Origin of the sequence: Hymenobacter terricola (genome assembly GCF_017921975.2) — a bacterium.
Taxonomy (GTDB): Bacteria; Bacteroidota; Bacteroidia; order Cytophagales; family Hymenobacteraceae; genus Hymenobacter; species Hymenobacter terricola.
Genome location: NZ_JAGEMO020000004.1, coordinates 229,755 through 345,097 on the forward strand (window position 1 = coordinate 229,755; position 115,343 = coordinate 345,097).

Annotated in this window: 95 protein-coding genes and 1 other RNA gene (2 of these 96 cut by a window edge); 66 read left to right on the forward strand and 30 right to left on the reverse strand. The window is 61.3% G+C overall.

The window, feature by feature from the left end; translation table 11 throughout:
- The 16 genes from J4G38_RS06050 to J4G38_RS06125 form a co-directional block, all read left to right on the forward strand.
- Positions 1-1,883: the 3' portion of a SusC/RagA family TonB-linked outer membrane protein gene (locus J4G38_RS06050; protein ID WP_210516001.1), read on the forward strand. It extends 1,273 nt beyond the left edge of the window; the window shows 1,883 of its 3,156 coding nt (coding positions 1,274-3,156); its start codon lies off the left edge, out of view; its stop codon occupies positions 1,881-1,883.
- A 19-nt stretch (positions 1,884-1,902) separates the two neighbouring features.
- A complete protein-coding gene (locus tag J4G38_RS06055) occupies positions 1,903-3,345 on the forward strand; it encodes a RagB/SusD family nutrient uptake outer membrane protein (RefSeq protein ID WP_210515999.1) in 1,443 nt (480 codons plus the stop codon).
- A 142-nt stretch (positions 3,346-3,487) separates the two neighbouring features.
- On the forward strand, positions 3,488-4,831 hold the full coding sequence (locus J4G38_RS06060; protein ID WP_210515997.1) for a TolB-like translocation protein: 1,344 nt from the start codon (positions 3,488-3,490) through the stop codon (positions 4,829-4,831).
- 273 nt (positions 4,832-5,104) lie between these two features.
- On the forward strand, positions 5,105-6,619 hold the full coding sequence (locus tag J4G38_RS06065) for a GH39 family glycosyl hydrolase (RefSeq protein ID WP_226163188.1): 1,515 nt from the start codon (positions 5,105-5,107) through the stop codon (positions 6,617-6,619).
- Positions 6,620-6,777: 158 nt separating this feature from the next.
- Complete coding sequence (locus tag J4G38_RS06070) at positions 6,778-8,490, forward strand: sodium:solute symporter family protein (RefSeq protein WP_210515995.1); 1,713 nt, start codon at positions 6,778-6,780, stop codon at positions 8,488-8,490.
- Positions 8,487-9,182 carry an SDR family oxidoreductase gene (locus J4G38_RS06075; protein WP_210515993.1) on the forward strand — a complete coding sequence of 232 codons (696 nt, stop codon included), beginning with the start codon at positions 8,487-8,489 and terminating at the stop codon, positions 9,180-9,182. The genes J4G38_RS06070 and J4G38_RS06075 overlap by 4 nt, the downstream gene beginning before the upstream one ends.
- Positions 9,183-9,184: 2 nt before the next feature.
- Complete coding sequence (locus J4G38_RS06080) at positions 9,185-9,919, forward strand: RraA family protein (protein ID WP_210515991.1); 735 nt, start codon at positions 9,185-9,187, stop codon at positions 9,917-9,919.
- Positions 9,920-10,083: 164 nt separating this feature from the next.
- Entirely contained in the window at positions 10,084-12,213 is a 2,130-nt protein-coding gene (locus J4G38_RS06085; protein ID WP_210515989.1) for a hypothetical protein, read from the forward strand.
- Between the two features lie 10 nt (positions 12,214-12,223).
- Positions 12,224-12,634 (forward strand): VOC family protein, encoded by a 411-nt coding sequence (locus tag J4G38_RS06090; RefSeq protein ID WP_210515988.1) that lies wholly within the window; start codon positions 12,224-12,226, stop codon positions 12,632-12,634.
- Between the two features lie 166 nt (positions 12,635-12,800).
- On the forward strand, positions 12,801-13,814 hold the full coding sequence (locus J4G38_RS06095) for a zinc-dependent alcohol dehydrogenase (protein ID WP_210515987.1): 1,014 nt from the start codon (positions 12,801-12,803) through the stop codon (positions 13,812-13,814).
- A gap of 164 nt (positions 13,815-13,978) precedes the next feature.
- Entirely contained in the window at positions 13,979-15,337 is a 1,359-nt protein-coding gene (locus tag J4G38_RS06100; RefSeq protein WP_210515986.1) for a right-handed parallel beta-helix repeat-containing protein, read from the forward strand.
- A gap of 229 nt (positions 15,338-15,566) precedes the next feature.
- Entirely contained in the window at positions 15,567-17,333 is a 1,767-nt protein-coding gene (locus J4G38_RS06105) for a choice-of-anchor Q domain-containing protein (RefSeq protein ID WP_210515985.1), read from the forward strand.
- 116 nt (positions 17,334-17,449) lie between these two features.
- The gene (locus tag J4G38_RS06110) at positions 17,450-20,722 is read left to right on the forward strand and encodes a choice-of-anchor Q domain-containing protein (protein ID WP_210515984.1); all 3,273 of its coding nucleotides are present in this window, start codon (positions 17,450-17,452) and stop codon (positions 20,720-20,722) included.
- Positions 20,723-20,784: 62 nt separating this feature from the next.
- Positions 20,785-21,015, forward strand: a complete 231-nt coding sequence (locus J4G38_RS06115) for a PID-CTERM protein-sorting domain-containing protein (protein WP_226163191.1) — start codon at positions 20,785-20,787, stop codon at positions 21,013-21,015.
- 251 nt (positions 21,016-21,266) lie between these two features.
- Positions 21,267-22,715 carry a glycoside hydrolase family 125 protein gene (locus J4G38_RS06120; protein ID WP_210515983.1) on the forward strand — a complete coding sequence of 483 codons (1,449 nt, stop codon included), beginning with the start codon at positions 21,267-21,269 and terminating at the stop codon, positions 22,713-22,715.
- A gap of 35 nt (positions 22,716-22,750) precedes the next feature.
- Positions 22,751-24,052 (forward strand): sugar MFS transporter, encoded by a 1,302-nt coding sequence (locus J4G38_RS06125; RefSeq protein WP_210515982.1) that lies wholly within the window; start codon positions 22,751-22,753, stop codon positions 24,050-24,052.
- Positions 24,053-24,435: 383 nt separating this feature from the next.
- On the opposite strand, the gene J4G38_RS06130 is transcribed toward J4G38_RS06125, so the two are convergent.
- The gene (locus J4G38_RS06130; RefSeq protein WP_210515980.1) at positions 24,436-24,663 is read right to left on the reverse strand and encodes a hypothetical protein; all 228 of its coding nucleotides are present in this window, start codon (positions 24,661-24,663) and stop codon (positions 24,436-24,438) included.
- A 43-nt stretch (positions 24,664-24,706) separates the two neighbouring features.
- Between J4G38_RS06130 and J4G38_RS06135 the strand changes: the two genes are divergently transcribed.
- From J4G38_RS06135 to J4G38_RS06145, 3 genes are read left to right on the forward strand one after another with little or no spacing between them, the layout of a single operon-like run.
- Positions 24,707-25,300 carry a hypothetical protein gene (locus J4G38_RS06135; protein ID WP_210515978.1) on the forward strand — a complete coding sequence of 198 codons (594 nt, stop codon included), beginning with the start codon at positions 24,707-24,709 and terminating at the stop codon, positions 25,298-25,300.
- A 37-nt stretch (positions 25,301-25,337) separates the two neighbouring features.
- A complete protein-coding gene (locus J4G38_RS06140; RefSeq protein WP_210515976.1) occupies positions 25,338-25,676 on the forward strand; it encodes a YbaB/EbfC family nucleoid-associated protein in 339 nt (112 codons plus the stop codon).
- Between the two features lie 28 nt (positions 25,677-25,704).
- Positions 25,705-26,715: a glycosyltransferase family 2 protein gene (locus J4G38_RS06145; protein ID WP_317198181.1), complete on the forward strand. Its 1,011-nt coding sequence runs from the start codon at positions 25,705-25,707 to the stop codon at positions 26,713-26,715.
- A 73-nt stretch (positions 26,716-26,788) separates the two neighbouring features.
- Here the strand turns inward: J4G38_RS06145 and J4G38_RS06150 are convergent, their stop codons facing one another.
- On the reverse strand, positions 26,789-27,007 hold the full coding sequence (locus J4G38_RS06150; protein ID WP_210515974.1) for a PspC domain-containing protein: 219 nt from the start codon (positions 27,005-27,007) through the stop codon (positions 26,789-26,791).
- 162 nt (positions 27,008-27,169) lie between these two features.
- Here J4G38_RS06150 and J4G38_RS06155 point away from each other — a divergent pair, with 162 nt between their 5' ends.
- Both J4G38_RS06155 and J4G38_RS06160 read left to right on the forward strand, forming a co-directional pair.
- Positions 27,170-28,978, forward strand: coding sequence for a tetratricopeptide repeat protein (locus tag J4G38_RS06155; protein ID WP_210515972.1), 1,809 nt, complete (start codon positions 27,170-27,172; stop codon positions 28,976-28,978).
- Between the two features lie 164 nt (positions 28,979-29,142).
- On the forward strand, positions 29,143-30,126 hold the full coding sequence (locus J4G38_RS06160; RefSeq protein WP_210515970.1) for a pyruvate dehydrogenase complex E1 component subunit beta: 984 nt from the start codon (positions 29,143-29,145) through the stop codon (positions 30,124-30,126).
- A gap of 131 nt (positions 30,127-30,257) precedes the next feature.
- Here J4G38_RS06160 and J4G38_RS06165 read toward each other — a convergent pair whose 3' ends face one another.
- Entirely contained in the window at positions 30,258-31,742 is a 1,485-nt protein-coding gene (locus J4G38_RS06165; protein WP_210515968.1) for a hypothetical protein, read from the reverse strand.
- A 96-nt stretch (positions 31,743-31,838) separates the two neighbouring features.
- On the opposite strand from J4G38_RS06165, the gene J4G38_RS06170 reads away from it, so the two are divergent.
- A complete protein-coding gene (locus J4G38_RS06170) occupies positions 31,839-32,405 on the forward strand; it encodes a DinB family protein (RefSeq protein WP_210515966.1) in 567 nt (188 codons plus the stop codon).
- A gap of 4 nt (positions 32,406-32,409) precedes the next feature.
- Here the strand turns inward: J4G38_RS06170 and J4G38_RS06175 are convergent, their stop codons facing one another.
- Together J4G38_RS06175 and J4G38_RS06180 are read right to left on the reverse strand one after the other, a co-directional pair.
- Positions 32,410-32,838: an acyl-CoA thioesterase gene (locus J4G38_RS06175; RefSeq protein WP_210515964.1), complete on the reverse strand. Its 429-nt coding sequence runs from the start codon at positions 32,836-32,838 to the stop codon at positions 32,410-32,412.
- A 62-nt stretch (positions 32,839-32,900) separates the two neighbouring features.
- Complete coding sequence (locus tag J4G38_RS06180; protein ID WP_210515962.1) at positions 32,901-33,650, reverse strand: class I SAM-dependent methyltransferase; 750 nt, start codon at positions 33,648-33,650, stop codon at positions 32,901-32,903.
- A gap of 120 nt (positions 33,651-33,770) precedes the next feature.
- Here J4G38_RS06180 and J4G38_RS06185 point away from each other — a divergent pair, with 120 nt between their 5' ends.
- Together J4G38_RS06185 and J4G38_RS06190 are read left to right on the forward strand one after the other, a co-directional pair.
- The gene (locus J4G38_RS06185) at positions 33,771-33,944 is read left to right on the forward strand and encodes a DUF2256 domain-containing protein (RefSeq protein ID WP_210515960.1); all 174 of its coding nucleotides are present in this window, start codon (positions 33,771-33,773) and stop codon (positions 33,942-33,944) included.
- Positions 33,945-34,039: 95 nt separating this feature from the next.
- The gene (locus tag J4G38_RS06190; RefSeq protein WP_210515958.1) at positions 34,040-34,330 is read left to right on the forward strand and encodes a hypothetical protein; all 291 of its coding nucleotides are present in this window, start codon (positions 34,040-34,042) and stop codon (positions 34,328-34,330) included.
- 7 nt (positions 34,331-34,337) lie between these two features.
- Here the strand turns inward: J4G38_RS06190 and J4G38_RS06195 are convergent, their stop codons facing one another.
- Both J4G38_RS06195 and J4G38_RS06200 read right to left on the reverse strand, forming a co-directional pair.
- Entirely contained in the window at positions 34,338-35,171 is an 834-nt protein-coding gene (locus J4G38_RS06195) for a molybdopterin-dependent oxidoreductase (protein ID WP_210515957.1), read from the reverse strand.
- Between the two features lie 15 nt (positions 35,172-35,186).
- Positions 35,187-35,912 carry a cytochrome b/b6 domain-containing protein gene (locus tag J4G38_RS06200; protein ID WP_210515955.1) on the reverse strand — a complete coding sequence of 242 codons (726 nt, stop codon included), beginning with the start codon at positions 35,910-35,912 and terminating at the stop codon, positions 35,187-35,189.
- Between the two features lie 331 nt (positions 35,913-36,243).
- Here J4G38_RS06200 and J4G38_RS06205 point away from each other — a divergent pair, with 331 nt between their 5' ends.
- The 4 genes from J4G38_RS06205 to J4G38_RS06220 all read left to right on the forward strand — a co-directional run bounded on the left by J4G38_RS06205 (position 36,244) and on the right by J4G38_RS06220 (position 42,555).
- Entirely contained in the window at positions 36,244-37,185 is a 942-nt protein-coding gene (locus J4G38_RS06205) for a ring-cleaving dioxygenase (protein ID WP_210515953.1), read from the forward strand.
- A complete protein-coding gene (locus tag J4G38_RS06210; RefSeq protein WP_210515951.1) occupies positions 37,182-37,838 on the forward strand; it encodes an alpha/beta hydrolase in 657 nt (218 codons plus the stop codon). Before J4G38_RS06205 ends, J4G38_RS06210 begins: the two co-directional genes overlap by 4 nt.
- 171 nt (positions 37,839-38,009) lie before the next feature.
- Positions 38,010-38,930, forward strand: coding sequence for an adenylate/guanylate cyclase domain-containing protein (locus tag J4G38_RS06215; RefSeq protein ID WP_210515949.1), 921 nt, complete (start codon positions 38,010-38,012; stop codon positions 38,928-38,930).
- A gap of 79 nt (positions 38,931-39,009) precedes the next feature.
- Positions 39,010-42,555 carry a BamA/TamA family outer membrane protein gene (locus J4G38_RS06220; RefSeq protein WP_210515947.1) on the forward strand — a complete coding sequence of 1,182 codons (3,546 nt, stop codon included), beginning with the start codon at positions 39,010-39,012 and terminating at the stop codon, positions 42,553-42,555.
- Between the two features lie 191 nt (positions 42,556-42,746).
- On the opposite strand, the gene J4G38_RS06225 is transcribed toward J4G38_RS06220, so the two are convergent.
- Together J4G38_RS06225 and ffh are read right to left on the reverse strand one after the other, a co-directional pair.
- On the reverse strand, positions 42,747-44,627 hold the full coding sequence (locus J4G38_RS06225; RefSeq protein WP_210515945.1) for a CHRD domain-containing protein: 1,881 nt from the start codon (positions 44,625-44,627) through the stop codon (positions 42,747-42,749).
- Between the two features lie 240 nt (positions 44,628-44,867).
- A complete protein-coding gene (gene ffh / locus J4G38_RS06230) occupies positions 44,868-46,235 on the reverse strand; it encodes a signal recognition particle protein (RefSeq protein WP_210515943.1) in 1,368 nt (455 codons plus the stop codon).
- 155 nt (positions 46,236-46,390) lie between these two features.
- Here ffh and J4G38_RS06235 point away from each other — a divergent pair, with 155 nt between their 5' ends.
- The 5 genes from J4G38_RS06235 (at position 46,391) to J4G38_RS06255 (ending at position 53,766) form a co-directional block, all read left to right on the forward strand.
- The gene (locus J4G38_RS06235; protein WP_226163193.1) at positions 46,391-47,698 is read left to right on the forward strand and encodes a glycosyltransferase family 4 protein; all 1,308 of its coding nucleotides are present in this window, start codon (positions 46,391-46,393) and stop codon (positions 47,696-47,698) included.
- A gap of 176 nt (positions 47,699-47,874) precedes the next feature.
- Positions 47,875-48,912 (forward strand): putative sugar O-methyltransferase, encoded by a 1,038-nt coding sequence (locus J4G38_RS06240; protein WP_210515941.1) that lies wholly within the window; start codon positions 47,875-47,877, stop codon positions 48,910-48,912.
- Positions 48,913-48,977: 65 nt separating this feature from the next.
- Positions 48,978-50,024 carry an acyltransferase family protein gene (locus J4G38_RS06245; RefSeq protein WP_262905931.1) on the forward strand — a complete coding sequence of 349 codons (1,047 nt, stop codon included), beginning with the start codon at positions 48,978-48,980 and terminating at the stop codon, positions 50,022-50,024.
- A 73-nt stretch (positions 50,025-50,097) separates the two neighbouring features.
- Complete coding sequence (locus J4G38_RS06250; protein ID WP_226163195.1) at positions 50,098-53,523, forward strand: FG-GAP-like repeat-containing protein; 3,426 nt, start codon at positions 50,098-50,100, stop codon at positions 53,521-53,523.
- A 57-nt stretch (positions 53,524-53,580) separates the two neighbouring features.
- Positions 53,581-53,766 (forward strand): hypothetical protein, encoded by a 186-nt coding sequence (locus J4G38_RS06255; RefSeq protein WP_226163197.1) that lies wholly within the window; start codon positions 53,581-53,583, stop codon positions 53,764-53,766.
- A 205-nt stretch (positions 53,767-53,971) separates the two neighbouring features.
- Here J4G38_RS06255 and J4G38_RS06260 read toward each other — a convergent pair whose 3' ends face one another.
- Positions 53,972-54,883, reverse strand: a complete 912-nt coding sequence (locus tag J4G38_RS06260; RefSeq protein ID WP_210515935.1) for a hypothetical protein — start codon at positions 54,881-54,883, stop codon at positions 53,972-53,974.
- Between the two features lie 20 nt (positions 54,884-54,903).
- Complete coding sequence (locus tag J4G38_RS06265) at positions 54,904-56,376, reverse strand: MBOAT family O-acyltransferase (protein ID WP_210515933.1); 1,473 nt, start codon at positions 56,374-56,376, stop codon at positions 54,904-54,906.
- A 180-nt stretch (positions 56,377-56,556) separates the two neighbouring features.
- Here J4G38_RS06265 and pseB point away from each other — a divergent pair, with 180 nt between their 5' ends.
- On the forward strand, positions 56,557-57,576 hold the full coding sequence (gene pseB, locus J4G38_RS06270; RefSeq protein WP_210515931.1) for a UDP-N-acetylglucosamine 4,6-dehydratase (inverting): 1,020 nt from the start codon (positions 56,557-56,559) through the stop codon (positions 57,574-57,576).
- Positions 57,577-57,941: 365 nt separating this feature from the next.
- Here pseB and J4G38_RS06275 read toward each other — a convergent pair whose 3' ends face one another.
- Complete coding sequence (locus tag J4G38_RS06275; RefSeq protein ID WP_210515929.1) at positions 57,942-59,927, reverse strand: gliding motility-associated C-terminal domain-containing protein; 1,986 nt, start codon at positions 59,925-59,927, stop codon at positions 57,942-57,944.
- A gap of 83 nt (positions 59,928-60,010) precedes the next feature.
- Here J4G38_RS06275 and pseC point away from each other — a divergent pair, with 83 nt between their 5' ends.
- The 12 genes from pseC (at position 60,011) to J4G38_RS06335 (ending at position 73,157) form a co-directional block, all read left to right on the forward strand.
- Positions 60,011-61,192 (forward strand): UDP-4-amino-4,6-dideoxy-N-acetyl-beta-L-altrosamine transaminase, encoded by a 1,182-nt coding sequence (gene pseC, locus J4G38_RS06280; RefSeq protein ID WP_210515928.1) that lies wholly within the window; start codon positions 60,011-60,013, stop codon positions 61,190-61,192.
- A 129-nt stretch (positions 61,193-61,321) separates the two neighbouring features.
- The gene (locus J4G38_RS06285) at positions 61,322-61,972 is read left to right on the forward strand and encodes a pseudaminic acid biosynthesis-associated methylase (RefSeq protein WP_226163199.1); all 651 of its coding nucleotides are present in this window, start codon (positions 61,322-61,324) and stop codon (positions 61,970-61,972) included.
- Positions 61,972-62,706, forward strand: coding sequence for a cytidylyltransferase domain-containing protein (locus tag J4G38_RS06290; RefSeq protein WP_210515926.1), 735 nt, complete (start codon positions 61,972-61,974; stop codon positions 62,704-62,706). The genes J4G38_RS06285 and J4G38_RS06290 overlap by 1 nt, the downstream gene beginning before the upstream one ends.
- Positions 62,703-63,590, forward strand: coding sequence for a class I SAM-dependent methyltransferase (locus J4G38_RS06295; protein WP_210515925.1), 888 nt, complete (start codon positions 62,703-62,705; stop codon positions 63,588-63,590). Before J4G38_RS06290 ends, J4G38_RS06295 begins: the two co-directional genes overlap by 4 nt.
- 96 nt (positions 63,591-63,686) lie before the next feature.
- Complete coding sequence (locus J4G38_RS06300) at positions 63,687-64,430, forward strand: class I SAM-dependent methyltransferase (RefSeq protein ID WP_210515924.1); 744 nt, start codon at positions 63,687-63,689, stop codon at positions 64,428-64,430.
- 81 nt (positions 64,431-64,511) lie between these two features.
- Positions 64,512-65,105: a GNAT family N-acetyltransferase gene (locus J4G38_RS06305; RefSeq protein WP_210515923.1), complete on the forward strand. Its 594-nt coding sequence runs from the start codon at positions 64,512-64,514 to the stop codon at positions 65,103-65,105.
- Positions 65,089-67,053 carry an NAD-dependent epimerase/dehydratase family protein gene (locus J4G38_RS06310; RefSeq protein ID WP_210515922.1) on the forward strand — a complete coding sequence of 655 codons (1,965 nt, stop codon included), beginning with the start codon at positions 65,089-65,091 and terminating at the stop codon, positions 67,051-67,053. Before J4G38_RS06305 ends, J4G38_RS06310 begins: the two co-directional genes overlap by 17 nt.
- On the forward strand, positions 67,050-67,757 hold the full coding sequence (locus J4G38_RS06315; protein ID WP_210515921.1) for an HAD family hydrolase: 708 nt from the start codon (positions 67,050-67,052) through the stop codon (positions 67,755-67,757). Before J4G38_RS06310 ends, J4G38_RS06315 begins: the two co-directional genes overlap by 4 nt.
- 124 nt (positions 67,758-67,881) lie before the next feature.
- Positions 67,882-68,925 (forward strand): pseudaminic acid synthase, encoded by a 1,044-nt coding sequence (gene pseI / locus J4G38_RS06320; protein WP_210515919.1) that lies wholly within the window; start codon positions 67,882-67,884, stop codon positions 68,923-68,925.
- The gene (locus J4G38_RS06325) at positions 68,925-70,232 is read left to right on the forward strand and encodes a glycosyltransferase family protein (protein WP_226163201.1); all 1,308 of its coding nucleotides are present in this window, start codon (positions 68,925-68,927) and stop codon (positions 70,230-70,232) included. Before pseI ends, J4G38_RS06325 begins: the two co-directional genes overlap by 1 nt.
- A 22-nt stretch (positions 70,233-70,254) precedes the next feature.
- On the forward strand, positions 70,255-71,634 hold the full coding sequence (locus J4G38_RS06330) for a DUF7033 domain-containing protein (RefSeq protein WP_210515917.1): 1,380 nt from the start codon (positions 70,255-70,257) through the stop codon (positions 71,632-71,634).
- A gap of 41 nt (positions 71,635-71,675) precedes the next feature.
- A complete protein-coding gene (locus J4G38_RS06335; RefSeq protein ID WP_210515915.1) occupies positions 71,676-73,157 on the forward strand; it encodes an oligosaccharide flippase family protein in 1,482 nt (493 codons plus the stop codon).
- 97 nt (positions 73,158-73,254) lie between these two features.
- On the opposite strand, the gene J4G38_RS06340 is transcribed toward J4G38_RS06335, so the two are convergent.
- From J4G38_RS06340 to J4G38_RS06365, 6 genes are all read right to left on the reverse strand, one after another.
- The gene (locus tag J4G38_RS06340; RefSeq protein ID WP_210515914.1) at positions 73,255-76,404 is read right to left on the reverse strand and encodes an efflux RND transporter permease subunit; all 3,150 of its coding nucleotides are present in this window, start codon (positions 76,402-76,404) and stop codon (positions 73,255-73,257) included.
- A gap of 194 nt (positions 76,405-76,598) precedes the next feature.
- Entirely contained in the window at positions 76,599-79,757 is a 3,159-nt protein-coding gene (locus tag J4G38_RS06345; RefSeq protein ID WP_210515912.1) for an efflux RND transporter permease subunit, read from the reverse strand.
- A 114-nt stretch (positions 79,758-79,871) separates the two neighbouring features.
- The gene (locus tag J4G38_RS06350) at positions 79,872-80,957 is read right to left on the reverse strand and encodes an efflux RND transporter periplasmic adaptor subunit (RefSeq protein WP_210515910.1); all 1,086 of its coding nucleotides are present in this window, start codon (positions 80,955-80,957) and stop codon (positions 79,872-79,874) included.
- A 114-nt stretch (positions 80,958-81,071) separates the two neighbouring features.
- A complete protein-coding gene (locus J4G38_RS06355) occupies positions 81,072-82,343 on the reverse strand; it encodes a TolC family protein (RefSeq protein ID WP_210515908.1) in 1,272 nt (423 codons plus the stop codon).
- Between the two features lie 108 nt (positions 82,344-82,451).
- Complete coding sequence (locus tag J4G38_RS06360) at positions 82,452-83,348, reverse strand: DUF937 domain-containing protein (protein WP_210515906.1); 897 nt, start codon at positions 83,346-83,348, stop codon at positions 82,452-82,454.
- Positions 83,349-83,586: 238 nt separating this feature from the next.
- Positions 83,587-83,925 carry a tetratricopeptide repeat protein gene (locus J4G38_RS06365; protein WP_210515904.1) on the reverse strand — a complete coding sequence of 113 codons (339 nt, stop codon included), beginning with the start codon at positions 83,923-83,925 and terminating at the stop codon, positions 83,587-83,589.
- 155 nt (positions 83,926-84,080) lie between these two features.
- Here J4G38_RS06365 and J4G38_RS06370 point away from each other — a divergent pair, with 155 nt between their 5' ends.
- The 4 genes from J4G38_RS06370 (at position 84,081) to J4G38_RS06385 (ending at position 87,427) form a co-directional block, all read left to right on the forward strand.
- Entirely contained in the window at positions 84,081-84,821 is a 741-nt protein-coding gene (locus tag J4G38_RS06370) for an electron transfer flavoprotein subunit beta/FixA family protein (protein WP_210515902.1), read from the forward strand.
- Positions 84,822-84,926: 105 nt separating this feature from the next.
- Complete coding sequence (locus tag J4G38_RS06375) at positions 84,927-85,904, forward strand: electron transfer flavoprotein subunit alpha/FixB family protein (protein ID WP_210515900.1); 978 nt, start codon at positions 84,927-84,929, stop codon at positions 85,902-85,904.
- A 219-nt stretch (positions 85,905-86,123) separates the two neighbouring features.
- Positions 86,124-86,759, forward strand: a complete 636-nt coding sequence (locus J4G38_RS06380) for a bifunctional nuclease family protein (RefSeq protein ID WP_210515899.1) — start codon at positions 86,124-86,126, stop codon at positions 86,757-86,759.
- 131 nt (positions 86,760-86,890) lie between these two features.
- Positions 86,891-87,427 carry a YfiT family bacillithiol transferase gene (locus J4G38_RS06385; RefSeq protein WP_210515898.1) on the forward strand — a complete coding sequence of 179 codons (537 nt, stop codon included), beginning with the start codon at positions 86,891-86,893 and terminating at the stop codon, positions 87,425-87,427.
- 136 nt (positions 87,428-87,563) lie between these two features.
- Here J4G38_RS06385 and J4G38_RS06390 read toward each other — a convergent pair whose 3' ends face one another.
- Together J4G38_RS06390 and J4G38_RS06395 are read right to left on the reverse strand one after the other, a co-directional pair.
- A complete protein-coding gene (locus J4G38_RS06390) occupies positions 87,564-88,379 on the reverse strand; it encodes an ABC transporter ATP-binding protein (RefSeq protein ID WP_210515897.1) in 816 nt (271 codons plus the stop codon).
- Between the two features lie 90 nt (positions 88,380-88,469).
- Positions 88,470-89,201: an MlaE family ABC transporter permease gene (locus J4G38_RS06395; RefSeq protein WP_210515896.1), complete on the reverse strand. Its 732-nt coding sequence runs from the start codon at positions 89,199-89,201 to the stop codon at positions 88,470-88,472.
- 101 nt (positions 89,202-89,302) lie between these two features.
- Here J4G38_RS06395 and J4G38_RS06400 point away from each other — a divergent pair, with 101 nt between their 5' ends.
- Complete coding sequence (locus tag J4G38_RS06400; RefSeq protein WP_210515895.1) at positions 89,303-90,025, forward strand: SDR family oxidoreductase; 723 nt, start codon at positions 89,303-89,305, stop codon at positions 90,023-90,025.
- On the opposite strand, the gene J4G38_RS06405 is transcribed toward J4G38_RS06400, so the two are convergent.
- Together J4G38_RS06405 and J4G38_RS06410 are read right to left on the reverse strand one after the other, a co-directional pair.
- The gene (locus J4G38_RS06405; RefSeq protein WP_210515894.1) at positions 90,020-90,472 is read right to left on the reverse strand and encodes a hypothetical protein; all 453 of its coding nucleotides are present in this window, start codon (positions 90,470-90,472) and stop codon (positions 90,020-90,022) included. The two genes, J4G38_RS06400 and J4G38_RS06405, sit on opposite strands and share 6 nt — an antisense overlap.
- A gap of 30 nt (positions 90,473-90,502) precedes the next feature.
- Complete coding sequence (locus tag J4G38_RS06410) at positions 90,503-91,291, reverse strand: GIN domain-containing protein (RefSeq protein ID WP_226163203.1); 789 nt, start codon at positions 91,289-91,291, stop codon at positions 90,503-90,505.
- 42 nt (positions 91,292-91,333) lie between these two features.
- On the opposite strand from J4G38_RS06410, the gene J4G38_RS06415 reads away from it, so the two are divergent.
- The 8 genes from J4G38_RS06415 (at position 91,334) to gldC (ending at position 99,114) form a co-directional block, all read left to right on the forward strand.
- Entirely contained in the window at positions 91,334-92,026 is a 693-nt protein-coding gene (locus J4G38_RS06415; protein WP_210515890.1) for an SDR family oxidoreductase, read from the forward strand.
- A gap of 86 nt (positions 92,027-92,112) precedes the next feature.
- Positions 92,113-93,021 (forward strand): gliding motility-associated ABC transporter ATP-binding subunit GldA, encoded by a 909-nt coding sequence (gene gldA / locus J4G38_RS06420; protein WP_210515887.1) that lies wholly within the window; start codon positions 92,113-92,115, stop codon positions 93,019-93,021.
- Positions 93,022-93,167: 146 nt separating this feature from the next.
- The gene (gldF, locus tag J4G38_RS06425) at positions 93,168-93,893 is read left to right on the forward strand and encodes a gliding motility-associated ABC transporter permease subunit GldF (protein ID WP_210515885.1); all 726 of its coding nucleotides are present in this window, start codon (positions 93,168-93,170) and stop codon (positions 93,891-93,893) included.
- Entirely contained in the window at positions 93,893-95,623 is a 1,731-nt protein-coding gene (gene gldG / locus J4G38_RS06430; RefSeq protein ID WP_210515883.1) for a gliding motility-associated ABC transporter substrate-binding protein GldG, read from the forward strand. Before gldF ends, gldG begins: the two co-directional genes overlap by 1 nt.
- A gap of 142 nt (positions 95,624-95,765) precedes the next feature.
- Positions 95,766-95,939 (forward strand): hypothetical protein, encoded by a 174-nt coding sequence (locus tag J4G38_RS06435; RefSeq protein ID WP_210515881.1) that lies wholly within the window; start codon positions 95,766-95,768, stop codon positions 95,937-95,939.
- 121 nt (positions 95,940-96,060) lie between these two features.
- Complete coding sequence (locus J4G38_RS06440; RefSeq protein ID WP_210515879.1) at positions 96,061-97,338, forward strand: acyltransferase family protein; 1,278 nt, start codon at positions 96,061-96,063, stop codon at positions 97,336-97,338.
- A 179-nt stretch (positions 97,339-97,517) separates the two neighbouring features.
- Positions 97,518-98,642, forward strand: a complete 1,125-nt coding sequence (gene dnaN / locus J4G38_RS06445) for a DNA polymerase III subunit beta (RefSeq protein WP_210516369.1) — start codon at positions 97,518-97,520, stop codon at positions 98,640-98,642.
- 136 nt (positions 98,643-98,778) lie between these two features.
- Positions 98,779-99,114: a gliding motility protein GldC gene (gldC, locus tag J4G38_RS06450; protein WP_210515877.1), complete on the forward strand. Its 336-nt coding sequence runs from the start codon at positions 98,779-98,781 to the stop codon at positions 99,112-99,114.
- Positions 99,115-99,190: 76 nt separating this feature from the next.
- Here gldC and J4G38_RS06455 read toward each other — a convergent pair whose 3' ends face one another.
- The 5 genes from J4G38_RS06455 to J4G38_RS06475 all read right to left on the reverse strand — a co-directional run bounded on the left by J4G38_RS06455 (position 99,191) and on the right by J4G38_RS06475 (position 104,582).
- Positions 99,191-99,736, reverse strand: coding sequence for a hypothetical protein (locus J4G38_RS06455; protein WP_210515875.1), 546 nt, complete (start codon positions 99,734-99,736; stop codon positions 99,191-99,193).
- A 130-nt stretch (positions 99,737-99,866) separates the two neighbouring features.
- A complete protein-coding gene (gene dcd / locus J4G38_RS06460) occupies positions 99,867-100,406 on the reverse strand; it encodes a dCTP deaminase (RefSeq protein WP_210515873.1) in 540 nt (179 codons plus the stop codon).
- Between the two features lie 54 nt (positions 100,407-100,460).
- Positions 100,461-101,345 carry a hypothetical protein gene (locus tag J4G38_RS06465; RefSeq protein ID WP_210515871.1) on the reverse strand — a complete coding sequence of 295 codons (885 nt, stop codon included), beginning with the start codon at positions 101,343-101,345 and terminating at the stop codon, positions 100,461-100,463.
- A 112-nt stretch (positions 101,346-101,457) separates the two neighbouring features.
- Entirely contained in the window at positions 101,458-102,759 is a 1,302-nt protein-coding gene (gene hemL / locus J4G38_RS06470; protein ID WP_210515869.1) for a glutamate-1-semialdehyde 2,1-aminomutase, read from the reverse strand.
- A gap of 83 nt (positions 102,760-102,842) precedes the next feature.
- A complete protein-coding gene (locus J4G38_RS06475) occupies positions 102,843-104,582 on the reverse strand; it encodes an ABC transporter substrate-binding protein (RefSeq protein ID WP_210515867.1) in 1,740 nt (579 codons plus the stop codon).
- A gap of 239 nt (positions 104,583-104,821) precedes the next feature.
- Between J4G38_RS06475 and J4G38_RS06480 the strand changes: the two genes are divergently transcribed.
- Positions 104,822-105,502 (forward strand): DUF1361 domain-containing protein, encoded by a 681-nt coding sequence (locus tag J4G38_RS06480; RefSeq protein WP_210515865.1) that lies wholly within the window; start codon positions 104,822-104,824, stop codon positions 105,500-105,502.
- 36 nt (positions 105,503-105,538) lie between these two features.
- Here J4G38_RS06480 and J4G38_RS06485 read toward each other — a convergent pair whose 3' ends face one another.
- A complete protein-coding gene (locus J4G38_RS06485; RefSeq protein ID WP_226163205.1) occupies positions 105,539-105,979 on the reverse strand; it encodes a DUF1810 domain-containing protein in 441 nt (146 codons plus the stop codon).
- Between the two features lie 266 nt (positions 105,980-106,245).
- Between J4G38_RS06485 and J4G38_RS06490 the strand changes: the two genes are divergently transcribed.
- Positions 106,246-109,236: a M1 family metallopeptidase gene (locus J4G38_RS06490; protein ID WP_210515863.1), complete on the forward strand. Its 2,991-nt coding sequence runs from the start codon at positions 106,246-106,248 to the stop codon at positions 109,234-109,236.
- Positions 109,237-109,263: 27 nt separating this feature from the next.
- The gene (dgt, locus tag J4G38_RS06495; protein WP_210515862.1) at positions 109,264-110,643 is read left to right on the forward strand and encodes a dGTP triphosphohydrolase; all 1,380 of its coding nucleotides are present in this window, start codon (positions 109,264-109,266) and stop codon (positions 110,641-110,643) included.
- Between the two features lie 248 nt (positions 110,644-110,891).
- Here the strand turns inward: dgt and J4G38_RS06500 are convergent, their stop codons facing one another.
- Both J4G38_RS06500 and guaA read right to left on the reverse strand, forming a co-directional pair.
- Positions 110,892-111,587, reverse strand: coding sequence for a type 1 glutamine amidotransferase (locus tag J4G38_RS06500; protein ID WP_210515860.1), 696 nt, complete (start codon positions 111,585-111,587; stop codon positions 110,892-110,894).
- Positions 111,588-111,758: 171 nt separating this feature from the next.
- Positions 111,759-113,294, reverse strand: coding sequence for a glutamine-hydrolyzing GMP synthase (guaA, locus tag J4G38_RS06505; RefSeq protein WP_210515858.1), 1,536 nt, complete (start codon positions 113,292-113,294; stop codon positions 111,759-111,761).
- 217 nt (positions 113,295-113,511) lie between these two features.
- On the opposite strand from guaA, the gene ffs reads away from it, so the two are divergent.
- The 4 genes from ffs to J4G38_RS06525 form a co-directional block, all read left to right on the forward strand.
- An RNA gene (gene ffs / locus J4G38_RS06510) (signal recognition particle sRNA small type) lies at positions 113,512-113,609 on the forward strand.
- A 197-nt stretch (positions 113,610-113,806) separates the two neighbouring features.
- A complete protein-coding gene (fsa, locus tag J4G38_RS06515) occupies positions 113,807-114,463 on the forward strand; it encodes a fructose-6-phosphate aldolase (RefSeq protein WP_210515857.1) in 657 nt (218 codons plus the stop codon).
- 106 nt (positions 114,464-114,569) lie between these two features.
- Positions 114,570-114,773, forward strand: coding sequence for a fructose-6-phosphate aldolase (locus J4G38_RS06520; protein WP_210515856.1), 204 nt, complete (start codon positions 114,570-114,572; stop codon positions 114,771-114,773).
- Positions 114,774-114,854: 81 nt separating this feature from the next.
- Positions 114,855-115,343 carry the 5' portion of a cell division ATP-binding protein FtsE gene (locus tag J4G38_RS06525; protein ID WP_210515855.1) on the forward strand. 192 nt of this gene lie beyond the right edge of the window, so only the first 489 of its 681 coding nucleotides appear in the window; the start codon lies at positions 114,855-114,857; its stop codon lies beyond the right edge, outside the window.

Consider the following 115,343-nt stretch of genomic DNA (forward strand, 5'->3'; position numbering starts at 1 on the left):
ACGTGCCGGTGTACAACGCCGACGGCTCGTACGGCAGCACGGTTCCTTCGCCCGAAGCGCAGTCCGTTTCGGTGCAGAACGCGGTCAAAATCGCCAACGAGTATAAGAACCCCTCGACGCAGTTCCGCCTGCTGGGCAACACCTACGCCGAATACGCCATTCTGCCGGACCTGAAGTTCCGGACCACGTTTGGGGCTGACCTCAACTTCTTCCGCAGCCAAATATGGACACCGTCAACGCTGAGCACCTCGGCGGCTACGGGCCCGGCCCTGGCCGTGGCGCGGCGCGGGGAAAGCATCAACTGGCTGAACGAAAACACGCTGAGCTACCAGAAGGTACTGGGGCAGCACGCCATCAACTTCGTGGGCGGCTTCACGGCCCAGCGCGAAACCAGCGACGCCCTGGCCGTCACGGCCAACAATTTCCCCGATGACCTGGTGCCGAACATCAACGGCGGCACCGTCGTCGGCGGGGCCAACCAAGGGGGCAACAGCCCCGCCGAAAGCTACCAGGACTACACCATCCTGTCGCTGCTGGCCCGGGCCAACTACGTGTTCCACGAGAAGTACCTGCTCACGGGCACCATCCGGCGCGACGGCTCATCGCGGTTTGGCGATAACAATAAATGGGGCACCTTCCCGTCGGCGTCGGTGGGCTGGCGCGTGTCGGACGAGGCGTTTATGAAGAGCCTGCGCGTCGTGAACGACCTGAAGCTGCGCGCCAGCTACGGCCTGACCGGCAACAACGCCATCGGCAACTACCGGGCCATCGGGCAGCTGGGCAACAACAACTACATCGTGGGCGATGCCCTCACGCCGGGCCTGGGGCGCAGCTCGTTTGCCAACCCCACTCTGGGCTGGGAATCGATGAAGCAGCTGGACCTGGGCCTGGACCTGGCGGTGCTGGACAGCCGCCTCACTTTCACGGCCGATGTGTACGACAAGCGCAACACCAACATGCTGTTCAACATCTCGGTGCCGGGCGCCACGGGCCTCACCAATGCCATCGTGAACCTGGGCGAGGTGCAGAACAAGGGCCTGGAGCTGGCCCTCACCACCCGCAACTTCGTGGGCGACTTCAAGTGGACCACCAACGCCAACATCACCTTCAACCGCAACAAGGTGCTGGCCATGAGCACCGACGCCGAGCAGATTTTTGCCTCGGCCAACGGCCAGACCGCCAACAGCAACGTGACCATGAGGGGCTACCCGATTGGCGTGTTCTACGGCCGGCGGCAGCTGGGCATTTTTCAGAGCGACCAGGAAGCCGTTGAGTACGGTGCCCAGCCGCTGGCCCGCGCCGGTGACGTGAAATGGAAGGACATCGACGGCAATGGCAAAATCGACGACAACGACCGCGAAGTCATTGGCAACCCGATGCCCAAGTATTTCTTCGGCTTCAACAACACCTTCGCCTACAAAGCCTTCAGCCTCGATATTCTGACCAACGGCTCGGTGGGCTACGACATCTACAACGGCATGTTCGCCCTCAACAATTCCGGGGTGCAGAACAACACGCAGTACGTGTACGACAACCGCTGGATTTCGCCCTCGCAGCCTGGCGACGGCCGTTTCGGGCGCACCATCCGCGGCGGGCGCAACAACAACGCCCAGTACAGCTCGCAGTACCTCTTCGACGGCTCGTACCTGCGCATCCGCACCGTGACCCTGGCTTACACCGTGCCTGCCGCCCTGGCCCAGCGCATTGGCTTGCAGGGTGCCCGCATCTTCGCCACGGGTGCCAACCTGTACACCTTCACCAAATACCAGGGCTACGACCCGGAAGTGAGCACCGCCGGCGACAACCTGCTGGCCCCGCGCTCCGACTTCGGCACCTACCCCATTGCCCGCTCTTACACGGCCGGCGTGAGCGTTTCCTTCTAAATCCCACCCGCAACTCGTCATGAAAAAGACCCTTCTAAGCTGCGCGCTGCTGACCCTCGGGCTGAGCTCGTGCAAAGATTTTCTCACGGTGGTACCCCAAACCGAGCGGACCACGGCCAATTTCTACAACACGGCCGCCGACTTCAACACGGCCGTGGTGGGCACCTACGCCACCTTCAAGCACGCCGGCCTGTACGGCAACGGCGCGGGCTCGCTCATCTGGCTGGGCGAGGTAGCCTCCGACAACACCGAATACGGCACGCCGCGCACCACCACGTCGGTGGCCGCTTATGAAATCGACGACCTCAACTACTCGCTGGCCAACACCTACTTCCGCGATGCCTGGCTGGGCCACTACCAGGGCATTGCGCGGGCCAACGCCATCCTCGACCACCTGCCGGCTGTCAGCTTCGACGCCGCCCTGAAAGGCCAGTACGAAGGCGAAGCCCGCTTCCTGCGGGCCATGTTCTACTTCAACCTGGTGCGGCTGTTCGGGCCCGTGCAACTGCTCACCACCGAAATCAACGACCCGTACGGTACCGCCAGCATCGGCCGCTCGCCGGTAAACGAGGTGTACACCCTCATCGAGAGCGACCTGCAAGCCGCCGAAAACACGCTGCCGGCCACCATCACGGCCGCCAACCAGGGCCGGGCCTCGAAGTGGGCCGCCAAAGCGCTGCTCGGCAAAGTGTACCTCACCGAGCAGAAGTACGCGCTGGCCGGCGCCAAGCTCAAGGAGATTGTCGACGCCAACGTGAACAGCCTGATGCCGAACTACGCCGATGCGTTCCTGCTGACCACCTCCTTTGCCAACAACCGCGAAGTGATGCTGGCCGTGCAGTACAAAGGCGGTCAGATTGGGCAGGGCGGCAACTTCTACACGCAGTGGACGCCTTTTGCGGCCAACTCGCCGGATTTCGGGTTCACCAATGGCCCCGGCGATGGGGTGAACCGCCCCACCACCAGCCTCATTGCCGCCTACCCCATCGGCGACGCCCGCAAAGCGGCTTCCATCGCCTTGTCGTACACCAACACCAGCGGCGTGGTAGTGGCCGAGCCCTACCCCGTCAAGTTCCGCCAGACCGGCATCATCAAGGGCGAATCGGATGTGGATTACCCCGTGCTGCGCTACGCCGACGTGCTGCTGATGTACGCCGAATCCCTCAACGAGCAGGGCCAGACGACCGCCGCCGCCGCCCCCCTCAACCAAGTGCGCACCCGCGCCCGCCTCGCCAACACCACCGCCGCCACCCAGACCGACATGCGCCTGGCCCTGGAGCAGGAGCGCCGCGTGGAGCTGGCCTTCGAAAGCCAACGCTGGTTCGACCTGGTGCGCACCAACCGCTTCGTACCGGTGATGACGGCCGTGGGCAAGCCCGCCCAGACGTTCAAGATGCTGTACCCCATTCCGCAGCGGGAAACGGATTTGAACAAAAACCTGACGCAGAATCCTGGTTACTAACGAATCGGTCCAAACGGCAGTAGCACGAACTTCGTAGTTCGCGTCCCTGAACGACCTATTCTACAATCTTAACGGCGCGGGGACGCGAACTAGAAAGTTCGCGCTACTGCTGACCACCAAACTGGTAAACTCTCCGTTTCTGATGATAAACAACCGCGTAAAAGGGCTCATTCTGGCGGGGCTGGCTTTGGCCGGCCCCGCGCTGGGGCAGCAGGCCAAAACGCAAGCCACAACGGCGGCCTTTCCCGCCTTCACTGGGGCCGCAACGGTGCCCGTGGTCAAGGTGAGTTCAGGTCGGGTGATTCATCGCTTCTTCGACACCTCACCGATGAGCCCTTCCGGGCGCTACCTGGCCCTGTTTCGCTTCCCGGAGGAAACCCGTGCGCCCAAGCCGGGCGAAGTGGGCGAAGTCCTGCTGGTGGACCGGCAGACGGGCAAGGAGCGCGTGGTGGCTCAGTCCAGGGGCTGGGAAATGCAGCTCGGGGCCAACGTGCAGTGGGGTGCCACCGATGCAGACCTGTACTTCAACGACGTGGACACGACCACCTGGCAGGCCTTCGCCGTGCGCCTGAACCCAGGTACGGGCCAGGCGCGCCGGATGGGCGGCACCGTGTTCATGGCCTCAAACGACGGCAAGTACCTGGCCTCTTACAACCTGGTTTCGTCGCGCTACGCCCAGGTGGGCTACGGCGTGGTGCTGCCCGACGCGCAAACGCCGCACAACTTCGGCCCGGTGGCCACCGACGGCATCGACATCACCAACACCGCCACGGGCGTGCGCAAGCGCATCGTGACCATCCATGACATTTACGAGAAAACAGTTCCCAGCCTGGCCATTCCCAACCCGAACGACTTCGAATACTACTGCTTCCAGGTGAAGTGGAATCCGCAGGGCACGCACCTGCTCACCACCGTGCAGTGGGCGCCCAAGGGCGGCGGTCCGCGCGAACGGGCCGTGATTACGATGCGGCCCGACGGCTCGGACCTGCACACGGCCATCACGCCGGCGCAGTGGGCCAAGGGCGGCCACCACGTCAACTGGACGCCCGACGGGACCCACCTCTCCATGAACCTGAACGTGGACGGGCAGCCGGGCCTGGAAATCATCACCGTCCGCTACGACGGCACCGACCTGAAAACCATATTTACGCCCGGCTCCGGCCATCCATCCCTCAACCCCGCCAGTGGCCCGCTCATGGTGACGGATGCTTACCCCGGCGAGCTGGGCTACACCGAGGGCACGGTACCCATCCGGCTGATGAACGTGCAAACGGGCCGGGAGGAAGCCATCGCCAGGATTTACGTGTCGAAGGCCGGGGGCGAGCTGCGCATCGACCCGCACCCGGCCTGGGACCGCACCGGCCGCTACGTCATTTTCAACGGCTTCGAGGGCAACACCCGCGGGGTTTACATGGCCGATTTGGCCGGCAAGCTCAAAGACGCTGAAAAGGACGCCAAAAAGAAAAAAGCCCTGACCAGCCAGTGACCAACGCACCAGCGATACTGGGTTAACCTATTACCTGGCACGCTTCCAAAACCTATAATAACCTGTCTGTCGTCCGCTTGTCGGGGCATCTTTACCGCACCAGCATATCGGTTGCTGCATCACATGAGGCCAGCCCTCATCGGCGGCGCACGTGAGTGGTGGGACATAAACCGCGCCGTCCACCAAGTGGTGGAGGTGCTTCGACAAGCGGACCTGGCAGGCCGTTTTATCCGCGCGGTTCGCAATTAGCGGCTTCGTGAAAGCTTTCAATCCATGAAAAACTCCTTGCTCCACCTGTGCTTGCTGATGGCCGCCGCGCAAAGCTGGGGCGTCACGAGTGCGTGGGCGCAAAAAATCGATGCCGGCCCCGACCGGGTGAAGCCGAACCTCGTGGTGACGCTGCCCCGCCTGGGCACGGTGAAGCCGCGCGGCACCGCCGAAATCGAGGCTTCGAGCTGGCTGCTGGGCTGTGAGACGCTGGACCGCGACTTTGCCGATTACGACCAGTACAAAGCGTACCTCGCGCCGCTGGGCATCAAGCGCCTGCGGATGCAGGCCGGCTGGGACAAAACCGAAAAAACCAAGGGCCAGTACGATTTCGCCTGGCTCGACCACATCATCGACGACGCCACCAAGCGGGGACTGAAACCCTGGCTGCAAATCTCTTACGGCAACCACCTCTACCCCGGCGGCGGCGGGGCCAACCTGGGAGCCGGCGTGCCCACCTCGCCCGAGGCGCTGGCCGCCTGGGACCGGTGGGTGGAAGCCCTGGTGAAGCGCTACCAAGGCAAAGTGACCGACTGGGAAATCTGGAACGAGCCCAACTTCGGCGACAACCTCGAAAACACGCCCGACAAGTGTGCGGCCCTAAATATTCGGACCATCGACATCATCAAGCGCGTGCAGCCCGAGGCGAAGGTTTCGGGCCTGGCCCTGGGCCACATCGACCTGGAATATGCCAACACTTTCTTCAAAATATTGGCGACGAAAGGCAAGCTGAAACTGTTCGACAACATCACCTACCACGACTACACCTACAACCCCGATTCGCACTATCCCAAGGTGCTGGCGCTGCGCGAAATCCTGCACAAATACGCGCCCAACATGCCCCTGCGGCAGGGCGAAAACGGCGCGCCCTCGGGCAGCGGCGCGGGGCGCGGGGCCTTGTCGGAGTACGAGTGGAGCGAGCTGACCCAGGCCAAGTGGGACAGCCGCCGCATGCTCGGCGACCTGGGCCACGACATCGAAACGAGCGTGTTCAGCATCGTCGAAATGGCCTACACCAGCGGGCCCATTCACCGGCTCAACCTCAAAGGGCTGCTCCAATCGGACTCCACCAAGCAGGTGGTTCGCCCCAAGCTGGCCTACTACGCGGTGCAGAACATCACCGCCATTTTCGACCGCTCGCTCCAGCGCATCCCGCAGGTGCGGAGCACGCACAACCCAGCCGCGGTGCCTGCAAACCCCGACGAGGTGGCCTACACCAAAGGCACCGACCGCAGCCTGGCCGTGTACGGCTACCGCCACGCCACCACCAAAAAGCAGGCCTACACCATCTGGGCCGATGACGACATTCCGGCCGACGCCTACCAGCCCCGCACCCTGACTTTCACCTTCGCCAACGGCAATTTCGACCAGCCCGTGTACGTCGACCTCATCAGCGGCCGGGTGTATGAGATTCCGGCCGCGCAGTGGAAGAAAGTGGGCAGCACGTACTCGTTTACCAACATTCCGGTGTACGACTCGCCGATTTTGATTGCGGATAAAAGCCTGGTTAAGATGCAGTAGTACGCCCTCCCCGTTCACCTCACCCCCTGCCCCCCTCTCCTGCGGAGAGGGGGAACCGGTTCGGCGCTTGCGTCTGGCTCCCCTCTCCACGGGAGAGGGGCCGGGGGTGAGGTCCCCCCGCCAGCACATCACCCCTTTCCCAAACTCCCACCCCGCTTATGCAAACGCTCCAAACCCTAGACTACTGGGCCATTGCCATCTACATGGCCCTGATGGCCGGTATCGGCCTGTTTCTGGGCAAGTTCGTGCAGAACATCGGCGACTATTTCAAGGGTGGCAACGCCATTCCGTGGGTGTCGGGGGCCATCAGCAACTTCATGACGAAGTTCAGCACGTTCATGTTCGTGGCCTACGCGGGCATTGCCTACAAGGATGGTTTTGTGGCGCTTACGCTGATTTGGAGCACGGTGATTCCGGCGCTGGTGGGCGTGGCCATCTTTGCCAAGCGCTGGCGGCGAGCGGGCATTCTCACGCCGATGGAGCTGCTGGAGCGGCGCTTCAGCCCGGCGGTGCGGCAGGTATTTGCCTGGGGCGGCGTGGGCTTCAAGGTGCTGGATAACATGGTGCGCCTCTACGCCCTGGGCCTGTTTGTGAAAACGGCGGCGGGGCTGAGCCTGGAGCAGGCCATTCTGGGCTGCGGCATCATCGTGGCGCTCTACACCATTGCCGGCGGCCTGTGGGCGGTGGTGGTGACGGACGTGGTGCAATTCATCATCCTGATGGTGGCCACGCTCATCCTGGTGCCGCTTACCATCAAGGCCGCCGGGGGCATGACCCACCTGATGCAGACCATTCCGCACCACTTCGACCCCTTCAACGGCCCCAAGGGCATGCCCTTCTACCTCGGCGTGTACTACTTGATGATACTCGTGAAATACAGCGGCAACTGGACCTTCATCCAGCGCTTCTACAGCGTGCGCGACGAGAAAGCCAGCCAGAAACAGGGGCTGCTGACGGCGGCGTTTTTCTTCCTGTTCCCGGTCATCTTTCTCTTTCCCTCGATTGCCGCCCGCGCCATTCTGCCCAACCTCGAAAACCCCGAAATGGCCTACGTCAGCGTGTGCCTCAAGCTGCTGCCGCCGGGCATCATGGGCTTGATGGTAGCGGCCATGTTCGCGGCCACCATGTCGGTGCTCAGCGGCGAGTACAACGTGACGGCCGGCGTGCTCACCCGCGACATCTACGAGCGGGTGTTCAACGCCCAGGCCAGCGGCCGGCAGCTGCTGTGGGTGGGCCGCCTCATGACCCTGGCCCTGGGCGGCATCGTGACGGTGGGCGCCCTGTTCGTGGGCGGTTTCGGCGGCGCTTTCGAGGCTAATAAGCTCTTCACCGGCCTCTTCGCCATCCCGATGACGCTGCCGCTCATCCTGGGCGTGGTGCTGAAACGGCCCCGGCCCTGGGGCGCGCTGGCCACGCTGGTGGTGGGCATGGCCATCGGGCTGGTGCTCAATGCTACCCCGTCGGTATCGTGGGAGTTGGCCACATTTATTGAAATCGTGGCCTGCGTGGCGGTGTTCCTGATTTCGGGCCTGGTGCCTTCGCCCGATGCGGCGTACCGCGAACGGGTGGCCACCTTTTTCCGCCGCCTGGCCACGCCGCTCACCGAAGCCGAAAAGCCCGTGGAAGACCCCGTGTTCATGCGCTCGATGTCGCGGCTCTATGCCGTGGCGTTGGCCGTCACGGGCGGATTATTCATCGTGATGAGCGGGCCTTCCCTGGGCCAGACCAGCGGCAAGTTCGCCTGCGGGGCGGGCGTGGTCTGCCTCTTTTTTTCTGCCCTGCTCTGGTACTGGACGCGGGCCGTGCCGCCGGCCTCCCTCGTCACTACCGCCAAAACCCTTTCCAAAGACTACGCTAATCAGCCTGTATGAATCCCCTCGAAAACAACGTTATTTTCATCACCGGCGCATCGTCGGGCATCGGCAAGGCCACGGCGCGCCAGCTGCTGGAATCCGGGGCCAAGGTCTTCGATTTCAGCCGCACCAACCGGCTGGCCGATGAGCTGCCCGGCGTTACCTCCTACCTCGGCGACGTGGGCAGCGAGGCCGACGTGCAGGCCGCTTTCCAGCTGTGCCAGGACACCTATGGCCCCGTCGATGTGCTCATCAACAACGCCGGCCTCGGCCTGCCCACCCCCGACCTCGCCGAAACCGACCTCGAAACCTACGAGCGCATGATGAACACCAACGTGCGCGGCGTTTTCCTCTGCAACCGCGAGGCCCTGCGCCAGATGAAGCCCCGCCAAAAGGGCCACATCGTATCGGTGATTTCGATGGCCGGACAGCGCACCAACCCCGGCGCCCCGCTCTACTGCGCCTCCAAGTTTGGGGCCCGCGGCCTTAGCAGCGGCCTGGCCGACCAGGTGCTGAAGCTCGGCATCAAAGTAACCGACGTGAACCCCGGCCCCACCGACAGCAACTACTGGGGCGACCGGCCGGTGGCCCGCGAAAAATTCCTGCAACCCGACGACGTGGCCCGCGTCATCGCCTTCGTGCTGAGCCAGCCGGAGTTCGTGGTGATTCGGGAAATCAATTTTGACAACATGAAATTCTTAGCCGGCTAATTATGAGCACTCAAGTCCTCACCCCAGCCCACCCCAACGGCACCGCGCCCGCCGCCGTGCTGCCCGCGCCCACGGCCCTCTTCCCCATTCCGGTGGCCGAGATGCGGGAGCGTTACCTCGCGCTCTATACTGGCGCGGTAAACGACGTGCTGCGCTTCAACTACAACATGCACGCTACCAGCCTGCCGCCGGAGTTTGCGCCCCTGCGCGAAACCATGAAAATAGCCGGCCTGGCCTTCACCGTGAAAGGCGGCCCCGACATCACCACCGAAGGCGAATTCGAGATGCGTGCTCAGATGCTGGAAGACCTGCACCCCGATTCGGTGGTGGTGTGGGACTGCACCGGCGACACCGTGACTTCGCAGTGGGGCGAGGTGATGTCGCTGGCCGCCCTCAAGCTCAAGTGCCGGGGCGCGGTGGTCAACGGCATCCGCGACACCTCGGCCATTCTGGAATTGGGCTTTCCGGTTTTCCATAAGTACAAGGCCAACACCGGCATGCTGGGCCGCTTCCGCATGTACCACTACCAGAAACCCATCCTGATGGGCGAGGTGAAAGTGCAGCCCGGCGACTGGATTTTCGGCGACATCGACGGCGTGATTTCCATCCCCCAAAACATCGCCTACGACGTGCTCATCGCGGCCGAGAAAATCCTGCAAAAGGAGGAAGATATCCGCAAAATGGTGGAAAGCGGCATGAAGCCGACGGACGTGGTGAAAAACGGCGGGTATTTCTAGGGCTTTAGAACGTCATGCAGAGCGGAGCGAAGCATCTCGCGTGTGGTAGTAATCCAATCGCGAGGAAAAGAATTAGTGATGGCACGCGAGATGCTTCGCTGCGCTCTGCATGACGTTTGACAAGCAGGGAAAATGATAAAAACCAACCCAACAACTCCCACCCAATGGAGGCCACCATCGCCACCCAACGCATCTTCCTCACCGAGACGGAAAAGGAGGCCATCCTGACCAACGCCGACCCGGTGTTGCGCCAGTTCCGCGCGGCCCTGGCGCAGCGCGTGGCCGACCGGCTGGCCGCGCCCGCCCTCGCCGATGACGCCACCGGCACCGGCCGCGGCCGGCTGGGCTGGTGGTACCCGGCCGCCGAATACCTGTCGGATGCAGCGATGGAGCACGCCCTCGCTCCTACCCCCACGCTGGCCAGGTGGCTGCGCGACGAAACGCAGCGCACTGCCCGCCGCCCGGTTTCGGATTGGGTGGGCCCGTGGTTTCGCAGCCACGCCGAGCCCTTCACCGGCCACCTCGAAACGGCGCATTTGTGCTGGGGCGTGGCGGCCGTGCTGGATTTGGCGCCCGATGTGCTAAGCGAAGACGAGCAGGAGGAAGTGCGACAGGCCTTACACGAAAAAGGCCTGACGCTCTGCCAGCGCTGGCTGCGGCAAAACACCCACCTGGCCAACTGGCGCGGCATCATGGTCTCCGGCGCCGTGGTGGCCGCCGCCGCGCTGGGCGAAGAAGACCTGCTCGACGAGCTGCTGCCCGACCTGGCCCGCATGGCCCAGGCCTTCCAGCCCGACGGCTCCTACGGCGAGTCGCTGCAATACGGCAACTACCTGGCCAATGCGTTGATGCTGGCCTACGAAGCCCTGATTCGCAAGTACCCCGCGCAGGCCGCAACGCTGGACGTGGCCGCCTACGGGCGCGGCATGGGCTGGATGGCGCAGAGCATGCTCTACCGCAAGCCCTTAACCGGCTGGGGACCGGAAGCACGGGCGCGGGCCGTGAACTTCAACGATTCCGCCGCGCTGTTCCGTCCCTCCGGCGACCTGCTGCTGCACGTCGCCGCCCGCTTGCACGACCCCGTGCAGGCCGGGCTGGCGCGGGGCTTGTTCCAGGCGTATTACGAGCCCTGCCCCACGCAGGGGCCGCACGATTTGGCCAGCTTCGGCTTTGTCAACGACTGGGGATTTCTGACGCTGCCCCTGCTGGCCCGGAACTTACCGGCGGCCCTCTCCCCGCAGGCCGCGGGCCTGCCCCTGACGGCCGCTTTCGCCAACGGCAACACCTTCGTGCGCGACCGGTGGGATGGCAAATCCGTGCTGGCCATCCAGGGCGGCATGAACCAGGGCTGCTTCGCCCCCGGCCATTTGCAGGGCGATTTGAACAGCTTCCTGCTGACCTACGGAAAGGAACGCCTGCTGGCTGACCCCGGCCACAGCTGCTACCGCAACCTGATTCACGGCCTGGAAAGCGCCACCCAAACCCACAATTCCTGCACCTTCCTCATCGAGCAGGATAACCTGGGCCTGCAGGAAGACCTGGCCAAAATCAAGCTCCTCGAACAGCGCAACGTGCTGGGCCGACGCACCATTAAAGCGGATGGCGACGTAGGGCCACCCGTGGAGCGGGGCGGCCGGCTGCGCGCCGCGCTACGGGCGGAAGGGGTTTCGCTGGTGGTCTCAGAAGCGGCCGCCGCCTACGGCGCTCCCATCGAAGAGTTCACCCGCATCTGGCTGCAATGCGGCCCCCACGTCACGTTTGTGCTCGACCGCATTCAGGCCACCGAGCCCGTGCGCCCGGTCTGGAACTGGCTGGTGAACAACCAGGACGGCCAAACCGAGGTGCAGACCGCGCCGGGCCAGCTGCAAGCCACGCGGCACGGCGTGGGGCTGCGCCTCTGGCAAACCGGGGGCGAGGCTGCCGCGCCCGCACCGCAGGGCCCCGTGTATGCCTACCTGCACGACGCCTACCACCCCGAGCCCGCGCAGCTCGGCGAGGGCCGGCCGGGCAGCGGGCTGCTGTTTCGCTTCGCGGATGCGGTGCCCGCGCAGCTGGTTCACCGGCTCCACGTCATCGTGGCGGATGAGGCCAGCCCCCTGGCCACCTGGCAGTTGGACCGTGGCCCCGACGGGTGGACCATCCGCAATGCCCAAGAGGCCTTCACTCTTTCGCTGCGCCAGCTCTCGCCCCTGCGGCTGGATTTGCACACCGCCAGCGGCCATTGGCTGGTGGAGGAAACCGCGGAAAACGACTACCGCCTGAACGCCCGCAACGGCTCGCGTCTAATGTCATAAAAACCTAATTATGAACGGATTGACTTTTACAGGGGTAGACCACCCCGGGCTGGCTGTTGCCCAAATTGAAGGAATGACCGAGTGGTACTGCGCCGTTTTGGGCTATTCCCGCTGGTTTGAATACCGGAACGAGGCCACCGGCAAAGTGGTCTGGATGCTGCGGGCGCCGGACAATTCGCTGCTCGAAATCATGCCCCGCGACGACACCCCGCGCCCCGCCCGCACCACCTGGACGCCGGGCTGGTCGCACCTGGCCCTGCGCATTGCCGACCTCGACCAGGCCATCCGCCACCTCGACCAGCACGCGGTGCGCTGGGGCGGCGAGGTCATGCCAGCCATCGGTGGGGGCCGCGTCCGCAATTTCTACGACCCCGAAGGCAACATGCTGCAGCTTCTGGAGCGCGGGCCTTTGGATACCTGAAACCTCTTTTCTCAAACCAAAAAAAGACCGTCATGCTGAGCGCAGCCGAAGCATCTCGCGTGCTACTACTAATTCTTTTTTAACGATTGAATTACTACTCCACGCGGGATGCTTCGCTACGCTTTGCATGACCGCCACCCGGTTTTTATTCCCACCCCCATCAATTATGAGCACGCTCCTTTTCACTGGCAACCAATCTTTTCGCGTCGAACCCACGGCCACCGTGCCGCCCTTGCCCGGCGAGGTGCAGCTCCAGGTCGCCTACTGCGGCGTGTGCGGCACCGACGTACACCTCTACCACGGGGCCATGCCGCACCGGCTGTCGTTGCCGCAGGTTATTGGCCACGAAGTTTCGGCCGAAATTGCCGCGCTGGGCGCGGGCGTGAGCGGCTGGAAAGTGGGCGACCGGGTGACGGTGCGCCCGCTGCAGCCCGGCACCGAAGACCCTTCCGACAACGGCCAGCACCACATCGGCAAGAACCTCAAGTTCATCGGCATCGACACGCCCGGCGGCATGCAGAGCCACTGGAACGTGCCCGCCCACACCCTGCACCGCCTGCCCGATACCCTGCCGCTGACCCTCGGGGCCATGATTGAGCCACTGGCCGTGGCCTGCCACGACGTGCGCCTGGGTCAGGTGCAGGCCGGGGAGCAGGTGGTGGTCATCGGCGGCGGGCCCATCGGCATTCTGATTGCGCTGGTGGCCCGGCAAAAGGGCGCCCACGTCCTCGTTTCGGAAGTAAATGCCGCCCGGCTGGAGCTGGCCGGGTCACTGGGCCTGCCCACCGTAAACCCCGCTACCACGGATTTAGTGGCCGAAGTAGAAGCTTTCACCAACGGAGCCATGGCCGACGTGGTGTTCGAAGTATCGGGTGTGGCGGCCGGCGTGGCGGCCATGACGCAGCTGGCCCGCGCCCGTGGCCGGCTGGTGATGGTAGCCATCCACGCCGAGCAAAAGGCCGTGGATTTGTTCCGCGTGTTCTGGCGCGAGCTGCAGCTCATCGGTGTGCGCGTGTACGAGCCGCAGGACTTCGAGGAAGCCATTGCCCTGGCCGAAAGCGGCACCATTCCGCTGGAGAAGCTCATCACGCAAATCGCGCCGCTGGCGGATGCACAGTCGGTTTTTGATGCCATCGACCGCAACCCGGCGGGCATGAAATACCTGCTGCAGTGTTCGTAGTGAACGGAGCGTGAACAACAGAAAAAGACCGTCATGCCGAGCGCCGCCGAGGCATCTCGCGTGCTTCAACTAATCCCAATCGATTGAATTACTACTGCGCGCGCGATGCCTAGGCGGCGCTCGGCATGACGGACGATTCCCTTTTCAATCCCGCTTTCCTTATCATGAAGCCCCTTTTTCTAAGCACCTTACTCCTCGTTGCCGTCACCCAAACCGCCTTCGCCGGAACGTGGTACGTGGCCGGCACCGGCAACGACGCCAACAGCGGCAAGACCCAGAAAACCGCCTTCCGCAGCCTGCAAAAGGCCGCTGATGTGGTGGACCCCGGCGACGTGGTGCTCATCAGCAACGGCACCTACACCAATGCCAATACCGGCGATGGCGGCGCGGTAGTATCGGTGGAGCGCTCCGGCCGGCCCGGGGCGTGGATTACCTGGAAAGCGGCCCCCGGCCAGCACCCGGTGGTTCACCCCATCGGCTGGACGGGCCTTCAGATTCGGGCATCCTACCAGGTGTTTGAGGGGTTGACAGTAATGGGCAATAACGACGAAATCTCACTGGACGAGGCCAAGGCTGACACCAAAAACGCCAAAGCCAACCCCTACTACAACACCAACGGCATCTGCTTCGACGGGCGCAAGGCTGCGCCCACTGCGCACCCGCACCACGTCGTCATTCGCCGGTGCGTGGTGGGCAAGTGCGCGGGCGGCGGCATCACCGGCCTGCAAATTGACTACCTCACGATTGAAGATTGCCAGGTGTTCAACAACGCCTGGTTTATGCGCTACGCCGGCTCCGGCATCACCCTGCTGGAAAACTGGGCCTTCGACGCCGACCCCGGCTATCACATCATCATCCGGCGCAACCTGGTGTGGAACAACAAAACCCAGGTGCCCTGGGACCGCACCGGCAAGCTTAGCGACGGCAACGGCATCCTGCTCGACGTGACCGACCAGCCCACTGCCGCGCCCGGCGCCACCAACCCCGACGGCGACGCCATCATCGCTCCGGCTACCGCGCCCAGGCCCGAAGAAGCCAAGCGCCCCGAATGGCAAGGCCGCGCCCTGATTGCCAACAACATCAGCGCCGGCAACGGCGGCTCCGGCATCCACACCTTCCGCACCAAACACGTCGACATCATCAACAACACTACCTACTGGAACGGGCAGGTGGTGGGCTACGAGGAGCTGTTCGCCAACCGCTCCGACGACGTCGTCATCCTCAACAACGTCATCGTGCCCAAGCCCGGCGGCAAGGTGACCGGCAACAACCGCAACACCAACATCCGCTGGGATTACAACCTCTACCCCGCCGCCCAGCAGGTGATGACCGGCCCGCACGACCTCGTGGCCGACCCCAAATTCCTTGATGCCCAAATCGACCTGACCAAGGCCAATTTCCGCCTGGCCAGCGGCAGCCCCGCCCGCGACTCGGGCTGCGACGACGTGCCCCAACCCACCGACCTCACCGGCCAGAAACGCCCGCCGCACGGCGCCCGCGACCGGGGTGCTTTTGAGGAGTAAACCGGCCGTTTCCTGCCGTTGCCCAGCTGGTTGAAGCCCTGCTCCACGCTGACCAGCTAGCGGCCCCTGTGTCCGCAAACCAAAGCCTATACCTCTATTAACATCATCTTAGTCAATTATTTATTTCCGGCATTCCATTGCCAGCCTGGGTGAATTCCTTCTTCGTGCCATTGTCCGATGGCCGGCTCATTGCTTCCACATTTTTCACCATTTACCCAATTCCCACTTTATGAAAAAACTTCTCTTTACCCTGTTGCTGGGCGCAGGCTGCTCGATGGCGGCCGTGGCTACGCCTTATTACGTGTCATCGGGGGCCGGCTCCTCGGTCACGGGCGTTGATGCGACAACCGGTGGCCAGGGGCTAAGCCCGACCCTGCCCTTCGCCACTATTCAGTTTGCGGCCAATCAGGCTCACCCCGGCGACATTGTGTACGTGCGTGCGGGCACCTATTCCAGCAGCGCTTCCTACAAGCCGGTGCTGTCCCTCGACGCGGACGACGCAAATTCGACCTTGAAAACGCAATATTCGACCACGAGCGCGGCCAACAAAATTATTTTTCAGAACTACCAGTCCGAGAGCCCGCTGATTAAAGCCGACAACGTCGACAACGCCATTCTCATCAGGGGGAAATTCGCTTACATCGATATCGTGGGCTTCCGCATTCAGGGCAACAACGGGAACGTGAATGGTGGGGTACCCAATGCGGGCAGTTCTACCGTCGTCACCGACCCGGCTGGCCAACCCGGCGGCTGTAAATATGAGGAGACTCAAAATGGCCCGGGAACCCCCAAATACAACACCAATGGCATCGCCGTTGTGGGGAGTGCCGGCAATATCCCGAACCACATCCGGGTTCTCAGCAACGAGGTGTTTGAGTGCGGCGGAGCGGGCATCGCCGCCAGCCAGGCCGACTACGTGACCATCGACAGGAACGTGGTGTACAACAACTGCTGGTACACCGTTTACGGCTCCAGCGGCATTACCATCAACTCCAGCCGCAACTTAGACACCAACGCCGGCTACCACATCATCATTACGCATAACAAGTGCTTCAATAACCGCTTGTATGTGTCGTGGTTTAGCAAGACTTACCCCACCCCCGCAATGCCTCCCTATGGCAATTGCAAAGGCATTACGGATGGCAACGGCATTATTCTGGACAAAAACAACGACTACGGTTACACGGGTGCGTTTCAGGTAGCCAACAACCTGTGCGTAGCCAATGGTGGGGCTGGCATTCAGGTGTTCAAAACGAAGAATGCCGACCTCATTAACAATACGTGCTACCGCAACTCGCACAGCGGGGAACTGCGGGGCATAAGAGGCGAAGTGTTCATCAACGAGACGGACAATGTGCTGGTGCAGAACAACATCTTCTCGACCAACGCCGGCGCTAAAACGTACGGGCTTGGGGCTGCGAGCACCGGGCTCTCCTTCACCAACAACCTGTTTTTTGATTCCGACACCCCCACCAGCACACCCACTACCGGGGCCAACATCGTGAAGGCCGACCCGGGTTTCCAGGGCGCAGGCGTCGACCCGGCCACCGCCAACTTCGCGCTCAATCCGGGCAGCCCGGCCATCAACCAAGGGCTGAACACCTTGTCGTCTGGCCAGGCGCTCAATTACCTGGACCTGGCCGGCAATACCCGTGTAGTAGGCACCGTCGACCTCGGAGCTTATGAAGTGCAAGCCGCCGCCCGTACTGCCCTGGCCACCAGCACACCAGGCAGCACCAGCAGCCAGTTCGGCGCCTACCCCAACCCCTTCAGCGGCGCGGTCACGCTCGCCTATACCCTCGACCGGCCCGGCCCCGTGCGCCTGGAAGTATTCGACCTGCTGGGCCGCCGCGTGGCCCTGCTCGTGAACGAAACCCGGGACGCCGGCCGCCACGAAGCCCGCTTCGAGGCACCCAGCCAGGCCGCGGCGCTGTATCAGGTGCGCCTGACTACGGCCGAGGGCACCACGGCCCAAAAACTGGCCAGCCAGCCTTAAACAAGCCATTATCAGCACCTGGCCCGCTCAGCAGCTGCTTTCCGGTTGGAAAGCAGCTGCTGTAGCCGGGGCTTCGCATTCCATTTCTTTTTCATTCACCAAAATTCCCTCATCCAATGCGAGCACTTTTTCTCACGGCCCTGTTGAGCCTGGGCATCTTGTCCGAAGCCGCGGCCACCGACTACTACGTTTCCAGCGGGGCTAACTCCCTCGTGACGGGCGTCGACGCCCTGGGGGGCGGGCGCGGGCTGAGCCCCGGCCTGCCTTTCGCCACCATCCAGTTTGCGCACGACCAGACCGCGCCCGGCGACGTGGTGTACGTGCGCCAGGGCACCTACCGCCCCCCTTACTCCTCGGGGCCCGGTGTGAAAATCATCCGCTCGGGCACCCCCACGCAGTGGATAGTGTACCGCAACTACCCCGCCGACGCGCAACGGCCGCTGATGCAGTTCATGAGCTTCCAGGGCTTTTACGTCACCCAGGGCGCGTCTTATATTGAAATCAACGGCTTCCGCGTGCAGGGCAACAACCGCAACATCACCCTGGCCGACGCCCTCAACCAGCCCGGCAGCTGCGCCAACACCACGGGCTCTGCTTCGGGCGTATACGCCGGCAATGGCATCTCCTGCGACGCCACCGGCGCCACGGGCGGCGCCCTCCCCCACCACCTGCGCTTTATCAACAACGAGGTATTTGAGTGCGGCGGGGCGGGCATCGCCACCAACGTTGCGGACTACGTGACCATCGACAACAACCTCGTGTACAACAACTGCTGGTATTCCAAGTACGGTAATAGCGGCATCTCGATGAACTCCAGCCGCAACTTCGACACCGCCCCCGGCTACCACATGGTCATCACCCGCAACCGCAGCTTCGGCAACCGCCTCTACGTGCCGTGGCGCAACGGCACCGTGTGTCAGGGCATCACGGACGGCAACGGCATTATTCTCGACTTGAACACTACTACCAACCCGGCCACCAACTACATCAGCGCGTTCCTGGTTGCCAACAACGTGATAGCTAACAACGGCGGGGGTGCCATTCAAATCTTTAAAACGGCCAACGTCGACGTCATCAACAACACCTGCTACCAGAACTCGCGCAGCCCCGAGCTGTATGCCACCCGTGGTGAAATATTCACCAACCAGGCCAATACGGTGCTGGTGCAGAACAACATCATGGTGGCGGACTACATCACCAAGGCCAACAGCAACTATGCCACGCCCAACCTCACCTACTCCAATAACCTGACCTTCGGCGGCATTGGGACGGACGTGCTCGGCACCAACGCCATCGTGGCCGACCCGCAGTTCATCAACGCGAGCGTCGACCCGTTCACGGCGGATTTCCGCGTGTTTGCCACCAGCCCGGTCGTCAACGCGGGCCTCAACAACCTGCTGTCTGCCACTGACGTCACGGGGAATCCGCGGGTAGTGGGCGCGGCCGTGGACCTGGGCGCTTACGAGTACGATGCCGCCCTGGCCCCAACCTTTACCACCTGGCTGGGCGGGGGCACCACCGACTGGAACACGGCGGCCAACTGGTCGGCCGGCGTGCCCTCGGCTACCCTGGACGGGTATATTCCGGCCAACGTGACGCCTTATCCGGTCATTGCCGCCAACACGACTATCGGAAACCTCGCCATCGCCGGCGGCGCTTCTCTCACCCTCAGCGGCGGGGTGCTGGACGTGAAAGGCTCGCTGAACAACGGCGGCACCCTCACCACGGCCCCCGCGGCGTCCTTCGCCCTCACGGGCACCGGGCCGCAGGGCCTGGGCGGCTATGGCACGCTCGACCTGTGGGACCTAACCCTGAACAACGCGGCGGGCGCGGGCCTGAGCGGCCGGGTACGCGTCCACGGCGTGCTGACCCTGACCAACGGCACGCTCACCGCCAACGACCGGCTGACGCTGGTGTCCGACGCCACCGGCACGGCGCTGGTGAACAACGCGGGCTCCGGCACCGTGAGCGGCTACAGCACCGTGCAGCGCTACATCGACGGCAGCGTGAACCCCAGCCTGGGCTACCGCCACTACAGCTCGCCCGTGGCGGGCACCACCGTGGGCGATTTGACCGCCACGGGCTTCGTGCCGCAAATCAGCCAGGCCGCCGTGTACAACGCCTCGGCCACGCCCGGCACCACCACGCCCTTCCCCAACGTGTTCACCTACGACCAGAGCCGGGTGAGCCTGACCAACAGCTACGCGCCGTTTGACCGCGGCTTCGTGGCACCCACCGCCCTGACGACGGGGCTGACCGTGGGCCGTGGCTACGTCGTGAACATCAACGCGCCGGCCGTGGTCGATTACGTGGGCGTGCTTAACAACGGCGACAAGCCGGTGGCGCTGACGCGCAACGCCGCCGGCTCGGCCAACGACACCGACGCCGGCTGGCAGCTGCTGGGCAACCCCTACCCCGCGCCGCTCGACTTCAGCCTGGTGGCCCCCGCCGACCGTGCCAACCTCGACGCCGCGATTTATGTATTTAGCAGCGCCAGCCAGTACGGCGGCACCTACCGCAGCTACGCCAACGGCATCGGCAACCCCGTGCTGCCGCTGGGCCAGGCCTTCTTCGCCCGCGTGAGCACCGGCCAGACCGCCGGCACCCTCACCTTCCACAACAGCCAGCGCCTGACTGCGCCCAACAGCACCACCTTCCAGCGCGGCACCGCCGACGTGCGGCCCCAGGTGCAGTTGGAGCTGCGCGGCACCACTGGCCCCGCCGATGCCTTCTACGCCTACGCCGAAACCGGCACGACTCCGGCTTTCGACGCCCAGTTTGATGCCCTGAAGCTGCCCAACACCACCGGCCTGAACCTGGCCTCGGTGGCCGGCAGCGGCGAGTCGTTGTCCATCGACGGCCGCCCGGTCTTCACCGCCAACACCGTGCTGCCGCTGGCCGTGGGCGTACCCGCCGCCGGGGCCTACACCCTCACGGCCGCTGCGCTCAACAAGCTGCCCGCCAACCTCGACGCCGTGCTCACCGACGCCCTCACCGGCCAGACCGTGAACCTGCGCCAGCAGCCCGCCTACTCATTTAGGGTGAGCCCGGCCGCGGCCAGCGCCCTCGTCACCGGCCGCTTCAGCCTGCATTTCGCCGCCCGCGTGGCCACGGCCACCGCGCCCGCCCTCACGGCCGCCGAAGTGTCGCTCTACCCCACCCCCGCGCACTCGGCCTTCACCGTGCTGGTGCCCGCCGTGGCCGGGGCCACGCAGGTCCACGTCGACCTGCTGAACGGCCTGGGCCAGGTGGTGCGCCACCAGGAGGCCGCCCTGCCCAGCGTCGGCGCTCGCCTCGCCGTGGATACCGACGGCCTCGCCACCGGCATCTACACACTACGCCTGCAAGTGGGCGCGGCCACGCTGGCCAAGCGCGTGGTGCTGTATTAGTGGAAAGGCCCATTCCAGCACGGGGTGGGCCATTTTTCTCTCCCTTAATCCCCTTTTATTTCATGAAACACCTACTTTCTTCGGCTACGATGCTCGTGGCCATTTGGGCACTCGCCAGCATTTCGGCTTTGGCGCAGCCCGGCTCGGGTGGCCCCGACCCTGGAGCGCCCGCAGCAACCGAAACGCCCCTTGACGGCGGTGCCTCGCTGCTGCTGGCCGGGGGCGTGGCCTACGGCCTGCGCAAGCTGCGCACCCGCCGGCAGGCCCGCCGGTCCGGTTCCGTCGCCCAGTAATTTCCTGCGCCCGCCTTGCCGAAAGAGGATAATACCTTGGGCAAGGCGGGCGTACTTTTAGCGGCCGGTTGCCCCAGGCCAAAATTCTGAAGCTGTTTAGAAATTCAGTTCGAGGATGTAGAGACGCCTATTCGCGTCTCGTCGTTGAACGAATCCTGCCTTTGTCGTTCAACGACGAGACGCGAATAGGCGTCTCTACGCCGTTCTGGCGAATTCCTAAACAGCTTCTCCGTCTACTTCGATAAAGCCCTATGAATGAGAGACGACAATTCCTGAAAAACGCCGGCCTGCTCTGCGCCGGCCTGACGCTGGTGCCTTTCGCCGGCTACGCGGCCGGACTGGGCGCCGAACCCCGGTTCATCTCGCAACGCCCGGCGCTGAAGGACCGGCGCTTCACCAGCAAGGCCATTGAGGCGCAAATTGTCCGGGTCAAGAAGAAAATCAAAGACCCGGAGCTGGCCTGGATGTTCGAAAACTGCTTCCCCAACACCCTGGACACGACCGTGACCGTGGGCGAGGTGAACGGCCAGCCCGACACCTACGTGATAACCGGCGACATCGACGCCATGTGGCTGCGCGACTCTTCGGCCCAGGTCTGGCCCTACCTGCCGTTTATGAAACAGGATAAGGCGCTGGAACGGCTCGTTACCGGCGTCATCAACCGGCACGCGCGCTACGTGCAGATTGACCCCTACGCCAATGCCTTTTACCAGGACGCGAGCCGCACGGCCGAGTGGCGCAAAGCCGAAACCGAGATGAAACCCGGCGTGCACGAGCGCAAGTGGGAAGTCGATTCGCTGTGCTACGTCATTCGGCTGGCGCACGGCTACTGGCAAGCCGGTGGCGACCCCGCCTGCTTCGACCAAAACTGGCTGGCCGCCATGCAACTGATTGTGAAGACCTTCAAGGAGCAGCAGCGCAGGGAGAACGTGGGCCCCTACCGCTTCCAGCGCACCACCAACCGCCCCACCGATACTGCCGCCGGCTCGGGCTACGGCAACCTGACCAAGCCCAACGGCCTCATCTGCTCGGTGTTCCGGCCCTCGGACGACGGGACGGTATTCCCGTACCTGATTCCTTCCAACTTCTTCGCCGTAAAGTCGTTGCGCCAGCTGGCCGAGCTGGTGACGGCCCTGTACCAGCAGCCGGCTTTCGCGGCCGAATGCACCGCCCTGGCCGACGAGGTGCACACCGCCCTCAAGGAAAACGCGGTTATCGAGCACAAGAAATTCGGCCGGATGCTGGCCTATGAGATTGACGGCTCGGGCTCGTTTTATCTGATTGACGACGCCAACGTGCCGAGCCTGCTCTCGCTGCCCTACCTGGGCGCCATCGGGCCGGAGGACGAGGAACTGTACCAGAACACCCGCCGTTTTTTGCTCTCCTACGGCGACAACCCCTACTACGCCAAAGGCACCGTGGCCGAGGGCGTTTCCGGCCCCCACGCCGGCAAAGACAACATCTGGCCCATGAGCGTCATCATCCGGGCCATGACCTCGAACCGGGATGAAGACATCCTGGCTAGCCTGAAAACGCTCAAAGACACGCACGCGGGCACGGGCTTCATGCACGAGTCTTTCAACAAGGACGACGCCAGCAAATTCACCCGCAAATGGTTCGCCTGGGCCAACACGCTCTTTGGCGAATTCGTGGTCCGCGTGGCCGATGAAAAACCGCATTTATTAAGCAAGCTGGTCTAATCATTCTTTCCGCTTATTCCCTCCCCCCCCCATCCATGGCTTCCGTTTCCCCTACCCTGATTACGCCACCCGCGGCCGGCGCCGACACCCAGCAGCGCTACACGTCCGCGCTGAGCGCCGTGACCACCCTTTTCTTTTTATGGGGCTTCATCACTTGTCTGAATGACATTCTGATTCCCTACCTGAAGGCGATTTTTCAGCTCTCCTTCGCGCAGGCTAACCTGATTAACGGGTGCTTTTTCGGGGCGTATTTTCTGATGAGCATTCCGGCGGGCAAGCTGGTGGCGCGGGTGGGCTACAAGCGCGGCATGCTAGTGGGCTTTGCGGTGGCGGCGGTGGGCGCCTACCTGTTTTATCCGGCGGCGGCGCACCGGGCGTATGGGCTGTTTCTGGGGGCGCTGTTCGTGCTGGCGTCCGGTATTACCATTTTGCAGGTGGCGGCCAACCCGTACGTGGCCATCCTGGGGCCGGCCAAATCGGCTTCGGCCCGGCTCACGCTCACGCAGGCCTTCAACTCGCTGGGCACGTTTCTGGCGCCACTGCTGGGCAGCGCCCTCATCCTGAGCAAGCTGCCCAAAACCGTGGATGCCGCCAGCGCCGCCAGCATCGACGTCACGGCCGTGCAGGTGCCCTACCTCATTATTGGCACCGTGCTGCTCGTCATCAGCCTGCTGCTGAGCCGGGTGCACCTGCCCCAAATCACGCACGCGCCGGCCGCCGCCTCGGCCGCGCCCGGCACCGGCAGCCCCTGGCAGTACCGGCACCTGGTGCTGGGCGTGGTGGGCATTTTTGCCTACGTGGGGGCCGAAGTCGCCATCGGCTCGCACATCGTGAATTACCTGGCCCTGCCCGATGTGCTGGGCCTTTCGCCCGCAGCGGCCGGCCAGCAGGTGGCCAAATACTGGTTTGCCGCCATGCTGGGCCGCTTTGCGGGAGCGTATCTGCTGAATAAGTTCGCGCCGGCCAAGCTCCTGGCCTTCAACGCGGCGGGGGCCATCGCCCTGGTGCTGCTCTCCATCAATTCGAGCGGGGCGCTGGCCATGTGGAGCCTGCTGGCCGTGGGCCTGATGAATTCGCTCATGTTCTCGACCATCTTCACGCTGGCCGTGGCCGGGCTGGGCCGCCACACCGAGCAGGCCTCGGGGCTGCTGTGCACGGCCATTGTGGGCGGGGCCGTGGTGCCGCTGCTCTTTGGCGTCGTGGCCGACCATCAGGGGCTGCGGCTGGCGCTGTTGCTGCCGGTGCTGTGCTACGGCTACATCCTGTGGTACGGGCTGCGCGGCAGCAAAAACGTGCTCGCCCCGCCTGAAATGCTCAATCCGGGCAATATATCCTAGCTGGCTTTGCCTGGCGCTCCATGGCCGGGTGCGTGGCAGCGGGCATTGGGCGGCTCCGGCTTTTTCGCTCCCCAGCTCATGAAAAAAGCCCTGATTTTCGACATGAACGGCACCTTTGTCGACAACATTCCCCCACTACGCCGCCTGGCTGGCCTTCCTCGAAAAACACGGAAGTCCCATGGCATCCGCTGATTTTGCGGCGCCACTATGCCCCCGAAGCGCCGGGCCGCTTCGCCGCACAGGTAATTGGCTTTGTAAGCATCGAGCCCGAAAGTGGACGCGTAGCCGTGCGGCTCGCAGATGCCCGGGGGCAAGTACACGACGGGCTGGTTGTGCCGGCGGGCCAGAAACTCGTCGGGAAAAGGGCGGCCCAGCGCACCAGGTTACGACTGGCCATGCAGAGCGGCCTCCACGGCGTGGGCGGCATCGAGGTCATTCCCCTGCCGGCACTTTTTGGTGTAGAAATTACGCACCCAGCGGTGCAGCGTGCGCAGTTCGTAGAACGCCGCCTCCGACAGCGGCGGCTCGGCGGCGGCCTCCAGGTTCTCGATGGCGAACCGCTCGATGTGCGGGGACGAAATGGCCGTGGTCACGCCTGGATGCCGCAGCACGAACTTGAGCGCCAGCTCGGCCAGCGAGCCGGCGTGCGCGGGAATGCAGCTGCATCAGGTCGAGGCAGTCGTCGCCCAGCAGGCGCAGCAAGTCTTCCGTGTTCTATCGGATGAGGTGGCGGGGAAAAGTGGCTTCCGCCGCCGCGAGCAAGTCATCCAGCTCCATTCTCAACAGGTTCAATTTTTTGACAACGAAGCGCCGACCCGCTGGCATCTGCTGCTCGCGAGTGGCACGCACGACAAGCAGGCGGTCGTATTCGGTGGTCATCGCCTTTTTAATCGGGTAGATGCCCTTGCCCGTGAGGTTTCGGCTTGCGGTAGCGATATCGGCTTAGACCTGCTGAATTGCCGCGTCCCATTCTGGTGCCTGAGTGAGTTTGCCGGACACCTTACCCGTGGTCTGGTCGAAATGTTCATCCGGGACCTTTACCCCGGTAGCGCGTACAAACCCGGTATCTTTGGTTTTATAATAATGACGAACACAAACACTCTTTTCTGCTGTTGTGCCGGTGGCACGCAGGAAGTAGAAGAGCTTGGCGTGGGCGAGGTCTTTCGTGTGAACTACGGGCTGGAAACTCGTACGATGACAACCCGAAATCCCCTAATCCCGTCGGACCCCTGTAAGAATTTTCAATAACAAACCGCGATTTAACGCTAATAAAGCACTTTTCAATATGTCATTCGACCTCACCGGCATGATGGGCAAAGTGAAAGAGCTGCAAGACAAAATGCAGCAGGCCCAGCAGGAAATTCAACACATTACGGCCACGGGCGAAGCCGGCGGCGGCCTGGTGCGCGCCACGGCCAACGGCCACCGCAAAATCCTCAAGCTCGAAATCGACGAATCCCTGCTCACCCCGCAGGACCGCGATATGCTGGCCGACCTCGTGGTAGCCGCCGTGAACAAGGCCCTGGACGAAGCCGCCGAACTGGCCCGCCAGGAGCTCCAACGCAAAACCAGCGGCCTGATGCCCAACGTGCCCGGCCTCGATTTGAGCGGTTTTGGGGCCTAGTGCGGCGCGGGTTGGCGCCTGCGCCGACGTGGCCATTGTTATCCTGAACTGGAACGGCGCAGATTTCCTGCGCCGCTTCCTGCCCGGCGTGCTGGCCCACGCCGATGGCGCCCGCGTCATCGTGGCCGACAACGCCTCGACCGACGACTCCGTGGAATTGCTGGCCCGCGACTTCTCCACCGTGGAACTGCTGCTCCTCGACCGCAACTGGGGCTTTTGCGAAGGCTACAACCAGGCGCTGGCGCAGGTCGACAGCGATTTTTTCGTGCTCCTGAATTCCGACGTGGAAGTGACGCTGGGCTGGCTGCGCCCCCTGCGCGCCTTGCTCGAAGCCCACCCCCGCATCGCCGCCGTGCAGCCCAAAATCCTGGCCCACGCCGACCCCACGCTGTTTGAATACGCGGGCGCGGGCGGCGGCTACCTCGACCGGCTGGCCTACCCGTTCTGCCGCGGCCGCCTCTTCGACACCCTCGAAAAAGACCACGGCCAGTACGACGACCCGCGCCCCGTGGCCTGGGCCAGCGGCGCCTGCCTCATGGTGCGCCGCGCCGCCTGGCAGGCCCTCAACGGCCTGGAACCGGCTTTTTTCGCCCACATGGAGGAAATCGACTTCTGCTGGCGCCTCCAGAACGCCGGGCACGAAGTATGGTACCACGGCGGCAGCGCCGTGCAGCATGTCGGCGGCGGCACCCTGCCCAAGAGCAACCCCCGCAAAACCTACCTCAACTTCCGCAACGGCCTGGCCTTGCTCTACAAAAACGCCGCCCCGGCGGAGCTCTACGGCCCCATGTTCCAGCGCCTGCTCCTCGATGGCGTGGCGGGCCTGCGCTTTTTGCTGGCCGGCGAAATCCGCAACTGCTGGGCCATCATTCGCGCCCATTTCAGCTTCTACGGCAAGCTCGGCTACTGGCGCCGGCAGCGCCGGGCGGCCCGGCCCCAGCTGCGGGTAGCCGAGCGGGCCGGCGTGTACACTGGCAGTTTGGTATGGGCCTATTTCGGGCGCGGCAAGCGGAAGTTCAGCGAATTGGGGCTGAAATAGAACCTCTTAAACGACAAAATCCCCTCCTTGAAAAGGAAGGGATTTTGTCGTTCTATGCAATGATTAATTCCAATTACAAATCCCAAACCGTGCTGCGCTGCTCGCGCATGGCGCGGCGCACGTTCATCCAAAACGCCCCGGCAAAGTAGAGCACGATGGGCGAGCCAAACGTGAAAAACGACGCGTACACAAACGACAAACGGACGCTGCGCGTACTGAAACCCCACTTTTGGGCCAGTGTTGAGCACAGGCCAAAAGACTGCGTTTCAAGGTAGTCGGTGAAGCGTTTCATGGGCGGTTGCGGCTAACTAAAAACAGTTTCTCTGGGCTAAGATACGGCTTTGGACGGGGTAGGGCAAGCCCGGTAATGTAATTTCGCCGTTCCGAACCTGACTAATTCGGGGACTTTTACGTTTGTAGGGGTGGTTTATGTTTTCCCGCGTTGCACGTTTTGATGAGATATTATTTGCGGCCGTTGGCCCACGGGCTGCTGGCAGCCACCTTGTTGCTATCGGCCTGCACCTTGCCTCGGGTGCTGAAAGAGGCCGAAGCCGGGCGCTCCGTAGTGGCCCGGCCCGCCGTGCTCACGGCCGCGGGCGAGGCCGTGCCCTTTGAAGTGGTGGCCCGCGTACCGGCCCGGCACCTGCACAAAGGCGTGGTGTATGAGCTGCTGCTGCGCTACCGCTACGAGCACGGCCTGCGCGAAGACACCCTCGGCCGCATCGCCTTCACCCTGGGCAACTACGTGTACGACGACGAGCGCAAGGGCCAGCTGGTGGCCACCCAAAAATTCAGCCTGCCCAACACGCCCGGCCGCAACCCCGGCGAGCTGCTCGCCCACGCCCAGGTGCGCGAGGTGAAAAAGAACGGCCGCGTGCTGCGCGCACCCGACGATGTGCGCGTGGCCCGCGGCATTGCCGACCCCGCCCGCCTCGTGACCCGCGAAGACACCGTGCTGGCCTTACTGCCCGAGCACGCCAGCAACGTGATGAGCGGCACCCGCGTGCTGCCCTTCTTTTTCGACGAGGACAAATGGTTTATCCGGGGCTATCTCGGCACCAACGTGCAGGCGTTGGAAGACCTCATCGACGCCAACCAACAGACCCGGCAGGTGCTCATCATCGCCGGCCACTCGCCCGATTCGACCGATGCCCACAACCGGCTGCTGGCCAGCAAGCGCGTGCGCATGCTGCTCTACTACTACAAGCAGCGGGTAAAAACCTTCTCCTATCTCAATAGGAATGAGAACATTCGCTACGATACCCTGGCCTACGTGCGCAAGTGGGACACCTTCCTGCAAAAGGTCACGACTTCGGCCCTGAAGGCCGACCAGATTGACTCCGTCGTCACCATCATCAACGAGACCAGGGGCACGTTTGAGGAGAAGGAAAAGGCGCTGCACCGGCTTTCGTCGTTCGACTACATCGAGCAATACATCTACCCGGTGCTGCGCTTCGGCACCGTGGCCGTGACGTATTCCGCGCCCAAGCGCTACGATTCGGAGGTGTATCTGCTCTCGAAAAAAATTGTGGAAAAGCAGGTTGAAGCGGATGCCCTCACGCCGGAGGAGCTGCGCTATTCGGCAACGCTAACGCCGTTGCTAGCTGAGAAGCAGCGCATCTACGAAGTATCCGCCGCCAACACCAACAGTTGGGAATCCTTCCACAACCTGGGCGTGGTGCTGTTGCAGCGCGCCGAAAAGGAGCCCACCGACAAAATCCAGAAAGCTTACTATCACCGCGCCGCCGTCAACTTCACCCTGGCCGCCCACCGCAACCCCACGGCGGAGTTCTTCTACCACGCTGCCACCGCCTACCACCGCGCCGGCGACCGCCTCGAAGCCCTGCAAAACTACGACTACGCCATCAAGCTGGGAGGCGCCCGGCCGCTGCTGCGCAAGATTTTTTCGGACCGCGCCGCCCTGGAAATCGAAGTTGGCCAGCCCGATGAAGCCTTGCGCAGCCTGCAATACGCCGGTCCCTCCTATCAGAACGCCTTGAACCGGGGCCTCATTGAAGTGGGCCGCGAGCACTACGAGCTGGCCCTGGAGGAGTACCGCGTGGCCCAAAGCCTGCGCCCCACGGCCGCCGCGCCGGTTTACGGCATGGCCGTGGTGGCCGCCCGCCAGAAAAACGAGGATGCCGTGGGCAATTTTATCAAGCAGGCCGTGGTACTCGACCGCAGCTACGCCCAGCGCGCTGTCGAGGACCTGGAGTTTCAGGATTACGCGCAGGGCAAAGTATTTCGGGAGGCGCTTAAATAGGGGAGGTGGGGAAAAGGGTAGAGGATAGAGGCTCCGAAGTATAAAAACCTCCCAGCATCCTCCTGCCCTTCTCCCGCTTACCCTCCTTCCCTAAACTTGCCCGACACCCCGGCCTGTCGTAGCTTTGCCACACGGCCCAATTGCGGCTTTACCAAACGAAAACCATGCGTCAAATTCAATTCCGTGAGGCCTTGCGCGAGGCCCTGTCCGAGGAAATGCGCCGCGACCCGCGGGTGTTCCTGATGGGCGAAGAAGTAGCCCAGTACAACGGGGCCTACAAAGTAAGCCAGGGCATGCTCGACGAGTTCGGCCCCGAGCGGGTGATTGACACCCCGATTGCTGAGCTGGGTTTCGCCGGCATCGGCGTGGGCGCGGCCGCCAACGGCCTGATTCCGGTCATCGAATTTATGACCTTCAACTTCTCGCTGGTTGCTATCGACCAGGTAATTAACTCGGCTGCCAAGCTCTATTCGATGTCGGGCGGGCAATATTCCTGCCCCATTGTGTTCCGCGGCCCCACGGGCAACGCCGGCATGCTCAGCAGCCAGCACTCGCAGAACTTCGAAAACTGGTATGCCAACACGCCCGGCCTGAAAGTGGTGGTTCCCTCGAACCCCTACGACGCCAAGGGCCTGCTGAAAGCCGCCATCCGCGACCCCGACCCCGTAATTTTCATGGAATCGGAGCTGATGTACGGCGACAAGGGCGAAGTGCCCGAAGAAGAATACATCCTCGAAATCGGCAAGGCCAACATCGTGCGCCCCGGCAAACACGTGACCTTGGTGAGCTTCGGCAAAATGATGAAAATTGCCTACACTGCCGCCGATGAGCTGGCCAAAGAAGGCATTGAAGCCGAAGTAATTGACCTGCGCTCGGTGCGCCCGATTGATTACGACACGCTGGTGAATTCGGTGAAGAAAACCAACCGCATGGTGGTTATCGAAGAAGCCTGGCCCCTGGCCAGCATCTCGGGCGAGCTGGCCTACATCGTGCAGCGCCGCGCCTTCGATTTCCTCGATGCGCCCGTCATCCGCATCAACTGCGCCGACGTGCCCCTGCCCTACGCCCCCACGCTCATCGAAGCTTCGCTGCCCAACGTGGCCCGCGTGGTAAAAGCCGTGAAGGAAGTGACTTACGCCAAGGCGTAATTGCTCAAGGAGATAGTTAAAAGCCCCGCCAGCAATAGCTGGCGGGGCTTTTTTGTGTATTACGTATTCCAGTCGATTGCTCGAAACAAGCATCGCTTATCTGATTGCTTCAGCAGAACACCCACGACAAATCATTCAGAAGGGCCAACTTCAGTATACAGCGCGCTTCCGTCCAGGTTACGGGGCCCTTTTTCGAGCTGAATCTGACAATCTGCCGACGTCGAAAAAGCAACTACCATAACGGCGGCATAGCCCAAAGCCCAGGCCGCCCGCCGTTTGGTTGTGGCCGCCCGCCACGCCCGCAGCGGGTGCGCGCCAAAAGCCACGGCCGCGCTCAGCAGCAAGTGCAGCGGCAACAAAAACCGGCATTCTATAGCCACCGGCACCGCGCCCAGGCAAGGCATGAGCAGGGCTGCCAAAACCAGCCCCCCCCGCCGGCGCGTCCCAAAGCGGTTCCGCTTGCTTAGCAATACCACGCACCCGCCCAGCAGCAAGGTGTAGTTGAGCCAGGCAAGGGGCCACGATGCAACGTAAACCCGCCGGACGTAGGGAGAAGGATATTGCAAGTCCAGCCCATTGAAAACGTGCCGTAGCCAACTGCCCATAATGACAAACGGGTGCTGTTTAGCTAATTGCAGGTATTGCGCCTGGCTCTCAAGTTTTGGTCGCCTGAGGGTGGCAAACAAGGCTACGCCACGCGGGTCGGAAAAAAACATTTGCGGGCGCGGAAAGTCGTCGGCCACACTGGTTTCGTATTTCTGGTACTGTAAGCCCCATTCCAGCTGCTGCAGATATAACCCATCGGGATACCGACTATCCTTGGCCAATACCCAAGGAGTATGCCTCTTGAAATTGTGGGAATTTATGGCAAACTGCGGGGCCAGCACCGCGGCCAGCCCGGCAATTATAGCTCCCCGCCAAACCCAGTTCTTCCGGCCAGCTGGCGCTGCGGAAGCGCCTGGGGGAGTGTGCTGCGGGAGCAATGCCAGGAGCCCGGCAAACGGCAGCACCATCACAAACACCGGACGCATGTTGGCCGATGCGCCCAGCGCGATACCAGCCAGCAGCCCACCTAGCACGGTGCGGCCGCTCAGCAAAGCCCAAAGCGCAGCTGCAAGGGCAAATAATCCCGGAAAATCACTGAGCGGGAAATTGAAATAATCGCGCCACAACCCGAAGCCCAGCAACCCAAACACCAGGCGCCGGGCCAGAGAAACCGCCGGAGCAGCGGGCCCCGCGGCGGCCCGCCACAGGGCCGGCCCCAGGGCCCCAAAAAGCACCGCGGCCGTGATTACGCCCAAAGGCCACATCAGCACAATGGGCTCCAGGCCGAGGTGAGGGCCGGCAATGGCAAACGGCGCGAGCAGCAGCGGCAGCAGGTAGCCGCGCATGCTGCTGGCAAACGAGAACAACTCGAAAGCGCCCGTTTTGCCGTACTGCCGGCCCAGGGTCCAGTATTGGGCCGCGTCGTAGTACAGGGCATGAAAGCCCGAATTGGGTAAATAGATGGCGTAGACGACCAGCAGCAGGGCCACCGCCGTCAGCGCGGGCCGGGCCTGCGCCCAGGCCCACGCCTGCGCGGCCCGCGACCCGGCCCCAAATAACAAAAACCCCATGAAAGCAAATTGAAGTACCTGGCCAGAATGCCGCCGTATCCGTATCTTTTCGTCAAAGCTACAGTTCCCTCCTCTTCTGATTTAATTCCCACCTCTATGAACCACCGCCTCCACCTCAAATTTGAACAGCTGGAACGGGCCACCGAACGCTTGCTGACTTCGGCGGAAGCCCTGGGGCCGGACGCGGCCAGGGCACCCGCACCGGGGAACTGGTCGGCCACGCAGGTGGTGCATCATCTTTTTTTTATCGAGAGCAACATCGTTCAGTACGTCCAGAAGAAAATCCAGTCGGAAGAGCTGTTGCCCAAAGTGGGCCTGCTCACCCGGTTGCGCGTGGGCCTGGTGCGCCTGCTGCTGCGCCTGCCGGGCCTGAAATTCAAAGCCCCCCGGGGCGTGGCCACGCTCACCGATACCGGCGAAGTGCCCACCTTGCCCGAAATGCGGCTAAAATGGGAAGCGTTGCGCCGCCAGCTCGAGCGTCTGCTCAACGAGTTTCCGGGCCGGCAGCTGAACCGGGCGGTATTTCCCCACCCCCGTTCCGGCCGCATCACCATCTACCAGGTGGTAGAGCACCTCGTGGACCATCTGCTGCACCACCAGCAGCAGCTGGACCGCATCACCAAAGCCTTGCGCCCGGCGGCGCCGGCCCTCGCAAAAAACTAACAACTCAGCGGACCAGGGCCACAAACGGCTCCATGGAGGCAAAAGCCGCCGCCAGCTCGGCGGGCGGCACGGTGAGCTTGCGCCGGTCGAGGTCGAGCCAGGCGCCGTCCACGGTTACGGTGGCGGCCACGCGGCCATCGGCTTTGAAGATGGTGTGCACGATGGTCCAGCGCGAACCGTCGGCGTTGACGGCCGCCAACCGGCCATCGACCCGGATTTCCTCGCCAATGTTGACTTCTTTCAGGAACCTGGTTTCTTCCCGGAACAGGATGGGCCCCAGGCGCAGCTGCGCGAAACGGCGCACATCGTAGCCCCATTTGGCGAGCAGCACCACCCGCTGGTCGGCGGCGTAATCGGCGTAGGCAGAGTGGCGCATGTGGCCGTTGGGGTCCATATCGGCCCAGCGGGTGCGGTAGGTAATGGCGTCGGTCATAATTAGTGAACAGTTAGCAGGGTGCAGTTAACAAGAAAATAGGGTGGTGATTTTGTCCACTGCTAACTGTTCACTGCTAACTGATTTAAAGGCATGAGGCGCACGAGGTACTGCTCGTCGTCGTCTTCGCCCAGGAATTCGGCGGTGTAGCCGGCAGTTTCGGCCGCGTCGTTGAGCAGCGCGGCATCGATGAACAGCCAGGGGAAAGAAGCCCCGGTGTGGCCCGCGTAGCTAAGGGAGTATGTTACTTCGCCGTAGTACGGGCCGTTGAGGTTGATGCGCAGCGCGCCGTCCTCGTCTTCGTAGAGGTAGCGCACGTCGGAGGACGTGGCCAGAATCTGGCCGTCCGGGGCCAGCAGCGTGCGGGCGTGGGCCAGAAATTTATCCAATCCATCGAGGGTGCCCGCGAGGCCGAGGCCGTTCATGAGCAGCAATATGGTGTCGTAGGGCAGCTCGGTGGGCGCCAGCGGGGCAAACAGGTCGTGCCGGGCCACCACATGCACGCCGCGCTCGCTCATCACCTGCGCGGCTCCAGCCGATACGTCCACGGCTTTCACGTCGAAGCCCCGGCTTTGCAGCTCCAGGGAATGGCAGCCGGCGCCGGCGCCCAGGTCCAGCACGCGGCCCCGGCTTTCGTCGAGGGCCAGGCGCTCCAGCTCAGGCATCAGAAGCAGGGTGCGGAAGAAGTAGGCGGCGGGCAGGGGCTCGTCATCGGCCACGTTGCAGTGCACGGTGAGGGTGGCTTCGGGGTCGCCGTGGTGGTAGGCCAGCAGGGCGTGGCCGAGAACGTCGGGGGCGGTGGTCGTCGTCATGGAGAATAGTTGGGCAGCGGGGCCGGGAATACCCAGCAACCGCTTCGAAGCCGAAAAGTACCCAAAACTTCGCGGCCCGGCCGGGCGTTTGGGTTGCAGCTCGCCCTTTTAGCTACCGCCATGCTCCCCGCCAAACTTCGCAAAGGCCAGTTACCCACCAAAATCTGCGTTACCTGCGGCCGCCCGTTCGAGTACCGCAAAAAGTGGCGCGCCAACTGGGATGAGGTGAAATATTGCGGCGAAAAATGCCAGCGCAACCGGCCGGCGGCCGGCCCCACCGGTCCGGCGGACTGAAGTTGGCCGTATCTTTTCGGCGCGATACCCCGTTCTGAACGAAAAAGCAAAATTGCCGCTCCCGCTCGTTTAATCAGCATTACCCAACCCCCTGCATGGCTTCTAACCTCGACTATCTGGACCCCGCGCTGATTCCGCTGGAAGAAAAAGTAAAAGCCTACCTCGAAGCCGAAAAGGCCCTGCGCAAACCCACCGATTCGGCCCAGCAACCCTCCCCTTCGCGGAGCGAGCTGGCGCGGTTAGAGCAGGAAATCATCGCCCTCCTCCCCACCCGCGACGAATGGGTGAAAGTGAACCTCGGCTACGGCCCCAGCCGCGTGGGCGCCTGGCATGTGCCGGCCATGGGCGGCGCACCGGAGCGCTACGAGCTGCGCATCGTGCATTGAGAGGCTCTCAATGCCCGGCGTCCCAGTCGTAGCCCAGCTCGGCCCAATAGTCTTTGGGGCGGGTATCGGCGAAGGCGATGGTGCCGATGCGCTTGAGGTGCTTGATGCCGTACTTGAGCGGGGTGACCAGGCGCAGCGGCGCGCCGTGCGCGGAAGTGAGGGGCGCGCCGTTCATTTCGTAGCACAGCAGCGTTTGGGGGTGCAGGGCGCTGTGTATGTCGAGGCCCACGTAATACTGCTCGTCGGGGGTGAGCATGCCCACGTAGGGCGCGAGGTCGGCGGGCGGATTGAGGGGGTCGGCAGGGCGGCCGCTGCGGGTGGCCAGCGGGTAGCGGGCCAGAAAATCGGAGAGGCGCGCGCCGGCCCAGTGCACCACCACGCTCCAGCCTTCGATGCACTTGAGTTCGGTGGTCATCTCGATTTTGGGCAGGGCTTTCACATCGGCCAGGGTAAATTCCTGGGTTTTGGTGGTGCCGTAGCCCTGCACGCGCAGGCGCCAGGCGTCAAGGTCCACTTCGTCGTCGAGGCCAACATCGCCGTTTTCGCGGGGCGTTTGGGCGCGGCTGCGGGCGAACTCGGGGGCGAGACGCGTTTCCTTAAAATACGCGCTGCTGAGGCGGCTGTTGGCGTCCAGCACCTTGCGCAGCGGGTGCGGAATGCCGGCATCGTCGGGACGCGAGAGCAGCCAGCGCCAGCCGCCCAGGCCGGCCAGGCCGGCCAGGCCAAGGCCAATGAAGGACCGGCGCGAGCGGCGGCGCGCTTCGGCCAGCACCACCGCTTCGGACTGGAGCGGCGCTTGCGGGGCCGGCGGTGAGGCTGGGGATTTAATTTCGTCAGTCATACCGAAAAGGCTGCGTTAGTGAGGCGAAAGGGAAGCATCGGCGGCCGGCAATGACGCGGGGCCGGCCTCAATTGCGTGGGTAGTGGGGTCTACTTCTTCGATTTCGAAGCCCGCCACCATGGCGCGGAAATTGTTCCAGCCGGCCCGCACCACCTGGGCAATGTGCACGATAAAAAACAGCACGTAGCCAATGGTGAGGGAAAAATGCAGAATGCGGGCAAACTCGTAACCGCCCAGCAGCGTAGTCAGCCAGCTAAACTGGGTGGGCTTGTAGATGGCCAGCCCGGTGAGCAGCGACCCCAACCCCATGAGAATGACCGAGGTATAGGCAATCTGCTGGGCGCCGTTGAACTTGCGCACCGGCAGCGGCTTTTTATAGAGGCCCAAATCGTGCAGCGTGACCAGGATGGCCTCGCGGAACGAGTGCCGGGTAGGCAGCAGGTAGCGCCACTCGCCCGAAAAAACGGTGTAGAGCACGTACAGCAGGCCGTTGAGGAAGAACACCCACATCAGCACAAAGTGCCAGCTCATGCCCTGGGCCAGCTTGTGGTCGACGTGGAAAGCGGCGTAGAACGATTGCGGAAAAAATTTAAACAGCGTGTGGTCGCCCCAGCCCAGCCGGTACACGTCGTTGGCCCAATAAATCCACATCCCGCTCCAAATCATCAGGCTGAGAACGGGGAAATTAACCCAGTGAAACCAGCGAATGGCCAACGGGTGCTTTTCAACGAGCTGTTTCATAAAAACATAGTTAGGAACGGTTGCCGACGCAATGTACACCGCGCGCCCAGCTTCGAGGTACGCTGGGCCAGACGGGGCAGCCGGCGCATCCTTACATTTTTTTTCCGCGGCCAGCCCCACCCACCGCCCTGCCAGAGTGCGGGGCGGGCAAAAGCCGCCGCCAATGGCCGTCGGCTTGTTCAGCCAACAAAACAATAATTCAAACCAGATAATTTACAATTAATTACTATATTCATTCTAAATATCAACCCATTGCTCTTCTACCGGAAAACACCTGTGGATACAAAGGCGGCGCGCCTGCATCCTTCACATTTGCTGCCTGTTAACTGTTATGGAAGAGGAAGACTGTATTTTGGGCCTGCACCACATCACGGCGATTGCCAGCGACGCCCAGCAAAATTTCGATTTCTATTCGAAAGTGTTGGGCCTGCGCTTTTTGAAGAAGACCGTCAATTTTGACGACCCCGGCGCATACCATTTCTATTTCGGCGATGAAGTGGGGTCGGCGGGCACCATCCTCACATTTTTTCCCTGGCCCCACATTACGCCGGGCACGCGGGGAGCGGGGCAGGCCACGGCCATCGGCTACTCCGTACCCGCCGGCAGTTTCGATTTCTGGCTGCGGCGTTTCGAGGAATACAACGTCAGCCACGGCCAGCCCGGCGAGAAGTTTGGCGAGCCGTGCCTCTCTTTTTTTGACCCCGACGGGCTGCCCCTGGAATTCGTGGTGGCCCAAACCCCGGACCCGCGCACGCCCTGGACCACCACCGAAATCGCGGCCGACGTGGCCCTGCGCGGGTTTCACTACGTGACGCTGATGGTAGCCAGCCGGCGCGGCACGGCTTCTATTCTGACGGGCATATTCGGCTACGCGCTGGTGAACCAGGCAGGCAACCGCTACCGCTACGCCACCGACGCCGTGCCCACGGCCCGGTTCGTGGACCTGGTGGAGGAGCCCGGCAGCAAGCGCGGCGTGGTGGCGGGCGGCTCGGTGCATCACGTGGCCTTCCGGGTGCGGGACGAGGCCACGCTGCTGCATTTCCGCGAGCAGGTGCTGGGGCGCGGCCTCGACGTGACGCCCCAGATTGACCGGCAGTATTTCCACTCCCTCTACTTCCGCGAGCCCGGCGGGGTGCTGTTTGAGATTGCCACTGATAACCCCGGCTTTATGGTGGATGAGCCGCTGGCCGAGTTGGGCACGCACCTGCTGCTGCCGCCCCAATACGAGAAGCGCCGCAACCAGATACTGGCCCATTTGCCACCCGTGGTATGAATCCTACCTCCTACCAGGCGCTGGTGTATGCCTATAAATCGGCAGCGGCCCCCACGGCGCCCGCCCTGCTCACGCCCACGCTCCTGCTCCTGCACGGCACCGGCGGCGACGAGCGGGACCTGGTGCCCCTGGCAGCCCGCTTTGGTACGGGCATTAACGTGCTGAGCCTGCGGGGCAACGTGATGGAAGCCGGGATGCCGCATTTCTTTCGCCGGCTCGACCAGGGCGTGTTCGACGAGGGCGACGTGCGGCACCGCACCCACGAGCTGGTGCATTTCCTGCGGGCCGTGAGCCACCGGGAACGGTTCGATTTGACCAAACTGGTGGCCGTGGGCTACTCTAACGGCGCCAACATTGCGGGCAGCGTGCTGATGCTGTACCCCGACTTGCTGGCCGGTGCCGTGCTCTGGCGCCCCATGCAGCCGCTGGTGCGCGAGGTGCCCGCGTTCGCCACCGCCCGCCGCCAACCTGTGCTCTTCAGCCCCGGCACCCACGACCCCACCGTGGCGCCCGCTGCCTCGGCGCATTATGCCGCGCTACTGGCTTTGGCCGGGTTCGACCTCACCCGCTGGGACGCCGAGGGCGGCCACAACCTCACCCCGGCTGATGTAACCACGGCGGCAAGTTGGTTTCGACAACACTTTTTGTCATGAAAGGGCCTGTTAATTTCTATGCTTCGGTATTTCCGTCGCGGCGGCGCTTATCTTGGCTTTCAACCTGCCCCGCAACGGCACCGGGCAGCCGCGCAAGCCCCACCGGGGCCGCCCGGCCCCGCCTGCCCGCTCCCAACTACCGGGCCGGCGGGGCGCTTTTTTATACGCTTCATGATGCACAATTTAGAGTTGCTGCCCGATAATCGAGACGTGCCCATTGGACCCGAAGAAACCATTCTGACGGCCACGCTGCGGCAGCACATTCCGCACGTGCACGCCTGCGGCGGCAAGGGCCAGTGCTCGACCTGCCGGGTGCAGGTGCTGGCGGGCCTCGAATATTGCTCGCCTCGCAACCCCTGCGAGCAGGCCCTGGCCGACCGCATTCACCTGCCGCCGGCCGTGCGCCTCGCCTGCCAGACCACCACCACCCACAACCTGCGCATTCGCCGGCCCATTCTGGATAACCTCGACATCGAGCTGACCCGGCACGAGCTGGAACACCCCGACCAGCAGCTGGGCACCGAAAAGCGGGTGGCCGTGCTATTTTCTGACATTGAAGACTATACATCATTTGCCGACGAGCTGCCGGCCTACGACGTCATCCACGTTCTGAACCGCTACTTCGACGTGATGGGCGAAGTGGTGCGGGCCCACCACGGTTACATCAGCGACTTCATCGGCGATGGCCTGATGGTGGTGTTTGGGCTGGAACACCCCGAAACGGCCGTGACCGATGCCCTGGCGGCCGGCCATGCCATGATGCGGCAGGTCACGACTCTGAATGCCTACCTCCAGCAGATGTACAACCGGGATTTTCACGTCCGCATCGGGCTGCATTACGGCCCGGCGGTGGTGGGCCACATCGGGGGCCGGGGCTTCCGCAAGCTCGCCACCATCGGGGATACGGTGAACGTGGCGGCCCGCATCGAAAGCGCGAACAAGGTCTTCGGAACTTACTTTCTGGTGTCGGAAGCCGTGGTGGAAGCCGCCGGGCCGGCACTCAGCGTGCGCCAGGGGTTTCTGGCACCGCTCAAAGGCAAAAAAGGCCTGCACCGGCTGTTCGAAGTAACCCCGGAAGTACCGCCGCTTTAAATTAATTATGAGTTATCTGCCTGACAGATATTTTTTAACTCATAACTCATAACTACCCCCAAGGTAATTGACTTGGCTTATGCTTTCACGCGTACTTTTTTTTGGCTGGCTATTGAGCGTTGGGCTGTTGCTGGCCGGGCGGGCGATGGCCCAATCCGCACCCGTGTACTCGGTGTTTCTGGTGGGCGGCACGGGCGTGGGCAACGAGGCAACCCTGACGGCAACCCTGGCGCTGCTGCGCACCCAAAGCGCCGCGGCTGGCCCGCTCAGCACGCTGGTTTTGCTGGGCGACAACCTGAGTAATGGCCTGCCCGCTGCCAGCAAAGCCAGCCGCGCCGCCGCCCAAAACCGCCTGGTGCAGGTGCTGGAGCTGCTCAAAACCTACCCCGGCCGCTTGGTGGTGGTGCCCGGCGGCGAAGACTGGCAGCGCGGCGGCCGCCAGGGTTGGCAGCGGGTGCAGGAGCAGGAAAAATTCGTGGAAAGCTACCTCAAGCGCGGCGACGTATTTGTGCCCAGCAACGGCTGCCCCGGCCCGGTGGAAATTGCGCTGGACCCGCAGCACACCCTGGTGGTGCTCGACACGCAGTGGTGGCTGCACGCCTGGGACAAGCCCGGCGAAGAATCGGCCTGCGACGCCAAGGACCCGGCCGCCGTGGTGGTGCAGCTGCAGGATGTGCTGAACCGCAACGAGGGCCGGCACCTGCTGGTGGTGGGCCACCACGCGCTGGCGGGGGCCGGCAATTCGCTGTGGCAGGAGGCCATGCCCAACCCCCGGCAGCGCATCATGCGGCGCTCCCTGCTGGGCGTGCTGAACAAGTACCCCGGTATAACCTACGCCAGCGGCCACGAGCGCCGCCTGGAATACGACGAGGAAGCCGGCCTGCACTACCTGATAAGCGGCGCAGCGGCCACCCCGGCCGGCGCGGCCGCTTTCCCCAAAGTACCGTATGCGGCCCGCACGCCGGGCTTTGCGCGGCTCGACTACGCGGCCAACGGCGAGGTGCGGGCCTCTTTCTGGTCCACGGCCTCGGGGCAGCCGGTGTACGAGAAGCAGTGGGTGGAACCCTGCGTGGTGCAGGCGCGGGCCCGCGACACGGCCCGGCTGCGCACGGCTCCGCAGCTGGTGCGGGTGCGGGCCAGCACCCGGTACGGGGCCGGCCGGCTGAAGCAGTGGTTGCAAGGCACCAACTACCGCCGCGAGTGGCAGCAGCCGGTGCAGGTGCCCGTGCTGGACCTGGGCCGGGCCTACGGCGGCCTGACCCCGGTGAAGCGCGGGGGCGGCTTCCAGACCAAGTCGCTGCGCCTGCGCGGGGCCGACGGCCAGGAATACGTGCTGCGCTCGGTGGATAAATCGACCGACTCCTCGGTCCCGTACTTTTTGCGCAAAACGTTCGCCGCCGACCTCGTGCAGGACCAGATTTCGGCAGCCCATCCCTACGCGGCGCTGGTGGTGCCGGTGCTGGCCGAAGCCGCCGGCGTGGGCCACACCACTCCGCGGCTGGTGCAGGTGCCCGACGACCCGCGCCTGGGCCCCTACCGGCGGGAGTTTGCCGGCAGCCTAGCCCTGCTCGAAGCCCGCGAGCCTGCCCCCCCGCGTAGCTTCACCGGCCGGCCCGACCGCAAGAAATACAGCACCCCCGACGTGCTGGCCGCCCTGGAAGCCGACCCGCGCAACCGCGTGGACCAGCGCGCCGTGCTGCGCGCCCGCCTGCTGGATATGGTGCTGGCCGACTGGGACCGCCACGACGACCAGTGGCGCTGGCTGGCCTACCCCCGCCCCGGCGGCGGCTGGCTGTTCCGGGCCGTGCCCCGCGACCGCGACCAGGCCTTTTTCGTCAACCAGGGCTTTCTGCCCCGCCAGGCCAGCAAGGAGTATTTATTGCCCCGGATTCAGGGGTTCGATACAAATTTTCGCAACGTCGACAGCTTTAATTTCCAGGCCCGCTACTTCGACCGCTCCTTTCTCACCGAGCTGTCGCGGGCCGATTGGCAGGCCGTGGCCGACTCGGTGCAGGCCAGCCTGAGCGATGCCGTGCTGGAGTCCGCGCTGCGCCAGTGGCCCGATTCCATCTACCAATTATCCGGCCCCACCGTTCTGGCCAAGCTGCAGGCCCACCGCGCCCACCTGCCGGCGTGGGCCGCCGAATATTATCAGTTTTTGGCCCAGGCCGTGGATGTGTTGGGCACGAAAGAGCGGGAATATGTCGACGTGGTGCGGCAGGAAGACAACCGCACCCAGGTCACCGTGTACGAGCAGGCGGCCGGTGCAGGGCGGGGCGCGCCGCTCTATCAACGCACGTTTCTGCCCGCTGAAACCAAGGAAATCCGGCTCTACGGCCTGGGCGGGGCCGATGTATTCACGCTGGAAGGCCGCAGCCAGCACGGCCCGCTGGTGCGGATAATCGGCGGCGCGGGGGCCGACAGCGTGATTGACCGCTCCCGCGTGGCCGCCGGCTCGCGCAAAACGCGGGTGTATGACGAGCGGGACGGCATCGCCGTGACCAAAGGCCCGGAAACCGCCACCCACCTGCGCACCCAGCCCGACATTAACCTCTACAACCGCACGGCTTTTCAATACCCATACCTGGCCCCGCTGTACCCGTGGAGCTTTAATGCCGACGACGGCTTGTTCGTGGGCCTGGGCGGGCAGCTGAAGCGGCCGGGCTTCCGCAAAGAGCCCTGGGCCGTGACGCACACCCTCACCGGCCGCGTGGCGCTGCGCACCGGGGCTTTCGATTTCCATTACGACGGCCTTTTCACCCACCTGATTGGGTCCCTCGACCTGCACCTTGAGGCCACGGCCCAGGCCCCGAACTACGTGCGCAACTTCTTCGGCCTCGGCAACGACAGCCCCTTCAACTCCGCCCTGGACCTCAGCTACTACCGGGTACGGTTCCGCAACCTGACGGGGGCGGTGCTGCTGCAGCGCGCCGTGGGCACCCGCCTGCACGTTTTTGGCGGGCCGATGTACCAGCGCGTCGAGGTCGAAAACGTGCAGGGGCGCATCCTGGCGCAGGTTTCGGATGAGCGCCTGCACCCCGAAACGCTGTTCTCGACCAAGCAGTACGCGGGCGGGCGGCTCGGTTTCAGCGTCATCAGCCCCGATGCCAAAGCGGCTTTCCCCCAGGGCGTGGCCTGGCAAACGGAGCTCACGGCCCTGGGCCCGCTCACGGCCACGGCCCGGCCCTTCACCTACCTTTCGTCGGACCTGGCCCTGTACCGCAGCTTCCGCTTTCCGGTGCGGCTCACGCTGGCGGCGCGGTTTGGCGGGGCGGCCAATTTTGGCGATTACGAGTTTTTTCAGGCCGCCACGCTCGGCGGCCTCAGCAACCTGCGCGGCTACCGGCGCACCCGTTTTGCCGGCCGCAGCTGCGCCTATAACAACCTGGAGGCCCGCCTCGAGCTGGGCCGCTTCACGAGCTACGTGCTGCCCGCCACCTTCGGCGTGCTGGGTTTCCACGACATCGGCCGGGTCTGGGTGCCCGGCGAAACCTCCGATACCTGGCACCGCGGCTACGGCGGCGGCATCTGGCTGGCGCCCACGCCGCAGGTGGTGCTCGCGGCCATGTACGGTTTTTCGAAAGAGGACCAGCTGCCGCTCATTCGGCTGGGTTATTTCTTCTAGCGCGGGCCGACCAAACGCAAAAGAGGTGGCAGGGAAACCCCACCACCTCTCCATACCAAAACACCTTAAAAAACTATTCTTTCACAGGTACGGCAACAAGAATTGCACCAAAAAATTCCCTGCCGCCGTCTTTTTATTAAAATGACTGATAATAAATATCTTATAATAATCATACTCGTTTAAATCTTACGCTACTCCTTGGCAATGCGCGTGACCAGGCGGGTGTCGCCTACTTCGAGCGTGAGCAGGTAAAGGCCGGGCGCCGCGCCGGGCAGCAGGAGAGGCAACGTGTTGGCCCCCAACCGCACAGCTACCGGCTGGGCAGCCACGGTGCGGCCCAGCAAATCGGTCACGCGCACCTGCCCAACACCCGTGGCACGCGCCACAAACGATAGTGTGAGCGCCGAGCTGAACGGATTGGGCGCTGTGCCAAAGGTTTCGGCCACCACGGCGGCCGGCTGGGTGGCCAGCACGCGCTGCAGGTTGCGCGCCCCGCGGTACACCTGGCCCCGGATTTCGCCGCCCGGAAAAGCCGCCGTGTGCAGGTTCATGTACATGCTGTCGCGCCGGAACTGCAGGGAGCGGCGCAGCGTGAACGGCACGGCGGTATTGTCGTCTTTCCAATAGCCGTAGGCGGCGGCGGGCGTGGTGGTGTTATCGAAATAAGGCACCAGGTTGAATATCACCGGGCCAGCCTGGGTAGAAAGGCCAGTGTGGAAGTGGCCGGCGGTGGCCGGGCCGCTCAGCCCGCCCCACACGCTCATGAAGTGGGCGTTGGTCTGGTCGCGGTCAATGCTCACGATGCCCATGCCGTAGCCGGCGCTGGTGGTGGGCGTGGGCCGCTCCTGCGCCCCGTTGAGCGCAATGGTGTAGCCGTCGCGGGCCAGGCTCCGGATTTGGCCCCGGATTTCGCCGTTCGGATTGGCCGCCGTGTTTAGCACCACGTTGATTTCACCGCGCAGAAAGGCGTTGATGAGCGCCGGAGTCAGGCCGGGCCCGGATATCTGGAGGCCGATGATATTGGTGGTGTTGGTGGCGGGCACCGGCAAGGTGCCCAGCAGGTTGGCAACCGTGTTGGCCTGCCCGGGCAGGGCCGCATACACCGCTACACTGGTGGGCGGGCCGCTCAGCCCGGCGTGAGCCACATACAGAAACATGGTATCGAGCGTGGCCGTGAGGCGGCCAATGCCCAGGCCCTTGCCGGTGGAGGCATTAAGAGGTACCATCTGGTTGCCGTCGAGGCGGGCATCGTGGGCCACGAAGCGCCCTTCGCCGAAGAGCTGGCCCCGGATTTCGCCGTTGGGGTTGTTGGTGGTGTGTACGTTAATGTACACCTGGCCCAGGCTCAGCGCGGTGAGAAAAGGAATGGTGGGCGCAATTTCGCCCTCAATCACGTTGCCGCTGAGGTAGGTCAACAGACTCACCACCACCGGCCCCGCAACGCCGAAAGCCCCCGTGTGAAAATGCGCGCCGGTAATGGCGCTGCTCAGCCCCGCAAACGCCACCCGGAACTTCAGCTTTTCCAGGTTCTGGCTCAGGGTAAAAATGCCCAGGCCGGTGGCGCTGGTGGTGACGGCCGGCGTTTCCTGGGCCCCGGTCATGCTGGCAATGAGGGCCGTTTCGGATTCCAGGCGGATTTGGCTGCGGATTTCGCCGTTGGGGTTGGCCGCCGTGTGCACGTTGATGTAATACTGCCCTTTCAGGTACTTCGACAGCTTGGGCTGGGCAATATCGGCCCCCGTCAGGAAGCCCGAAATCCGGTTGCCGCGCACCATGGGCACCAAACTGGTGATGATGGGCCCGGCCACACCCACGGCGCCTTCGTGCACGTGCGCCCCGGTGATGGGTCCGCTCAAGCCACTAAAAGCGGCCTGCACAAACAGCGTGTCGCGGGTTTCGTTGAGCATGAAACCGGCCACGCCCTGCGCGTTGGTGGTCACGGCGGGAGTTTCCTGGTCGCCGCTGAGGCGGCCCGTGAGCAGCAAATGGGCCCGCAGCTGCTGAGCAGAAGCAAGCAGCGGCGCGGCCAACAACAACGCCACCGCCACCGGACGGAATAACATTTTCAGCATGGGAGTAGGGGGTAAAGTGAAACCAACAAAACGATGCCTGGTACTACGAACTCGAAAAAAGCAGTAGGCTTAGTTGCCTGATAAAAGCATTTAATTCACTGTATAAATCTGCCTTTTAAATCATACAGCTAACACACTGTTAGTGTTTTGCACCAAAAATAAATTGACGCAAAAAGGCCCGAACGATACCGTTCGGGCCTTTTCAAAACATTGTTGCGAACCGCTGACGGCCGAAGCTGCTTAGCGGCCCATCATGCCGCCGGGGCCGCCTTTCATGCCGCCCATCATCTTCTGCATCTGGGCCAGGCCGCCTTTGGTCTGGCTGAGCTTGTTCATGGTGCGCATCATCTTGCGCATGTCCTCAAACTGCTTCATCAGGGCATTAACCTGCTGAATATCGGTGCCGGAGCCCTTGGCCAGGCGGCGCTTGCGCGAGCCGTTCAGCAGGTCGGGGTTGGCCCGCTCCTGCTTGGTCATGCTCTTGATGATGGCCTCGACGGGCTTGAAGGCGTCGTCGTCGATTTCCACGTCCTTCATGGCCTTGCTCATGCCCGGAATCATGCCCATCAGGTCCTTGATGTTGCCCATCTTCTTGATTTGCTCCAGCTGCGAGAGGAAGTCGTCGAAGTTGAACTGATTCTTACGAATCTTGGCGTTGATGCGCTTGGCCTCGTCCTCGTCGAACTGCTGCTGAGCGCGCTCGACCAGCGAAATCACGTCGCCCATGCCCAGGATGCGCTGGGCCATGCGGTCGGGGTAAAACAGGTCGAGCGCGTCCATCTTCTCGCCGGTCGAGATGAACTTGATGGGCTTCTCCACCACGGCCCGGATGCTGAGGGCCGCGCCTCCGCGCGAGTCACCGTCGAGCTTGGTGAGCACCACGCCGTCGAAATTCAGGCGGTCGTTGAAGGTTTTGGCGGTGTTCACGGCGTCCTGGCCGGTCATGGAGTCCACCACGAACAGCGTCTCGCTCGGGTTAATGGCGGCCTTCACGGCCTCAATCTCGCGCATCATCTGCTCGTCCACGGCCAGGCGGCCGGCGGTGTCGATGATGACGACTTTCTTGTTGTTTTTCTTCGCGTACTCAATGGCGTTGCGCGAGATTTCAACGGGGTTTTTGTTCTCGACTTCCGAGTACACTTCCACGCCGATTTGCTCGCCCAGCACCTTCAGCTGGTCGATGGCGGCCGGGCGGTACACGTCGCAGGCCACGAGCAGCACGGTGCGGTTCTGCTTCTTGATGTAGCTGGCTAGCTTGCCCGCAAACGTGGTTTTGCCCGAGCCCTGCAGGCCCGAAAGCAGCACCACGGCCGGGTCGCCTTTGATGGTGATGTCCTTCTTTTCGCCGCCCATGAGCTCGGTCAGCTCGTCGTACACGATTTTGACCATGAGCTGGCCCGGCGACACGGCCGTGAGCACGTCACGGCCCATGGCGGCGTCCTTAATGCGGTCGGTTACGTCTTTGGCAACCTTGTAGTTAACGTCGGCATCGACCAGCGCCCGGCGGATTTCCTTGATGGTGGCCGCGACGTTGATTTCCGAGATGCTGCCCTGGCCTTTGAGGGTCTTAATGGCCCGGTCGAGCTTGGTGGAGAGATTGTCAAACATGTATCACGGATTTAGACGGATTTTACGGATTTCGCGGATTCAGCTTTGGTGGAGCGGCCGGAATCAGGCTGAAATTGAACCCCAAAAGTAACCATAAAAGGCCGAAAACCGGCAAAGGGCGTACCTTCGCGGCCCGCTTTCTGTTCGCTAGTTACGTGCCCTCCTCCCGCCCGCTGCGCCTGCTCGTCATCACCTACTATTGGCCGCCTTCGGGCGGGGCCGGCGTGCAGCGCTGCCTCAAGTTTGTGAAGCACTTAGGCCATTTCAACGTGGAGCCTACCGTGATAACCGTGGACGCGGCGCAGGCCACTTACCCGGTGCTCGACGAAAGCCTGCTGGCCGACGTGCCCGCCAACGTACGCGTCATCCGGACGGCTACTTCGGAGCCGTTCGAGAGCTATAAGAAGCTGACCGGGCGGGCCGTGCCCTACGGCGGCTTCGCCAATGAAGGCAAGCCGGGGCTGATGCAGAAGGCCCTGCGCTTCGTGCGCGGCAACCTGTTCATTCCGGACCCCCGCCGCGGCTGGAACCGCCATGCCCTGGCCGCCGTGGAAAAGCTGCTGGCCACCGGCGAAACCTTCGATGCCGTGCTCACGTCCTCGCCGCCGCACTCCACCCAGCTCATCGGTTTGGAGCTAAAAAAGCGCCACGGCATCCGCTGGCTGGCCGACATGCGCGACCCCTGGACGGACATTTACTACTACAAAGACCTGCACCACACGCCATTGGCGGCCTGGCTCGACGCACGCTACGAGCGCCAGGTGCTGACTCAGGCCGATGCCGTGCTGGTGACTTCACCCGAAACCAAGCGCCTCTTCCAGGCCAAGCTGCCGGCGCTGCCTTCGGCCAAATTCCACGTCCTGCCCAACGGCTACGACGAATCGGACTTTTGCAAGCCCTCGCAGCCGCCCACCAGCTGCCTGCGCATCACCCACACCGGCACCATCACCGAGCTGTACCGCATCGGGCAGTTGCTCACGGCCCTCGCCACCTGCGCTGCTGCCCACCCCGACGTGCCGGTGCAACTGCGCTTCGTAGGCCAGGTTTCGGCCCAGCTCCGCGGCCAGATTGAGCGCGCCGGCCTCCTGCCAATTACGGAATTCATCGCCTTCGTTCCGCACGATAAATCGGTGGAATACCTGCTCAGCGCCTCGGTGCTGCTCATGGCCATTCCGGATGTGCCGCGCAACTTCGGCATTCTGCCCGGCAAAGTTTTCGAGTACCTGGCGGCCAATAAACCCATCCTCTGCGTGGGCCCCACTGGTTCCGACGCCGACAACCTCCTCCAGGAGTGCGGCGCCGGCCAGGCCCTGCCCTACCAGGACGCGGCGCTGATGCTCGAAACTTTAGAAGCCCTGGTGGCCCAGTGGCGCATCAACCCTAACCTGGACCTGCCGGCGCTCAGCCACACGCGCTACTCGCGCCGGGCACTGGCGGGGGAGTTGGCAGGAATTGTAGAATGACAGAGCCGGGCATCACATTAAACTGCCTGAAACTGTCTTAGTCCTTTGTCTTCGCAGCAGCTTACGCGCCTTTCAGACTTCTACATTTGTACTGATTGATTCAATGGCATGCAGCAACTCGCCTGTGTAACTCAATAACCTGCAATACATCAAAATTTCGATTACTTCCATAACTCATGAATCACCTCGATAAACTAAACGCTGCGTACCGTAATGCCCCGGAAATATTTCAAGCAGGCAGGTACTGGAAATCGTATGAGGAGCAAATTATTAACGAAGTTAAACAAGCTGATTTAAGCGAGTTGCGCAGCGGTAAATACCCGATTTTTACCACGTTCGGCTTCAACGATTTGGTGTATTACTACCATCCGCGGATGCCGTTTTACATCAAGTTCATCCGGCAGCTAGTGCGAAAGCTATTCATCGATAATCGTGCTTCTCTTCCTTATTCCCTGCGGCTAGCCGATATCCGGGAAATGGCTTACAAACACAGTACAATCCAGGGTAAACTGTCCGGAGCATCTCCGATTAGCAGCGTTGAAGCCAGTGATTTTGGCAAACCACAGGACTTATTTGTCGTCGGTGGCAAGAAATACACAATGAAGTTTTTAAGCTTCTATGTGAGGTACTGCTTTGCGCAGAATCACATTAAACTTCGGGGCGACGAAACCATTGTCGAACTAGGTTCAGGGTCTGGTTTCCAAGTGGAAGTACTGAAAAAGCTGTATCCAAAGCTTACTATTCTCTGTTTCGATTTACCATCACAATTATATTTATGTGAAAAGTATTTAGAAAATGTGTTCGGTAGTGAGAAAATTGTGAGTTCTGAGCAAAACATTGACCTATCCGACTTATCTAAGTTAGAAAAAGGTAAAATCCACTTATTTGGCAATTGGCAATTCCCATTACTGAAGGATTTCAAATTCGATATTTTCTGGAATGCTGCCAGCTTCGGTGAAATGGAGCCAGACATCGTGGCCAATTATCTGAGCTACGTGAAAGAAAATTGCAGCTGGATTTACCTGATGCAGGCAAGAAACGGCAAAGAAAGCTCCCCGGAAGCCGGAGTTGTCAAACCCATCTTATTCCAGGATTACAACCAGATGCTTGGCAGCAATTACCTCCTTGCCGAGGAAGATGATGCGTACGACGCCCACCGCAGGGTTTCGCAGACTGGCGGTTATTTCCAAGCCTTGTGGCAGCACATTAAGTAAATAAGGCCACATTGCGGATGACAACAAGCATTTCGGAACCACAGGCAAAACCACGATTACATGGCTTGGATTACCTGCGTGGCTTAGCTGCATTCGGGATAATGACTTACCATTATTCATCCTGGTCTTTTGGGGAACAAGAAGCAAGCTCTTTTCTAGGTCGGGTAGGCATTTATGGAGTCGCCATCTTTTATGTATTGAGTGGACTGACGCTTAGCTATATCTATCGCACTAAACTCCAGTTAACCTCAACTAGCTTATACATTTTCTATAAAAAGCGTCTTTTCAGGATATTCCCATTGCTATGGGTTGCAACAATTTTATCAATTCTCCTTTCAAAACGCTTACCCAATCCTGTCGACTTATTTTTAAATCTTACTGGACTGTTTGGATTGATAAAGTGGGACATTTATTTCGCAACCGGTGCCTGGTCTATTGGCAACGAACTAGTTTTCTATCTCACTTTCCCCTTATTAATTTTCCTTTTATTAAATCATAAGCCCGGTCTCTTTTTAGTCGCACTCATAGCAATCACTGCTTACATTTATTTTGCTTTTCACGCAATTAATCTAAATATCCCCCTATCTAAACAATGGCATACTTACACCAATCCGCTAAATCAATTTCTCTTTTTTGGGGGAGGCGTTATACTAGGTAGTATCAGGAAACCTGGCTCTGTAACTACAACCCAAAGTTTGCTTCTCGGTGCGATTGGGCTAATCATTTTTTTACTTGTACCAGTGTATGGAAATGCCGTCACACTCGTGACCGGCATGACCAGAGTATTTTTCACAGTGAGTTGCTTGCTTCTGTGTTATAGCTTTTACAGAACGGCCCACGCCCCCGCAATATTCGACAAGCCTTTAGCCTTGCTGGGACAAGCCAGTTATTCGCTGTACTTGCTCCATCCGATTGTGTATTCCATCGTCAAGGCGGGATTTTCTTTCATCTCAAAAAAAGGAGGTAATTATCCCGCAGCGTACGCATTCAGTATGGCAGTAATCGTTTCTTTAATAACCAGCTACTTGTCTTACCAATATTTTGAAAGGTTCTTTATTCGTCTTAGTCATAATCATCCAAACGTTGATGCTGCTGACCAAGTGCGTAAGTAAAATTTTCAGTTAGCTTTGATTACATTTTACACTCCACATTTCAAATCGATTCAACTCATCTACTTTTTTGTTAATGAAACATTCTCTACGCTCACTATATGTGGGTGCAGCTCTACCATTGAGCGCATTGCTCCCGTTTTCGGTTCTCGCACAGCCAACTATTTCTGGCTTATCACCAGCTGTGAATCAACGCTCTGCGCCGCGCACCAGCAGCGTCACGGCAACTTTTAGCGAGTCGTTGAATACTGGTTCGGAGGCAGGTTTGCAGATATTTAGTACGCAACGCGGCGGTAAACGTACTGGCAATTCCGGCATCACCACGCTAAGTGGAAGCACGCTGTCTTTTGCCCCTGCTTATGATTTCAAGCCGGGCGAAACAGTATCCGCTACCTTAACTACTGCCGCTCGGAGCAACAACGGCAGCTTGGCCTTGCCGCGCGTTTATCAATTTACTACTGCCGCTACCGGCGGCAATGGCACCTTTACGCTTGGGTCCGAAGTTCCGGTGGGTAGCAGTCCTTACATTGTATTAACGGCTGATATTGATGGTGATGGTGACCTGGATTTGCTGACGCCCAATTTTACGGGCAATTCAGTAAGCATTCGGCTCAACAATGGCAGTGGCGTCTTTAGCGGTGTAGTGAATACTCCGGTAGGCAGTCAGCCTCGTGGATTGGCCTTGGCAGATATAGATGGCGACGGTGATTTAGATATCATCACGGCGAACTACAATGCAAATACAGCCAGCGTACGCTTTAACGATGGTGCGGGAGTATTTTCTGGCAGTGTGGAACTGACTGTAGGCAGCCAGCCACAAAGCGTCGTAACTGCCGATTTGGATGGCGATGGCGACCAGGATTTGCTCATTTCTAATGGCGCCAGCAACACTGTTAGTATCCGGCTAAACACTGGGAATGGCACGTTTACTACTAATCCGGACGTGGTGGTGGGAAGTTTCCCATTCAGCCTAACTACCGCTGACATTGACAATGATGGAGACATTGACTTGCTAACTGGTAGTTATCAGAGCAACACGGTGAGCATTCGCCTCAACAATGGCAGCGGCTTATTTAGCGGTACCACTGACCTCGTAACTGGGAGCTTCAGCAGCCAGCCCCGCGGTGTAACGACAGCGGACATTGATGGCGACGGCGACCTGGATATCCTCGTTACAAATGCCGGCAGCAACAATATCGTCATCTTTCTAAACAACGGCAGCGGAGGCTTCACGCTCAACGCAACACTGCCGGTCGGCAATTTTCCAGGCGGAATTACGGCCGCCGACATTGACGGGGACAGTGATTTGGATATCCTCGTTCCCAATATTTTCGACAATACGGTGAGCGTACGGCTGAACAACGGCGTTGGTGTATTCACAAACGGCACGAACGTTTCGGTCGGCAGCCAGCCTTATCGGGTCGCGTTATCAGACTTGGATGGAGATGGCGACTTAGACATGCTAGCGGCGAACTTCAGCGGCAACACCGTGAGTGTGCGCTTCAACGATGTTTCAACGCTGACTGACCTCGTTGTGAGCACCCCCCAAAATGTGAGCGGCACGTACCGTAACGTGACTGTTACCGGACCAACTACAGGGGGAGCAGGCACCGGCACCCTCACTGGCTCCCTCACCGTAGTAGGCACCCTGACCATCCAAAACGGGGGCACGCTGCTCACGGCCTGCCAGCCGCTCATTGGCGTGGGCAACTTTTTGCTGGAAGCGGGCGGCACACTCGGCATTTGTGACCCGGCGGGCATTGAGCTGACGGGGAACACCGGCTCGGTGCGGCTTCTGGGCTCGCGCAGCTTCAGCAACGATGCCAGCTACATCTACAACGGTACGGTGGCCCAGGTAACGGGCGGCGCCCTGCCCAGCCAGGTCCGCAACCTGACGACGACCAATGCCAGCAGCGTTACCCTGAATGGGCCGGAGACGGTGGTGCAGGCGCTTACGGTGGGCGCGGCCGGCAACCTGGTGCTGAACGGACAGGCGCTGACGCTGCCCTCGAATGCGACCGGCACGGCCCTGGTGGTGAACAGCGGAACGGGCATTGTGCAGGGCAGCACGGCTCTGATGCAGCGCTACCTCGACCCATCGATTAATGCTGGCCTGGGATACCGCCACTACAGCGCCCCGGTGGCCGCCGCTACGGTAGCCGCCCTGGCCACGCCGGGGTTTTCGCCGGTGCTGAGTGGCACGTACAACAGCTCGGCCACGCCGGGGCAGGTCACGCCTTTTCCCACCGTGTTCGGCTACGACCAGGCCCGGCTGGCCTCGACGGCCAACAACCTCAACGCCTTTGACAAGGGCTGGATTTCTCCGCTTAGCACCGCCGACGGCCTGACGGTGGGCCGCGGCTACACGGTGAATATTGCCGCTTCGGAAAAGGTGGCTTTTAGCGGTGCGCTCAACAACGGCACCCTGAGTGTGCCACTGGCCCGCAACACCGGCGCCACCGCCCCCGACGCGGGCTGGGCCCTGGTGGGCAACCCCTACCCCGCCCCGCTCGACTGGAGCCAGGTGGCGGGCACCGACCGCGTAAACCTGGACGCGGCCATGTACGTGTTTGAAAGCAGCAGCCAGTACAGCGGTTCTTACCGCGCCTACACCAACGGGGTGGGCGGCGGAAGCCCGCTCATCGGCTCCAGCCAGGGCTTTTTCGTGCGGGTGAGTGCTGGCCAGACTACGGGCAGCCTCACCTTCCGCAACACGCAGCGCGTGACTACTTACGCCAGCCAGGTGCCCGTGCGGCGCGGCGCGGCCGATACCCGCCCGCTGGTGCAATTGCAGCTGCAAGGCCCGGCTGGCCCGGCCGATGCCCTGTTTGTGTATGCCGAGGCGGGCGCCACCACCGGGGCTGATTCCGAATTCGATGCGGTGAAGCTGGCCAATCCCAGCGGGCTGAATCTGGCCTCGGTGACCAACCCGGCAACCTTGCTGGCCATCGACGGCCGCGCCCAGTTTACGGCGGCTACGGCGGTGCCCTTGAGCATCGGTGTGCCGGCGAGTGGCCGCTACACGTTGCGTGCTGAGCAGCTGCTGAACCTGCCGCTCAACCTGGACGCTTACCTGCTGGACACCCAAACCGGCCAGCAAATCAACCTGCGCCAGCAGGCCAGCTACGCGTTCAGCGTCACGGCGGCGCAGGCGGCGCAGGCAGCACAGGCAGCGCAGGCGCAAGCCGGGCGTTTCGAGCTGCGCTTTGGGCCGGCCACCGGGCCGTTGGCAACGAGCACTGCTCATTCCGCCGCTGAAGTGCAGGTGTATCCCAACCCCGCACACGCCAGCTTCTCGGTGCTGCTGCCCGCAACGGCCACCGGCACGGTTGCGCAAGCACTGCTTTTCAACAGCTTAGGCCAGCAGGTACGCACGCTTATCCAGCTTTCGGGCACTGGCACAGCCACCACCGTTGATGTTTCCGATTTGGCCAAAGGCATTTACACCTTGCGCGTGCAAATTGGAACAACTCTGATTATTAAACGGCTGGCTGTGCAATAATACCTTGGTTGTAACAATGACAAAAAAGGCTTGCGGTACTAACCGCAAGCCTTTTTTATGTCTCATTTAATAGACATGTTGCAGCGCTGCATTAGCTACAATGGCGGTTTGACCAATTTACAAAAGCTGTTCGGAGACTGGAAACGCACTGACACATCAGATGCTTCAAAATCAGGAACAATTCAATCAACCAATACCCTGCCCAACAATGCATTATGCGGCAGGCTGTTGCAACAAGTCTAATTTACAGGAATTACCCCGGCTGCGGCGTATTCCATTAGCCGCAAAGCGGCGACACGGTGGTAGTACAACCCGGGATTTATCGGATGAGAGCCGCAAAGCGGCGGCACTTGCGCTGGGAAAAATGCCGCCGCTTTGCGGCTCAGGAACTACATTTCCTTCAATTAACTACCAGCGTGTCGCCGCTTTGCGGCTGAACTTGAGTTAATTATTGCCAAACCGGCAGGGTCCTCAAATCCGTGGCCAGCTGCTGGCTGAAGGCGGTGCTGGCGGCGCGCTGGAGATGGTTGCCGTCGGTGGTGGCGTAGGGCCGGGCGCTGTAATCGAGGTAAGGCACGGCCAGGCTGGCGGCCGTTTGGCGCATGAGCTGGTCGAAACCAGGTTGGTAGGCTTGCTCCAGCTGCAACAGCGACGGGCCCACGGGCAGGCGCACCAGCACCACGCGGCCGTGCTGCCGGAGCAGCGCAATGGTCTGGCGCAGGGCCTGCAAGCGGCCGGCCGACAGGTGCTGGCTGGCGGCCAGCAGGCGGTAGTCCAGCAGCTTGCGGGCGGTGCGGGCGCGCACCTGGGTGCTGTCGGTGCCAATGTTGACTTCCAGCCAGCCATCGGGGTGCAGGCGTTCGGTGGCCGTGGCGTAGTCGAGCAGCAGGCGGTAGAGCGGCTTGGTCTGGTAGCGGGTGAGGTAGGGCAGGTTGGGATTCTGGCTGACCTGGTGAAGTTGGCCGATGAAGGAATTATCCTCCGGAAACACGCCCTCCGGCCCGGTGAGCGACAATGACCACGGGTCCACGGCCACGATGAACAGGCCGTTTCGCACCTCCGGCCGCAGCTTGCGCCCGATGCTGCGCAGGTACGCCGGGCCATACGGCGAGTGCGTGAGCGTGAAAGCATAATTCAGCAGCGGCCCCTCAAACTGCCCGCCCAGCCGCGCCGTGAGTATCGCCGGCTGAATGCCCTGCGCCGCCCGCGACGTGCCCAGCACCAGCGAGCCGGCCGGCGGACCGGTGAAGCGCCCATAGAACGCATCGACCTGCCCTCTTAACACTACCGGCCCCAACGCCAGCAGTCCCAAAGCACCCGCGCCGGCCAGCAGCACCAGCCGCAGCAGCAATGTGGACATAGCATGCAGCACGGGCCTTCTCAAAATTGAAAGTAGATAAACGAGGTGCTGTTGAAGATGCCCAGGTACAGAATCAGCAGCGCGAGCCCCACGTAGCCGACCCAGCGCGTGGTGAATGGCTGCGCGGCCACCCACAATTGCAGGCTGCGGTTGCGGCCGAAGTACTCGACCACCAGCATGACCACTACGCCCAGGAAGGCCACGGCCAGCTCGGGGCGGTAGTGCTGCGAAAACTCCAGCAGCAGCGTGGCCACCTGCCGGCCGTGCAGGTTTTGCCAGCCGCTCAGCAGGTGCCGGCTGATGAAGATGGCATCGCCCAGGTTATTGGCGCGGAAGAATATCCAGGCGTACGCCACCAGCGTGAACGTAAGCAGCACGCCCAGCCCGTGCCGCAGTGCCGGCCGGGCGGCCAGGCCGGTGAGCTGCGCCAGCCGCTCGCGCCAGGGCCGGGCCCAGGTGCTCACCACCAAATACCCGCCGTGCAGGCCGCCCCAGACCAGAAACGTCCAGTTGGCCCCGTGCCAGAGGCCGCTGATGAGGAACACGGCCAGCAGGTTGCCATACGCCCGAAACTGGCCGACGCGGCTGCCCCCCAGCGGAATGTAGAGGTAGTCCCGAAACCAGCTCGACAGCGAGATGTGCCAGCGCCGCCAGAACTCGGGCACTGAGGCGGACAGATACGGCTGCCGGAAATTGAGGTTAAAATCGAAGCCCAGCACCCGCGCCGCGCCCCGCGCCAGGTCGGTGTAGCCCGAGAAGTCGCCGTAAATCTGGAAGGTGAAGGCCAGGGTGGCCAGCACCAGCAGCGGGCCCTCGGGGTGCTGGCGCGGGTTGTTGAAGACGGGGTTGACGAGCAGGGCCAGCCGGTCGGCCACCACCACTTTCTTGAACAGGCCCCAGGCCATGAGGCGCAGGCCGCTCACAATGCGGGCATAATCGAAGGCGTGCACCCGCCGAAACTGCGGCAGCATGTGCCCGCCGCGCTCGATGGGCCCCGCCACCAGCTGCGGGAAAAACGCCACGAACAGCGCAAACCGCCCAAAGTTCCGTTCCGCTGCCAGCCGCCCCTGGTACACGTCAATGATGTAGCCCACCGACTGAAACGTGTAGAACGACACGCCCACCGGCAACAGCAGCCCCAGCGCCGGCCCGGCCGCAAACGGCACATGCACCGCCGCCGCCAGCTGCCCCACCCCATCCCGAAAAAAGTTGAAGTACTTGAACACGAACAACGTGCCCAGGTTGCTGGCTAGGCTGAGGTAGAGGTAGGGCCGGCGCGCCCGCTTGGTGGGCAGCTGGCTCATGCGGTAGCCGCTGTAGTAGTCGAGCAGCGTGGTGGCCAGCAGCAGCAGGGCATAAACGGCCCGCCAGCTCATGTAGAAATAGTAGCTGGCCAGCAGCAGCAGCGGCCCCCGCCAGCGCGCCGGCAGCCCGTAGTATAGCCCGACAACTATCGGGAAAAAGACCAGGAAATGGAGAGAATTGAATAGCATTCGCAACGCGAATGTAGGAACGCGCCACGGCGTGTTCAATCGTGAGGCCCCTGACAGGATGCCTTAGGCCCACGATTGAAAGCACAAGGAAGCCCGCCGACCGAACGATTGAACGCGCCGTGGCGCGTTCCTACACCCCTGACCCCTACTTTTGCAGTCCTGTTTCGCTTACTTTATTTCATGGCTCTCGACCTCAACCACAAATCCATCCTCGTCACGGGCGGCACCGGCTCCTTCGGCAAGCAGTTCGTTCGCACCGTTTTCGAAAAATTTCCGCAGGTGAAACGCCTCGTGGTCTTCTCGCGCGACGAGCTGAAACAGTATGAGATGAGCCAGGAATTCAGCCCGGCCAGGTACCCGGCCATCCGCTATTTCATCGGCGATGTGCGGGATTCCCAGCGCCTGCACCGGGCCTGCGAAGGCATCGACATCGTGATTCACGCCGCCGCCCTCAAGCAGGTGCCCGCCGCCGAATACAACCCGATGGAGTGCATCAAGACGAATATTTTTGGCGCCGAGAACGTCATCAACGCCGCCCTCGACTCCGGCGTGAAGGACGTGGTGGCCCTGAGCACCGACAAAGCCGCGGCCCCCATCAACCTCTACGGCGCCACCAAGCTGTGCTCGGACAAGCTCTTCGTGGCGGCCAATAACATGAAGGGCGCTCGCGATTTGCGCTTCTCGGTGGTGCGCTACGGCAACGTAATTGGCTCGCGCGGCTCGGTGGTGCCGTTCTTTTTGCGGGAGCGCCACAAGGGCGTGCTGCCCATCACCCACCCCGACATGACGCGCTTCAACATCTCGCTGGAGGAAGGCGTGGACCTGGTGCTCTACGCGCTGGAGCACGCCTGGGGCGGCGAGATTTTCGTCCCCAAAATCCCTTCCTACAAAATCACGGAAGTGGCCCGCGCCATCGGCCCCGAGTGCCGGCAGGAAATCGTGGGCATCCGCCCCGGCGAGAAGCTGCACGAGGCCATGATTACCGAAACCGACGCCCTGAGCACCGTCGAGTTGGACCGCTACTACGTCATCCTGCCCTCGATGCCGACCTGGAACGTGGACAAGTTCATCGATGCGTTCCACGGCAGGCGCGTGCCGCTGGGCTTCCAGTACGACTCGGCCAACAACGACGAATGGCTGAACGCGGAGCAGATTCGGGACGAAATCCGGCTGCACGTCGACGCCGCGTTTGAGGTTTAGCTGCCCGCCGCTGGCCAGCGGCGCTACGGGTTGCCAACCGGCGGACTCGGGTAAGAATGTTGCCGGCTTCGGTTGGCAAAAATCCTACTCGGGTCCGCCGGTTGGCATCTCCGGTACGCCGTAATCCTACTCCGGTAAAAATTTATCCTACTCGGGTGAATGTTTTGGCATCTCCGGTTGTCGGCTCAGGAACTCCGGGGCAAATAAGTCCTAGTCCGGTTAAAATTTATCCTAGTCCGGTGAGTCAGAAGCCTTCTCCGGTTGCTATGAGCGCGTCTCCGGTTGCAATAAACCGGTCTAATCAGCCGCAATCGGCCTTTCCTGAACTGCACAAGCCGGCTTTCTTAGTAAAGCCCAATTGGTACCTACCGCACCACTTCCACCCAGCCCTTATACTTCTGGCCGGTGGCGGCATTGGTGAGCAGGTAGTAGTACACGCCGTCGGGCTGGCCCGCGGCATCCCACGCATTATCGTAGCGGGCTTGCGTGTAGATTTCGCGGCCCCAGCGGTTGTACATGCGCAGGCCCCAGTCGGCGGCATTCAGGCCTTTGAGAACGAAGGAGGGGTTCTGTTCGTCGCCGTTGGGGGTGATGATGTTGGGGATGGTGACCGTGGGCGCGGCGCAGGGCTGCTCGCGCACCTGCACGGAGGCCCGCGCCGTGCAGCCCGCCGGGTTCTGGACATCAACCCAGTACAGCCCGGGGGCAGTGGCCGTGAGCGTGGCCGCCGTGCTGCCGTCCTGCCAGCTATACACGCTGCCCGCCGGCTGGGCGCCCACCGACAGCCGCAGGCTAAGTGGCGCGCACCCGGCCGTATCCGCCCCCAGGGCCAGCCGCACCTGCGGCGACGCGCTGATGCGCACCGTGGCCGTGGCGGTAGCCAGGGTCACGCCCTGGCGCCGGCGCTCAATGCGCAGCGTGTAGGTGCCGGGACTGGAGTAGATTACGTTCAGCGTGTCATCGGTTGCCAGCGTGCCAATGGCTGGCCAGCCAGCGCCCGGAAACCAGCGCAACGAATCGGTGGCCGCGCCGCCCGCCCCGGCGCCGGCCCGGAGCGTGAGCCGCTGGCCGGTGCAGCCAAAAGCGGCTTCGGGGACCAGCAGCGCGCCTAGGTTCACATCGTTGGGTTGCACGGGCAGGGCCTGCTTTGCCACGCGCCCGCCCAGTAGCTGGTAGCCGGGCGAGTAGCGGCACGCCCGGCCACGCGCATTCGGCGACAGAATAACGTCGAGCGCGCCCGTCTCCGGCACCGCGTAGTAAATAAAGCCGGTGGGTCCCCGTTGGGGATACCAGGGCACCTGGCTGGTTCCACTTCGGCCCAGCACACTGTACACGTCGAGGCCCGAAGCCGCCACGGCCGCCGGGGAGCCGGCCGCGAGGTCGAATTGCACCACTTGCAGCCCCGAGGTGCCGTAGCCACTGCTGTTATCGCCCTCGTACAGCCGGTTCACATATACCTTGGTCCCATCGGGCGAGAAGCAGGCCCCGAGCGAATACGGATTGAAGCCCGAGCTACTGGGAATGCTGAGCGGCGGGTACCGCAGCAGCTGCGGGGCACTCACCTGCCCCGTGGCCGGGTCGAACCGCAGCAGGTAGCTGCCGGCCACGTCGTTGTAGAACAGCGTGCGGCCGTCGGGCGAGGCCACCAGTGCGCCGTTCCAGGTGGCAAAAGAACTGAGCCGCTGGGCCAGCACCCGGCTCACCACCGTGCGCGCACAGGGCCACTGGCCCGCCCCGTCAATGAGCGAAGCCATAAAAATACCCTGCTCGTGCAGTCGGGTCAGCAGCCACAGGTCGCGCCCGTTGGCATGGCGCACCAGGGCCTGATAGGGGGCGAACTGCGCCTCCCCCAAGCGCTGCAAAATAGTGTCGGCCACTACGGGCTGGTTGGTTTGCGTGACCTGGCCGAGGCCCCCGGCCCCCGTCAGCAGCACCTCCGCCACCACGGGCAGGCCCGTAGAAAAGGGGGTCAGCGGCTGGGACGTACGCTGGGTAAAAATGTACGCCAACCCGCTCGGCGCCCCTTGCACGCGCACCACCGCGCAGCCTTGCGCCACCTGCGTATGGCCGCCCAGCGTCTGGCCACCCGGCATTAGCTGGTGCTGCCGGTTCCAGACCTGGTTGCCGTTGGTGTAAAGCAACAAGTTTCCCGCCGCATCGCTCAGTGTGGCACACCCGCTGGGTGCCGTCATGGCGCTGTTTAGCAATACCTGCGGAGCGTTGCTACCACCCGTAAAATGCAGGCCGGCCTGCTGCCCAAAATACCAGTTAGCATATTCGCCCTGCGCGCTCACCATCAACGGCAGGCAGGAAGCCAACAAGCCCCAAAACAGGCAAAAACAATGTCTCATGAGTTTTTTTCGGTAGAAGCGCAAAGTAAATAGCCCTCGTAGTAAATCCACCGCATGACCCCTACCCCCTATCTTTGGGTTGCATGAGCTTTCACCCCACCCGCCCCCTGCCCTACGGCCGCCAAAACATCACCGAGGCCGACGTAGCCGCCGTCACCGCCGCCCTCCACGCCGACTACCTCACCCAGGGCCCCACCGTAGCCGAGTTCGAAAAGCAGTTTGCCGTCTACATCGGGGCCAGATACGCCGTGGCCGTGAGCAACGGCACCGCCGCCCTGCACCTCTGCGCCCTGGCCCTGAACGTGCAGCCCGGCCAGCGCGTCATCACCACGCCGCTCACCTTCTCGGCCTCGGCCAACTGCGTGCGCTACTGCGGCGGCGAAGTCCACTTCGCCGACATTGACCCGGCCACCGGCCTGATTGATTTGGCCAAAGTGAGGGCTTTGCTCGAAGCGCATCCGCAAGGCCATTTCACCGGCCTCATTCCCGTCGATTTCGCCGGCTTGGCGGTTGATTTGGAAAAGGCCCGCCAGTTGGCCGACGAGTTTGGCCTCTGGATTATCGAGGATTCCTGCCACGCGCCCGGCGGCTTTTTTATTGATTCAAAAGGCCAGGAGCAGCGCTGCGGCAACGGCCGGTTCGCCGACCTCGCCATCTTCAGCTTCCACCCCGTGAAGCACATTGCCACCGGCGAAGGCGGCATGATTACCACCAACTCGGAGGCCCTGTTCCACCACCTGCTGCGCCTGCGCACCCACGGCATCACCCGCGACCCGGCCGACCTCATCCGCCCCTCCGACGGCGGCTGGTACATGGAAATGCAGGAGCTTGGCTACAACTACCGCCTGCCCGATTTCAACTGCGCCCTCGGCCTCAGCCAGCTCGCCCGCGCCGACGAAGGCCTCGCCCGCCGCCGCCAGCTCGCCGCCCGGTACGATGCCGCCTTCGCCCCGCTGTCCGGCCTCACGGTGCTGGCCCCCGGCCGGCCCGGCCACGCCTACCACCTCTACGTCATTCAAGTAGAAAATCGGCTTGGGCTGTACGACTTCCTGAAAACCAGGCAGATTTTCGCCCAGGTGCACTACATCCCCGTCCACCGCATGCCCTATTACGAAGGCCTCGGCTGGCGCGAAGGCGACTTCCCGCTGGCCGAAAACTACTACGCCCACTGCCTCAGCATCCCCATGTTCCCTACCCTCACCGACGAGGAGCAGGCCTACGTGGTGGCGTGCATTTCTGAATTTTTAACGCAGAATGAAGGCTAAAGCACGTCATGCAGAGCGCAGCGAAGCATCTTTACCGCTTCGTTGTGGTAGCATTAATTACTACCGAGGTAAAGATGCTTCGCTGCGCTCTGCATGACGTTCCGACAAAACCATAATTCCCCTCTTCCCTTGCAGCACACCCAACAAGAAGACTTCTGGTCCGGCGACTTTGGCCGGGAATACACCGACCGCAACTCGCGCCCGCTCGATGAGTGGAACGCATTTTACCGCGACCTCTACGGCCACACGAAGCTGGAAATGAACGCCGAATTCCTCGGCGAGCTGTCCCGCGAGGCCCGTATTCTGGAAGTGGGCTGCAACACCGGCATGCAGCTGGTGGGCCTGCAAGCCGCCGGCTTCACCAACCTGTACGGCGTGGAGCTGCAAGGCTACGCCGTGGAGAAAGCCCGCGATTTCGTGCGCGGCGTGAACATCCTGCAAGGCAGCGGCTTCGATTTGCCCTTCAAGGACAATTACTTCGACGTGACCTGCACCAACGGCGTGCTCATCCACATCGCGCCCGACGACCTGCCGCGCATCATGAGCGAGATGGTGCGCACCTCCCATCGCTACATCATGGGCTACGAATACTACGCCCCCGAAACCACGCCCATCAAGTACCGGGGCAACGAAGGCTTCCTCTGGAAAACCGACTTCGCCCAGGTCTTCCTGAACAACTTCCCCAACCTGCGCCTGGTGAAGCAGCGCCTCTACCCCTACATCAACGACGCCGAGCGCGGCAACCAGGACGTGATTTACCTGCTCGAAAAAACCTCCTGATGCAGCACGCCGGCATCATTTCGCAGGTGCGGATGGGCAGCACCCGGCTGCCCAGCAAGGTGCTGCTGCCCGCCGCCGGCCGCCCGCTGCTCGACTACCACGTCGCCCGCGCCCGGCAAAGCGGCCTGCCCATCTACCTGGCCACCACCACCGAGCCGGCCGATGACGTGCTGGCCGCCTACGCCGAAACCAACCACACTCCCTACCACCGGGGCAGCGAGGCCGACGTGCTGGCCCGCTACTACGAGACGGCCCGGAAGTTCGGCCTCGACGTCATCGTGCGCGTCACTTCCGACTGCCCGCTGGTGGACGGTCCCCTCATCGGGGCCGCCGTCGCGCGCTACCTGAAAGAGGGCAACCCGCTGGTGTACCGCTCCAATTCCATCGTCCGCACCTTCCCACGGGGGCTGGATTTCGAGATTTTCTCCATGGAAATGCTGGCCGAAGCCTACGCCCACGCCACGCTGCCCTACGAGCGGGAGCACGTCACGCCCTACCTCAAAGCCAACCCGGCCACGGCCGGCCGCGTCATTTACCGCGACGAAGTGTGGCCTGGCGGCGACTTCAGCCGCTTCCGCATCACGCTGGACACGGCCGAGGATTACGCCGTCCTGAAGGCCCTAATCGAGCAGCACCACGCCGAGAAGTTGAACGCAACGGACCTGCTGGCCCTGCTCGAAGCCCACCCCGAAATCATGGCCCTGAACGCGCACATCGAGCAAAAGACCACATGACCCCGCCCGATACCCTGCGCCTGAACGAGTTCGGCTTCTACGAAATCAAGGACAAGCCGACGCCCGCCGCGCTGAGCGACTACTACGCCAAACGCTACTACCAGGAAAACCTGACCACCTACCAGCCCGAGTACCCGGCCGAGGAGTTGGAGCACATCGAAGGCAAGCTGCGGCTGCGCCACTGGGTGCTGGAGCAGCTGCGCGGGGCCAGCGGCTCCGGCGCGTTTCTCGACATCGGCAGCGGCGAGGGCTGGGCCCTGGCTTACTTCCAGCGCCAGGGCTGGGACGTGCTGGGCCTGGATTTCAGCAGCTTCAGCCTCGAAAAGTTTCACCCTACGCTACGGGACCGCCTGCGCACTGGCGACCTGTATGAGGGCGTGCAACAGCTGGCAGCCGACGGCCGGCAATTCGACGTGCTCTGGCTGGATAACGTCCTCGAACACGTCCTTGAGCCGGCGGACCTACTACGCCTCTGCCGCACCCTCATCAAGCCCGATGGCGTGCTGGTAGTGGATGTGCCCAATGATTTTTCGGCCCTGCAGCAGCACCTGCTGGCCAGCGGCCAAATCGACCGGCCCTTCTGGGTAGTCCTGCCCGACCACCTCTCCTACTTCAACCAACCCGGCCTGCGCAACCTGGCCGCAGCCACCGGCTGGCACGTCGCAAAAATCATTGGCGACCAACCCATTGACCTCAACCTGCTGAACCCCGCCACCAACTACGTGATGGACCGCACCGCCGGCAAAGGAGCCCACCAAACCCGCCTGGCCCAGGATAATTTCCTCCTGCGCACGGCTCCCCTTCCCGCCGTGGCCGCCTACTATGAAGCCCTGGCCGGCGTTGGGCTGGGCCGCAGTATTGTTGCATTTTTGCAGCCCATTTAGTTGTCAGTTGTTCGTTGTCAGTTGTCAGGTTGTTCTGATTAAATTAAAACTGATGAAAAAACACTGACAACTAACACCAAATAACGAACAACTAAAATGTCCTCTATTTCCGTGCTCAGCGGGGCCTCCGCGCCCGAGCAGTCGCGCCGCGAAGGCTTCGCCCAAACCCTGCGCGAGTCGCCCATTCCGAACACCGAGCTGCTCAACAATCTGGGCCTGTACCTGAACCGGCAGACGTTTTCGCGCCTGCTGTTCTTCACCGAGCTCTACCAGCAAATTATCCCGGTGCACGGCGTGGCCATGGAATTCGGCGTCCGCTGGGGCCAGAACCTGGCGCTGATGCATGCCCTGCGCGGCATCTACGAGCCGTTCAACTACAACCGCAAAATCATCGGCTTCGACACCTTCGGCGGTTTCCCGTCGGTGGATGCCAAGGACGGCGACCGGGTGAAGGCCGGCGACTACGGCGTGACGCCCGACTACCAGGCCTACCTCACCGAAATCCTGGCCCTGCACGAGGCCGACAGCCCCATTCCGCACAAGCGCAAGTTTGAGCTGGTGGCCGGCGACGCCTCCGAAACCGTGCCCCGCTACCTGCGCGACCACCCCGAAACCGTCATCGCCTTCGCCTACTTCGATTTCGACATCTACGCCCCTACCAAAGCCTGCCTCCAAGCCATCCGGCCCCGCCTCACCAAAGGCGCCATCGTGGCCTTCGATGAGCTGAACTGCCCGGAATTCCCCGGCGAAACGCTGGCGTTTGACGAGGTATTTGGCGTGGCCAACTACGCCCTGCGCCGCAGCCCGTTGAATCCGTTAATTTCGTATCTGGTGGTGTAGGAACGCGCCATGGCGCGTTCGGCGGCCGCGTTTATCTCCCCTTCCGTTCAACGATTGAACGCGCCATGGCGCGTTCCTACAATGACTACCTACCGCTCCCTCGCCCAGTCCGAATTCCGCCACGCCGCCTACCGCCTCGTCCCCATTCGCTACGAAGACCGGGAGCCCATCCGCGCCTGGCGCAACGCCCAGCTCGAAGTACTACGCCAAGCCGAGCCCCTCACGGCAGCCCAGCAGGAAGCTTACTTCCAACGCGTCGTGATGCCGCTATTTGAGCAGGAAAAGCCCAGCCAGCTGCTTTTCTCACTCCTGCACAATGAGGAGCTGATTGCCTACGGCGGCCTGGTACACATCTCATGGGCTGACTTGCGGGCCGAAGTTTCTTTCCTAGTCGAGCCCGAGCGGGCGGCCAATGCCGCCGCCTACCGCCAGGATTTTCTGGCGCACCTGCGGCTGCTGGGCCAGGTGGCTTTTGAGGGCCTGAAATTCAACCGCCTGTTCACCGAAACCTACGACATTCGCCCGGCCCACGTCGCCATTCTGGGAGAGGCCGGCTTCAAATTAGAAGGCCGGCTGCGGCAGCATGTGCGCCTGGCTCCGGATACCTTTGCCGACTCACTGATGCACGGCCAGCTGGCCGCCGACTATGCCGCAACCCTTGGAACTGCCCTTTAAACGAATCTTTATCAGCGGCGGGGCCGGGGTAATCGGTCAGGAAATGGTGCGCCGCCTGGCGGCGCTCAACGCGGACATTCAGGTGCTGGCGGGCGATTTGAAGCCGCGCCCGGCTGACTTCCCGGCCCGGTTCCAGTACCGCCAGGGCGATTTGAACTTCCTCACCGAACAGGAAATCGGCGTTTTTGCGCCCGATTTGTTCATTCACCTCGCCGCCACCTTCGAGCGCTCCACCGAAACCTACGGCTTCTGGGAGGAGAATTTCCGGCACAACGTGCAGCTCAGCCACCACCTCATGACGGTGCAAAAGGACCTGCCCTCGCTGCGCCGCGTGGTGTTCGCCTCCAGCTACCTCATCTACGCCCCGGCCCTCTACACCTTTGCCGAAGTGCCCGCCCAGGCCACCAGCCTGCGCGAAACCGACCCCATCCTGCCCCGCAACCTGACGGGCATGGCCAAGCTGGCCCACGAAATCGAGCTGCGCTTCCTCCAAACCTTTCGGGCCGAACAGTTTAGCACCGCCATCCCGCGCATCTACCGGGGCTACGGCCGCAACGGGCGCGACATCACCTCGCGCTGGGTGCGGGCGCTGCTGGCCGGCGAGGAAATCACGGTGTATGGCGCCGAATCGTTTTTCGACTACCTCTACGCCGCCGACACGGCCGAGGGCCTGCTCCGCCTCGCCGCCGCCGAAACCGTCACCGGCACCATCAACCTGGGCACCGGCCGCGCCCGCCGCGTGGCCGAGGTAGTGGATGTGCTGAAGCAGAACTTCCCGGAAATGCGGGCAAAGTACGTGGCTTCCGACATTCCCTTCGAAGCCTCGCAGGCCGACATGACCTTGTGGCGCAGCCAGATTGACTGGCTGCCGGCCACCACGCTGGAAGCGGCCATCCCCGAAATCATTGCCTTCGAGCGGGCCCGCCAAGGGGCGGTCGAAGCGCTGGAAGCAAAGGCTTCGGGCAATGTTCTCATCAGCAGCATTTCGGCCAAAGTGCCGCTGGCTGAAGCCGTAAAAAATGCCGCCACGCGTTTCAATGCCACTATGCAAGTGGTGGGCGGCGACCTCAATCCGCAGGCGCTGGCCTTCCACTACACCGACGCGCATTGGGTCACGCCGCTCACGAACGACGACAACCTGGCGGCCATCATCCAGCATTGCCAGGCGCAGGGCATCACGCGCATCATCCCGACCCGCGACGGCGAGCTGGCCTTTTGGGCGCGGCACCGTGCCGCCCTGGCAGAGGCCGGCATTGCCGTGCTGGTGAGCGCGCCCGCCGCCGTACAGCGCTGCCTTGACAAGCTGGAATTCAGCACCTTCGGCCAGCAAAATGGGCTACCCATTATCCCCACCAGCCTGCGCATCGACGCCCTGGCCGCCGACAACGCCCCGCTGCCCGCCAGCGCCGCCTTCGTGGTGAAGGAGCGCTACGGGGCCGGCTCGCTCAGCCTGGGCCTCAACCTGCCCTACGCCGCCGCCGTGGCCCACGCCCAAACGCTGACTGAACCCATCTTCCAGCCCTTCATTCAGGGCCGCGAAATCAGTGTGGATGGCTACGTGAGCCACGCCGGCCAGGTGCACGGCCTCGTGGCCCGCACTCGCGATGTGGTGGTGCGCGGCGAGTCGCAGGTGACGACGACCTTCCACGACCCGGCCCTGCTGGCGCGCCTCACCCCCATCGTGGAGAAGCTGGGCCTCTACGGCCCCTTCGTGCTGCAAGCCCTACTGACCGACGATGGCGGCCTGCACCTCATCGAGTGCAACTGCCGCTTCGGCGGGGCCTCCACGTTGGGCATCGCTGCGGGGGTGGATTCGTTTTTCTGGTTTTTGCAGGAAGCCGCCGGGGCCGATTTGAGTTCGTTTCCGTTTCGGCCATCACCGGTTCCATTGCGCCAGGTGCGGGCGGCGGCCGATGTGGTAACATCTTTACTGAGGAATGAAGAATGAGGAATGAGGAATTAACCCAGCCGGAATTCTTCATTCCTCATTCTTCATTCCTCAGTAAGCGCAGCGTCCTCGTTTTCGACCTTGATGATACGCTCTACCCCGAGCTGAGCTACGTGCACAGCGGCTTCCGGGCGGTAGCGACATTTCTAAGTCCGCTGCTGGGGGTGTCTTCAGAAGCTTTAGCGGCTGGCATGATTGCCGAGGAAGCTGCCCAGGGCCGGGGGCAAGTATTTGATAATGTGCTGCGCCAACACGGCCGCTGGAGCAAGGCGCTGGTGATGGCTTGCCTGCGCACCTATCGTCAGCACAAGCCAGAGCTGGCCTTATACCCGGATGCGGAGCGCTGCCTCACGCGCTTTGCCGATTGGCCACTCTACATCGTCACCGACGGCCACAAGGAAGTGCAGGCCCGCAAGGTGGCGGCGCTGAACCTGGCCGGCCGGGTGCGCCACGCCTATCTCACCAACCGCTACGGCCGCCACCGCGCCAAGCCCGACCCGCACGTATTTCAGCTGATTTGTCGGCGCGAGGGCGTGACACCCGGCGAGGTGACCTATGTGGGCGACAACGTACGCAAGGATTTTGTGGGCATTAAGCCGCTGGGATTTAAGACCGTGCGGATTCTGCGGGGAAACTACGCGCATCTGGAAGCCGATGCGGCACACGCGGCAGATAGGAGCATTTACACGCTGGATGAGCTGTAGCGCGAAGTAGCGCGGACTTTGTAGTCCGCGAATCAGGCCGTTGAAGTCGCGGACTACAAAGTCCGCGCTACTTCGCGCTACTGCCTCGCGTACCTTTGCGCTTCCGATTCGCACTTATAAAATCATGACCGAAATCACCATCGGTGGCCGTCCGGTTGGCCCCGCGCACAAGCCGTTTATCATCGCCGAAATGTCGGGCAACCACAACCAGAGCCTCGACCGTGCCCTGGCCCTTGTGGATGCCGCCGCCGCTGCCGGCGTCGACGCCCTTAAACTCCAGACCTATACCGCCGACACCATCACGATGGACACCGGCTTTGCCATCGACGAGGAAGGTCAGTCGCTTTGGGAGGGCAAGAACCTGTACAAGCTTTACGAGGAAGCGCACACGCCCTGGGAGTGGCACGCCGAGCTGTTTGCCCGCGCCCGGCAGCACGGCATGCTGGCTTTCAGCTCGCCCTTTGACGAGACGGCGGTGGATTTTCTGGAGTCGCTGGACGTGCCGGCCTATAAAATTGCTTCCTTCGAAAACGCCCACTGGCCGCTGCTGCGCAAAGTAGCCGCCACTGGCAAGCCCGTGATTGTGAGCACCGGCGCCGCTACTCTGGCCGAGATTGACGACGCCGTGCGGGTGCTGCGCGAAGCCGGCTGCCGCGAGCTGGTGCTGCTGAAATGCACCAGCACCTACCCCGCCTCGCCGGCCAACACCAACCTGCGCACCATCCCGGTGCTGGCCGAAACCTTCGGCTGCCCCATCGGCCTGAGCGACCACACCATGGGCGTGGGCGCGAGCGTGGCCGCCGTGGCCCTGGGCGCCTGCGTCATCGAAAAACACTTCACCCTGAGCCGCGCCGAGGGCGGCGTGGACTCCGCCTTCTCGTTGGAGCCGCATGAGCTGAAAAGGTTGGTGGAGGAAACCGAGCGCGCCCACCAGGCGCTGGGCACCGTGCAGCTCTGCATCCAGACCGGCGAAGAAAAAAGCCGCCTCTACAAGCGCAGTATTTACGTCTCGAAGCCCATTGCGGCGGGCGAGGAATTCACGACCGACAACCTGAAAATCATTCGCCCCGGCGACGGCCTCTGGCCCCGGCACTGGGACGTGGTGCTGGGCCGCAAGGCGGTTAAAGACCTGAAACCGGGTACCCCGCTGACGTGGGAGGCGCTGTAATGCCACCGCGCACCCTGCCGCTAATTCCCCGCCTGCGCGACATTTTGCAGCTGCGCTTCACGGCCATATTCGCGGCGTTGCCAGCAGCGGCGTTGGCCGATATTTCGCCGGCCAACCCGCTGAAACGGCTGGCGCGGGTGCTGGGCTACGCGGGCCTGCGGCTGATGGGCAACGCCTTTAAGCCGATAAAAAACCGCGAGGACCTGCGCGGCAAAGTGTGGCTTTACGTGGTAAGCGCCAATAATTACGACGCGCTGGAATTCCTTCAGCAAGCCCGAACGGACGCCGTGCTGGTGGCGGGGCAGGCCAAGAATATCGGGCGCTACAATGCGGCGGTGAACCGGCTTTCGCTGCGCCGCAAGCTGCTGTATTACTGGCAATTTCCGCTGGCGTTTTTCGGCCTTCTGAAAACGGATGGCGGCCGGGCCTGGCGCTTTTTTGATTTCATTTTCTACGCCATTGGCTACTACGAAGTGTACCGGCGGGCTCTGCGTCACTACCGGCCGCGGGCCGTCGTTTTTTCCAACGACCACAACGACGATACCCGCTCCCTGCTCCTGGCCTGCCGCGCCGAGGGCGTGCCCACGGCCTACGTGCAGCACGCCAGCGTGAGCGCCAACTTCCCACCCCTGGGCTTCGATTTGAGCCTGCTGGAAGGCCAGGATGCGCTGGACAAGTACCGCCTTTGCGGCCCCGTGCAGGGAAAGGTAGAATTGGTGGGCATGCCCAAAGCCGACACTTACCTCAACCAGAAAAACACTGAGCCTGCCGTGCGCCGCGTGGGCATTGCCTGCAACATTCACGACCCCATGCCGGCCCTGGTCGAAACACTGGTGTACTTGCTGCGTGAGCTGCCAGAGTTGACGTTCACCCTGCGGCCCCATCCCAGCGACGGGCGCGACTTCGAGCCGCTGCGGCAGCGGCTGCCGGCCCTGCAATGGTCGAGCGCCCGGCAGGAAAACGTGTTCGATTTCCTGCTGCGGCAAGATGCGCTGGTGGCCGCTGACACGTCCACCCACCTCGAAGCCACGCTGCTGAACGTGGCCAGCATCTACTACCGTTTCGGCACCAACCCACTCACAAACGACTACTACGGCTACGCGGCCCGCGGCTTGGTTGCACGGGCCGACACGCCGGCAGACCTCGCCGCCGCGCTACGCCGCTACGCCCAATCCAAGCCCGCTGACTTATACCGCCGAGCGGCCTACTACAACGCCACCCTGGGCACGCCCGCTGAAGGCCGGAGCCAGCCCCGCACCGTTGCGCTGCTGAACGAATGGCTCAACAAAGCCGCGGCAACTGCCTGATAGGCGTGTACTTTTGAACCCAATGCCCGCCGCCCCAAACGTTCCCGCTTTGCCCCCGCCCATTGCGGCCCCGATTTCGACCGAAACGCGGCTGGCGTATGTGCTGCGGCATTTCTGGCTGGTGCATGAGCCGCTGCCGAACGTGAGCATTGGCTACGCGGACACGCAGCCGACCGTTACGATAGCCGACGCAGCGGGCCCCTTTTTCCAACAAAACACGCCCTTCCCCGCCGCGCCCAATTTCCGCGAATGGGCCGGCCGGCGGGTGCCGTTTTTCTTCGATACTCAGCCCCTGGCGCCGCTGCTGGTGCTGGGCGCGGGTCAGGCAGTCATCAATGCCGACATCATTTCGGCGGCCTTCTACCTGCTCAGCGGCTGGCAGGAATATTTCTCCGACACCCGTGACCGGCACGGCCGCTTTCCGTTCGATGCCAGCGTGCAAAAACAGTATGGCTTCGTGGCGCTGCCGGTGGTCAATTGCTACTTCGACGTGCTCAAAATGGCTATTGAGCACGTCACCGGCCGGCCGCTAAGCATCCGGCCATGGCGCCAGGGCGCACCGTTCGCCGCCTTCATCAGCCACGATATCGACAACCTGCGCAGCGCCTGGAAAGCCCCGGCCAAAGCCGCCCTCAAGCAAGGACAATTGCTGAAATTCGGGCAGCAGCTGTGGCGTCACCTGACCCAACCCGATGCCTGGGACAACCTGGAAACGGTGGCAGCCGCCACGGCAGAATATGATGGGGCCAGGTCCACGTTTTTTATCCTGCCCGAACACCGGCCCGGGGCCGATGGCACGCCCAATGCAGACTATAGCCTCTCGGCCGGGTTCGTGCAGCGGCTGGAAACCTTAAAAACCCAAGGCTGCGCCTTGGGTTTACACGGCAGCATTGGCACCGCCACCGATGCGCTCCACCTGACTCGCAATCTCGACGACGCAGGGTATGCGGCGCGCGGCCTGCGCTTTCATTATTTGCGCTGGGAGCCCCGGCAAACCCCTGGGGTAGTCGATAGCGTAGGATTTGAGTACGATTCAACCCTGGGCTTTGCCGAGCATTACGGCTTTCGACACTCCTACTGCCACCCGTTTTATCCATTCAATTTTAGCACGGCCACCGAGCACGGTTTTCTGGAAATCCCGCTGGTGGTGATGGATGCTACCTTACATCATCCGCATTATTTGCGCTTGGCCCCGGCGGAGGTACTGCCCGCACTACGGCCGGTACTGGACGAAATCGCCCGCTTTGGCGGGGTCTTTTCCTTGCTGTGGCACAACGAAAACTTCGACCCCGCCAACACGCGCAATGGCCCTGCGCAGTTTCACGAATTGATGGGCGAATTGCGTGGCCGTGGTGCCACGTTCCTCACCGGCCGCGAAATACTCGCCCTTCTCCCTTCCTGAATCCCTCCCTTTTTTCCTCCTCTCCTCACCCCCTCACCTAATTGGGCATCGTTCAGCGCCAGGGCATCCGCAACACCCTGATTTCTTATATCGGCCTGGCCATTGGCTTTGCCAATACCATTCTGGTGCTGCCGCGCCTGCTCTCGCCGGCCCAGATTGGCCTGGTGGGCAGCGTGCTGGTGCCGCTGGCCACCATTGGGGCGCAGGTAGCCGCCTTCGGCTTTGCCAATGCGGGGATGCGCTATTTTCCGTTTTTTCGCAACCAGGGACGCAACCACGCGGGTTTCTTTCCGCTGCTGCTGGGGCCGCCGCTCATCGGCTTTGCGGTGGTGGCGCTGCTGATGTGGGTTGGCAAGCCGCTGCTGCTGCACTGGTACGCGAAGGACGATGCGGCCTTGCTGTCGCCGCATTACCTGGCGGCTATTGGGCTGGCGGGCTGCATCATGCTGGGCTCGTTGCAGGATGCTTATCTGCGGTCGCTGTTTCACACGTCCTTTTCCTCCTTCTGCCAGGAAATCCTGTTGCGCCTCATGCTGGTGGGCGCGGCCGTGGCTTACAGCCAGGGCTATCTGAGTTTCCATGGCTTCGTGCTGGCTTACACCGGCGCGTATGCGATGGTGGCGGTGCTGCTTACCATTTACCTGGCCGCCATTGGGGAGCTGCACCTGCGGCCCACGCGGGCGGCCCTGCGCATCAAGCCATTGCGGGAAATGCTGGGCTTCGGGGCTTTTGTGCTGCTCAGCAACATTTCGGGCACGGTGCTGCTCAACATCGACAGCCTCATGGTGGGCACGACCAAAGGCTTTGCGCTGGCGGGCGTCTACCTCATTGCCACCAACGTAAGCACGGCGCTGGTGCTGCCTTTCCGGGCGTTGTACAAGACGGCCTTTTCGCTCATTGCGGAGTATTGGAAGGAAGGCGACATGGCCAAAATGGCCGCTTTCTATCGCCGCAGCACCCGCATCAACACGCTGCTGGGCTGCTACCTAGCCCTGGGCATTGGCCTGAATCTCAGCTTTATCTACGGCCTCATTCACAAGCCCGAATACGCGGCGGGCACCACGGCGGTGCTCCTGCTGCTGGCCGGGCGGCTGGTTGATGGCATCGCGGGCGTCAACGGCATCATCGTGGCCACGTCGCCACGCTACCGGTTCGACTTGGTGTTCAATGTCTCCCTCGCGGCGGCCGTGGTCGTCCTCAACTGGCTGCTGATTCCGCGTTTCGGCCTGGCCGGGGCAGCCCTCGCCTACTGCGTTGCCCTGGTCAGCATCAACACCGCCCGGACGTGGTTTGTGTGGCGCACCTACGGCATGCAGCCGTTTGATGGCAGCATCGCCCGCATTCTACTGGTGGCGGCCATCGCCGGCGCTGCCGCCTGGGTTCTGCCCGAAACCGGCAACGCCTGGCTCACGCTCCTCATGCGCGGCGGTGTCCTCACGGTGCTCTACGCGGCTGGCGTGCTACTCACCCGCACTGCCCCGGAATTGAGTCCAATTTGGGGCCGGCTGCGCAACAGGCGGTAGTTCACCACTGGTAAGGCGGACGCTTGTTTTGCTCTCCGCTTTTCACCTGCTCCAAAAACGGAGAGCAAATTACCGCCGACTCAAAGGCCAGCGAAAACTACGCCCCAACCAAAATGGGCCGCTCTTCTTCCACCAGCTTCGGCGCGGGGCCGTCCTGGTGCATTTCGCGGTAGAAGAAGGCAAAGATGAGCGGGAAAATCAGCAGTGTGAGCACCGTGGCCGTCACCAGCCCGCCGATAACCACGATGGCCAGCGGTTTCTGCGTTTCGGAGCCGATGCCGGTGCTGAGCGCGGCCGGGAACAGGCCTATCATGGCCATGAGGGCCGTCATCACCACCGGGCGCACACGCGAGGCCACGCCTTCCTTCAGGCTGTCAGCCAGACTCATTTTCTTGCGGAGGTTCTGCTTAAAGACCGTAATCAGCACAATGCCGTTCTGAATACATATTCCCAGCAAGGCAATGAAGCCGATACCGGCCGAAATCGAGAAGTTGACGCCCGTGATGTGCAGCGCCGCGATGCCGCCGATGAGCGCGAAGGGCACGTTGGCCAGCACCAGGGCGGCATCCTTGCCGTTGCCGAAGGTGATGAACAGCAGGATAAAGATGATGACCAACGACACCGGCACCACCTGCGTCAGGCGCTTGGTGGCCCGCACCTGGTTCTCAAACTCGCCGGCCCACTCAATGCGGTAGCCCTTGTCGAGCTTGATGCTTTGGTCCATTTTCTTCTGGGCTTCGGCAATGGTCGAGCCCATGTCCCGGTCGCGAATGCTGAACTTCACCGCAATGAAGCGCTGGCCGTTGTCGTGGTACACGAAGGCCGGGCCGTTCTCGGTTTTGATGGTGGCAATCTCCTTGAGAGCCACCTTGCTGCCGCGAATGGTGGGCACCCGCAGCTCACCAATCTTGGCTTCCGTGTCGCGGTCCTGCTTGGGGTAGCGCACCGTCACGTCGAACTTCCGCTCGCCCTCGTAAATCTGGGTGGCCGCCTTGCCACCCACGGCCATTTCCACCACGGTTTGGGCGTCGGCGGTTTGCACCCCGTAGGCGGCCATGCGGGTTTGGTCGAGGCGCACGCTCATTTCGGGCTGGCCCAGGTTGCGCAAAATACCCAGGTCTTTCACGCCGCGCACCGTGCCCAGCACCTTCATCACTTCATTGGCCTTGCCATCAAGCTCCTTGAGGTCGTTGCCAAAAATCTTCACGGCCAGGGCGGCGTTAATGCCCGCCACGGCTTCCTCCACGTTGTCGATAATCGGCTGCGAGTAGTTGAACACGATGCCGGGGTACTCCTTCAGCTTCTTGTCCATTTCATCAATTAGCTGCTCCTTCGTGATGTTGCGCTTCCACTCCTCTTTGGGCTTGAGGTTGACCTGGGCCTGCACGTAATAAATGCCCGAAGGGTCGGTGCCGTCGTTGGAGCGGCCGGTCTGGCTCAGCACCGACGTCACTTCCGGGAACGAGCGCAGGATGCGGCGGTAGTTGGCCGCCATCTTGTTGGTTTCGGTCAGGGAGGACGACATCGGCAGCTTGGTTTCCACCCACAGCGCGCCCTCGTTCAGCTCGGGCAGAAACTCCGAGCCCAGGAAATTGAACGAGTAGAGGCCGGCCACCACCACGGCCATGGTCACGCCAAAGCTCAGCAGCTTATTGCGATAGGTAAAGCCAAACGCACTCGTCACGATGCGGTCGAAGAAGCTCACAATGGGGTTGTGCTTTTCGCGCACGTTCTTGTTCAGCAGCAGCGCCGAGAGCACCGGCACCAGCGTCAGGGTCAGAATCAGGGCCCCCACCAAGGCAAAGCCCAGCGTGTAGGCCAGCGGGCTGAACATCTTGCCTTCCACTTTTTCGAAGGCGAAAATCGGCAGCAGGCAGGTAAGGATAATGAGCTTGGCAAAGAACACAGCCTTGCCCAGCTCGCCGCCGGTCTTCTTAATGAGCCCCAGCTTGGCGAGCTTGTTGAACTTCTCCATGCCCACTTGCTGGGCCTTGTGGTCGAGCACCACGAATATGCCCTCGACCATGACGACCGCCCCGTCGATGATAATGCCGAAGTCGATGGCGCCCATGCTCAGTAGGTTGGCGCTCATGCCTTTGAGCCGCAGGCACACGAAGGCAAACAGCAGCGCCAGCGGCACCACCACGCCCACGATGAGCGTGGTGCGCCAGTCGGCCATAAAAATCAGCACAATCAGCGTCACCAGCACAATGCCTTCAATCAGGTTGTGGATTACGGTGTGCGTGCAGTGGTCCATCAGCACGTCGCGGTCGTAGAACGTTTTGAGGTACACGTCGTTGGGCAGTACTTTTTCGTTCAGCTCGGCAATTTTGGCCTTCACGCGGCCCAGTACCTCGGCCGGGTTTTCGCCCTTCCGCATGATGACGATGCCTTCGATGACGTCCGACTGGTCGTCCAGCCCGGCCTGGCCCACGCGCGGGGCATTGCTTTCGTTCACCTGGGCCACGTTCCGCACCAGAATGGGCACGTTATTCACGTCCTTGATGATGATGTTGCCGATGTCTTCCGGCTTGGTGAGCAGGCCGATGCCGCGCACCACGTAGCTCTGCGAATTCTTCTCAATCACATCGCCGCCCACGTTCAGGTTCGATTTCTGCACGGCCTCAAACACCTCCAGCGGGCTCATGTCATACTTGGCCAGCATGGCGGGATTCACGCTGATTTCGTACACTTTACGCGTGCCGCCGAAGGCTGCGATGTCGGCCACGCCGGGCACCGATTTCAGCTGCCGCTCCACCACCCAGTCCTGAATGGCCAGCAGCTCGTTGGTGCTGCGGCCGGTGCGGCTCTGCACCGTGTAGCGGAATATTTCGCCCGTAGGGCCATAAGGCGGCTGCACATGCGAGTCGCAGCCGACGGGCAGGTTCACCCCACTCAGCAGGTTGTTCACTTGTTGCCGGGCGAAAAAATCCTCCACGTTGTCCTCGAAGTTTATCTTGAGCACCGACAGGCCGAACATACTGATGGAGCGCATGTTGCTCTTCATCTGCACCGAGTTCATGGCCACCTCAATCGGCGTGCTCACGAATCGCTCCACCTCCTCGGCCGAGCGGCCGGGCCAGAGCGACACGATAATCATCTGGGTATTGGTGACGTCCGGAAACGCTTCAATCGGCGTGTGCACGTAGCTATAGGTGCCGCCCGCCACCAGCAGGGCCGTCATGAAGAAAATAAAGAAGCGGTTCTTTAGCGAAAAGGCAACAATGCCCGAAATGAATTTATTCATGCGGATGCGCCGGGCGCAAATAAGTAGAAACCAACTGAAAACGAGTCACAAAAAGAATTCACTGGCGAGTCAAGATGAATTCCCCGTGAAAAGTTGGTGAAGAGTGAGTGAGTGTTTAATGAAGACCCGAAAACCAAAAAGCCCGCTGCCAATAAAGGCAGCGGGCTTTCCGCAGCAACAATCCAGTGAATTCTTTAGTGGACAGCCACAGGCTCCAGGTAGCCGGGCTCGCCCGGCAGGGGCACATACTTGGTGTGCTCCGAGCGGTAGAACCGCTCGAACACCAATGGGAAGATAAAGAGGGTCAGGATGGTACCCGTTATCAGGCCGCCAATTACGACAATAGCCAAAGGCTTCGAGGTTTCGGAGCCGATGCCGGTGGAAATGGCCGCTGGCATGAGGCCGATGGTGGCCATGAGAGCCGTCATCACCACGGGCCGCACCCTTGAAATCACACCTTCGTTAATCGAGCTATCCAGCGTCATCTTCTTCACCAGGTTCTGTTTGAAAACCGAAATCAGAATCACCCCGTTCTGAATGCAGATACCGAACAGGGCAATGAAGCCGATGCCGGCCGAAATCGAGAAGTTGGTGTGCGTAATCAACAGCGCCGCGATGCCGCCGATGATGGCAAACGGCACGTTGAGCAGCACCAGACCGGCATCTTTCAGGTTGCCGAACAGCAGGAACAGGATGAAGAAGATGAGGGCCAGCGACACCGGCACTACTTGGCTCAAGCGCTGCTGGGCCCGGCGCTGGTTCTCAAAATCGCCGGTCCATTTCTGCTCGTAGCCCTTGGGCAGCACCACGTGGCGGTTCACTTTTTCCTGGGCTTCCTTGATGGTGGAGCCCATGTCGCGGCCCCGGATGGAGAACTTGACGGCGGCAAACCGGCGGTTGTCGTCGCGGTAAATCAGGCTGGGGCCGGTTACCGAGCTGATGTTGGCAATTTCGGTCAGCGGGATGGTTTTGCCGCTTTGTGTGGGCACCATGAGGGCCGAAATTTCGGCCGGCGTCTGGCGGAACTGCGGCTCGTAGCGCACCCGGATGGGGAATTTGCGCTCACCCTCGTAGAGTTGGGTAGCTTCCTTGCCGCCCACGGCCATTTCGAGCACCGAGTTGGCGTCCGACTTATTCACGCCGTAGCTGGCCATACGGCGCTCGTCGAGGTCGACGTGGAATTCGGGCTGGCCAATGTTGCGCAGCACGCCCAGGTCGTCAATACCGCGCACGGTTTTCAGTATTTCGTACACCTCGCGGGCCTTGGCTTCGAGCGTGGGCAGGTCAGTACCGTAAATCTTGACGGCGATTGAGCCTTTCACGCCCGAGGCGGCTTCCTCCACGTTGTCGGTAATGGGCTGCGAGAAGTTGAAGTCAACGCCCGTAAACCGGTCGAGCTTGGCCTTCATGCGCTCCACCAGGTCCTCGCGGTTGGCCTTGCTCTTCATTTCCTTTTCCACCTCCGGCGTGTGCTTGATTTGGACGAGAAACTCGTTATTGTAGAAGCCCGTGGGGTCGGTGCCGTCGTTGGGACGGCCGGTCTGGCTCACCACGTCGCTCACTTCGGGGAAGCTCAGGAATACCCGCCGCATCTGGTTACACAGCTCGTTTGACGACTGCAGGCTGATGCTCAGCGGCAGCTGCGCCCGCACATAAATCGAACCTTCGTTCAGCTCTGGCAGGAATTCTGAGCCGAGGAAGGAGAAGCTGTACAAGCCCACGGCCGTCACGGCGAAAGCAATAATCAGGCTGGCCGTTTTGCGGCCGTACGTAAAGCGGAAGAAGCGGTTGGCACCGTTGTTCACGGCCCGCACGAAGAAGTTGTCCTTCTCCCGCACGTTCTTTTTCAGCAGAATACTCACCAGCACCGGCACCAGCGTGAGCGTGAACACCAGCGCGCCCAGCAGGGCAAAGCCCAGCGTCCAGGCCAGCGGGCTGAACACCTTGCCTTCCACCTTTTCAAAGGAGAAGATGGGAAGCAATGCGGTGATGATAATGGCTTTGGCGAAGAAAATCGACTTGCCCATGTCACGGCCTGACTTCTTAATCAGGCCCAGCTTCGAGAGTTTGTTAAACTTCTCCATGCCCATTTCGTGGGCCTTGTGGTCGAGCGCCACAAACAAGCCTTCCACCATCACCACGGCCCCGTCGATGATGATACCGAAGTCGATGGCGCCCATGCTCAGCAGGTTGGCGCTCATGCCCTTCAGCCGCAGGCAGATGAAGGCAAACAGCAGCGCCAGCGGAATGATAACGGACACGATAACCGTCGTCCGCCAGTCGGCCATGAACAGGAACACGATGAGCGTAACCAGCACAATGCCCTCCATGAGGTTGTGAATCACGGTTTCGGTCGAGAAGTCAATCAGCTGCTGCCGGTCGTAGAAGGTTTTCATCTTCACGTCGGGCGGCAGGATTTTCGAGTTCAGCTCGTCCACCTTATCGTGCAGGCGGGCAATGACTTCCGAAGGGTTTTCGCCCTTGCGCATCACCACAATGCCTTCCAGCTTGTCGTCCTCGTAGCCGCGCCCCACCTGGCCCAGCCGGGGCAATGCCGACTCGGTCACCTTGGCCACGTCGCGCACCAGAATCGGCACGCCGTTCACGTTCTTAATCACCGTGTTGGTGATGTCCGAGATGTTGTTCAGCAGCCCGATGCCGCGCACCACGTAGTTCTGCTGGCCCTCGTTAATCACGTCGCCGCCCACGTTGATGTTGGAGCGCTGCACGGCATTGTAGAGGTCGAGGGGCGTGAGGTCAAAATCCTGCAGCTTGCCGGGGTTCACGCTGATTTCGTAATCCTTCACCTCGCCACCGAAGCTGTTCACGTCGGCCACGCCGGGCACGGCCTTCAGGTTGCGCTCAATCACCCAGTCCTGCAGGGTTTTGAGTTCGCGTACGCTTTTGGTTTTGCTTTCCAGCGTATAGCGGTAGATTTCGCCGGTGGGGCCGTAGGGCGGCTGCACATCGGGCGTGATGTTGTCGGGCAGGTCTACCTCGCGCAACAGGTTGTTTACCTGCGGGCGGGCGAAGGCGTCGTCCACGCCATCATCAAAAATCACCTTCACCACCGATAGGCCGAAAAGCGTGGTGCTGCGCACCGACGCCTTCTTCTGCACCGGGTTCAGCGCGATTTCAATGGGCACGGTCACGAACTTCTCCATCTCCTCGGCCGAGCGGCCGGGCCACTGCGTGATGATGGTGATTTCGGTGTTGGTCACGTCCGGAAACGCCTCAATCGGCGTGTTCCGGTAGCTCACCACGCCCATGATGATGACGGCCAATGTGAGCAGAAAGACAAAGCCTCTGTTCTTTAGCGAAAAGGCGATAATGCCTTGGATAAACTTATTCATTTTCAGCTTCTAACAATGAAGAAACAGTGAAGGAAAGGCGGATTTAAAAGGCAACAGTGACCCCAGGCAAGGCGGCAAAGCCACTGCCCAAGGCCACTATCTGCCGGGGTTATATTAGTCGTTCAGCTCGTCGTACACGAGCAATTGGTCCTTCGCAATCACCACATCGCCGGGCTTCAGGCCGGCCGTCACGTAGCTGTAGTCACCCACCGTTTTGCTGATGGTCACGGGCCGGGTTTCCACGTGGGTGCGGTCCTTATACACCATCACAAAGTTGCGGTCCTTGTCAAACACCACCGATTTGGCGGGCACAGCCAGGGCCTTGGCGCCTTCGGTATTCTCCACGCGCACCTGGGCGTACATCTCGGGCTTCAGCAGGTAGCCGGGGTTTTCGAGGCGCACGCGCACCTTCATTACCTTGCTGTCGGGGTCCAACACGTTGAACACCTTATCAATCTTCCCACGGAAGTGCTTATCCGGGTACGACAGGGTCGTGACATCAGCCGAGTAGCCCACTTTCACCTTCGAAATGTCCGACTCAAATACGTTGGCCATAATCCAGACATCGTCCAGGTTGCTCACCGTGAACAGGTTGCCCACGTTGCTGTCGTTCACGTTGAACTGCTCATGTTCGGTGGCCTTCTTTTCGGTGATAAAGCCGGAAATGGGCGCCCGCAGCTCGTACATGCCATCCTTGCCGGTGCCATACACGCTCAGCTGCTTCTCATTTTTGCCCACCGTGCCGCGGGCCTTGGTCACCTCGGCGCGGGCCAGCACCACATCGCGCTCCGAGTTCAGGCCGGCCTTATACATGTCCTCGGCCACGGCCAGGTTTTTCCGGGCAATGTCAAGGTCGGAAGTAGAGGCCGTGGTCTGGTTCTGCACGTCGGCAATCTCGCCCGATTTGATGACGGCCAGCAGCTGCCCTTTGGTCACCTTGTCGCCAAGCTGCACTTTGAGCTGCTCGACCACCCCGCCTACTTGCGGGAATACCTGCACGGTCTTGTCGCCGTCGGCGGCAATTTCGCCGGTCAGCACCAGCTCGTCCTGCACCGGGCGCAGCCGCACGGTATCCAGCACAATTTGCTGCATCATGGTGTCGGAAAGCCGGAAGCCTTCCTTCTTTTCTTCTTTTACTTCGGGTTTGGAGCAGCCGACCAGGGTAACGGCGGTCAGCAATGCGAGGAAGGTGCGGTTCATTATAAGGAGGTGTTAGCCAGTGGCCTTGGGCCGTTAGCTTTTGATAACAAGGATGAAGTAAGGGGACCTCCAGGAGCGAACGAACGGCCATCGCCAGCACTCCTCAACGGAGATTTATTCGGCCCGGAACACCGGCTTGCCGACGGCAAAATTCAGCTGTTCGAATGCCCGGACGCGGTTGGCCCGCAAGGTATTCAGCTGAACCAGGTTATTCTTGTAGGACTCGAAAAAGTCCAGGTATTCCACCACCGACAGGATGCGCTTGGCGTAGCTCTGCTCGATGCCCACCATCAGCCGCGAGAACGGGGCCGTGTCGCGGTCGGTATTCTGAAATAACTCATCATTGCGGGCGGCCAGCTGGTAGGCCTGGTGCACTTCATTCTGCACGATGAGCTGCTGCTGGTCCACCAGCAGCTTGCTACCGGCAATCTGCGCCTTGGCAACCTGGATATTGCCCTGGTTGCGGTTGAAAATCGGCACGGCCATGCCGAGGGTCAGGGCATTATAGTTATTGATATAAGAACCTGCCTTATCGTAGGTGTACCCCACGGCAAGGTCAGGCACCGCCAGCTTCTGCTGCAGGCGCAGGTTCAGGTTTTGCTGCTCCAGCGTGGCACGGCGGGCGTTCAGGTCGGTGCGCAGCACCAGGGCCGAGTCGGCCAGCTGCTGTTCGGAGTAGCCCTTCAGGCTGAGGTCGCGGGTGCGGGCCTGGTCCACCAAGGGCACAAACTGGCTGCCGGTGGCATCGCGCAGCAGCACATGCAAGTCGGTTTGGTCCGAGGCCACGTCGTTCACGATGACCTGCCGCTCGCTTTGCAGCGTGAAGAGGAAGGCCCGGAGGCGAATAACTTCCTTCAGCGCAATGTTGCCCTTCTCAAACTGCGTTTGATACAAGCTCACAGTGCGGGTCAGCGATGCAATTTCGGTGCTGTAGGCCTTCAGGGTCTGCTGCTTGAAGAACACGTCATAGTACGTGGAGCGCAGCTGGTAGCGCAGCGTGCGCAGCAAATCCTGCAGGTTATACTGCTCCACCACGGCGTTTTGCTGCGCCACCTGGCCGGCAGCCCGGCGCCGGCCCGCCAGCGAAAACAGCTGCTGCACCGTCACGATGGCCTCGCTGCCGACCGTACCTTCCGGCACCACGGGGCGGCCAATCCGGCGGCGCAGCACATCCTGCTCTACATACAGCGTCGGGTTGTCGATGACGCGGGCCTGCACGGCCTGCGCCTGGGCCACGGTCACATTGTATTGCTGGGCCAGCACGGCCAGGTTATTCTGGAAGAAGCGCTGCTCGGCTTCGGGCAGCGTGAGGCGCACGGTATCGGTGGCTGCCGGGGCCGGCACTTGGGCAGCCACTGGTAGCGCCGCCACGCTCCACAAGCTCAAAAAGGCAAAAAATGATAAACGGGACATATACGGCTTTGATTACCTCACAAAGGTGGCAGCCATTGTATGAGGATAAAATGAAACCCTTTTTAAACCCTTAACCCAGGGCTAATCCTCGGTGAATGGCATTTTTTCCCCGGTGAGCATTTCAACCCCTACTGTCGAGTCATCCATTTCCACCGCCTCCGGCACGTTCAGCGAGGCTGAAACCGTGACTGAATCCCTATCCTCAGGCGCATTTGCCGCTGGCACGGCACTCCATGCGGCGCTATCCTTTGGCAATGGGTTGCCAATCGCGGAATGATACAGTGCCAGCGAACCAATGGCCAGCAGCGCCAGCACGCCCAGCCCGTACCATCGCACCCCACCCGCAGTGAAAGCAGCAACCCGCCGCGCGGCAGCCGTGAAGCGAAAAACGGGGGTAGCCAGCACGGGAATCCTCCCCGAATACTTTCTTCTGAACAAAATCTTCCCCAGGTCGTGGCCTTCTCGGCGCAACATGGTTCGCACCGGCCCTTTCAGGCCAATAAGTAGCCTGGTAGTTGCCTCCGAGCTCAATTGGTGCCGGACGATGTGCTGCCCCAGCAGGGCAAGCAACCCGGCCGCTACTAAGCTCAGCAGCGCCTGCGCCGAGGCCGGCTGAATCCCGGCATCAGCGATGACTGAACACATGGCAGTGCCATTGGCGCGGTCCAGCAGAACCACCAGCGCTTGTTCGCCCTGCGCCAGTGGGCCATCATTCGCAGTGCCGCTGCCCAGGATGCCGAGTAGCCCCGTCACGGTTTCCGCGCTGCCATTCACCGAGTAATACGCCTTGAGGCTCAGGCCATGAACGACCTGGCCATGCCCAGCCTCGGCTTTGGCGATAATGGCGCTCAGCACAATCGGCACCATACTATTCAGTGCTTGACGGACGTTATGTTGTCCTTCGCCCAGTCGGGCGGCCACATGGCTTACAAGTCCCCGGGAAAAGGCCGTTTTAAGGGCATATAGCAAACTTGTCATATTGGTAGAATATAGAGAAGTTGGGTAAATAAGGACGGCAGCTGGCCGCCCTTATTCTGGATGTTTCATCCTTTACATCAGCAAAATAACCAAATCTTACAGTTATATTATATCTCTTATCGGCAAACGCAACCGTTTACCAGCCCAACGAAACGCGAGGCTATCCGAATACTTTGCTACCGGGCGCAATAATCCACCGCTGCATTCGAAGGCTAAGAAGCGCGGCGCCGGCCCTATCTTATTCGTCTTCATAGTCCAGGCCCAGGCAACTGTTCAGTGCCTGGAGCAACTCGCTGGCCGCGTGCTGCTGGCTGGCTTTGCGGGCGACGACCAGGCCAGCACGGTAAATTTTTTCGGCTTCTTCCTTCTGGCCAAACTGCTCCTGCAACTTGCCGGCGTGGTAGTAGGTGCCCACATAATCAGGGTGTTCGGCCAGTAATTTTTGGTAATATTCCCAGGCCCGCGCTGGCTCCTGGGCGCGGTATTCGGTAGCCAGGGCATATATGGTGAAGGCGTCGGTGGGGTCGTCTTCGTAGAAAGCCAATAACTGCTGCAAACGAGTGGGCGGAGTGTTCATCAGGGCGGGAGTTTTGTTTACCTTTGGGGCAAAATTGCGGCTTTTCCTCCGCATATCGTTTAGCTAGGATTTACTGCCGAAAACCGGCAAGCCTTTACCAGGTTGTTATGCAAGCAGCCTTTCTCTCCTGATTTCGCCACCCAACCCCTGTTTAGATGAAGTTTCTGGTTTGTATTTCCAACGTGCCCGACACGACCACCAAAATTGCCTTTACGCCCGATAACAAGGAGTTTAACAAGGCTGGGGTGCAGTTCGTGATTAATCCCTGGGATGAATACGCCCTCACCCGTGCCATCGAGCTGAAAGAAGCCGCCGGCAGCGGCACCGTCACCGTGCTCAACGTGGGCGAGGCCGATACCGAGCCCAACATCCGGAAAGCCCTGGCCATCGGTGCCGACGACGCCATCCGCGTCAACGCCGTGCCGCAGGACGCCTATTTCGTGGCCGAGCAAATTGCCGCCATTGCCAAAGACGGCGCCTACGACGTGATTCTGATGGGCAAGGAAAGCATCGACTACAACGGTTTCCAGGTGCACGGCATGGTAGGCGAAATGCTCGGCATCCCAACCGTAGCGCCGGCCATGAAGCTGGACATGAGCGGCAATACTGCCACGCTGGAGCGCGAAATCGAAGGCGGCAAGGAAATCGTGACCGTGAATACGCCTTTCGTTGCTTCCTGCCAGCAGCCGATGTGTGAGCCCCGCATCCCGAACATGCGTGGCATCATGACGGCCCGCACCAAGCCGCTGAAAGTGGTGCCCGCCGTGGGCGAGCCCGCCCGCACCACCGTGGCCGAGTTCGCGCTGCCCCCCAAGAAGCAGGGCGTGAAGCTCATCCCGGCCGAAACCGCGGGCGACCTGATTAAGCTGCTGCGCAACGAAGCCAAAGTCATTTAAGGGTAGTTAGGAGTTAAAAGTCAGGAGTTATGAGTTGGCGAAGAGCCACTTCTAGCTCCGACTGGCAACTCAAAACTCCTCACTTTTAACTCATAACTCAAAAAGATGTCTGTATTAGTTGTAGTTGAATGCGCTGACGGCGAAGTAAAAAAGTCTTCGCTCGAAGTAGCCTCTTATGGGGCGCAAGTAGCTGCGCAGCTGGGCACCACCGCCACGGCCATTGCCGTGGGCGAAGCCAACGAAGCCAACCTGGCCAAACTGGGCGAGCAGGGCATCACAAAGGTGCTATATGACGCCGAGCCCCGGCTGAAAGACTTTGTGAACAATGCCTACACCAAGCTCATCGCCACGGCGGCCGAGCAGGAACAGGCCAAAATCATCGTGCTCGCCAATTCCAACATTGGGGCGGCGGTGGGCTCACGCCTGTCGGTGCGGCTCAAAGCCAGCCTGGCCACCAACGTGGTGGAACTGCCCAAAACCGACAACGGCCAGTTTCTGGTGAGGCGCGGGGCTTTCTCGGGCAAGGCGTTTTCGGACGTGGTGCTGAGCGGCGACCGCAAAATCATCGCCGTGAAGAAAAACTCGACCGAAGCCAGGCACGACGCCGGCAAAACGGCCGAGGTGACGGGCTTCTCGGCCCAATTATCGGATGCTGACTTTGCCGATGCGCCCACCCAGGTGGTGATGCAGGACCAGGCCGGCGGCATTCTGCTGCCCGAAGCCGAGCGTGTGGTATCCGGCGGCCGGGGCATGAAAGGCCCCGAAAACTGGGGCTTGATTGAAGACTTGGCCAAAGCGCTGGGCGCGGCTACGGCCTGCTCCAAGCCGGTATCGGACGTGGATTGGCGCCCTCACCACGAGCACGTGGGCCAAACCGGTATCACGATTTCGCCCAACCTGTACATCGCCTGCGGCATTTCGGGGGCCATTCAGCACCTGGCCGGCGTGAACAGCAGCAAGGTGATTGTGGTTATCAACAAGGACCCCGAAGCACCTTTCTTCAAAGCGGCGGATTATGGTATCGTGGGCGACGTATTCGACGTATTGCCCAAGCTTACCGCCGCCGTAAAAGAGTTGAATTAATTTGTTTTTGAGGCATTTGGGGGCCTAAACTACTGGTATTCGCAAGAATACCACGGTTTGGGTCCCCAAACTTTTTTTGGCAATTCCGGATTCCGGGGTCGGTTTTTACGGCAGATACCCGGACTTTTCTTTATTTGCACGTACATCCCTCCTACCCGGCCTCGGCTGGCTCCTATCCTCCCTTTCCAAAGCCACCCAGACACCCAGTTCCCCAGTCCCTTGAAAAAAATCCAGCTTGAAATCCTGGGCCTTTCGTCCAGCCAGTCGCAGTCTGGCTCCTTCGCGCTGATTTTGGGCGAAAAGGGCGGCAATCGCCGCCTGCCCATTATTATTGGCATGTTTGAAGCGCAGAGCATTGCCATTCAAATCGAAAAGATTAGCCCCAACCGTCCGCTTACCCACGACCTGTTCAAATCATTTGCCGAGCACGTGCATGTGGTGATTCTGGAAGTGGTGATTTCCGATTTGAAGGAAGGCGTTTTCTATTCGCGAATCGTGTGCTCCGACGGTGCCACCACCTTCGATATCGACGCCCGCCCCTCCGATGCCATTGCCATTGGCCTGCGTTTCGGCGTGCCCATTTTCACCGTGGAAAGCGTGCTCAGCGAAGCCGGCATTATTCTGTCGGACCTCGACGAGGCGGAAACCGACCCCGATGAAGACGAGGACGACGAAGACGAGGACGATTCGGGCCGCGAAACGCCGCGCCCCAGCCGCCCGCAGCCCGAGCCGCGCGACCCCAGCGGGCAGGTTTCGCTTGATGAGCTGACCAAAATGCTGGCCCAAGCCCTCGAAAAAGAAGATTACGAGAAAGCCGCTAAAATCCGCGACGAACTGAATAAACGGAACGGTTAAATATCAGCGTTTTCGTTGGCCAATTACGGTTTTGCTGATTTCAATTACAGCCGTTTGCCCTGAATATAAAAGTGCCGCTTCTGGTAATGGAAGCGGCGTTTTTGATTTTTACCCTCTTTTAAAACACTGAAATGCCTCATTCGGACGATTCCCGCCGCTACCCTATTGGCCCGCCCCAACTATCGGCGGTGCTCTACACCGCCGCCGAGCGCACGGCGCTTATCACGCAGATTGCCGCCTTGCCGGCCCAGCTCACGGCCATGGCGCGGGCGGTGGGTGGCGAGGGCTTGCAGCAACCCTACCGCCCCGACGGCTGGACCGGTCGCCAGGTTATTCACCACGTTGCCGATTCGCACGTGAACGCCTACGTCCGCTTCCGCCTGGCCCTGACGGAGGACAACCCCACCATTCGCCCCTACGACGAAGCGGCCTGGGCCGCACTGCCCGATGTGACCGCCACGCCTATCACCGTGTCGCTGGCGCTGCTGGAGGCGCTGCATTCGCGCTGGGTTACGCTGCTGCACCACCTCACCGAGGAGCAGTGGCAACGCACCTTCTACCATCCCGGCAACAAACGGGAATCAACCCTCGACCAAACGTTGGCGCTTTATGCCTGGCACGGCGAGCACCACCTGGCCCACCTGAAATTGCTGCTGCCGGACGTTTAGCCGACCTCCTTCCGAGGCTTTATCGGTCAATGCTCACCCAAAAACAGCCCCGCTCTCAACCAGAGGCGGGGCTGTTTTTGGGTGAGCGGATAATCTCATTACTCTCCAAATACGCGGCTAATCTGCGACGAACGGCTCAAATACCGGCCCCGGATTCGCCTTCTTCGGCAAAGGCCGCCATGCCGCCTTCGGTTTCTTCGTCGATGCGCTTGGCAGCGCGCACCAGGCTGCTGCTGAAGATGAAGTCGCGCAGCTCGGGCACGGTGGCATTCAGGATTTCCTCCTTGGTGCCGTCCCACAGTTTGCGGCCCTGGTGCAGAAAGATGATGTGTTCGCCAATATTAATCACCGAGTTCATATCGTGGGTTACCACGACGGTGGTGATGTTGTACTCGTGCGTAATTTCGTGAATCAGGTTGTCAATTTTGATGCTGGTGGCGGGGTCGAGGCCGGAGTTGGGCTCGTCGGCGAACAGGTAAGTACAATGCGGGGCAATGGCGCGGGCAATGCCCACGCGCTTCCTCATGCCGCCCGAAATTTCGGCGGGCATCTTGTTGCCCGCGTTTTCGAGGCCCACGCGCTTCAGGCAAAACTCGACCCGGTCGCGGCGCTCCTCGGGGCTCATTTCGGGCGTGAGCATCTGGAGCGGAAACTCCACGTTCTGAGCCACCGTCATGGAATCGAACAGGGCCGCGCCCTGGAACAGCATCCCGATTTTGCGGCGAATTTCCTGCCGGATATCAATCTTGCTGTTGGTGTATACCGTGCCATCGAAGGTGATGGAGCCGATATCGGGCTTCATCAGGCCCACAATGCACTGCAGGAGCACGCTTTTGCCCGTGCCCGAGCCGCCGAGCAGCAGGTTGCACTTGCCGGTTTCGAACACGCACGAAATGCCCTTCAGCACGGGCGTGCCGTCGAACGATTTTTCGATGTTGGATACTTCAATCATGGTAGTTGTCAGTTGTGCGTTGTCAGTTGTTAGTTAACTAGTTGCTCATCATCAATGCAGAAAACGGACAACGAGCAACGGACAACTAAATCAGAGAAGCAGGGCCGCAAGGGCGAAATCGGCAATCAGGATGGCGATGATGGAGTTGGTAACAGCCCCGGTGCTGGCCGCCCCTACTTCGAGGGCGCCGCCGGTGGTGTAGTAGCCTTTGAACGCCGAAATGCCGGATACGAGGAAGGCAAACACCACGGCTTTAATGAGGGCAAAAACGATGTTGTAGGGCACAAAATCGGTGCGAATGCCTTCGATGTAGTCCTGGGCCGTCATGACGCCGGTGAGCGTGCCGGCCAGGTAGCCGCCCAAAATGGACAGCAGCATGGCCAGAATCACCAGCAGCGGAAACATGAGCAATGCCGCCAGAATGCGCGGCAACACGAGGTAGGAAGTGGAGTTGATGCCCATAACTTCCAGTGCCGAAATCTGCTCGGTGATGCGCATGGTGCCCAAACCGCCGGCGATGCTGCTGCCCACCTTGCCCGCCAGCACGATGCTGGTGATGGTGGGCGCCAGCTCCAGAATGGTCATTTCGCGCACCATGTAGCCGATGGTGGACTGCGGGATGAGCGGATTGGTAAGGTTGTAAGCAATTTGCACACAGGTCACGGCCCCGATGAAGGCCGACACGATGGAGACGATGACTATCGAATCGACGCCGATGAGAATGGCTTCGTCGATGGTGCGGTTCCACAGTACGCTGAACCGCTCGGTGCGCGAAACCATGCCGCGCAGGAAGAGGACGAACGAGCCGAAAGTTTTGAGCATGGGAAACTATTGAAGAATAAAAACCGAAGTTTGGGCGAAAATGTTGCGCTTTGCAGCTAGCCAGGGCGCTTTGCCACCTTACGTAAAACCAACCAGACACAGTGCAAACGAACGAAAATTTAATTGTCGTGACCGGCGGCAGCAAAGGTATTGGTCGGGCGGTAGTGTCGCGCTTTGTGCGGGCCGGCTTCCCGGTAGCCACCTGCGCCCGTTCGGCGGCCGACTTGGCTGTTCTCACAACCGAAATGGTGGCCGAAGTTCCCGGCGCCACGCTCCACACCCTGCCCGCCGACCTCAGCCAGCAAGCCGATTGTGTTCGTTTCGCGGCGTTTGTGCTGGCGCTGGGCTCGCCGGTAGAAGCACTGGTGAACAACGCGGGCGCATTCCTTCCCGGCCGGCTGCAGGACGAGCCCGCCGACGGCTCGCAGCTGCGCCAGATGCTGGCCGTGAACCTGCTCAGCGCCTACGACGTGACCCTGCCGCTGCTGCCGGGCCTCATTGCGCGGGGCCGCGGGCACATCTTCACCATTTGCTCCACGGCCAGCAGCACGGCCTACCCCAACGGCGGCTCCTACGGCATTGCCAAGCACGCCCTGCTGGGCTTCACCAGAAACCTGCGTGAGGAGCTGAAAGCCAGCGGCGTGCGCGTGACGGCCGTGCTGCCCGGCCCCACGCTCACGGCCAGCTGGGCGGGCGTGGCCCTGCCACCGGAGCGCTTTGTGCAGGCTGAGGACGTGGCTGAGGCCGTGTTTTCAGCCTATTCCATGTCGCCCCATGCCGTGGTGGAGGAGCTGTTGATTAGGCCGCAGCTCGGGGATTTATAGGTTGGCGGTAGGGTCTGGGCGGCGAATCCAGCGCTTGTGCACGAAAAGCAGCCCCATTGCCCAGAATAACGCCTCCGTACAGCCAGCAACGGACTGAATCAATGCTGGCCACACGGCTAAGGCCAGCACCGTGGCTCCCACACCAATCACCCACATCAGCTTAAGGTAATCCAGCAGGTTCCGGTGTTTTTTCGCGTAGCACCACCAGCCGTAAACGGCGACAAACAGGGCTGCTCCCAGGAATAACAATTCGCGGCCAAAGGCCCAGTGTTCGATTTTGAATACCACTCCCACACCCAACAGCAGGATGCCCACTACGAGCGGCGCTGCAAATCCGGTGTAGTTCCAGATGCGGCTGGAGGACACCATAAGACCCATCAGCAACCATTTCAGCACGGCATATGCCAAGGCAATTGCTGATGCAAAGTGGAAATCGATAAGGTCCATTCAGGAAGAAAAATACTTGTTTGGCGCGCTTTACTCTACTTTCTTTCCGCCTTTGCCAGTCACGTTGATGCCTATGCTGGCTGGCAGGCCACTGAAGTGGTAATACAGCGTACCTGCTCCCGCCACGGTGCCATACAGCGCCTCCGTGACCCGTACGTGGGCATCGCCGTCGCTGTCGCGCGTCATGTTGAAGTAGCAGCGGCGTAAGGCCAGGCCCTGGGCAAAGAGCCGGCCGGAACCGCCCACGGTGAAATTCATCTCGGCGATGGTGCCGCTCAGGGTCACGTCGCCCAACTCGTATTGGTCGATGTTGAGGTAAGTAGCATTCAGGTTGAGGTCGTAGTCGCCGGCCCCTACGAGGTGAACAAATAGGCTGTCCTGCGCGAACTGGCCCACGGTGCTGCCATTGCCCTGCCCGCGCAGGAAAACATTTTTGATGTGCGGCAGGTGCAACGTTACCTCGCGGGGCGTGTCGTAGCTGCGGGCCCAGTTGCAGGTGCTGGTGTTGTTAATTTCTAACGCGTTGCCGTTGCGCGTGAGGGTGATGTCACTTATCAGGTTTTCGCCCGCCCTCACTTCGGCGTAGGTTTGGGTGTCTTGCACCAGGCGCAGGTCCACATTATCGAAGGCCGTGACGGTGACGAGGCCGGGGGCCACCTCGCGGCGTTGGGTGATGATGGTGCCGGTGCTTTTGAGGCAATCGGTGCCGTGGCCGGGGCCGCAGGTGCTCAACCCCGCTGCCAGCGCCAGCCCCAGCCCGGCGCGGCCCAGCCCGCGCAACACCCCAAACCAACCCAGGCCGCTAACTTGCGGCCGCAAACTCGTGTCGCGCATATTCAGCCTTACTTTCCCCAAAGATAAATGGACCTCACCGGTAAAATCGCCATCGTGACCGGCGCGAGCAAAGGAATTGGCCGCGCCACCGTGGAAGCGCTGCTGGCGCGGGGCGCCGCCGTGGCCGGCTGGGCCCGCTCCGCCCCCGAAGGCCTGGTGCACGACCGGTTCCAATTTTTTGAGTGCGATGTGCAGGATGAGCATTCCATCACCGAAGCCTTCACGAACACCCAGCGCGAGCTGGGCCCGGAAATCCATGTCCTGGTGAACAACGCCGGCCTAGGCATTATGGGCGACGTCGACGGCTTCAAAACGGAAGACTGGAAAACGATGTTCGACACCAATGTGCTGGGCACTTTCCTGTGCACCCGCGCCGTACTCCCGCAGATGAAGCGCCAGCACGCTGGCCATATCGTGAACGTGGCCTCGCTGGCCGGCACGACGGGCACCGCCGGGATGTCGGGTTACTGCGCCACCAAATTCGCCGTGCGCGGCTTTTCCGATTCGCTGTTTAAGGAAGTGCGGCCAAACGGCATTCGCGTCACGTGCATTATGCCCGGTTCGGTCGAAACCAACTTCAACGGCAACGAGCCCGGTGCCACGCCCAATCCACATAAGATGACGCCGGAATCCATTGCCGACGCCATCGTGCATGCCATTGAAGCGCCGGACACGACCATGATTTCCGAAATTCAATTGCGGCCGGCGCAGGTGAAATGAGCGGTTGGTTGCTCGTTGTCAGTTGTCAGGTTCTGATGATGTGGCAGGCGAACGACTGACAACTACTAACTGACAACTAACCTCCAATGGTAGAAATAGAGCACCTGACCAAAACCTACGGCACCCAGAACGCCGTGGACAACATCAGCTTCACGGCGGGTAAGGGTGAAATCGTGGGCTTCCTTGGGCCAAACGGCGCGGGCAAGAGCACCACGATGAAGATTGCCACCGGCTACCTCCCGCCCACCGCCGGCACCGTGCGCGTGGCCGGCTACGACGTGCTCGTTGACAGCCTTTCGGTACGCCGCCACCTCGGCTACCTGCCCGAGCACAACCCCCTCTACCTGGATATGTACGTGCACGAGTACCTCGAATTCATTGGCTCGGTGCACGGATTGCGGGGCTCCGGCCTGCGCAACCGCGTGGCCGAGCTGGTGCGCCGCGTGGGCCTGAGCCGCGAGCAGAACAAGCAAATCGGCGCGCTCAGCAAGGGCTACCGGCAGCGCGTGGGCCTCGCCCAGGCCCTCATCCACGACCCCGACGTGCTCATCCTCGACGAGCCCACCACCGGCCTCGACCCTAATCAGATTCTGGAAATTCGCCAGCTCATCCGCGAAGTGGGCGAGGACAAGACCGTCATTTTCAGCACCCATATTCTGCCCGAAGTCACGGCCCTGTGCTCCCGCGTGCTCATCATCAGCCGGGGCAAGCTGGTGGCTGACAGCCCCGTGGCCGAGCTGGCCGCCCGCGCCGCCGGCGAAACCATCGTCCGCGCCGAGTTCGAAGGCGCGGTAGATACGAGCAAGCTGGCCCAACTCCCCGGCGTGCGCCACGTGGAGGCCGCGCCCGATGGCGCGGTCCTGCTCCGTACCGCGCCGGGCGTGGATGTGCGCGCCGCCGTGTCGCGCCTCGCCGGGCAGGAAGGCTGGATTCTGCTGGGGCTGCGGCAGGAGCATCAGAGCTTGGAAGAGGTGTTTGGGGAGTTGACGAAGTAATATTTCGAACGTCATGCAGAGCGCAGCGAAGCATCTCGCTTGCCTCGTTCCATCGCCATTGAATTACTACCACACGCGAGATGCTTCGCTACGCTCTGCATGACGTTCTTGCTGCATGACGTTCTAATTACCGGCTTCCACGCCCTATGCTAACAATCCTTCAAAAAGAATTCAACGCTTTCCTGAATTCCCCGGTCGCCTACGTCGTGCTGGGGGTTTTTCTGATTGCCACCGGCCTGTTCGTCTGGGTATTCCCCGACAGCAGCGTGCTGGATTACGGCTACGCCGACCTGCAAACGCTGTTTTCGCTGGCCCCGTGGATATTCCTGTTCCTGATTCCGGCCATCACCATGCGCACCTTCGCGGAGGAGAAGAAGGCCGGCACCATCGAATTGCTCTTAACCCGGCCGCTCACCGATGGGCAGATAATTGGCGGCAAATATCTGGCGTGTTTTTTACTGGCTTTGTTGGCCTTAATTCCGACGCTGCTCTATTATTTCTCGGTGTATGAATTGGGCAGTCCGGAAGGCAATATTGACTCGGCAGCTACCGTCGGCTCCTACTTAGGTTTGGCATTGCTGGCGGCAGTATTCGCGGCCATTGGCATCCTGGCTTCGGCCCTCACGCGGGACCAGATTATTGCGTTTCTGGTGGCGGTGGTGGGCTGCTTCCTGATTTATTCGGGGTTCGATTCACTCGCCTCAGTGCTGGAAGGCAGCCCGGCATATTACGTGAGCCAGCTGGGCATTGCGGCGCATTACCGCGATTTGAGCAAGGGTTTGATTGACTCGCGGGACTTGGTTTATTTCTTCAGCGTAGTTGCAGTGGCCCTGCAAGCTACCCGGCTGGTACTTCGGAGCCGGAATTGGTAATGGAAAATACGTTGACGAATTCGCCGGTAGCGGCTCCGGTTCCACCCTCCCGCAAGCAGCGCGACCTGCTGCAATTTGCCGCGATAGTAGGCTTGTTGCTGCTCTTCAATTTCACGGCCCAGCGCTTCTTCTTCCGGCTCGATTTGACCGAGGAAAAGCGCTACACGATGTCCGACGCCACCAAAAAGCTGCTGCGCGACCTCAAGCAGCCGGTCACCATCACGGTCTACCTCACCGGCGATTTCCCCCCCGCCTTCCGCCGCCTGGAGCAGGGCGTGCGCGAAACCCTGACCGAATTTCAGGTATACGGCGGGGCTAATCTTAACTACATTTTCATCGACCCCAGCGCGGCCGGTACCGAAGCCGCCCGTAACCAGTTCTACGGCTCGCTCGTCAAAAAGGGCCTGAAACCCACCAACCTCGGCGCCACCGAAAATGGCAAGCGCGTCGAGAAAATCATCTTTCCCTGGGCGGTGGTGAGCGTGGGCGGGCACGATAAGAACGTGCTGCTGCTGCGCGGCAACCAAACCGCTGCGGCCGATGTGCGCCTCAACCAAAGCATTGAGGGACTGGAATATGAATTGGCCAGCACCATCCGCACGCTGGTGCCGGCCCTGCGCAAGCGCATCGGCGTGGTGGAAGGCCACGGCGAGCTCACCAACGCGCAGGCCGGCGACATGCTCGGCACCTGGCAGCAGCAGTACGATGTGTTCCGCGTCACGCTCAGCAAGGTGAAGGACTTAAGTGCGCTCGATGCCATCGTGGTGGCCCAGCCCAAAACGCCTTATTCCGAAGACGACAAATTCAAGCTCGACCAGTTCATCACCCAGGGCGGCCGGGCGCTGTTCTTCGTCGATGCCCTGCGCGTGGACCTTGACAGTGTGGCCCGAAATGGTGTCGCGCTAGCTACGCCCTACAACCTCAACCTCGACGACCTGTTCTTCAAATACGGCCTGCGGCTGAACCAGAACCTGCTGCTCGACCTGAACAGCGGCCAAATCCCGCTCGTGACTGGCATGGACGGCAACAAGCCCAAAATCGAGCCCCTGCCCTGGCAGCTCTACCCGCTCATCAACAAGTTCAGCCCCCACCCCATCACCCGCAACCTCGACGCGGTGTACCTGAAATTCACCGGCAACCTCGACACGGTGAAGGCCACCGGCATCCGCAAAACTGCGCTGATGACCACCTCGCGCTATACCCGCGTGCTGCCCGCGCCGGTGCCCATCAACTTCAACGACGCCCGCCTGGAGCCTAATCCCAAGCTCTACCAGAAAGGCTTCCAGCCGGTGGCCTACCTGCTCGAAGGCCAGTTTACCTCGCTCTTCGCCAACCGCGCCCGGCCCGGCACCCTGCAATTCCAGCCCGAGAAATCGCCCACCGCCAAGCCCAGCAAAGTCCTGGTGCTGTCCGATGGCGACTTCATCCGTTCCGAAATCGACCCCAAAACCGGCAACCCCTACCGCCTGGGCTTCGACCGCCTCGCCAACACCGAATTCGCCAACCGCGAGCTGGTCCTGAACGCCACCGACTACCTGCTCGACGAAACCGGCCTAATTGCCGTGCGCGGCAAGCAAATCACCCTCCGCCCCCTCGACAAAGTGAAGCTGGCCGAGCAGCGCCGCCGCTGGCAGCTCCTGAACCTGGGCGCGCCGCTGGTGCTGCTAGGGTTGTTCGGGGCCGTGCGGGCGTGGCGGCGCAAGCGGCGCTATGCCTCTTTTGGGGCGTAGCACGGTCCCTTAGCCCTACTTATTTCGACCTTGAAATGGTTGTAGCAATCGGCCGTCAGATTTTCAGAGGCCAACATTTTTCTTTAGGTGCCTGAAAACCGTGTTACGGACACCAACATTTTTCTTTAGGTGCCTGAAAACCGTGTTACGGGCATTTGAGCTAGTTATTACCCGCTCACTCGCCAAAGTGAAGCTGGCCGAGCAGCGCCGCCGCTGGCAGCGGCTGAACCTGGGCGCGCCGCTGATACTGCTGGGGTTGTTCGGGGCCGTGCGGGCGTGGCGGCGCAAGCGGCGCGATGCGGGGTTTAGCCTGTAATGTCAGTAGTTTTGTCATTCAATTGGCATCGCCTGCTGCCGACTAAAGCAGAAATCTATTTTCACTAAAGCTCCACTTATTCTTCCTATTCGGGCTTTGACAGTGGATGCGTAATTAGCAAATGCAACAACAACTTCATCAAACAATCAAGCTTGATAGTTCTATAAATCATCGTTCTATTTTTGATAATCAACTCGAAGGTCTGCGTGGCTTGGCAGCACTAATTGTAATACTAAGCCATATAATAAGTAATACATATAATCTCGACCCTCATTATCCCTTAACTGGAATTTGGCAGTACAGCCCTCCTGGGCACATTAGTGTCTTGGTGTTTTTCATTCTTTCCGGATACGTAATTGGCTTAAGCAATTCTAAACCGATTACAACAAACATTGCTCGGCGAGTGTATCTAAAGAAAAGATTTGTTCGACTTTATCCGCTTTACCTTGTTTCGATTCTATTATCTGTTGCTTTAGCTGCCATATTTCATCAGTATTTTAGTTTTAAGACCATTGGCTTACACCTTATTTTTGGCCAGGTGTTGTTCACACCAGTTCTAAGCAACAACGACCCACTTTGGTCTTTGAGCTATGAAGTAGTTTACTATCTCCTCTACCTGGTACTGTCGGCCTATCAATGGCGTCCCGGCGTAGTAGCACTTGCTTGCGTGGCATTTAGCATTGCCTGCCGATTCATTCCTGGCATGCCTCAGGTACTGGTCTCCTATAGTTATGGAGCATGCTTCTGGCTAATTGGCGTTATGCTATCTGAACAGCAACGTTTGGACAAGCCCTTTAAACACGGGGTGCTGCTATCCTTTCTGCTACTAATGCTATGCTATGGCAGAATGAATTTAGGTATCAGCCTATTAGAGCGGACTAATTTGAATGTGCTCCCAACAATGACATCGACATGGTTTGAGCGCGCCATCCTTTTCTCCGATTTTTCTTCCCTCTTATTTTGTTTGCCATTGCTGCTTCGTTTTACCAATCGGACAATGCCCGGGCTGGTATGGGTCGAACATCTCGCGTTTTTAGTACCAGGGCTCTATTTGGCAACTTACTTCGTATCCGGGAAAATACATGACCAGCAACTGTTTGACACGGTATTTATTCCTACCCTCTTTTATGCCGCTGCACTATTCATTTATGTAACACAAGGCAAATGGGATGCCGCGGCTAAATGGTCACTAACCAAATTAATTCCTCTGGGCAGCATTTCATATGGGATTTACATTATTCATTTTCCGCTAATAATGCTTTTCCAGCATGTAGAAATATTCAGCGGCTCTTCCCTCACATTCCTGTTGCGGTGCAGTCTGTATTTGGGCATTGTGCTGGCAGCCGGCTGGTTTTTGGAACGCAAGTTCCAGCCTTGGGCAAAGGAGATAATCGGCTGATATAAACCCCTCGAAGTCTGGCATCTGCATCCATGCAATGCCTCACATTTAAGAGAATTAAAGGGGGCAATAATACGCTGCGTCCCAACCATCACCGGCAAGTCCTCCGCGCCTCTTCCAAACCCCAACCCCACCCCCTATCTTTGCCCCCCGCCAACCCCAATCCCCAGCCTCGCACCATGAAATTCATCGTATCATCCTCCGCGCTGCTCAAGCAGCTGCAAAGCATCAACGGCGTGGTTACGAACAGCCCCGTGGTGCCCATTCTGGAGAACTTTCTCTTTGAGATTGAGGCCGGCAAGCTCACCATCACCGCCTCCGACCTGGAGACGAGCATGATTACCGAGCTGCCCGTGGAGGCCCGCGATACCGGCCGCATTGCCGCGCCGGCCCGCATCCTGCTCGATACCCTCAAGAACCTGCCCGACCAGCCCGTGACCTTCACGCTGGACGAGGAAACCTACACCATCGAAATCAGCTCGGCCAACGGGCGCTACAAGCTGGCCGGCGAGAATGCCGCCGACTTCCCCCGCGTGCCGGTGGTGAAGGGCTCAGCCCCGATTGAGATGCCGTCGTCGTCGCTGGCGCGGGCCATCAACAAAACCATCTTCGCGGTGAGCACCGACGAGCTGCGCCCGGCCATGACCGGCATCCTCGTGCAGCTGGCCGACTCGCAGGTGACCTTCGTGGCTACCGACGGGCACCGCCTGCTGCGCTACCGCCGCCAGGATGTGGGCGCGGGCCAAACCGCCAACCTCATCATCCCGCGCAAAGCCTTTAACCTGCTGAAAGGCACGTTGCCCTCGGAGGCCACGCCGGTGAAGATGGAGTTTAACCAGAGCAACGCTTTCTTCTCCTTCAACCAGATGCGCCTCGTGTGCCGCCTGATTGACGAGCGCTACCCGGACTACGAAAACGTGATTCCGGTGAGCAATCCCAACAAGCTCATCATCAACCGCGCCGAGCTGCTGAATTCGGTGCGCCGCATCAGCATCTACTCCAACAAAACCACCCACCAGGTGCGCCTGCGCCTGACCGGCTCGGAGCTGGTGGTTTCGGCCGAGGACCTGGATTTTAGCAACGAAGCCAAGGAAACGCTGAGCTGCCAGTACGACGGCGAGGACATGGAAATCGGCTTCAACGCCCGCTTCCTGCTCGAAATGCTGGCGAACATCGACTCCGAGGAAATCACCCTGGAGCTGAGCACGCCCAACCGCGCCGGCCTACTGATGCCCACCACGCCGGATGAAAACGAAAGCATTCTGATGCTGGTGATGCCGGTGATGCTGAACAATTACGTTTAATTCTTTATTGCGCTTACTCAGAACGTCATGCTGAGCGCAGTTGAAGCATCTCTACCGCGCAAGTAATTCATTACTGCCGCACGCGAGATGCTTCGACTGCGCTCAGCATGACGTTCTGCTTTTCCTCTAACAACTCATGAAAAAATCAGAAATACGTTTCAGCATTGCTCTCGACGACAACAAAGTACCCGAGGCCATTAGCTGGTCGGCCACCGATGCGGGGCCGGATATTCACTTCGCCAAGGCCATCAACATTGCGCTATGGGACCGGGAGCAGGTGGGCACCATGAAAATTGACCTCTGGACCAAGGACATGCCGATTGATGAGATGAAGCGCTTTTGCGTGGACAACATCGGCTCGATGGCCGAGAACATTGTGACGGCCACCAACGACAAGGAGATGGCCGCCAAGATGCGGGCACTTTGCAAGGAATTGTCGGACTATCTGGACCGGCAGGAGCAGGACAGCTAGATTCCAAAGAGCAAAAAAAGCCCTTCGCACGATGTGCGAAGGGCTTTTTTTGCTCTTTACCTGGTGGGACTAAAAATTAGCGGGCGTTGCGGCCCAGGTTGCCAGCCGGGCGGCTGACGGGCCGGGTGCTAGCCGGGGCAACCGATGCATCGTTGGCACGAAGTGGCGCCGGGTTTTGCACCGCATTTGTGAGCAGGATGCTGGCCGATTGACTGGCAAAATCCTTGTCGTACTTGTAGTAATTGGCCCGGGAGCCAAAGTAGCTGCTGTATTGCTCGTTGCTGAGCACTGCTTGTAACTCCTGGTCGCGCTCCTTGCACACGCCGTTGCACTGCTCGTCAATCAGCCGCTGGTTGCCCGCATTCCTGCGCTCGATGGCAGCCATCTTGGCAACCTTGTCGGCGTTGATGGCCCGGAGCTTGGTGGCCTGGTAATTATTGAGGCGCAGGTCGCGCACCATTTGGTTGCTCAGGCGGTCGGCGCGGGCCTGCACGGGGTTCAGGCGGGGGCTGGACTGGGTTTTATCCTGCACGGCCACCGTGTTGTTGGGGGCTTGCTGGGCAGAAGCGGCATCGGCCAACAGAGCCAGGATTAGAGAAGCAAAAGCAGTTTTCGTAGTCATTGTCGTAGGGTTTCAACGTACACTTACGCAAGGACCAGGCCAGTTACCGGCGGTCCAGTGACTCAATTTAACGAAGAAACCGTGCTATCGGTTCGGGTTTATTGGAGATGCATTAAGCGGCCCGAATATTCTACCACTTGTTTTTCCACATCATTGACTCCACTGGCTTGTCGGTGCGGTCGTTGTATTTAGCGTTCTGCTTGCGATTGTAAAGGGTTTCCACATTGCCCTGCACGGTGAAGTAAATCAGCTGGCCGATGGGCATGAAACGGTAGATTCGCACGGGCATGGACACGCTGATTTCCAGCGTCCAATGATTGCAAAAGCCCACGTCGCCCTTGCCGGCGGTGGCGTGGATATCGATGCCCAAACGGCCCACGCTGCTCTTGCCTTCGAGGAAGGGCACGGTGGCGTGGGTTTCGGTGTACTCCTGCGTTACGCCGAGGTAAAGCTGGCCGGGCTGGAGCACAAACCCTTCGGTTTCGGGGATTTCAAAAGTGTCGATTTCGTTGTGCCGGCGGGCATCCAGCACCTTGTCGCGGTAGGTGGCCAGGTACTGGCCCAGGTGCACATCGTAGGAATTGGTGCCCAGGCAGCTGCGGTCGTAGGGCTCGATAACAATGGTGCCTTTTTCGATTTCAGCGAGGATTTGCTGGTCGGTAAGAATCATGGGGTGGTGCTGAGTATTGAATGCGGGCTTGTGGCGCAGAAGCGAACCCGGGCGTTAATCGTCGTCGTGCTGCCGCGCCGAATCGGCGGGCTCGATGTCGTCCTCGTCCTCGTCGTACCGGTCTTCCTGCAGGCCCTGCGAGCGGTTGGGACGCAGCCGGCTGGCCAGGCTGCGGGGCTCAGGTTCGGGCTCCGGGTCGGCAGCAAGGTTGTTGATGCGGCGGCTGAGGGCTGGCAACACGCTGGTAGCGAGGTACAGCAGCAGCACAAAGCTGCCCAGGCTCAGGAGCAGCGTGAAATAGTCGAGCCAGTCGTGTTGCGGCGCGGGCCCGGCCGCGGTAGCGTTAATGGGCGCCGACGAAAGCGGCTGCTCGTCGTTGGACGCCGCCGGGGCGGCATCGTCGTGGGTGGTGAGGGGCGCGGCTACGGGCGCTTCGGGCTGGGCATCGGCATCGGCCGGGGGCACGGCGGCATCGGCCGGCGCGCCGGAATCGTTGAACTGGGCCGCGGCTTGCTGAATGAGGCGCTGCTCGGCCCGGACGAGGGCCACCCGCTCGTCGCGCGGCAGGTTGTGAATAAAGAACTCAAAGTTCTTATCCAGCAGCACCGATTTAAGTTGTTTATCAAATTCAGCCAGCGTGTTGGGACCGTTGCCGTAGCGGTTTTTGAACCGCTCCGCAATGCCGTTATAATTCAGAAACAGCTGCTTGAGGCCCGTATTGGTGCCGAAGCCGTCGAAGTCGCGGCGGGCGGCAGCGGTACGCAGCGTGATGGGAAACTTGCCGCGGGTGAATGACTTGTCGTACACCGTTTCCATGGTCCGAAAATTCAGCTCGTCGACGGTTTTATCGAAGAGGCGCTTGTTGGCCTGGGCGGGCGTTTCGGCATGGACCAGCGGCCCCAGCAAGAGCAGAAAGAATAGAAAAATCGGTTTTACCATGGAGCAAAGGTAAAGCGCAAGGTTTCGCGAAGTTTAAAAATTGAGTCTCGCGAAGGCAAACCGGTATTTGTGAGCCGTTTGCCTTCGCGAGACTTGGTTTTTAAACTTCGCGCTACTTTGCGCTATGGGCTTCTACCAACGATTCGCGGCAGGCGGTCAGGTACATTTCCACCAGCTCATCAGTGATGGCCGTGGATACGAACAGGGCCTCAAACTGGGAGGGCGCCAGGTAGATTCCCCGGTTCAGCATGGCGTGGAAATAGCGGCCAAAGGCCGCCGTGTCGCACTTTTTGGCATCGTCGAGGTTAGTCACCGGCTCGCTGGTGAAGAAGAGGCTGAACATCGAGCCGACCCGGTTCACGGTGTAGTGCAGGCCCAGCTCGGCGGCAATCTGGCGGGTACCGTCGGCGAGGCGGGCACTGCTGGCTTCGAGGGCGGCGTAAAGCTGGGGGTGCTCGTGCAGGTAGCGGAGCTGGGCCATGCCGGCGGCGGTGGCCATGGGGTTGCCGGAAAGCGTGCCGGCCTGGTACACTTTGCCAACGGGCGCCACCCAATTCATGATGTCCTCGCGGCCGCCATAGGCGCCCACTGGCAGGCCGCCACCAATGATTTTGCCCAGCGTCGTCATATCCGCTTTGATGCCATACAGTTGCTGGGCGCCACCCGCGGCGAGGCGGAACCCGGTCATCACCTCATCGAAAATGAGCACGATGCCGTGCTGGGTACAGAGCTCGCGCAGGCCTTGGAGAAAACCCTCGGCGGGGGCCACGAGCCCCATATTGCCCACTACTGGCTCCAGAATCAAGGCCGCAATCTGGCCGGGATTGGCCGCGATGAGGGCTTCGACGGCGGGCAGGTCGTTGTAGGGCGCGGTGAGGGTGTCCTGGGCCACGCCGGTAGTTACGCCGGCCGAGTCGGGCTCGCCGGCGGTGAGGGCGCCGCTGCCGGCGGCTATGAGGAAGGCATCGGCGTGGCCGTGGTAGCAGCCTTCAAACTTGATGATTTTGGCGCGGCCGGTGTAGCCTCGGGCCACCCGAATGGCCGACATGCAGGCCTCGGTACCGGAGTTAACCAGCCGTACTTTTTCGATGCTGGGTACCATTTCCCGAATCAATTCGGCCATCTCGACTTCGCGGTGGGTGGGCGCGCCGAAGCTGAGCGAATTGGGCAGGGCCTTGGCCACGGCATCAAGCACGATTTGCGGCGCGTGGCCGAGAATCATCGGGCCCCAGGAGTTAATAAAATCGACGTAACGGTTGCCGTCCACGTCGGTGAGCCAGGCACCAGCAGCGCTTTGCATGAATACCGGCGAGCCGCCCACGGAGCGAAAAGCCCGGACGGGAGAATTTACGCCGCCGGGAATCAGGGTTTTGGCACGTTCGAAAAGGGCGGCGGAAGTGGTGAGGTTGAGCATATTTTTTTGAAGTACTAAGTCGTTTTTAAGTGTCCTGCCGAACGCCGCGGAGCATGACGCTCTTGTATTCCCTGGCCCCTGCCCTACCGCACCACTTGCAGCTCCAGGTTATTCAGCTTGACGATGGGCACCACCTGGTTGTCGTGGGCTCCGCCGACGTAGCTCTGGCCCTCGAAAATGGCACCGGGCACGGGGGGCACGCTGGCCAGGGCAGATTGAAATGCCGGGCCGTACTGGAACAACGTGTTGCCGAAGTACAGTAACAGCTCAAAGCCCTGGTTGGCGTAGACGGACGGCGGCAGGTGCTGGCTCAGGAGATAGAGCTGCCGGAAGCGCCGAAAACCCGGCGCGGTTTCGTCGAAGTATTTGGACTGGATAAAGTAGATGTTGGCGCTGAGCTGGCCCAGGTCGAGCCGGGGGTTTTCGAGCCAGGCGCTGGGGCACACCAGCGGCGGGCGCGGGCTGCCGGGGGTAGTGGTGCGTAAGGCGGCCAGCGCCACCGGGCCGGTGTGGCGGTTATCGGAGGCCACCATGACGTGGCTGGCCCCGGCCAAATCAAGCCCGGTGAAGGCGGTGGTTACTTCGGCATCTACCTCCGCATTGAAGTGGCGGACCGCGCTGAATTTGCCTCCCAGCGCTTCGTAAGCGGCCTTGTAGGATGTGGCGAAAGCGACATCATCGTAGCCGTCTTCGTTCAGCAAAATGGCCGGACGGCCGACCCCAAAGGCATTGGCCGCAAACTCGGCGGCTACCCGGCCCTGGGTAGCTGCGCTGGGCGCAAACAGGTAATGCCAGGGGTTATCCAGCACCAGGGCGCCGTCCTGCGACAGCGGGTTGATGCACACAATCTGATGGTCACGGGCGTAGCGGCTCAGCAGCTTGGCCCCCGATTTGTACACCGGGCCGATGAGCAGGTCCATGCCCGCCAGCTCGGGCAGCGCCAGCACCTGCTTCAGGGTCAGGGTGTCGGCGCCAGTGTCGTAGGCAAACAGCTGGATGGGCCGGCCGGCGCGCTGCAGGCTGTCCTGGGCCAGGCGCAGGCCGGCGTAGAGGTCGGTAACGAACTGGTTTTTGCGCAGATTCTGCCAGCTGGGGTCGCTCAGCTCGAAGGGCAGCAGCACGGCCACGTTGTAGCTGGTTTTCTTTGCTGCAACTGCGCGGGGGCGCGGGGTGTAGCGGGCGCGGTCGAGGCTGAACCTGGCGATAATGTCATCCAGCTGCGGGCGGTCGGCGTCGGTGTAGGCCCCGCCCGCGATGAGGTGGTCGGCGTAGGCGCGGGCCAGGGTGGCATCGTCGGGGTAGCGCCGCAGCAGCCGCAGCCACGTGTTGCGCTCCCTGATGCGCGGCAGGTAGATGGTCTTCATGGCTTCGCGCTCGGACGTCAGCTTATCGGGCGGCAGCAGCGTCAGCGCTTTGAGAGCAGTGTCGAAATCCTCCTGCTCGAAGGAAACCTGGCCTTGCAAAAACAGGGCGTCGGGCAGGTTGGAGTACGAAGGGTATTCGGTGCGGAGCAGGTTAAGCAACTGTTCGGCCTCGGGCCACTCCTTTAGGCGGGCAGCGGCCACGGCGCTGAGGTAGGCCGCATCGGCCGCGCGGGCGAAGCGGGCAGTGGGCTGGGCCAGGGGTTCCAGCTGCTGCAGCGCCACGGCGTAGTTACCCTGATCGAGCTGCGACTTGCCGTTGCGGTAGCGCAGGGCAGCATCGGCCACGGGCGGCGTAGAAGTCCGGGGCTTAGCCGGCGTTTGGGCCAGTACGGGGCTGGCCAGGAGCAGGCCGGCCACCAGCCACCCAAGCGGCTTCGGCAGCGTAAGAATTGACGTCATCGAACCAATAAAACTGCCTACCTCTGTGGCAAGCGGGGCAAAATTAGCCATAAATGCCGCGGGGGCCACCGAAGCAAGCTCTTCGAATTTCAACAACGTTCAAAGCTGCCAAAACCCCTTCGAAACCCATTACAACCAATTCCGAGGCTGTTTCACCCCGCCTGCTGGTCCGGTACACCGCTCATGTGCTTCCCGAATCGTGGTTTTACCACCGCAGCCGCCCTCGTATCTTTAACCTTATGCAAGCAACCACCCTTTCCAGCCTCCCCTTCTCCCGTGCCCGGCTCACGCTGGTATTCGTGCTGGCCGCATCCGTGGCCCTAAGCATCCTGCTGATTGCCGGCCGCGTGGTCCTGACGGGACACTTCACCTTCCTTTTTCTCATCTGGAACCTGTTTCTGGCCCTCATTCCGTTTGGCCTCAGCACCATGCTGGGCACGGCCAGAGGGCCGCTGAAAGCGCGAATGCTGGTACCCGTGGGCGCGGCCTGGCTGCTGTTCTTCCCCAACGCGCCCTACATCCTCACCGACTTATTCCACCTCGACACCCGCCCCGGCGTGCCGCTCTGGTACGATTTGGCCCTCATCCTGAGCTGCGCCTGGAACGGGCTAATGCTGGCCTACGCCTCCCTCTCCGACATGCAGCGGCTGGTACAGCAGCGGCTGGGCTTCTGGTCGGGCTGGGCCTTTGCCACGGTGGCGCTGCTGCTCAGCAGCTTCGGCATTTACCTGGGCCGCTACCTGCGCTTCAATTCCTGGGACATCCTCACCAACCCCCTCACCCTGTTCTTCGACATCGTGAACCGCGTGCTGCACCCGTTTTCCTTTCCGGGAACCTGGGGCGTGACGCTGGTTTTTGGGTTGTTCCTGCTGGTGGGGTACGGAACGGTGCGGCTGCTGGGCAGGTCGCACGAGGAGTAGCCAAAGGTGCCGCTGCCATTGTTGGGCATTCGATGCCTAACCCTGCTCAGCCAGAATGCGCAGGGTTTTATCGTCCGGAATACCGCCGTAAAACTTATCTAACACCTGCTGAAACACGGGATTGGACTGCAACGACGCAAATAGCGTCATCGAAGATTTCAGTTTCAGGTCGTCGGGGCTGCCCAGGATGGCGTGTGCATCATTAGATGCCAGCCCCAGCAATGCGCGGCAAATTTCAAGCAGCCGACTTCCCAGCACGGGATGGGCCAGAAAGGCGGCCGCTTCCTGCGCATCGGCTAAAGCGTAGAACTTCGCGGTTGCGCTGACGCCCAAGCCTTGAATTTGGGGGAAGATGTACCACATCCAATGGCTGCGCTTCCGGCCATTCCTGATTTCTGCCAGGGCGGTTTGATACTCGTTGGCTTGCGCGTCCGTAAATCTTTTCAGGTTGCTGGTCATAGCTTTTTGCGCTGTCATGGTAGTCGAGTATTAACGGTGAGGGAATTGCTGCCGTTGCGGGGTTATTGCAACTATCGTTTGAGTGGGGGCGGCGATAAAGCGGCTAAATCGAGCCCGCACCAGAAGCTGATGCTTCGCTGAAATGGACAAGCTTGCGGACTCCACTTGTGATTTTTAGGGTGCCAAAGCGCCTCCTCCGTTCCCATCCACTGGCCCCGCAGTTCGTAGCCGCGCCGTAGCTTCGCCTCGTGGGCGCGGCGCTACTACCAGCCCCTGATTGCAGCATGACCAAACGGATTTTCTTCGGCCTCCTGGCCCTCCTACCCGGCCCGGCGCTGGCCCAAAAGCACACGCCCAAGCCCGCCGCGCCCAAGTCTACCGGCCCGTATTTCCAGCAGGAAGTCAACTATTCCATCGACGTGGCGCTCGATGACAAGGCCAATACCCTCGCCGGGCACGAGGAGCTGACGTACACCAACCACTCGCCCACGGCCCTCACGTTCATCTGGTTTCACCTGTGGCCGAACGCCTACCGCGACAATTCCACGGCCTTCGCCAGGCAGCAGCTGCGCAACGGCAAGCGCACGTTTCAGTTCGCACCGGCGGAAGGCCGGGGCTTTATCGACGGGCTCGATTTCAAAGTAAACGGGCAGGCAGCGAAGCTGGAATTCGACCCCAAAAACGCCGACATCGCCAAGCTGGTGCTGCCGCAGAAGCTGGCCCCGGAAGCCAGCGTGACCATCAGCACGCCGTTTCGGGTGAAGATTCCGGCGTCGTTTTCGCGGTTTGGGCACGTGGGGCAGAGCTACCAGATTACGCAGTGGTACCCCAAGCCGGCGGTGCTGGACCGGCGCGGCTGGCACCCCATCCCCTACCTCGACCAGGGCGAGTTCTATTCCGAGTTCGGCTCGTTCGACGTCACCATCACGCTGCCCACCAACTACATCGTAGGAGCCACCGGCGAGCTGCAAAACCCGGACGAGCGCGCCCGCCTCGATGCCCTGGCCGCCGCCACGGCCGGCAAAAAAACCGCCAAGGATTTCGGCACCGACCTCAGCTTTCCGGCTTCCGACCCCACCACCAAAACCCTGCGCTACAAGCAGGACCGCGTGCACGACTTCGCCTGGTTTGCCGACAAGCGCTTCAACGTGCTGAAAGGCGGCGTGACGCTGCCCTCGGGCCGCAGCGTGACATCGTGGGTCCTCTTCACCAACAAGGAGGCCGAAAAGTGGATAAAGGGCCTCCAGGACGTCAACGACGCGCTTACCTACTACTCGCAGTGGGTGGGCGAGTACCCGTATTCGGCCGCCACCGCAGTGGATGGCGCCCTGAGCGCCGGCTCCGGCATGGAATACCCGATGATAACCGTGACCCAGCCCGACGCCATTGTGCACGAGGTGGGCCACAACTGGTTTTACGGCATTCTGGGCAGCAACGAACGCGACTTTCCGTGGATGGACGAGGGCGTGAATACCTACGAGGAACTGCGGGAAAAAAGCCGCGACAACCCGCAGGCCGGCCTGATACAGGACATTTACAAGAGCAAGCGCGCCGCCACTGCCTTCGGCGTGGAGGGCCTGCCCGGCAGCGCCCTCAACCAAGCGCCGTACCAGGTAATGGCCAGCCGCGGGCTCGACCAGCCGGTGCAGGGGCCCACGTCGGCGGCCTTCGGGCAGGTGAACTATGGCGTGATTGTGTACTTCAAAACCGCCGCGCTGCTCAAATACCTGGCCGGCTATCTGGGGCAGGAGAAGTTCGATGGGGCCATGCACGCCTACTTCACCAAGTGGCAGTTCAGGCACCCCTACCCCGAGGACATGCAGGCCGTATTCGAGGAAAGCACGGGGCAAAAGCTGGACTGGTTTTTCCGCGAAATGCTGACCAATACCCGCGAGTATGACGCCGACCTTTTTGCCACGCAGCAGATTGGCGACGTGGTAAAAGTGCTGGTGCGCACCGACTCGCCGGTGCGCTGGGCCGTGCCCGTTTCCACGGTGGACGCGCAGGGCAAGGTGCTGCAAACGCTGTGGACGCCGCCCATGGGCGACCCCGAGGACGACGCGGAAAGCCAGCTCGATTTCCGGCGGGAAAACGTGGATGCCGTGGTGGTGGATGCCGAATACGTGACGCCCGAGCTCAACCGCCGCGACGACCGCCTGAAACTGGCCGATGGCAACTCCCGCCGCTGGGAGCCCCTGCGCCTGAAACCGCTCATCAACGTGGAGCGCTGGGACCGGTCGGTTATCAGCTGGGCGCCGGTGGTTGGGGCCAATACTTCGGATAAATTCATGCTCGGCGCGGCGTTCTACAACAATCTGCTGGCGCTCCGCAAGCTCCAATACCTGGCCATGCCCATGTACAGTTTCAGCCGCAACGAGCTAAACGGCATCGGCATGCTGAACCTGAACGTGCTGCCTGCCCGCGGCACCCGGCAGGTCATCACCGGCGTCACGGTGCAGCGGTTCGAGCGCTACCTGAAAGTGGAGCCCAGCATCACCGTGGTGCTGCCGCACTCGGCCTACGACCGGCCGCAGCAGCAAATTAAAGTGGCCAGCACCACCATCACCGACCAGGACCGGGGCACCACCAGCGTCCTCACGGCCGAATACGGCGTGCATGGCGGCAACGCCCTGCAAAAGTGGGGTGCCTTTGTCGAGCTGAACCAGCTCGACAGCAAGCCCACCGGCGCCGAGCGCGATGGGTCGGCCGTGCTGCTGCGCGCCAATGCTACGTACGAGCGGTTTTACTCGCCCAAAAAGCGGGTCACGCTGCGCCTGTTCGGCGGCCGTTTCCTGAGCCAGTCGGCCAGCTCGTCTTTCGTGCTCGGCCTCAGCGGCAGCCCGGACTACCGCCGCCAAACGGCCTTTTTGGACCGCCAGCAGGTTTCCCACTCCGTCACGGCCCAGCTGCACCAAACCGACAACCACGACGGCGCCTTCAAAGCCTACGTGCCCGCTACCAGTGACAAGTGGCTCAGCACGGTAAATTTCCAGGCCGATTTGCCCATCACCAAGTTCGCCGTATTCGCCGATTTTGGGGCCAGCGCCGACCGCCAGCTGGTGGCCAATCGCCCCGCCCAACGGCTGTTCTACGATGCGGGCGTGATGGTGCCCGTCATCCGGGACTTCTTCGAGCTGTATTTCCCCATCGCCGGCTCGCAGTACCAAACCGGTGCACCGGGCAGCTTCTCTGATTTCACCGACAATATCCGCTTCGTGCTGAATCTCAACCAGGCCAATCCATTTCGCCTGCTCGATAAAAAGCTGGCCGAATAACGCCCTTTGCGACCCCAACTCTCCTCAATGCCCGAACCCATGCTCTGGCCGCGCCTGCTCTCGCAGCGCCGCTTCCCCGACCAGCAACTGCCGCCGCCCAGCGCCGCGCCCGTTCGCGGCGCTTTCGTGCAGGACTACGACCGCGTGGTGTTCAGCTCCGCCTTCCGTCGCCTCCAGCGCAAAACCCAGGTGATGCCGCTCCCCGAAACCGATTTCGTGCACACCCGCCTCACGCACTCGCTCGAAACCGCCGTGGTGGGCCGCTCCCTGGGCCGCCTCGCCGCCCGCCACCTGCTGGAAAACGATGCCGAACTGGCCCGGCTCCTGCCCAACCTCGACCAGGACTGCGGCGACATCGTGGCCGCCGCCTGCCTGGCCCACGACATCGGCAACCCGCCCTTCGGCCACTCCGGCGAGGACGCCATCAGCAGCTACTTCATTAGCTCCGCCGCCGCGCCGTATCTGGAGAAACTAAGCGCCGCCGAAGTCGCCGATTTGCAGCATTTCGAGGGCAACGCGGCCGGTTTTCGCATCCTCACGCACACGTATGCGGCGCACAGCACGGGTACGGCCGGCCTGGGCCTCACCTACGCCACGCTGGGCGCGTTCACCAAATACCCCAAGCCCAGTCTCGTGGCAGAAACCGCCAAAACCGGTGGCGCTTCCGAAAAGAAATACGGCCATTTCCAGACCGAAAGTGCCCGTTTCCAGCACGTCGCGGCCGAGCTCGGCCTGCTGCCCAAAGACGCCGCCAACGGTTTCTACCACCGCCACCCGCTGGCCTTTCTGGTTGAAGCCGCCGACGACCTTTGCTACCGCATCATCGACTTCGAAGACGGCCTGAAGCTGGGCCTGATTGCGCCCGAAACCGGCCTTCCGCTGCTCAAAAAGATGCTCAACGACGCAGCCGGCCGCATCGGCAGCGTGCAGTGGCACGACTGGCGCGAGGAGTTGGGCTACGTCCGTGCCCGGCTTATCGGCAAGCTGGTCACGGAGCTGGCGGCCCTCTTTGCCCGGCATGCCCCCGCCATCCTGTGCGGCGAATATGACCAGCCCATAATCAAAGAGCTGTCCTGCTGGACTGATTTGCAGGAAGTGCAGCGCCTGAGCATCAACCAGCTCTACCGCAGCCGCCCGGTACTCGAAATTGAAGCCGCTGGTTTCGAAGTCCTCGGCGGCCTGCTCGACGCCTTCCTCTGCGCCGTGTTCGACGCCAGCCAGGGCCACCGCAGCCGCAAGCTGCTGCTCTTGCTGCCCGAGCAGTTCCGCGCCGAAGGTCATCAGGCCAACGTCTCAGCCTACGAGAAAATCCTGCTGCTCACCGATTTCGTGGCCGGCATGACGGACCAGAACGCCCTGAGCCTGTACAAAACCATCAAGGGTATTGAGCTGCCGAAGGGCTTCTAGCCTCGCTTCCTTTGATACTATCGTAGGGATACTGGGCCATCTGGAAAAGCGTAAACAGCGCTAACAGGCAAATACCAGCGCAGGTGAGTAGGAACAGCAGCCATTTTAACCCCCGTTTCCAACGTGCCTGCTGTACCATCAAATCCGGCCAGGCAAACCACCCATAAAAGGCAAGGAACAACACGCATCCGGCAAGAATTAAAAACAGAACAGTCATGCCTACATTCGCTATCCGTAATTGACTGAGGTTAATAAATGTCGCCCCCCTCGTGCAGCGCCACTAGGTTCGCCAGCAGCGCCTCCAATAGCTTGCGTCCCTTCCACACCGATTTCAGCTTACCTCGAATCTGTTCTGCCGTCTGTACGAATTCCTGTTCTTCGGCGGTTTCGTGCCCTTCAAAGGCCATGAGCTGCTCCACCATCGGCACCGTCATTTCGGGGTGAAACTGCAGGCCGATAACGCCATCGCCCCACACGAAACCCTGCGTGGCGCACCCCGCCGACATACCCACCCGCATTGCGCCCGGCGGCACCGTAAACGTGTCGAGGTGCCAGTGCAGCACGGCGGCCTTCTCCGGCCACCCGCGCAGCAAGGGGTGCTCCAGTGACTTGGCCGAAAACCGCACCGTCCAGAATCCGATTTCCGGCGCGTGGTTGGGCCGCACCTCGCCGCCCAACGCCTCCGCCACCAGTTGCGCGCCCAGGCAAATGGCCAGCGTAATCTTACCTGCCCGCAGCACTTCGCGGACAAAGGCTTTCTCCTCGCGCAGCCACGGCAGGTTGTCCTCGTCGTGCACGCTCATCGCCCCGCCGAGAATTAGCAAGCCATCGAATTCACTTAAAGGCGGAAATACCGGATTCGGCTCGAAAAGCTTCGTAAAAGTGAGTAAATGCTCGTGCGCCGCCAGCCAGTCGGCAGCGTGGCCAGGGCCTTCGTCGGGCATGTGTTGGAGGCAGTGGAAGTGCATATGAGAGTTTGGATTAAAGAAGAACGTCATGCTGAACGCAGCCGAAGCACCTCTACCGCAATACTAAAATTGATTAGTTGTGCAGTAGAGATGCTTCGGCTGCGTTCAGCATGACGTTTTGAAATGACTCAAATACGCTCGTTTCATCTACTCCCACTCAATCGTCGCCGGCGGCTTGCTCGAAATATCATACACCACGCGGTTAATTCCCCGCACCTGGTTGATGATTTTATTCGAAACCTCCGCCAGGAAATCGTAGGGCAAATGCGCCCAGTCGGCAGTCATGCCGTCCACGCTGGTCACGGCGCGCAGGGCCACTACCCGCTCGTAAGTACGCTCATCGCCCATCACGCCCACGCTTTGCACGGGCAGCAGCATGGCGCCGGCCTGCCACACGTGCTCATAGAGGCCGTGCTCTTTTAGGAGATTGATGAACACGCCGTCGGCGCGTTGCAGCAGGTCCACTTTTTCGGGGGTGATGTCGCCTAAGATGCGGATGCCCAGGCCGGGGCCGGGAAAAGGGTGCCGGTTGAGAATTTCGGCGGGTAGTTCCAGGGCCGCGCCCACTTCGCGCACTTCGTCTTTGAAGAGCATCCGCAGTGGCTCCACAATTTTCAGGTTCATTTTCTCCGGCAGGCCGCCCACGTTGTGGTGGCTTTTGATGGTAACCGACGAGCCGTGCACCGAAACCGACTCGATGACATCGGGGTAAATTGTGCCCTGGGCCAGCCAGCGGGCACCTTCTACCTTCTGCGCCTCGCGGTCGAACACCTCAATAAAGGTCCGACCAATGGCCTTGCGCTTGCCTTCCGGGTCGCTGATGCCGGCCAGGGCGGCGTAAAACTCGGGCGCGGCACGCACGCCGGTCACGTTCAGGCCGAGGCCCTCGTAGGCTTTCAGCACGGTGGCAAACTCGTCCTGCCGTAGCAGGCCGTTGTCCACGAAAATGCCGTGCAGGCGCGGGCCGATGGCGCGGTGCAGCAGCAGGGCCGCCACGCTGCTGTCCACGCCGCCGGAGAGGCCCAGAATCACCTGGTCATCGGGGCCGATGGTGTTTTGCAGGGCCGTCACGGCCGAATCCACGAAATGGTCGGGCGTCCAGCTTTGGGTGCATTGGCAGATGTCCACCACGAAGTTGTGCAGCAGCTGCTTGCCCTCGCTGGAGTGCGTCACTTCGGGGTGGAACTGGATGCCGTAGGTGTCCTGGCCTTCGATTTTGAAGGCGGCCACGGCTACTTCGGAGGTGCTGGCAATAATATCGTAGCCCGTCGGCAGGACTTGGATGGTGTCGCCGTGCGACATCCAGACCTGCGATTCCAGGTGCATATCCGTCAGCAGCGGCGAGGCTGCATCGAGCGCACTGAGCCGGGCGCGGCCGTATTCGCGAATGGTGGCGGGCAGCACCTCGCCCCCGCCCTGCTGGGCCAGCAGCTGCGCACCATAGCACACGCCCAGCACCGGCACCTGGCCGAGAATGTGGCTCAAATCAGGATTAGGCGCATTTTCGTCGCGCACCGAGCAGGGCGAACCGGAAAGAATAACGCCCCGAATATCGTCGCTGAGGACGAGGTTCGGGGCGTGAGTGTAGGGGTGAATTTCGCAGAACACGTGCAATTCGCGAATGCGTCGGGCTATCAATTGCGTGTATTGCGAGCCGAAATCAAGGATGATAAGTCGTTCCATCCCGCAAAGCTACTCACGGATTTAGACGGATTTTCCGGATTTCACGGATTATGGGTTGGGCCAGCAAAGCCATTCATCACAAATTGTTGCCACCCCCAATGGCTCTAGTACGCTATCAATCACGCAATTTCAATCCTGAACAATCCCCCAAAGCCGGTGCGCAACAAAAAATCTGTGAAATCAGAAAAAACCGATTGAATCCGTGATTATCTTTGCACCGGCAAGTCAGAACGACCAGCTCCTGCTGAACTCCCCCAGGACCGGAAGGTAGCAAGGGTAGGTGGTTGTAGCGGTGCGATTTTGGCTTGCTTTTTTTTGCCCTTTCTGGTCGGCCCCGGCGCTGCTCTGTTCCGCCATTTTGGCGGCTAAATGAGTAGCTTTGGGGCCGATTCTTTTTTGAGGACTCGGGGTCTTTGGGACTCGGGAACTTGGCTTTTTCGGCTGATTCCTTACTCTCAAAATTAAGATATTACACCAAATCCCCCAGCCTCTAAGTACCCAAGTCCCTACCTATGAAATTCTTCATTGACACCGCCAACCTCAACGACATCCGCGAAGCCGTAGAGCTGGGCGTCCTCGACGGCGTGACCACCAACCCGTCGCTCATGGCCAAGGAAGGCATCCGCGGCATCGACAACGTGATGGCCCACTACCGCCAAATCTGCGAGCTGGTGGACGGCGACGTATCGGCCGAAGTCATTGCTACCGATTACAACGGCATCATTCGCGAGGGCGAAGAGCTGGCCGAGCTGCACCCCAACATCGTGGTGAAAGTGCCGATGATTAAGGACGGCGTGAAAGCCATCAAGTACTTCTCGGACAAAGGCATCAAAACCAACTGCACCCTGATTTTCACCGCCGGCCAGGCCCTGTTGGCCGCCAAAGCCGGCGCGACCTACGTGTCGCCCTTCGTGGGCCGTTTGGACGATATCGGCCACGACGGCCTGCAACTGGTGGAGCAAATTGTGCAGATTTTCAGCAACTACGGCTACCCAACTGAGGTTCTGGCCGCGTCGGTGCGCCACGTGCCGCACCTCATCCAGTGCGCCGAAATTGGCGCCGATGTGGTGACCTGCCCGCTCAGCGTCATCATGGCCCTGCTCAACCATCCGCTCACGGACAACGGGTTGGCAACCTTTTTGGCCGACCACAAGAAGGTAAATTCGTAGTTGAGTTATGAGTTAAAAGGTATGAGTTATGAGTTGGCGGCCGTCAGGTACATGCACTCATAATCCCAAACGCATAACTCATACCTTTTAACTCATAACTTCCGCCATGTACATCATCAAAGTCAAAGGCAAGGCCAAAATCCCCGACTACATTCAGTTGCGGGACGAGGCGTTTGTGCTCATTGCTTACTTCCGGGCCGACCGGCCACTGAAGGATTTGCACCGCTACGGCCTCGAAGGCAAGGAAACGGAGCTGGCCGCCGTCATCGCCAGTCTGGAATTCGGGAAATTGCGGCCGCTGGCGCTGTAGCGCCACCTTTGCAAAAGAGAGAAACATTGAACGATAATAGCGCGGCGGGCCCAGCGCTTCATCTGACAGCTGGAGTTAGTTATGACCGAAAACGTTATTGAGCTGCACGATGCCACGGTAATGCAGGAGCAGCAAGCCGTGTTGCAGGGCGTGTCGTTTACGCTGGGCAAGGGCGCGTTTGCTTATCTGGTGGGCCGCACGGGCTCGGGCAAATCGTCGCTGTTGAAAACGCTGTACGCCGACCTGCCGCTGCAAAACGGGGTGGGCACCGTGGCCGGGTTTTCGCTGCCCAAACTGCCCGCCAGCAAGGTGCCGTACCTGCGCCGCCGGCTGGGCATCGTGTTTCAGGATTTCCAGCTGCTATCGGACCGCACGGTAGCCGAAAACCTCATGTTTGTCCTGAACGCAACGGGCTGGAAGGGCAAGTCGCAAAAGCAGCAGCGCATTTCGGACGTGCTGGTGCGCGTGGGCCTGAGCGGCGCCGCCAACCGCATGCCGCACCGCCTCTCGGGCGGCGAGCAGCAGCGCGTGGTCATCGCCCGCGCCATGCTGAACGAGCCCGTGCTGCTG

What these genes read in the sequence shown, in the direction of transcription:
- J4G38_RS06220 (WP_210515947.1), top strand. Translation starts at nt 39,010, where the DNA reads ATGCTTTCACGCGTACTTTTTTTTGGCTGGCTATTGAGCGTTGGGCTG.
- J4G38_RS06390 (WP_210515897.1), bottom strand. Translation starts at nt 88,379, where the DNA reads ATGATTGAAGTATCCAACATCGAAAAATCGTTCGACGGCACGCCCGTG.
- J4G38_RS06395 (WP_210515896.1), bottom strand. Translation starts at nt 89,201, where the DNA reads ATGCTCAAAACTTTCGGCTCGTTCGTCCTCTTCCTGCGCGGCATGGTT.
- J4G38_RS06175 (WP_210515964.1), bottom strand. Translation starts at nt 32,838, where the DNA reads ATGACCGACGCCATTACCTACCGCACCCGCTGGGCCGATATGGACCCC.
- J4G38_RS06305 (WP_210515923.1), top strand. Translation starts at nt 64,512, where the DNA reads ATGACTACCTACCGCTCCCTCGCCCAGTCCGAATTCCGCCACGCCGCC.
- J4G38_RS06250 (WP_226163195.1), top strand. Translation starts at nt 50,098, where the DNA reads ATGAAACATTCTCTACGCTCACTATATGTGGGTGCAGCTCTACCATTG.
- J4G38_RS06180 (WP_210515962.1), bottom strand. Translation starts at nt 33,650, where the DNA reads ATGACGACGACCACCGCCCCCGACGTTCTCGGCCACGCCCTGCTGGCC.
- J4G38_RS06170 (WP_210515966.1), top strand. Translation starts at nt 31,839, where the DNA reads ATGAACCACCGCCTCCACCTCAAATTTGAACAGCTGGAACGGGCCACC.
- J4G38_RS06085 (WP_210515989.1), top strand. Translation starts at nt 10,084, where the DNA reads ATGGAGGCCACCATCGCCACCCAACGCATCTTCCTCACCGAGACGGAA.
- J4G38_RS06115 (WP_226163191.1), top strand. Translation starts at nt 20,785, where the DNA reads ATGAAACACCTACTTTCTTCGGCTACGATGCTCGTGGCCATTTGGGCA.
- J4G38_RS06485 (WP_226163205.1), bottom strand. Translation starts at nt 105,979, where the DNA reads ATGACAGCGCAAAAAGCTATGACCAGCAACCTGAAAAGATTTACGGAC.
- J4G38_RS06070 (WP_210515995.1), top strand. Translation starts at nt 6,778, where the DNA reads ATGCAAACGCTCCAAACCCTAGACTACTGGGCCATTGCCATCTACATG.
- J4G38_RS06375 (WP_210515900.1), top strand. Translation starts at nt 84,927, where the DNA reads ATGTCTGTATTAGTTGTAGTTGAATGCGCTGACGGCGAAGTAAAAAAG.
- J4G38_RS06260 (WP_210515935.1), bottom strand. Translation starts at nt 54,883, where the DNA reads ATGTCCACATTGCTGCTGCGGCTGGTGCTGCTGGCCGGCGCGGGTGCT.
- J4G38_RS06330 (WP_210515917.1), top strand. Translation starts at nt 70,255, where the DNA reads ATGCCCGCCGCCCCAAACGTTCCCGCTTTGCCCCCGCCCATTGCGGCC.
- J4G38_RS06140 (WP_210515976.1), top strand. Translation starts at nt 25,338, where the DNA reads ATGTCATTCGACCTCACCGGCATGATGGGCAAAGTGAAAGAGCTGCAA.
- J4G38_RS06345 (WP_210515912.1), bottom strand. Translation starts at nt 79,757, where the DNA reads ATGAATAAGTTTATCCAAGGCATTATCGCCTTTTCGCTAAAGAACAGA.
- J4G38_RS06290 (WP_210515926.1), top strand. Translation starts at nt 61,972, where the DNA reads ATGCAGCACGCCGGCATCATTTCGCAGGTGCGGATGGGCAGCACCCGG.
- J4G38_RS06240 (WP_210515941.1), top strand. Translation starts at nt 47,875, where the DNA reads ATGAATCACCTCGATAAACTAAACGCTGCGTACCGTAATGCCCCGGAA.
- J4G38_RS06105 (WP_210515985.1), top strand. Translation starts at nt 15,567, where the DNA reads ATGAAAAAACTTCTCTTTACCCTGTTGCTGGGCGCAGGCTGCTCGATG.
- gldC (WP_210515877.1), top strand. Translation starts at nt 98,779, where the DNA reads ATGAAAAAATCAGAAATACGTTTCAGCATTGCTCTCGACGACAACAAA.
- J4G38_RS06465 (WP_210515871.1), bottom strand. Translation starts at nt 101,345, where the DNA reads ATGGTAAAACCGATTTTTCTATTCTTTCTGCTCTTGCTGGGGCCGCTG.
- J4G38_RS06300 (WP_210515924.1), top strand. Translation starts at nt 63,687, where the DNA reads ATGTCCTCTATTTCCGTGCTCAGCGGGGCCTCCGCGCCCGAGCAGTCG.
- J4G38_RS06520 (WP_210515856.1), top strand. Translation starts at nt 114,570, where the DNA reads ATGTACATCATCAAAGTCAAAGGCAAGGCCAAAATCCCCGACTACATT.
- J4G38_RS06100 (WP_210515986.1), top strand. Translation starts at nt 13,979, where the DNA reads ATGAAGCCCCTTTTTCTAAGCACCTTACTCCTCGTTGCCGTCACCCAA.
- J4G38_RS06200 (WP_210515955.1), bottom strand. Translation starts at nt 35,912, where the DNA reads ATGAAACAGCTCGTTGAAAAGCACCCGTTGGCCATTCGCTGGTTTCAC.
- J4G38_RS06350 (WP_210515910.1), bottom strand. Translation starts at nt 80,957, where the DNA reads ATGAACCGCACCTTCCTCGCATTGCTGACCGCCGTTACCCTGGTCGGC.
- J4G38_RS06325 (WP_226163201.1), top strand. Translation starts at nt 68,925, where the DNA reads ATGCCACCGCGCACCCTGCCGCTAATTCCCCGCCTGCGCGACATTTTG.
- hemL (WP_210515869.1), bottom strand. Translation starts at nt 102,759, where the DNA reads ATGCTCAACCTCACCACTTCCGCCGCCCTTTTCGAACGTGCCAAAACC.
- J4G38_RS06275 (WP_210515929.1), bottom strand. Translation starts at nt 59,927, where the DNA reads ATGAGACATTGTTTTTGCCTGTTTTGGGGCTTGTTGGCTTCCTGCCTG.
- J4G38_RS06205 (WP_210515953.1), top strand. Translation starts at nt 36,244, where the DNA reads ATGGAAGAGGAAGACTGTATTTTGGGCCTGCACCACATCACGGCGATT.
- J4G38_RS06360 (WP_210515906.1), bottom strand. Translation starts at nt 83,348, where the DNA reads ATGACAAGTTTGCTATATGCCCTTAAAACGGCCTTTTCCCGGGGACTT.
- J4G38_RS06080 (WP_210515991.1), top strand. Translation starts at nt 9,185, where the DNA reads ATGAGCACTCAAGTCCTCACCCCAGCCCACCCCAACGGCACCGCGCCC.
- fsa (WP_210515857.1), top strand. Translation starts at nt 113,807, where the DNA reads ATGAAATTCTTCATTGACACCGCCAACCTCAACGACATCCGCGAAGCC.
- J4G38_RS06195 (WP_210515957.1), bottom strand. Translation starts at nt 35,171, where the DNA reads ATGACTGACGAAATTAAATCCCCAGCCTCACCGCCGGCCCCGCAAGCG.
- J4G38_RS06135 (WP_210515978.1), top strand. Translation starts at nt 24,707, where the DNA reads ATGCAGCTGCATCAGGTCGAGGCAGTCGTCGCCCAGCAGGCGCAGCAA.
- dcd (WP_210515873.1), bottom strand. Translation starts at nt 100,406, where the DNA reads ATGATTCTTACCGACCAGCAAATCCTCGCTGAAATCGAAAAAGGCACC.
- J4G38_RS06415 (WP_210515890.1), top strand. Translation starts at nt 91,334, where the DNA reads ATGGACCTCACCGGTAAAATCGCCATCGTGACCGGCGCGAGCAAAGGA.
- J4G38_RS06185 (WP_210515960.1), top strand. Translation starts at nt 33,771, where the DNA reads ATGCTCCCCGCCAAACTTCGCAAAGGCCAGTTACCCACCAAAATCTGC.
- J4G38_RS06150 (WP_210515974.1), bottom strand. Translation starts at nt 27,007, where the DNA reads ATGAAACGCTTCACCGACTACCTTGAAACGCAGTCTTTTGGCCTGTGC.
- J4G38_RS06265 (WP_210515933.1), bottom strand. Translation starts at nt 56,376, where the DNA reads ATGCTATTCAATTCTCTCCATTTCCTGGTCTTTTTCCCGATAGTTGTC.
- J4G38_RS06370 (WP_210515902.1), top strand. Translation starts at nt 84,081, where the DNA reads ATGAAGTTTCTGGTTTGTATTTCCAACGTGCCCGACACGACCACCAAA.
- gldA (WP_210515887.1), top strand. Translation starts at nt 92,113, where the DNA reads ATGGTAGAAATAGAGCACCTGACCAAAACCTACGGCACCCAGAACGCC.
- J4G38_RS06255 (WP_226163197.1), top strand. Translation starts at nt 53,581, where the DNA reads ATGTCTCATTTAATAGACATGTTGCAGCGCTGCATTAGCTACAATGGC.
- J4G38_RS06315 (WP_210515921.1), top strand. Translation starts at nt 67,050, where the DNA reads ATGAGGAATGAGGAATTAACCCAGCCGGAATTCTTCATTCCTCATTCT.
- J4G38_RS06120 (WP_210515983.1), top strand. Translation starts at nt 21,267, where the DNA reads ATGAATGAGAGACGACAATTCCTGAAAAACGCCGGCCTGCTCTGCGCC.
- ffh (WP_210515943.1), bottom strand. Translation starts at nt 46,235, where the DNA reads ATGTTTGACAATCTCTCCACCAAGCTCGACCGGGCCATTAAGACCCTC.
- J4G38_RS06295 (WP_210515925.1), top strand. Translation starts at nt 62,703, where the DNA reads ATGACCCCGCCCGATACCCTGCGCCTGAACGAGTTCGGCTTCTACGAA.
- J4G38_RS06055 (WP_210515999.1), top strand. Translation starts at nt 1,903, where the DNA reads ATGAAAAAGACCCTTCTAAGCTGCGCGCTGCTGACCCTCGGGCTGAGC.
- dgt (WP_210515862.1), top strand. Translation starts at nt 109,264, where the DNA reads ATGCCCGAACCCATGCTCTGGCCGCGCCTGCTCTCGCAGCGCCGCTTC.
- J4G38_RS06480 (WP_210515865.1), top strand. Translation starts at nt 104,822, where the DNA reads ATGCAAGCAACCACCCTTTCCAGCCTCCCCTTCTCCCGTGCCCGGCTC.
- dnaN (WP_210516369.1), top strand. Translation starts at nt 97,518, where the DNA reads ATGAAATTCATCGTATCATCCTCCGCGCTGCTCAAGCAGCTGCAAAGC.
- J4G38_RS06065 (WP_226163188.1), top strand. Translation starts at nt 5,105, where the DNA reads ATGAAAAACTCCTTGCTCCACCTGTGCTTGCTGATGGCCGCCGCGCAA.
- pseC (WP_210515928.1), top strand. Translation starts at nt 60,011, where the DNA reads ATGAGCTTTCACCCCACCCGCCCCCTGCCCTACGGCCGCCAAAACATC.
- J4G38_RS06455 (WP_210515875.1), bottom strand. Translation starts at nt 99,736, where the DNA reads ATGACTACGAAAACTGCTTTTGCTTCTCTAATCCTGGCTCTGTTGGCC.
- J4G38_RS06165 (WP_210515968.1), bottom strand. Translation starts at nt 31,742, where the DNA reads ATGGGGTTTTTGTTATTTGGGGCCGGGTCGCGGGCCGCGCAGGCGTGG.
- J4G38_RS06365 (WP_210515904.1), bottom strand. Translation starts at nt 83,925, where the DNA reads ATGAACACTCCGCCCACTCGTTTGCAGCAGTTATTGGCTTTCTACGAA.
- J4G38_RS06385 (WP_210515898.1), top strand. Translation starts at nt 86,891, where the DNA reads ATGCCTCATTCGGACGATTCCCGCCGCTACCCTATTGGCCCGCCCCAA.
- J4G38_RS06440 (WP_210515879.1), top strand. Translation starts at nt 96,061, where the DNA reads ATGCAACAACAACTTCATCAAACAATCAAGCTTGATAGTTCTATAAAT.
- J4G38_RS06095 (WP_210515987.1), top strand. Translation starts at nt 12,801, where the DNA reads ATGAGCACGCTCCTTTTCACTGGCAACCAATCTTTTCGCGTCGAACCC.
- J4G38_RS06125 (WP_210515982.1), top strand. Translation starts at nt 22,751, where the DNA reads ATGGCTTCCGTTTCCCCTACCCTGATTACGCCACCCGCGGCCGGCGCC.
- J4G38_RS06490 (WP_210515863.1), top strand. Translation starts at nt 106,246, where the DNA reads ATGACCAAACGGATTTTCTTCGGCCTCCTGGCCCTCCTACCCGGCCCG.
- J4G38_RS06405 (WP_210515894.1), bottom strand. Translation starts at nt 90,472, where the DNA reads ATGGACCTTATCGATTTCCACTTTGCATCAGCAATTGCCTTGGCATAT.
- gldG (WP_210515883.1), top strand. Translation starts at nt 93,893, where the DNA reads ATGGAAAATACGTTGACGAATTCGCCGGTAGCGGCTCCGGTTCCACCC.
- J4G38_RS06060 (WP_210515997.1), top strand. Translation starts at nt 3,488, where the DNA reads ATGATAAACAACCGCGTAAAAGGGCTCATTCTGGCGGGGCTGGCTTTG.
- pseI (WP_210515919.1), top strand. Translation starts at nt 67,882, where the DNA reads ATGACCGAAATCACCATCGGTGGCCGTCCGGTTGGCCCCGCGCACAAG.
- J4G38_RS06210 (WP_210515951.1), top strand. Translation starts at nt 37,182, where the DNA reads ATGAATCCTACCTCCTACCAGGCGCTGGTGTATGCCTATAAATCGGCA.
- J4G38_RS06160 (WP_210515970.1), top strand. Translation starts at nt 29,143, where the DNA reads ATGCGTCAAATTCAATTCCGTGAGGCCTTGCGCGAGGCCCTGTCCGAG.
- J4G38_RS06110 (WP_210515984.1), top strand. Translation starts at nt 17,450, where the DNA reads ATGCGAGCACTTTTTCTCACGGCCCTGTTGAGCCTGGGCATCTTGTCC.
- J4G38_RS06155 (WP_210515972.1), top strand. Translation starts at nt 27,170, where the DNA reads ATGAGATATTATTTGCGGCCGTTGGCCCACGGGCTGCTGGCAGCCACC.
- pseB (WP_210515931.1), top strand. Translation starts at nt 56,557, where the DNA reads ATGGCTCTCGACCTCAACCACAAATCCATCCTCGTCACGGGCGGCACC.
- gldF (WP_210515885.1), top strand. Translation starts at nt 93,168, where the DNA reads ATGCTAACAATCCTTCAAAAAGAATTCAACGCTTTCCTGAATTCCCCG.
- J4G38_RS06340 (WP_210515914.1), bottom strand. Translation starts at nt 76,404, where the DNA reads ATGAATAAATTCATTTCGGGCATTGTTGCCTTTTCGCTAAAGAACCGC.
- J4G38_RS06090 (WP_210515988.1), top strand. Translation starts at nt 12,224, where the DNA reads ATGAACGGATTGACTTTTACAGGGGTAGACCACCCCGGGCTGGCTGTT.
- J4G38_RS06075 (WP_210515993.1), top strand. Translation starts at nt 8,487, where the DNA reads ATGAATCCCCTCGAAAACAACGTTATTTTCATCACCGGCGCATCGTCG.
- J4G38_RS06475 (WP_210515867.1), bottom strand. Translation starts at nt 104,582, where the DNA reads ATGACGTCAATTCTTACGCTGCCGAAGCCGCTTGGGTGGCTGGTGGCC.
- J4G38_RS06500 (WP_210515860.1), bottom strand. Translation starts at nt 111,587, where the DNA reads ATGCCCGACGAAGGCCCTGGCCACGCTGCCGACTGGCTGGCGGCGCAC.
- J4G38_RS06225 (WP_210515945.1), bottom strand. Translation starts at nt 44,627, where the DNA reads ATGCTGAAAATGTTATTCCGTCCGGTGGCGGTGGCGTTGTTGTTGGCC.
- J4G38_RS06215 (WP_210515949.1), top strand. Translation starts at nt 38,010, where the DNA reads ATGATGCACAATTTAGAGTTGCTGCCCGATAATCGAGACGTGCCCATT.
- J4G38_RS06190 (WP_210515958.1), top strand. Translation starts at nt 34,040, where the DNA reads ATGGCTTCTAACCTCGACTATCTGGACCCCGCGCTGATTCCGCTGGAA.
- guaA (WP_210515858.1), bottom strand. Translation starts at nt 113,294, where the DNA reads ATGGAACGACTTATCATCCTTGATTTCGGCTCGCAATACACGCAATTG.